Source organism: Micromonospora sp. NPDC050784 (genome assembly GCF_044456765.1).
Taxonomy (GTDB): Bacteria; Actinomycetota; Actinomycetes; order Mycobacteriales; family Micromonosporaceae; genus Micromonospora; species Micromonospora foliorum.
On record NZ_JBITGG010000007.1, the window covers coordinates 186,606 to 301,948 of the forward strand.

Annotated in this window: 101 protein-coding genes and 1 pseudogene; 82 read left to right on the forward strand and 20 right to left on the reverse strand. The window is 72.2% G+C overall.

What is annotated here, in order from left to right; all coding sequences use genetic code 11:
- Positions 1-81 precede the first annotated feature (81 nt).
- The 3 genes from abc-f to ACIBD9_RS12310 form a co-directional block, all read right to left on the reverse strand.
- Entirely contained in the window at positions 82-1,719 is a 1,638-nt protein-coding gene (gene abc-f / locus ACIBD9_RS12300) for a ribosomal protection-like ABC-F family protein (RefSeq protein WP_396716975.1), read from the reverse strand.
- Positions 1,720-2,070: 351 nt separating this feature from the next.
- On the reverse strand, positions 2,071-2,766 hold the full coding sequence (locus ACIBD9_RS12305) for a response regulator (protein ID WP_396716977.1): 696 nt from the start codon (positions 2,764-2,766) through the stop codon (positions 2,071-2,073).
- The gene (locus ACIBD9_RS12310; RefSeq protein ID WP_396716979.1) at positions 2,763-4,373 is read right to left on the reverse strand and encodes an ATP-binding protein; all 1,611 of its coding nucleotides are present in this window, start codon (positions 4,371-4,373) and stop codon (positions 2,763-2,765) included. Before ACIBD9_RS12310 ends, ACIBD9_RS12305 begins: the two co-directional genes overlap by 4 nt.
- 72 nt (positions 4,374-4,445) lie before the next feature.
- Between ACIBD9_RS12310 and ACIBD9_RS12315 the strand changes: the two genes are divergently transcribed.
- Entirely contained in the window at positions 4,446-5,843 is a 1,398-nt protein-coding gene (locus ACIBD9_RS12315; RefSeq protein WP_396716981.1) for a cation:dicarboxylate symporter family transporter, read from the forward strand.
- Between the two features lie 200 nt (positions 5,844-6,043).
- Here the strand turns inward: ACIBD9_RS12315 and ACIBD9_RS12320 are convergent, their stop codons facing one another.
- The gene (locus ACIBD9_RS12320) at positions 6,044-6,916 is read right to left on the reverse strand and encodes a DUF4231 domain-containing protein (protein ID WP_396716983.1); all 873 of its coding nucleotides are present in this window, start codon (positions 6,914-6,916) and stop codon (positions 6,044-6,046) included.
- A 352-nt stretch (positions 6,917-7,268) separates the two neighbouring features.
- On the opposite strand from ACIBD9_RS12320, the gene ACIBD9_RS12325 reads away from it, so the two are divergent.
- From ACIBD9_RS12325 to ACIBD9_RS12345, 5 genes are all read left to right on the forward strand, one after another.
- Positions 7,269-8,681, forward strand: a complete 1,413-nt coding sequence (locus tag ACIBD9_RS12325; protein ID WP_396716985.1) for an FAD-dependent oxidoreductase — start codon at positions 7,269-7,271, stop codon at positions 8,679-8,681.
- 88 nt (positions 8,682-8,769) lie between these two features.
- Positions 8,770-10,959, forward strand: a complete 2,190-nt coding sequence (locus ACIBD9_RS12330; RefSeq protein WP_396716987.1) for an FUSC family protein — start codon at positions 8,770-8,772, stop codon at positions 10,957-10,959.
- Positions 10,960-11,046: 87 nt separating this feature from the next.
- Positions 11,047-11,658 (forward strand): permease-like cell division protein FtsX, encoded by a 612-nt coding sequence (locus ACIBD9_RS12335; protein ID WP_396716989.1) that lies wholly within the window; start codon positions 11,047-11,049, stop codon positions 11,656-11,658.
- On the forward strand, positions 11,658-12,194 hold the full coding sequence (locus tag ACIBD9_RS12340) for a SigE family RNA polymerase sigma factor (RefSeq protein WP_396716990.1): 537 nt from the start codon (positions 11,658-11,660) through the stop codon (positions 12,192-12,194). Before ACIBD9_RS12335 ends, ACIBD9_RS12340 begins: the two co-directional genes overlap by 1 nt.
- A gap of 61 nt (positions 12,195-12,255) precedes the next feature.
- Positions 12,256-13,293: an aminotransferase class V-fold PLP-dependent enzyme gene (locus ACIBD9_RS12345; protein WP_396716992.1), complete on the forward strand. Its 1,038-nt coding sequence runs from the start codon at positions 12,256-12,258 to the stop codon at positions 13,291-13,293.
- A gap of 63 nt (positions 13,294-13,356) precedes the next feature.
- Here ACIBD9_RS12345 and ACIBD9_RS12350 read toward each other — a convergent pair whose 3' ends face one another.
- Entirely contained in the window at positions 13,357-14,529 is a 1,173-nt protein-coding gene (locus tag ACIBD9_RS12350) for an acyl-CoA dehydrogenase family protein (protein ID WP_196922268.1), read from the reverse strand.
- Between the two features lie 184 nt (positions 14,530-14,713).
- Here ACIBD9_RS12350 and ACIBD9_RS12355 point away from each other — a divergent pair, with 184 nt between their 5' ends.
- The 3 genes from ACIBD9_RS12355 (at position 14,714) to ACIBD9_RS12365 (ending at position 18,075) form a co-directional block, all read left to right on the forward strand.
- Positions 14,714-15,370: a TetR/AcrR family transcriptional regulator C-terminal domain-containing protein gene (locus ACIBD9_RS12355; protein ID WP_396716995.1), complete on the forward strand. Its 657-nt coding sequence runs from the start codon at positions 14,714-14,716 to the stop codon at positions 15,368-15,370.
- Between the two features lie 75 nt (positions 15,371-15,445).
- Positions 15,446-16,900 (forward strand): aldehyde dehydrogenase family protein, encoded by a 1,455-nt coding sequence (locus ACIBD9_RS12360; RefSeq protein WP_396716997.1) that lies wholly within the window; start codon positions 15,446-15,448, stop codon positions 16,898-16,900.
- Positions 16,897-18,075 carry an alcohol dehydrogenase catalytic domain-containing protein gene (locus ACIBD9_RS12365; protein WP_396716998.1) on the forward strand — a complete coding sequence of 393 codons (1,179 nt, stop codon included), beginning with the start codon at positions 16,897-16,899 and terminating at the stop codon, positions 18,073-18,075. Before ACIBD9_RS12360 ends, ACIBD9_RS12365 begins: the two co-directional genes overlap by 4 nt.
- 20 nt (positions 18,076-18,095) lie before the next feature.
- Here ACIBD9_RS12365 and ACIBD9_RS12370 read toward each other — a convergent pair whose 3' ends face one another.
- Positions 18,096-18,836: a phosphotransferase family protein gene (locus ACIBD9_RS12370; RefSeq protein WP_396717000.1), complete on the reverse strand. Its 741-nt coding sequence runs from the start codon at positions 18,834-18,836 to the stop codon at positions 18,096-18,098.
- A 136-nt stretch (positions 18,837-18,972) separates the two neighbouring features.
- Positions 18,973-19,260 carry a hypothetical protein gene (locus ACIBD9_RS12375; protein WP_231392589.1) on the reverse strand — a complete coding sequence of 96 codons (288 nt, stop codon included), beginning with the start codon at positions 19,258-19,260 and terminating at the stop codon, positions 18,973-18,975.
- 142 nt (positions 19,261-19,402) lie between these two features.
- On the opposite strand from ACIBD9_RS12375, the gene ACIBD9_RS12380 reads away from it, so the two are divergent.
- Together ACIBD9_RS12380 and ACIBD9_RS12385 are read left to right on the forward strand one after the other, a co-directional pair.
- Positions 19,403-19,768, forward strand: coding sequence for a PadR family transcriptional regulator (locus tag ACIBD9_RS12380; RefSeq protein WP_396717003.1), 366 nt, complete (start codon positions 19,403-19,405; stop codon positions 19,766-19,768).
- Entirely contained in the window at positions 19,765-21,141 is a 1,377-nt protein-coding gene (locus ACIBD9_RS12385) for a permease prefix domain 1-containing protein (protein ID WP_396717005.1), read from the forward strand. The genes ACIBD9_RS12380 and ACIBD9_RS12385 overlap by 4 nt, the downstream gene beginning before the upstream one ends.
- Before the next feature lie 160 nt (positions 21,142-21,301).
- Here the strand turns inward: ACIBD9_RS12385 and ACIBD9_RS12390 are convergent, their stop codons facing one another.
- Positions 21,302-22,159, reverse strand: coding sequence for an SPFH domain-containing protein (locus tag ACIBD9_RS12390; RefSeq protein ID WP_387175389.1), 858 nt, complete (start codon positions 22,157-22,159; stop codon positions 21,302-21,304).
- Between the two features lie 223 nt (positions 22,160-22,382).
- Between ACIBD9_RS12390 and ACIBD9_RS12395 the strand changes: the two genes are divergently transcribed.
- The 8 genes from ACIBD9_RS12395 to ACIBD9_RS12430 all read left to right on the forward strand — a co-directional run bounded on the left by ACIBD9_RS12395 (position 22,383) and on the right by ACIBD9_RS12430 (position 30,035).
- Positions 22,383-23,144, forward strand: coding sequence for an ABC transporter ATP-binding protein (locus tag ACIBD9_RS12395; RefSeq protein ID WP_396717007.1), 762 nt, complete (start codon positions 22,383-22,385; stop codon positions 23,142-23,144).
- Positions 23,131-23,823 (forward strand): ABC transporter ATP-binding protein, encoded by a 693-nt coding sequence (locus tag ACIBD9_RS12400; protein ID WP_238657899.1) that lies wholly within the window; start codon positions 23,131-23,133, stop codon positions 23,821-23,823. Before ACIBD9_RS12395 ends, ACIBD9_RS12400 begins: the two co-directional genes overlap by 14 nt.
- 51 nt (positions 23,824-23,874) lie before the next feature.
- Positions 23,875-25,125 (forward strand): ABC transporter substrate-binding protein, encoded by a 1,251-nt coding sequence (locus ACIBD9_RS12405; protein ID WP_396717009.1) that lies wholly within the window; start codon positions 23,875-23,877, stop codon positions 25,123-25,125.
- Positions 25,122-26,003, forward strand: a complete 882-nt coding sequence (locus ACIBD9_RS12410) for a branched-chain amino acid ABC transporter permease (RefSeq protein ID WP_238657900.1) — start codon at positions 25,122-25,124, stop codon at positions 26,001-26,003. The genes ACIBD9_RS12405 and ACIBD9_RS12410 overlap by 4 nt, the downstream gene beginning before the upstream one ends.
- Positions 26,000-27,013, forward strand: a complete 1,014-nt coding sequence (locus ACIBD9_RS12415) for a branched-chain amino acid ABC transporter permease (RefSeq protein ID WP_196922277.1) — start codon at positions 26,000-26,002, stop codon at positions 27,011-27,013. The genes ACIBD9_RS12410 and ACIBD9_RS12415 overlap by 4 nt, the downstream gene beginning before the upstream one ends.
- Before the next feature lie 78 nt (positions 27,014-27,091).
- On the forward strand, positions 27,092-27,763 hold the full coding sequence (locus tag ACIBD9_RS12420; RefSeq protein WP_396717012.1) for a transcriptional regulator: 672 nt from the start codon (positions 27,092-27,094) through the stop codon (positions 27,761-27,763).
- A gap of 83 nt (positions 27,764-27,846) precedes the next feature.
- Positions 27,847-29,415, forward strand: coding sequence for an MFS transporter (locus tag ACIBD9_RS12425; protein WP_396717185.1), 1,569 nt, complete (start codon positions 27,847-27,849; stop codon positions 29,413-29,415).
- 11 nt (positions 29,416-29,426) lie between these two features.
- The gene (locus tag ACIBD9_RS12430) at positions 29,427-30,035 is read left to right on the forward strand and encodes a TetR/AcrR family transcriptional regulator (RefSeq protein ID WP_396717014.1); all 609 of its coding nucleotides are present in this window, start codon (positions 29,427-29,429) and stop codon (positions 30,033-30,035) included.
- 157 nt (positions 30,036-30,192) lie between these two features.
- Here the strand turns inward: ACIBD9_RS12430 and ACIBD9_RS12435 are convergent, their stop codons facing one another.
- Both ACIBD9_RS12435 and ACIBD9_RS12440 read right to left on the reverse strand, forming a co-directional pair.
- Positions 30,193-32,112, reverse strand: coding sequence for a helix-turn-helix domain-containing protein (locus ACIBD9_RS12435; protein WP_396717016.1), 1,920 nt, complete (start codon positions 32,110-32,112; stop codon positions 30,193-30,195).
- A 14-nt stretch (positions 32,113-32,126) separates the two neighbouring features.
- Positions 32,127-32,909 carry a 3-hydroxybutyrate dehydrogenase gene (locus tag ACIBD9_RS12440; protein WP_396717018.1) on the reverse strand — a complete coding sequence of 261 codons (783 nt, stop codon included), beginning with the start codon at positions 32,907-32,909 and terminating at the stop codon, positions 32,127-32,129.
- A gap of 685 nt (positions 32,910-33,594) precedes the next feature.
- Between ACIBD9_RS12440 and ruvC the strand changes: the two genes are divergently transcribed.
- From ruvC to ACIBD9_RS12480, 8 genes are all read left to right on the forward strand, one after another.
- Positions 33,595-34,122, forward strand: coding sequence for a crossover junction endodeoxyribonuclease RuvC (gene ruvC / locus ACIBD9_RS12445; RefSeq protein WP_387176484.1), 528 nt, complete (start codon positions 33,595-33,597; stop codon positions 34,120-34,122).
- On the forward strand, positions 34,119-34,721 hold the full coding sequence (gene ruvA / locus ACIBD9_RS12450; protein WP_124823022.1) for a Holliday junction branch migration protein RuvA: 603 nt from the start codon (positions 34,119-34,121) through the stop codon (positions 34,719-34,721). The genes ruvC and ruvA overlap by 4 nt, the downstream gene beginning before the upstream one ends.
- A 28-nt stretch (positions 34,722-34,749) precedes the next feature.
- Entirely contained in the window at positions 34,750-35,817 is a 1,068-nt protein-coding gene (gene ruvB, locus ACIBD9_RS12455) for a Holliday junction branch migration DNA helicase RuvB (protein WP_396717020.1), read from the forward strand.
- 121 nt (positions 35,818-35,938) lie between these two features.
- Positions 35,939-36,295, forward strand: coding sequence for a preprotein translocase subunit YajC (gene yajC, locus ACIBD9_RS12460; RefSeq protein WP_396717022.1), 357 nt, complete (start codon positions 35,939-35,941; stop codon positions 36,293-36,295).
- A 275-nt stretch (positions 36,296-36,570) separates the two neighbouring features.
- Complete coding sequence (gene secD, locus ACIBD9_RS12465; protein ID WP_396717024.1) at positions 36,571-38,490, forward strand: protein translocase subunit SecD; 1,920 nt, start codon at positions 36,571-36,573, stop codon at positions 38,488-38,490.
- A gap of 1 nt (position 38,491) precedes the next feature.
- Positions 38,492-39,688, forward strand: a complete 1,197-nt coding sequence (secF, locus tag ACIBD9_RS12470) for a protein translocase subunit SecF (protein WP_396717026.1) — start codon at positions 38,492-38,494, stop codon at positions 39,686-39,688.
- Between the two features lie 78 nt (positions 39,689-39,766).
- Positions 39,767-40,333, forward strand: coding sequence for an adenine phosphoribosyltransferase (locus ACIBD9_RS12475; protein ID WP_387176475.1), 567 nt, complete (start codon positions 39,767-39,769; stop codon positions 40,331-40,333).
- A 198-nt stretch (positions 40,334-40,531) separates the two neighbouring features.
- Positions 40,532-43,054, forward strand: a complete 2,523-nt coding sequence (locus tag ACIBD9_RS12480; protein WP_396717028.1) for a RelA/SpoT family protein — start codon at positions 40,532-40,534, stop codon at positions 43,052-43,054.
- 97 nt (positions 43,055-43,151) lie between these two features.
- Here the strand turns inward: ACIBD9_RS12480 and ACIBD9_RS12485 are convergent, their stop codons facing one another.
- Both ACIBD9_RS12485 and ACIBD9_RS12490 read right to left on the reverse strand, forming a co-directional pair.
- Entirely contained in the window at positions 43,152-43,991 is an 840-nt protein-coding gene (locus ACIBD9_RS12485; protein WP_387176471.1) for a peptidylprolyl isomerase, read from the reverse strand.
- Positions 43,992-44,050: 59 nt separating this feature from the next.
- Positions 44,051-44,935, reverse strand: coding sequence for a peptidylprolyl isomerase (locus tag ACIBD9_RS12490; protein ID WP_396717031.1), 885 nt, complete (start codon positions 44,933-44,935; stop codon positions 44,051-44,053).
- 270 nt (positions 44,936-45,205) lie between these two features.
- Here ACIBD9_RS12490 and ACIBD9_RS12495 point away from each other — a divergent pair, with 270 nt between their 5' ends.
- From ACIBD9_RS12495 to ACIBD9_RS12505, 3 genes are all read left to right on the forward strand, one after another.
- Entirely contained in the window at positions 45,206-45,916 is a 711-nt protein-coding gene (locus ACIBD9_RS12495; protein WP_030488361.1) for an MBL fold metallo-hydrolase, read from the forward strand.
- A gap of 73 nt (positions 45,917-45,989) precedes the next feature.
- Entirely contained in the window at positions 45,990-47,318 is a 1,329-nt protein-coding gene (gene hisS, locus ACIBD9_RS12500; RefSeq protein WP_396717033.1) for a histidine--tRNA ligase, read from the forward strand.
- 71 nt (positions 47,319-47,389) lie between these two features.
- Positions 47,390-48,331 carry an acyl-ACP desaturase gene (locus tag ACIBD9_RS12505; protein ID WP_396717035.1) on the forward strand — a complete coding sequence of 314 codons (942 nt, stop codon included), beginning with the start codon at positions 47,390-47,392 and terminating at the stop codon, positions 48,329-48,331.
- A 120-nt stretch (positions 48,332-48,451) separates the two neighbouring features.
- On the opposite strand, the gene ACIBD9_RS12510 is transcribed toward ACIBD9_RS12505, so the two are convergent.
- Positions 48,452-48,958, reverse strand: coding sequence for a PaaI family thioesterase (locus ACIBD9_RS12510; RefSeq protein WP_238659783.1), 507 nt, complete (start codon positions 48,956-48,958; stop codon positions 48,452-48,454).
- A 55-nt stretch (positions 48,959-49,013) separates the two neighbouring features.
- Here ACIBD9_RS12510 and ACIBD9_RS12515 point away from each other — a divergent pair, with 55 nt between their 5' ends.
- Complete coding sequence (locus ACIBD9_RS12515) at positions 49,014-49,490, forward strand: winged helix-turn-helix transcriptional regulator (protein WP_396717037.1); 477 nt, start codon at positions 49,014-49,016, stop codon at positions 49,488-49,490.
- Positions 49,491-49,780: 290 nt separating this feature from the next.
- Entirely contained in the window at positions 49,781-50,827 is a 1,047-nt protein-coding gene (locus ACIBD9_RS12520; RefSeq protein WP_396717039.1) for a S1 family peptidase, read from the forward strand.
- 94 nt (positions 50,828-50,921) lie between these two features.
- On the opposite strand, the gene ACIBD9_RS12525 is transcribed toward ACIBD9_RS12520, so the two are convergent.
- Positions 50,922-51,545, reverse strand: a complete 624-nt coding sequence (locus ACIBD9_RS12525; RefSeq protein ID WP_396717041.1) for a DUF998 domain-containing protein — start codon at positions 51,543-51,545, stop codon at positions 50,922-50,924.
- A gap of 104 nt (positions 51,546-51,649) precedes the next feature.
- Positions 51,650-52,384, reverse strand: a complete 735-nt coding sequence (locus ACIBD9_RS12530) for a DUF998 domain-containing protein (protein ID WP_396717043.1) — start codon at positions 52,382-52,384, stop codon at positions 51,650-51,652.
- Between the two features lie 154 nt (positions 52,385-52,538).
- On the opposite strand from ACIBD9_RS12530, the gene aspS reads away from it, so the two are divergent.
- The 4 genes from aspS (at position 52,539) to ACIBD9_RS12550 (ending at position 57,276) form a co-directional block, all read left to right on the forward strand.
- Positions 52,539-54,344: an aspartate--tRNA ligase gene (aspS, locus tag ACIBD9_RS12535; RefSeq protein ID WP_396717187.1), complete on the forward strand. Its 1,806-nt coding sequence runs from the start codon at positions 52,539-52,541 to the stop codon at positions 54,342-54,344.
- A 106-nt stretch (positions 54,345-54,450) separates the two neighbouring features.
- Positions 54,451-55,263 carry an SDR family oxidoreductase gene (locus tag ACIBD9_RS12540; RefSeq protein ID WP_396717045.1) on the forward strand — a complete coding sequence of 271 codons (813 nt, stop codon included), beginning with the start codon at positions 54,451-54,453 and terminating at the stop codon, positions 55,261-55,263.
- Positions 55,264-55,325: 62 nt separating this feature from the next.
- Positions 55,326-55,934, forward strand: coding sequence for an ArsR/SmtB family transcription factor (locus ACIBD9_RS12545; RefSeq protein ID WP_396717047.1), 609 nt, complete (start codon positions 55,326-55,328; stop codon positions 55,932-55,934).
- A 55-nt stretch (positions 55,935-55,989) separates the two neighbouring features.
- Positions 55,990-57,276, forward strand: a complete 1,287-nt coding sequence (locus ACIBD9_RS12550; RefSeq protein WP_396717049.1) for an MFS transporter — start codon at positions 55,990-55,992, stop codon at positions 57,274-57,276.
- Between the two features lie 36 nt (positions 57,277-57,312).
- Here the strand turns inward: ACIBD9_RS12550 and ACIBD9_RS12555 are convergent, their stop codons facing one another.
- On the reverse strand, positions 57,313-58,053 hold the full coding sequence (locus ACIBD9_RS12555) for a GNAT family N-acetyltransferase (protein WP_396717051.1): 741 nt from the start codon (positions 58,051-58,053) through the stop codon (positions 57,313-57,315).
- A gap of 140 nt (positions 58,054-58,193) precedes the next feature.
- On the opposite strand from ACIBD9_RS12555, the gene ACIBD9_RS12560 reads away from it, so the two are divergent.
- The 22 genes from ACIBD9_RS12560 to ACIBD9_RS12665 all read left to right on the forward strand — a co-directional run bounded on the left by ACIBD9_RS12560 (position 58,194) and on the right by ACIBD9_RS12665 (position 85,456).
- A complete protein-coding gene (locus ACIBD9_RS12560) occupies positions 58,194-58,415 on the forward strand; it encodes a hypothetical protein (RefSeq protein ID WP_387176450.1) in 222 nt (73 codons plus the stop codon).
- Between the two features lie 74 nt (positions 58,416-58,489).
- Positions 58,490-60,028, forward strand: a complete 1,539-nt coding sequence (locus tag ACIBD9_RS12565) for a replication-associated recombination protein A (protein WP_396717053.1) — start codon at positions 58,490-58,492, stop codon at positions 60,026-60,028.
- A gap of 2,540 nt (positions 60,029-62,568) precedes the next feature.
- On the forward strand, positions 62,569-63,264 hold the full coding sequence (locus tag ACIBD9_RS12570; RefSeq protein WP_396717189.1) for a hypothetical protein: 696 nt from the start codon (positions 62,569-62,571) through the stop codon (positions 63,262-63,264).
- A 149-nt stretch (positions 63,265-63,413) separates the two neighbouring features.
- Entirely contained in the window at positions 63,414-63,878 is a 465-nt protein-coding gene (locus ACIBD9_RS12575; protein WP_112677951.1) for a DUF948 domain-containing protein, read from the forward strand.
- 29 nt (positions 63,879-63,907) lie between these two features.
- Positions 63,908-64,213 carry a hypothetical protein gene (locus tag ACIBD9_RS12580; RefSeq protein ID WP_091401860.1) on the forward strand — a complete coding sequence of 102 codons (306 nt, stop codon included), beginning with the start codon at positions 63,908-63,910 and terminating at the stop codon, positions 64,211-64,213.
- Positions 64,210-66,888: an alanine--tRNA ligase gene (gene alaS / locus ACIBD9_RS12585; protein ID WP_396717054.1), complete on the forward strand. Its 2,679-nt coding sequence runs from the start codon at positions 64,210-64,212 to the stop codon at positions 66,886-66,888. Before ACIBD9_RS12580 ends, alaS begins: the two co-directional genes overlap by 4 nt.
- Before the next feature lie 72 nt (positions 66,889-66,960).
- Positions 66,961-67,419 carry a Holliday junction resolvase RuvX gene (gene ruvX / locus ACIBD9_RS12590; RefSeq protein ID WP_112677948.1) on the forward strand — a complete coding sequence of 153 codons (459 nt, stop codon included), beginning with the start codon at positions 66,961-66,963 and terminating at the stop codon, positions 67,417-67,419.
- A complete protein-coding gene (gene mltG / locus ACIBD9_RS12595; RefSeq protein WP_396717056.1) occupies positions 67,419-68,615 on the forward strand; it encodes an endolytic transglycosylase MltG in 1,197 nt (398 codons plus the stop codon). Before ruvX ends, mltG begins: the two co-directional genes overlap by 1 nt.
- Before the next feature lie 563 nt (positions 68,616-69,178).
- On the forward strand, positions 69,179-70,009 hold the full coding sequence (locus ACIBD9_RS12600) for a shikimate dehydrogenase (RefSeq protein ID WP_396717058.1): 831 nt from the start codon (positions 69,179-69,181) through the stop codon (positions 70,007-70,009).
- A gap of 117 nt (positions 70,010-70,126) precedes the next feature.
- Positions 70,127-71,833, forward strand: coding sequence for a glycosyl hydrolase (locus ACIBD9_RS12605; protein ID WP_396717060.1), 1,707 nt, complete (start codon positions 70,127-70,129; stop codon positions 71,831-71,833).
- Positions 71,834-72,055: 222 nt separating this feature from the next.
- Complete coding sequence (locus ACIBD9_RS12610) at positions 72,056-73,993, forward strand: hypothetical protein (protein WP_396717062.1); 1,938 nt, start codon at positions 72,056-72,058, stop codon at positions 73,991-73,993.
- A gap of 127 nt (positions 73,994-74,120) precedes the next feature.
- The gene (locus ACIBD9_RS12615) at positions 74,121-74,639 is read left to right on the forward strand and encodes an acyltransferase (RefSeq protein WP_396717064.1); all 519 of its coding nucleotides are present in this window, start codon (positions 74,121-74,123) and stop codon (positions 74,637-74,639) included.
- Complete coding sequence (locus ACIBD9_RS12620; RefSeq protein WP_387176436.1) at positions 74,632-76,230, forward strand: lipopolysaccharide biosynthesis protein; 1,599 nt, start codon at positions 74,632-74,634, stop codon at positions 76,228-76,230. Before ACIBD9_RS12615 ends, ACIBD9_RS12620 begins: the two co-directional genes overlap by 8 nt.
- A 68-nt stretch (positions 76,231-76,298) precedes the next feature.
- On the forward strand, positions 76,299-77,591 hold the full coding sequence (locus ACIBD9_RS12625; protein WP_396717191.1) for an O-antigen ligase family protein: 1,293 nt from the start codon (positions 76,299-76,301) through the stop codon (positions 77,589-77,591).
- Positions 77,588-79,225 (forward strand): lipopolysaccharide biosynthesis protein, encoded by a 1,638-nt coding sequence (locus ACIBD9_RS12630; protein WP_396717066.1) that lies wholly within the window; start codon positions 77,588-77,590, stop codon positions 79,223-79,225. Before ACIBD9_RS12625 ends, ACIBD9_RS12630 begins: the two co-directional genes overlap by 4 nt.
- A gap of 8 nt (positions 79,226-79,233) precedes the next feature.
- Positions 79,234-80,136 (forward strand): sulfotransferase domain-containing protein, encoded by a 903-nt coding sequence (locus ACIBD9_RS12635; protein ID WP_396717193.1) that lies wholly within the window; start codon positions 79,234-79,236, stop codon positions 80,134-80,136.
- The gene (locus ACIBD9_RS12640) at positions 80,133-81,395 is read left to right on the forward strand and encodes a hypothetical protein (protein ID WP_396717068.1); all 1,263 of its coding nucleotides are present in this window, start codon (positions 80,133-80,135) and stop codon (positions 81,393-81,395) included. Before ACIBD9_RS12635 ends, ACIBD9_RS12640 begins: the two co-directional genes overlap by 4 nt.
- Before the next feature lie 214 nt (positions 81,396-81,609).
- The gene (locus ACIBD9_RS12645; protein WP_396717070.1) at positions 81,610-82,089 is read left to right on the forward strand and encodes a UDP-N-acetylglucosamine--LPS N-acetylglucosamine transferase; all 480 of its coding nucleotides are present in this window, start codon (positions 81,610-81,612) and stop codon (positions 82,087-82,089) included.
- A complete protein-coding gene (locus tag ACIBD9_RS12650; RefSeq protein WP_396717072.1) occupies positions 82,086-82,760 on the forward strand; it encodes a glycosyltransferase in 675 nt (224 codons plus the stop codon). The genes ACIBD9_RS12645 and ACIBD9_RS12650 overlap by 4 nt, the downstream gene beginning before the upstream one ends.
- Positions 82,757-83,680 (forward strand): glycosyltransferase family 2 protein, encoded by a 924-nt coding sequence (locus ACIBD9_RS12655; RefSeq protein WP_396717074.1) that lies wholly within the window; start codon positions 82,757-82,759, stop codon positions 83,678-83,680. Before ACIBD9_RS12650 ends, ACIBD9_RS12655 begins: the two co-directional genes overlap by 4 nt.
- A gap of 94 nt (positions 83,681-83,774) precedes the next feature.
- Positions 83,775-84,953 (forward strand): chorismate synthase, encoded by a 1,179-nt coding sequence (gene aroC / locus ACIBD9_RS12660; protein ID WP_387176424.1) that lies wholly within the window; start codon positions 83,775-83,777, stop codon positions 84,951-84,953.
- Positions 84,953-85,456, forward strand: a complete 504-nt coding sequence (locus tag ACIBD9_RS12665; protein ID WP_396717076.1) for a shikimate kinase — start codon at positions 84,953-84,955, stop codon at positions 85,454-85,456. Before aroC ends, ACIBD9_RS12665 begins: the two co-directional genes overlap by 1 nt.
- Positions 85,457-85,565: 109 nt before the next feature.
- On the opposite strand, the gene ACIBD9_RS12670 is transcribed toward ACIBD9_RS12665, so the two are convergent.
- On the reverse strand, positions 85,566-86,294 hold the full coding sequence (locus tag ACIBD9_RS12670) for an alpha/beta fold hydrolase (RefSeq protein ID WP_396717078.1): 729 nt from the start codon (positions 86,292-86,294) through the stop codon (positions 85,566-85,568).
- Positions 86,295-86,372: 78 nt separating this feature from the next.
- Between ACIBD9_RS12670 and ACIBD9_RS12675 the strand changes: the two genes are divergently transcribed.
- From ACIBD9_RS12675 to nusB, 5 genes are all read left to right on the forward strand, one after another.
- A complete protein-coding gene (locus ACIBD9_RS12675) occupies positions 86,373-87,371 on the forward strand; it encodes a helix-turn-helix transcriptional regulator (RefSeq protein ID WP_396717080.1) in 999 nt (332 codons plus the stop codon).
- 10 nt (positions 87,372-87,381) lie between these two features.
- Positions 87,382-88,461, forward strand: a complete 1,080-nt coding sequence (gene aroB / locus ACIBD9_RS12680; protein ID WP_396717082.1) for a 3-dehydroquinate synthase — start codon at positions 87,382-87,384, stop codon at positions 88,459-88,461.
- Positions 88,458-88,883, forward strand: a complete 426-nt coding sequence (aroQ, locus tag ACIBD9_RS12685) for a type II 3-dehydroquinate dehydratase (protein ID WP_387176414.1) — start codon at positions 88,458-88,460, stop codon at positions 88,881-88,883. The genes aroB and aroQ overlap by 4 nt, the downstream gene beginning before the upstream one ends.
- An 86-nt stretch (positions 88,884-88,969) precedes the next feature.
- Positions 88,970-89,527 (forward strand): elongation factor P, encoded by a 558-nt coding sequence (gene efp / locus ACIBD9_RS12690; protein ID WP_007458344.1) that lies wholly within the window; start codon positions 88,970-88,972, stop codon positions 89,525-89,527.
- Between the two features lie 23 nt (positions 89,528-89,550).
- The gene (gene nusB, locus ACIBD9_RS12695) at positions 89,551-89,961 is read left to right on the forward strand and encodes a transcription antitermination factor NusB (RefSeq protein ID WP_208641306.1); all 411 of its coding nucleotides are present in this window, start codon (positions 89,551-89,553) and stop codon (positions 89,959-89,961) included.
- A 90-nt stretch (positions 89,962-90,051) separates the two neighbouring features.
- On the opposite strand, the gene ACIBD9_RS12700 is transcribed toward nusB, so the two are convergent.
- A complete protein-coding gene (locus ACIBD9_RS12700; RefSeq protein ID WP_007458348.1) occupies positions 90,052-90,540 on the reverse strand; it encodes a transcriptional regulator in 489 nt (162 codons plus the stop codon).
- A gap of 288 nt (positions 90,541-90,828) precedes the next feature.
- Between ACIBD9_RS12700 and pyrR the strand changes: the two genes are divergently transcribed.
- The 19 genes and pseudogenes from pyrR to ACIBD9_RS12795 all read left to right on the forward strand — a co-directional run bounded on the left by pyrR (position 90,829) and on the right by ACIBD9_RS12795 (position 113,307).
- Positions 90,829-91,410 carry a bifunctional pyr operon transcriptional regulator/uracil phosphoribosyltransferase PyrR gene (gene pyrR / locus ACIBD9_RS12705; protein ID WP_238660418.1) on the forward strand — a complete coding sequence of 194 codons (582 nt, stop codon included), beginning with the start codon at positions 90,829-90,831 and terminating at the stop codon, positions 91,408-91,410.
- The gene (locus ACIBD9_RS12710; protein ID WP_030335650.1) at positions 91,407-92,333 is read left to right on the forward strand and encodes an aspartate carbamoyltransferase catalytic subunit; all 927 of its coding nucleotides are present in this window, start codon (positions 91,407-91,409) and stop codon (positions 92,331-92,333) included. Before pyrR ends, ACIBD9_RS12710 begins: the two co-directional genes overlap by 4 nt.
- The gene (locus ACIBD9_RS12715) at positions 92,330-93,661 is read left to right on the forward strand and encodes a dihydroorotase (protein ID WP_396717084.1); all 1,332 of its coding nucleotides are present in this window, start codon (positions 92,330-92,332) and stop codon (positions 93,659-93,661) included. The genes ACIBD9_RS12710 and ACIBD9_RS12715 overlap by 4 nt, the downstream gene beginning before the upstream one ends.
- Positions 93,658-94,821, forward strand: a complete 1,164-nt coding sequence (gene carA / locus ACIBD9_RS12720; protein ID WP_396717086.1) for a glutamine-hydrolyzing carbamoyl-phosphate synthase small subunit — start codon at positions 93,658-93,660, stop codon at positions 94,819-94,821. Before ACIBD9_RS12715 ends, carA begins: the two co-directional genes overlap by 4 nt.
- Positions 94,814-98,161, forward strand: coding sequence for a carbamoyl-phosphate synthase large subunit (carB, locus tag ACIBD9_RS12725; protein ID WP_396717089.1), 3,348 nt, complete (start codon positions 94,814-94,816; stop codon positions 98,159-98,161). Before carA ends, carB begins: the two co-directional genes overlap by 8 nt.
- Positions 98,158-99,204 (forward strand): quinone-dependent dihydroorotate dehydrogenase, encoded by a 1,047-nt coding sequence (locus ACIBD9_RS12730; protein WP_396717091.1) that lies wholly within the window; start codon positions 98,158-98,160, stop codon positions 99,202-99,204. Before carB ends, ACIBD9_RS12730 begins: the two co-directional genes overlap by 4 nt.
- A gap of 508 nt (positions 99,205-99,712) precedes the next feature.
- Positions 99,713-100,987: an adenosylmethionine--8-amino-7-oxononanoate transaminase gene (locus ACIBD9_RS12735; protein ID WP_396717093.1), complete on the forward strand. Its 1,275-nt coding sequence runs from the start codon at positions 99,713-99,715 to the stop codon at positions 100,985-100,987.
- Positions 100,988-101,060: 73 nt separating this feature from the next.
- Positions 101,061-101,897, forward strand: a complete 837-nt coding sequence (gene pyrF / locus ACIBD9_RS12740) for an orotidine-5'-phosphate decarboxylase (RefSeq protein ID WP_396717095.1) — start codon at positions 101,061-101,063, stop codon at positions 101,895-101,897.
- Positions 101,898-102,075: 178 nt separating this feature from the next.
- Positions 102,076-102,393, forward strand: coding sequence for an integration host factor, actinobacterial type (gene mihF / locus ACIBD9_RS12745; RefSeq protein WP_030335662.1), 318 nt, complete (start codon positions 102,076-102,078; stop codon positions 102,391-102,393).
- 25 nt (positions 102,394-102,418) lie between these two features.
- A complete protein-coding gene (locus ACIBD9_RS12750) occupies positions 102,419-102,952 on the forward strand; it encodes a guanylate kinase (protein ID WP_396717097.1) in 534 nt (177 codons plus the stop codon).
- A 64-nt stretch (positions 102,953-103,016) separates the two neighbouring features.
- Complete coding sequence (gene rpoZ, locus ACIBD9_RS12755; protein ID WP_030335666.1) at positions 103,017-103,280, forward strand: DNA-directed RNA polymerase subunit omega; 264 nt, start codon at positions 103,017-103,019, stop codon at positions 103,278-103,280.
- A 14-nt stretch (positions 103,281-103,294) separates the two neighbouring features.
- Positions 103,295-104,503: a bifunctional phosphopantothenoylcysteine decarboxylase/phosphopantothenate--cysteine ligase CoaBC gene (coaBC, locus tag ACIBD9_RS12760; protein WP_396717099.1), complete on the forward strand. Its 1,209-nt coding sequence runs from the start codon at positions 103,295-103,297 to the stop codon at positions 104,501-104,503.
- Positions 104,504-104,590: 87 nt separating this feature from the next.
- A complete protein-coding gene (gene metK / locus ACIBD9_RS12765) occupies positions 104,591-105,784 on the forward strand; it encodes a methionine adenosyltransferase (RefSeq protein ID WP_387176397.1) in 1,194 nt (397 codons plus the stop codon).
- 59 nt (positions 105,785-105,843) lie between these two features.
- Positions 105,844-107,754 (forward strand): primosomal protein N', encoded by a 1,911-nt coding sequence (locus tag ACIBD9_RS12770; protein WP_396717101.1) that lies wholly within the window; start codon positions 105,844-105,846, stop codon positions 107,752-107,754.
- Positions 107,755-108,011: 257 nt separating this feature from the next.
- Positions 108,012-108,995, forward strand: a complete 984-nt coding sequence (locus ACIBD9_RS12775) for an AAA family ATPase (RefSeq protein WP_238661187.1) — start codon at positions 108,012-108,014, stop codon at positions 108,993-108,995.
- A 78-nt stretch (positions 108,996-109,073) separates the two neighbouring features.
- Positions 109,074-110,339 (forward strand): annotated as a pseudogene (locus ACIBD9_RS12780) (cytochrome P450).
- Between the two features lie 45 nt (positions 110,340-110,384).
- Positions 110,385-110,942 carry a peptide deformylase gene (def, locus tag ACIBD9_RS12785; protein WP_387176391.1) on the forward strand — a complete coding sequence of 186 codons (558 nt, stop codon included), beginning with the start codon at positions 110,385-110,387 and terminating at the stop codon, positions 110,940-110,942.
- A 5-nt stretch (positions 110,943-110,947) separates the two neighbouring features.
- Positions 110,948-111,874, forward strand: coding sequence for a methionyl-tRNA formyltransferase (gene fmt / locus ACIBD9_RS12790; RefSeq protein WP_396717104.1), 927 nt, complete (start codon positions 110,948-110,950; stop codon positions 111,872-111,874).
- Positions 111,865-113,307: an RsmB/NOP family class I SAM-dependent RNA methyltransferase gene (locus tag ACIBD9_RS12795; protein ID WP_396717195.1), complete on the forward strand. Its 1,443-nt coding sequence runs from the start codon at positions 111,865-111,867 to the stop codon at positions 113,305-113,307. Before fmt ends, ACIBD9_RS12795 begins: the two co-directional genes overlap by 10 nt.
- Positions 113,308-113,405: 98 nt before the next feature.
- Here ACIBD9_RS12795 and ACIBD9_RS12800 read toward each other — a convergent pair whose 3' ends face one another.
- Together ACIBD9_RS12800 and ACIBD9_RS12805 are read right to left on the reverse strand one after the other, a co-directional pair.
- A complete protein-coding gene (locus ACIBD9_RS12800) occupies positions 113,406-114,296 on the reverse strand; it encodes a septum formation family protein (RefSeq protein ID WP_396717106.1) in 891 nt (296 codons plus the stop codon).
- Between the two features lie 82 nt (positions 114,297-114,378).
- Positions 114,379-115,272 (reverse strand): septum formation family protein, encoded by an 894-nt coding sequence (locus tag ACIBD9_RS12805; RefSeq protein ID WP_396717108.1) that lies wholly within the window; start codon positions 115,270-115,272, stop codon positions 114,379-114,381.
- Between the last annotated feature and the right edge of the window lie 71 nt (positions 115,273-115,343).

The following is a 115,343-nucleotide window of genomic DNA, read 5'->3' on the forward strand; positions in this document are numbered from 1 at the left end:
ATTTACGCGCGCCGCCGCCCGTCAAATGTTTTGTTGTGGGGGGGGGGGGGGGCCGGGGGCGCCCCCCCCCCCCCGCCAAGCTCAGCCCCGGTCGGGGGCGCTGATCTCCCGGAGCTGGCCGTCGGCCAGCCGCAACCACCGCTGCACGCCGATCTCGGCGAGGAACCGCTCGTCGTGGCTGACCACCACGAACGCCCCCTGGTACGCCGACAGCGCGCTCTCCAACTGACCCACGCTGACCAGGTCCAGGTTGTTGGTCGGCTCGTCGAGCAGCAGCAGTTGCGGCGCCGGTTCGGCGCAGAGCACACAGGCGAGGGTGGCGCGCAGCCGTTCACCGCCGGAGAGCACCCCGACCGGCAGGTTGACCCGGGCACCCCGGAACAGGAACCGGGCGAGCAGGTTCATCCGCTTGGCGTCCGGCAGGTTCGGCGCGTACGCGGCGAAGTTCTCCGCCACCGTGCGGTCGAGGTCCAGCAGGTCCAGCCGCTGCGACAGGTACGCGATCCGCCCGTCGGCCCGCCGGATCTCGCCGCCGGCCGGGTCCAGGTCGCCGTTGACCAGGCGTAGCAGGGTCGACTTGCCGACGCCGTTCGCCCCGGTGAGCGCGATCCGTTCCGGCCCCCGGATCACCAGATCGGCGCCGTCGTCGCCGAACAGGTCCCGGTCGTCGAAGCGGGCCCGCATCCCCTGGCCGGAGAAGACCGTGCGCCCGCCCGGGACGCTGGTGTCCGGCAGGTCCACGACGATCCGGTCCTCGTCGCGTACCGCCCGGCCCGCCTCGTCTAGCCGGGCCTTGGCCTGGCCGAGCCGGGACGAGTGCGTCTCCTGCGCCTTGCCGGCCGACTCCTGCGCGCTGCGCTTGAGCCCGCCGGCCACGATCCGGGCTAGGCCCGCGTTCTTCAGGTTCTTGGACGCGTTGCTGGCCCGCCGGTCGGCGCGCTCCCGGGCCTGCTGCATCTCCCGCTTCTCCCGCTTGACCTCCTGCTCGGCGTTGCGCAGGTTGCTCTCGGCCACCTCCCGCGCCGCCTGCAGCGCCTCGGTGTACGCGGTGAAGTTGCCCCCGTACCAGCGGATCTCACCCTGGTCCAGCTCGGCGATGCGGTCCATCCGGTCCAGCAGCTCCCGGTCGTGGCTGACCAGCAGCAGACATCCGGACCAGTCGGTGAGGACGTCGTAGAGCTTGTGCCGGGCCTCCACATCCAGGTTGTTTGTCGGCTCGTCGAGCAGCAGCACGTTCGGGCGGCGCAGCAGTTGCGCCGCCAGGCCGAGAGAGACCACCTGACCGCCACTGAGGGTGTCCAGCCGACGGTCGAGCGACAGCTCACCCAGGCCGAGCCGGTCCAACTCCGAGCGGGTGCGCTCCTCGATGTCCCAGTCGTCGCCGATCGTGGCGAAGTGTTCCTCGCTGGCGTCGCCGGACTCGATGGCGTGCAGCGCCGCGATCCGCTCGGCGACGCCCAGCACCTGCGCCACGCTCAGGTCACCGGCCAGCGGCAGCGTCTGCGGGAGGTAGCCGAGCAGGCCGTCGACGGTGACGCTGCCGCCGCTGGGCCGCAGCTCCCCGGCGATCAGCCGCAGCAGGGTGCTCTTGCCGGCGCCGTTGGGCGCGACCAGCCCGGTGCGACCGCCCGGCACGGTGAAGGACAGCTCCGAGAAGACCGGGGTGTCGTCCGGCCAGGAGAAGGACAGGTTCGAGCAGACAATGAACGCATCAGACATGCGAGTGACCTCGAGAGGGTGGGGTGGGCGCGCCAGAGCCGCCCGACGACAACGGGAACCGGTGGAACGACAAATGGCCACGGCGGCTGCGCAGGAGGCGCGCCGAACCGATGGCCGAACACATCCGGTCTCACCCGGAGATGTCGTCGTCACCCGCCATGTCTGGTCTCCCTGGTCGTGCCACTAACCCAACTCAGCCGAGTCTAACAACGGATCTCCACCCCGCCACAGCGGTTCCCGCCCACCCCTCCGAGGTCAGTACTCGTCGATCATGGAGTTGTGGTGGGCGAATTGTCATCCTACGCCCCCTTTGTGCAGCACCACAACTCCATGATCGACGTATCCGGGGCGTCAGCGGGGGCGGTACTCGACCTCGGGGCGGCCCGGGGTGCCGTAGCGGGGGGTGCGGGCGGCCCGGTCGACGGTGACCAGATACTCCAGGTAGCGGCGGGCGGTCACCCGGGAGATGCCGGTCAGCGCGCTCACCTCGGTCGCGGACAGCCCGGCCTCCGCGCGGGTGCCGTCAGTGAGCGCGGCGCGTACCCGATCGAGGGTCTGCGCGTCGAGCCCCTTGGGCAGGCTGTGCCCGGCGGTGCCGCGCAGGGTGGCGAACATCTGGTCCACCTCGTGCTGGGCGGCGACCTCGCCGTCGGCGAGCGCCTGGGCGCGGTAGTCGGCGTACCGCTCCAGCTTGTCGCGGAACGCGGCGAACGTGAACGGCTTGAGCAGGTAGTGGGTCACCCCGAGGGACACGGCGGTGCGCACCACCGCCAGGTCCCGCGCGGAGGTCACCGCGAGCACGTCGACGCTGCTGCCGGCCGCGCGCAGCGCCCGGCAGACGTCCAGGCCGTGCAGGTCGGGCAGCCGAAAATCAAGGAGTACGAGGTCCACGTCGCCGCCGTCGTTGGCGCGAAGGGCAGCCATCGCCGCCCGCGCGGTGTGCGCCACCCCGACCACCACGAAACCGGGAACCCGTTCGGTGTACGCGCTGTGCGCCTCGGCCAGCAGCGGCTCGTCCTCGACGACCAGCACCCGGATGTCGGTCATGACCGCTCGATTCTGCCCGGCAGTCGGACGGTGAACAGGCTGCCGCCGTCGTCCGAGCGACCCACCTCGGCACCCCCGCCGTGCCGGCGGACCACCTGCCCGACCAGTGCCAGCCCGAGGCCCCGGCCGGTGCTCTTGGTGGACCAGCCGCGCCGGAACGCGTCGGCGACCCGCTCCGGTGCCAGGCCGGGGCCGCTGTCGGCGACCCGGACCACCAACTCGTCGTCGACAATGCCGACGAAGACCCGCACCCGGCGCGGCGCCGGTGTGCCGGCCACCGCCTCCAGGGCGTTGTCGACCAGGTTGCCGACCACGGTGAGCAGGTCACCGGTTGGCAGCGGACTGTCGTCGAGGTGGCAGTCCGGCTCGATGACCAGATCCACCCCGCGCTCGCCGGCCTGTGCGGACTTGCCGAGCAGCAGGGCGGCCAACGCCGGCTCGGTCACCGCGCCGACCACCCGGTCGGTCAGCTGCTGGGCGAGGACCAGGTCCCGGGTGCCGAGCCGGACAGCCTCGTCGGCGCGGCCCAGCTCGACCAGGGTCAGCACGGTGTGCAGCCGGTTGGCCGACTCGTGGGTCTGCGCCTGCAACGCCTCGGTCAGCGCCCGCACCGAATCCAGCTCGCTGGCCAGTGTGCGCAGCTCGGTCTGGTCGCGCAGGGTCAGCACGGTGCCGAGCGCCGCGCCCTCGAACCGGGCGGTCCGCTGGTTGGCGACGAGCACCCGGTCACCGGCGAGGATCGGCTCGTCACGGGCGTCGCGCCCGGAGTCGAGCAGCTCGGCTGCCGCCGGTGGCAGGTCGATCCCGGCCACCGGCTGGTCGATCACCGGTGCGTCCGCGTCGAGCCCCAACAGCCGGCGGCCCTCGTCGTTCACGAGCGCCACCCGGCGATCGGTGGTCAGCACGACGAGACCCTCGCGCACCGAGTGCAGAACAGCGTCGTAGTACTCGTACATCCGGGTCATCTGCGCCGGCCCCAGACCGTGCGTCTGACGACGGAGCCGGCGGCTGAGCAGCCAGGAGCCCGTCGCGGCGAGCGCCAGAGCCGGAGTGACCACACCGAACAGCACCGGCAACTGGCCGAGTAGCTTCTTGTCGATCTCGCGGGTGGTGATGCCCACCGAGACCAGACCGATGAGGTGTCGCTGCTCGTCGTACACCGGAACGACCGCGCGCACCGACTCGCCGAGCGTCCCGACGTTGGTGGTGGTGAACGGGCGGCCCGCCAGGGCGGGACCGATCTCGCCGACGAACGGCTCGCCGATCCGGTCCTCCGTCGGGTGCGAGAAACGGGTGCGGTCGGGGGCCATCACCACCACGAAGTCGGTTTCCGTGGCCTTGCGGGTCGACTCGGCGTACGGCTGCAGGACCCTCGCGGGGTCGGCGGTCGTGAGGGCCGCGCGGACGTCGGGGGAGCCGGCCACGGTCTGCGCCACCGCGAGCACCTCATCCTGCGCGGCCTGGCGCGCGTCGCTGCGGGCCAGCCACACGGCGCCCGCCGCGCCGGCCAGCACGAGCAACGTCACCACCATCGCCTGGAGGGCGAAGAGTTGCCCCGCGATGCTCCACTGGCGTCGGGCCACCTCCACCACCTCCTCTCGCGCCACCGTTGGTGCCGTCGCGGTGAACAGAATGACCGCAAGGCTGTCAACCGGTGAGACGCGCTTCACATTGTCGACATGGACACCACCACACCCGCCACCACCCCGGCACCGGCGGTCCGCCGGGACCGTACCCGTTACCTGTATCTGGCCGTCATCGTGGCCGTGGTCGCCGGCATCGTGGTCGGCCTGGTCGCCCCCGATTTCGGCAAGGAACTCAAGCCGATCGGCACCGGCTTCGTCAACCTGATCAAGATGATGATCAGCCCGGTCATCTTCTGCACCATCGTGCTCGGCGTCGGCTCCGTCCGGCAGGCCGCGAAGGTCGGCAAGGTCGGCGGCCTGGCCCTCGGCTACTTCCTCACCATGTCGACCGTCGCGCTCGCCATCGGCCTGGTCGTCGGCAACCTCATCCACCCCGGCTCCGGCCTGAACCTCGGCCCGGAACTCGCCGGCTCCGGCAAGGCCGCCGCCGGTGACGAGGCCGCCGGTACGGCGGACTTCCTGCTCGGGATCATCCCGACCACGCTGCTCTCGGCGCTGACCGAGGGCAAGGTGCTCCAGACGCTGCTGGTCGCCCTGCTGGTCGGCTTCGCCGTACAGGCCATGGGCCGGCGGGGTGAGCCGGTGCTCAGCGCCATCACCGTCATCCAGCGGGTCGTCTTCAAGGTCCTCGCCATGATCATGTGGCTGGCGCCGATCGGCGCGTTCGGCGCGATGGCCGCCGTGGTCGGCGCGACCGGCGTGGACGCCCTCAAGAGCCTCGCCCAGATCATGGTGGGCTTCTACGTCACCTGTCTGATCTTCGTGCTGGTCTTCCTGGGCGCGCTGCTGTGGTTCGTGGCCCGGATCTCGATCTTCTCGCTGCTGCGTTACCTGGGCCGGGAGTTTCTGCTGATCCTGTCGACCTCGTCGTCGGAGTCGGCGCTGCCGCGGCTGATCGCCAAGATGGAACACTTCGGCGTGAGCAAGCCGGTCGTCGGCATCACGGTGCCGACCGGCTACTCGTTCAACCTGGACGGTACGGCGATCTACCTGACCATGGCGTCGCTGTTCATCGCCGACGCGCTGGGCAAGCCGCTGGCCATCGGCGAGCAGATCTCGCTGCTGCTGTTCATGATCATCGCGTCGAAGGGCGCCGCCGGGGTCACCGGCGCCGGGCTGGCCACGCTGGCCGGCGGCCTCCAGTCACACCGGCCGGACCTCGTCGACGGGGTCGGGCTGATCGTCGGCATCGACCGGTTCATGTCGGAGGCTCGGGCGCTGACCAACTTCGCCGGCAACGCGGTGGCGACCGTGCTGGTGGGCACCTGGACCGGCGAGTTCGACCGGGAGCGGGCGACCGCGGTGCTGAGCGGCAACGACCCGTTCGACGAGGCCACCATGGTCGACGAGCACGACGACGACGAGGCGGCGCCCCGCCCCGACGAGAAGGAGACCACGCCGGCCGGAGCGTCGGCCGGAGCGTCGGGCTGAGCGCCGGCCGGAGCGCGGCCTGAGTCACGGGCGTGGACCGGGGTCGCGGCGGCCGAGCGTCGCCGCGACCCCGCCGCGATCCCTACCCGCCGCTGATCCACTCCGTTTACTGGAAATCGGGGCATCCGAGCGGCCCGGACACCGCGTTTTCCTGAAATCCGAGCCGATCTGCCGGCGCCGGGCGCTGAGAGCGGGAGGGGTCAGCGGCGGCGTGCTCGCCACATCGTGTGCTCCCGGGAGATCGCCGTCTCCGTGTCGTTCACGAACCGCGACAGTTCGGCCTCCGAGCCGATCCGGGTGGCCAGGGACCCCATGGCGGCAAGCTCCTGACTTGCCAGGGCATAGGCGGTCGCCACCGCGCCGTGTTGCCGCGTCTGCGTCCAGGCCGCCCCGGCCGCGACCGCCGCGGCGGCCACGCCGAGCAGGTCGAGGTCGGTCAGCCCGGCAGCCCTCGACACGGCCAGGGTCACCCCGACTATCTCCAGCACGAGCATGCTGACCGACCAGCGGGTCGCCCGCGCCCGGTTCGACAATGACCGCTCGGCGTACCAGGCTCGCTGGGCCTCAAGACGGCCGGTCAGGTACGCGGCACGGCGCTCCTCGAGGGAGGCGGCGCGTAGTGCGCGCATTCCGTCCGTGATTTGCTGCCCGGCCATCGCGGGGGCCGCCAACCCGGCGGCGGACATGTCCCGGGTCAGGCCCAGCAGTCGGCTGGTGAACTCCTCGACGCTGTCCGAGTCGCTCTGCGATCGCGGAAAAGGGTCAGCCGCGATGGTGAATCGCCAGGTGAGCGACTTGATGGATTCGGAGAGGGCCCTGCCGACGTACCACCGTTCGTTGGGGCGATTGGTGAGGAGGAAGACCTCGACGACCGAGGTGGCGGCGAAGGCAGCCGCCGCGAGCGCCGGGCCCAGAGCGAAGTCGTCGAGCTTCCAGGTGGCGACTCCCGCGACCGCGGCCACCAGGAGCAGGGACAGCCGCAGCGCGATCAGGGTTGCGTACACCCGTTGGCCGCGCTGCGACTCGTAGGACACGGCACGCTGAAACGGGGGAAGATCCTCGGCCTTCAGCATGTCGGTGACCTCTCGACAGAACGTCCAGGGCGTCGGCGGGGCGAGCAGCGATCCCGACCAGCAGTCGGTACGCGGCGCTGTAGACAGTAGACACCGCCGTCCACCCCGACCACCCGCACCGACTCCCACCCCGCGCCCGCCGCCGCCCGCGCCCGCCGCCGGTGATCAAGAAGTTCGCGTCACGACACGCCGCGACGAATGACGCAAAGCTCTTAATCAACCGTGGCGGACCTTTTCACCGGGTCCCGGGGCGCCAACCAGAAATGGCGGGCCAAATCAGCGCTGACGGCGGGCGCTGCGATGGTTACGGTCGTGGATGTCGAGGTTCCCCGACCGTTCGAGGAGTGATCGCATGCCCCCCTCTCCGTCCCGGCTCTTCGCCGAGATAGCGACGGCCGAACCGCCGGCCGAGACCAGAGTGGTCATGCGACGTGCGGTGGTGCTTGGCGGCAGCATGGCCGGGTTGCTGGCCGCCCGGGTGTTGAGCGACCACGCCGAGGAAGTGCTGATCATCGAACGGGACCCGTCCGATGTCGACGCCGGGCCGCGGCCGGGTGTGCCCCAGGGCAGTCAGGTGCACGCGCTGCTGCCCGCCGGTCAGGTCCAGTTGGAGCGCTGGTTTCCCGGCATCGCCGACGAGGCGCTCGCGCTCGGCGCCCCGCCACCGCCGCGCGACCCGGGCACGGCGAAGGTCTTCGTGAACGGCATGTTGGGTCTGCCGCCCGCGCCGACCGGCACCGGACCGGCGCTGATCACCACCCGTCCGTTCCTGGAGGCGCTGGTCCGCCGGCGCACCCTCGCCGTCGACAACATCCGCATGGTGTACGGCCGGGCGGAGGGCCTGCTCTTCGACGAGCGCCGGGTCACCGGCGCCCGGTACGTGCCCGAGGGTGGCAGCGAGCCCATCGTGGAAGCGGCAGACCTGGTGGTCGACGCGATGGGGCGGTCCAGCCGGTTGAGCGACTGGCTGGCCGAGCACGGGTGGCCGCGCCCGCCGATGCAGCGCATGCCGATCAAACTGAACTACGCCACGGCGCTCTTCAGGCGCGACGAGAAGGTCAGCGACGCCTGGGTGGCGGTCTTCCACACCATGGCGGGCAAGGGGCGTACCGCCCGGATCGGTGGGATCAACTCGGTCGAGGGGGACCGGTGGATCATGCTGGTGGCCGGCTACGACGGGGACCGGCCCAGCCGCGACGTCGCCGACTTCACCGCCCGCTGCCGCGAGCACTACCCGCAGATGTTCGGTGACATCGCCGAACACGGGGAGATGCTCGGCGGGGTGGTCACGTACCACCAGGCGGACAGCCGACGCCGCGACTTCCACAAGCTCGACCGCCTGCCGGCCGGGCTGGTCGCCGCCGGTGACGCGGTCGCGTCCTTCAACCCGGTGTACGGCCAGGGCATGACCTCCGCGACGCTGCACGCCTCCTGCCTGTCGAAGTACCTGCGGTCCGGCTCCAAGCCGCACGACGAGCCCGCGCGGGCGTACTTCGACCAGGTCCGCGTGGTGGTCGACGCCGCCTGGCAGATCTCCACCACCGCCGACATCGAGCTGCCGCACGTCGACGGGCCGTACCCGCCGGGCTACAAGGTCACCAAGTGGTTCGGGGACCTGCTCTTCCGGGCGTCGCTGACCGACCCGGTGCTCAACGCCCGGCTGGGCCGGGTCACCACCATGCTCGACCACCCGGCCGCCCTGAGCCGCCCCGGCACCCTGTTCCGGGCCCTCCGACTCGGTCTGCTCGGCAGCTCTCGGCGGTGATTCGCCGCCAAACCCGCCGCCCCCGCCGGGGCGAGGTGGAGAATGGTGGGCCGGGGAGGGGTGCTGCGACGAAGCCGGGGGAGCGGTCGTGCTCGGAACCAGCCTCCTTGGCCGGCTTCGCCGCCGTGACCCGGGTGATGCCATCCTGCGACGCGCGGCCCGACTGACGCTCGTCGCGTCCGTCGTCTTCTACGGCTGCCGGTACGGGGCGGGCAACTCGACGCTCGCCACCTACGGGTTGTTCGGCACGATCGCCACCGGGTCGTTCGCGCAGCTGCCCGGGCCGGCGCCGCAGCGGGCGCGGATCCTCGTGCTGTCGCTGCCGGCCGTGTGGGCGCTGATCGCGGTGGGCTCGCTGTTGGCGTGGAGCACGTGGGCGGCGGCCGGGGGCATGCTGGTCGTCGGGTTCGTGGTGGCGTTCGCCGGGGTCGGCAACCCGCGCCTGGTGGGTTTGGCGAGCGCGTTCCAGCTCTTCTACATCCTGGCGTCGTTCCCGCCGTACCAGCCGGGCACCCTGCCGGAGCGGCTCGGTGGGGTGACGTTCGCCGTCGTGCTGCTCGCCGCAGCCGAGGTGCTCCTCTGGCCCGACCCGGTGCCGGTCTCCTACCGGCAGCGCCTCGCCGAGGCGGCGGACGGCGTCGCCGCCTTCCTCGACGCCGCCGCCGAGAGGTTGACCGCGCCGCACACCCCCGCGGGTGGTCGGGACAGTCGGCGCGAGCGGGCGTACGACGTGGTGGCGGCGATCGAGTTGAACCGCAGCCCCCCGGCGTGGGCGCCCACCGCGGCGGGCGCTCGGGACCGGGCGTTGCGGATCTGCGCGGCCGCGTTACGGGAGGTACTCGCCGAGGCCGACCGGCTGGCGGCGGACGCCCCGCCCGAGCCGATCCCGGACCTGGCGGCGGCGCGTCTGCTGCGCTCGTGCGCGGACACGACCCGCGCCGCCGGCCGGAGCCTGTCGCCGGGTGCCCCGGCGGTGGCCCCCGCCGACCTTGACGTGGCGGTCGGACGAGCCGAGGCGGCGTACCCGGTGGGAGAGGGCCAGGTCCGCGACGCGCCGGACGTACCCCGGTTGTGCCGGGACGCGACCGCGCTGGCCCTCGCGGACCAGGTCCGGGTCTTCGTCGTCGGTTCCCGGGTGGCCACCGGGGTACGGCTCGACGGCGGCGACGCCTCCTCGGGGCTGTTCGAGTACACCCGGCGCAGCCCGTGGACGCTGTACTGGTGGCAGTTCCGCTCCCACCTGGCGCCGCGCTCGGCCCACCTGCACAGCTCCCTGCGGCTGGCCGTGGCGCTCGCCATCGCCCGGGTGGCCGCCGGGGTGTTGCAGCTGACCCACGGCTTCTGGGTGCTGCTGGCCACCCTCACGGTCCTGCGCACCTCGGCCGCCGACACCCGCACGGCGCTGCGGCCGGCCGTGCTGGGCACGATCGCCGGCGCGGTCGCCAGCGGCGGGGTGATGCTCGTCGTCAACGAGCCGATCGTGTACGCCATCGTCCTGCCGATCACCCTGCTGCTGGCCTTCGGCGTTGGTCGCCTGCTCGGTCCGGTGTGGCAGCAGGCGCTGTTCACCCTGCTGCTGACGGTCGTCTTCGCCCAGCTCAGCCCGGAAGGGTGGCGGCTCGCCGAGGTCCGCCTCGTCGACGTGCTGCTCGGCGCGGTGATCGGCGTGCTCGCCGGGGTGGCGATGTGGCCGCGCGGCGCAGGCCACGACCTGCGGCACAACGCCACCCACTACCTGAAGGCCAGCGCGGATGCGGTCGACCAGACGGTCCAGGCGGTGCTCGGCGACGCCCCGCCACCCGAGGGTGCCCTCCGCCGGGTCCGTCGTCGGATGGTCCTGATCGACTCGTCGTACTGCCAGTACCACTCGGAGCGGCACGATCCGCACCGTCAGCAGGTGAACTGGGACGCCGTGCTGAGCACCGGGCACCACGTCGTGCCGGGCGCGGAGTCGCTGCTGCGGCGCAACCCACCCGGCTGCCTCGCCGGCTGGGTTGCGGCGGCGGCGCTGCTGCGCGAGTCCGCCGGGCGCCTGCGATCGGCGTACGACGCCCTCGCCGACGAGGTCGCGCACGGCCGGACACCGGACCGGGCGCCGGTCTCGACCACCTGCGTCGACCAACTGGACCGGATCCGTCCGCTCCTCGGCGAGGCCGACCTCCAGTCGGTCCGGCACCTGGTGGAGGTCGACCGGTGGCTCGCCGGCCTCGCCGACAGTCTCGCCCGGGCCAGCCCGCCCGTTGCCGACGAGTCGGTCGGGCGCCGCCGAAAGCCGTGACGCCGGTATCGCGCGCGTCGATGTGACCGATCCGGTGCCCCAACCAGTCAACACCTGTGGAAACCCACCAGGGCCACGGGAGGAAAAATGGATCAGAACCTGCGGGTGCTCTTCGACCGCGCCATCGCCGACGAGCCCGAACTACCCCTTGTCGACCTGGCCGGCGACGCGATGGCCGCCGGCACCACCCTGCGCCGACGCCGGCAAGGGCTGGTGGCGACAGGTGTTGCCGCCGTGGTCGCCGTCGCGACGGTCGGGGTGGTGAACGTGGCGACACCGCCGCAGCCGTCGCCGCCGCCACCGACGACGGTGCCGGCGGCGTTCGGCATGCTGGTGAACAAGGAATGCGGGCCTCCCGCCGGGAAGACAGCGACCGACGCCGCGGTCTTCCTCGCCCTGCAGATCACCGACCAGCAGCGCAGCGCGGTCAGCCGCGCGCTGGACGCGGACCCAGCGGTCGGGACCTTGGCGTATGAGAGTCGCGAAGTGGCGCTGCAGAAGTTCAAGAAGCTGTACGCGGACGCACCCGAACTCGTCGACAACATCGTGCCCAGCCAACTACCGGAGTCGTTCCGGATCACGCTCGTCGTGCGGACCCAGTACGCGGAGGTGGCTGAGCGCGTCAAACGCCTGCCCGGGGTCGACGAGATCATCGGCATCGACTGCCCGGCCGGCACCAACGCGTCGGTGGTCGACTGATGGCGGGCGCCCGCTGGGGCGCGGCTCGACGGGGCGAGCAGACCGCCCAACAGGCGGAGTTCACCGCGTTCGTCGAGACCACCGCACCGAGGCTGCGGCGTACCGCCTACCTCATGTGTCGCGACTGGCACCTCGCCCAGGACCTGACCCAGACGACCTTCGCGAAGATGTACGCGAACTGGGGCCGGATCCGACGCACCGCGAACCTCGAGGCGTACAGCCGCCGGGTCCTCATGAACACCGTCTTCGACCAGAACAAGCGGCACAGCGCCGCCGAGGTCGTGCTCGCCGAGCTGCCGGAGGTGTCGCCGCAACGGCCCGACGACACCACGGAGCTGCACGTCGCCCTGCTCCAGGCGTTGGCCACCCTGCCGATTCGCGACCAGGCCATCGTGGTGCTCCGGCACTGGGAGGATCAGAGCGTCGAGGCCGTCGCCAGCACCCTCGACGTCTCCGTGTCGGTGGTCAAGATGCAGAACGCCCGCGCGTTGACCAAGCTGCGGGCGTTGCTCGGTCAGGACTTCGTCCGGATCTGACAGGCCGCCGGTCGCCGATTGGCCGTGCCCGTCGCGCGTCGCTCGGCCTAGCGTCGACGCCATGGAGATCGAGCAGGCGCAGAAGCTGTGGCAGCCGGAGCCTGGCTGGTTGAACACCGCCAGCTACGGGTTGCCGCCGGAGCCGGCGTGGGCGGCGTTGCAGGAGGCCCTCGCGGCGTGGCGGGTTGGTCGTACGTCATGGGAGGGCTGGGGCGAGTCGACGCACCGGGCTCGCGTCGCCTTCGCCGGCCTCATCGGGGTGCCGGTCGGTGACGTGGCGGTCGGCGCGACCGTGTCCCAGCTCCTCGCGCCGGTCGCGGCGGCGCTGCCGGCCGGTGCCACGGTGGTGGTCCCCGAGGTCGAGTTCACCTCGAATCTCTTCCCCTGGCTGGTGCAGGAGGAGCGCGGCGTCAAGGTCCGCACGGTGCCGCTGGATTCGCTGGTCGACGCCATCGACGCCGATACCGACCTGGTCGCGTTCAGCCTGGTGCAGTCGGCCAACGGGGCGGTCGCCGCGTACGACGAGATCGTGGCCGCGGCCCGTGCGCACGACGCGCTGGTGGCGGTGGACGCCACCCAGGCGTGCGGCTGGCTGCCGTTCGACGGTGGCCGGGCCGACGTGGTGGCCGTGGGCGGCTACAAGTGGCTGATGAACCCGCGCGGGACGGCATACGCCTACCTGGCCCCCGGGTTGCGGGAGCGGCTGCGCCCCGACGCCGCCGGCTGGTACGCGGGCCGCGACCCGCACGCCTCCTACTACGGCCCGCCGCTGCGGCTGGCCGACGACGCCCGCCGGTTCGACATCTCGCCGGCCTGGTTCAGCTGGGTCGGTGCGGTGCCCGCCCTGGAGGTGGTCGCCGAGGTCGGCGTCTCGGCGATCGGGGCGCACAACGTGGCGCTGGCCAACCGGTTCCTGACCGGGCTGGGCCGGCCACCGGGGGAGAGCGCCATCGTCAGCGTGGACGTGGCCGACGCGGAGCAGCGCCTCGCCGCGGCCGGCATCCGGGCGGCGGTGCGCGCCGGGCGGGTCCGGGCCTCGTTCCACATCTACTCCACCGAGGCCGATGTGGACGCCGCGCTGACGGCGTTGACCGGCTGAGCCCGGCGTCGAGGGCGGTCGGGCGGGTAGCCGACCGTCCTCGACGTCAGCGGACGTCCCGGCTCAGGCCAGGTGGCCACCGATCTTCGTGTAGCCGCGCAGCAGGTCCCGCGAGATGATCAGCCGCTGCATCTCGTCGGTGCCCTCGAAGATCCGGTAGAGCCGGACCTGCCGGTACCAGCGTTCGATCGGCAGCTCTCGGGTGTAGCCCATGCCGCCGTGGATCTGGAGCACCCGGTCGACCACTCGGTTGACCATGCCGGCGCCGTAGAGCTTGCCCATCGACGAGGCGTGCCGGGGGTCCAGGCCCGCGTCGACCGTCCACGCCGAGCGCAGCACCAGCCAGCGCGCCGCCTCCAGCTCCGTCTCCGAGTCGGCGATCATCCACTGGATGGCCTGGTTGGTGCCGATCTTCGCGCCGAAGGTCTCCCGGGTGTTGGCGTACTCGATGGCCATCTGCAACACCCGCTCGGCGATGCCGATGGCGTGCGACGGGATGGTGTAACGCCCCTTGCCGATCCACTCCATGCCGAGCGTGAAGCCCTGCCCGATCTCGCCGAGGATGTTGCGGTGCGGCACGCGTACGCCGTCGAAGATGAGCGACGCGGGCCCGCCCTCGCCCATCGTCTGGATGAACTCGGAGCGCCAGCCCATCGACCGGTCCACCAGGAAGGCGGTGGCTCCGCCGTTGCGGGCGCCCTTCTCCCGGTCGGTCACCGCGACCACGATGGCGAAGTCGGCGTCGTGACCGCCGGTGATGAAGGTCTTCTCGCCGTCGAGGATCCAGTCGTCGCCGTCGCGGCGGGCGGACAGCCGGATGTTGGCCGCGTCGGACCCGGCACCCGGTTCGGTGATCGCGAAGCAGGAACGCCGCTCGCCCTCGATGGTCGGGATGAGGAACTCCCGCTTCTGCTCCTCGGTGGCGTGGAACAGGATGTTGTCCGCCTCGCCACCGAAGCGGAACGGCACGAACGTGCGGCCCAGCTCGGTCCAGATCAACGACTGGAGTACGGCCGGCAGGTTCATCCCGCCGTACTCTTCCGGGGTGGCCAGGCCCCAGAAGCCGAACTTGCGTGCCTTGAGTTGCAGTTCGCGCACCTCGGAGTGGTCGAGGCCCGGCTGGTGCGCCCGTTCCCGGCGGAGCACCTCCGCTTCCAGGGGCATCACCTCGCGGGTGATGAACGCGCGCACGGTGTCTCGGACGGCGCGTTCCTCGTCGGACAGTGCGAAGTCCACGGTTCCCCCTCGGTCGACGTGGCGGTGCGCCGCTGCGGGTCGCAGCGGTCATCCCTAAACTAGCGGTGTAAGTTTTCATTCGTCCAGACCCTCGTGGTGACGCCTGCGCGCAGACGGTCCCGGATAGGGTGCGTGAACAGGTGGTTCCCGCGGGGAGGGACACCGCAGACCGAGGAGCTGTGACGTGCCCCGACCTCGACGACCACTGCTCACCCGCGACCGGATCGTCGAGACGGCGCTCGCGCTGATCGACGCCGACGGGCTCGGCGCGCTCTCCACCCGCCGGCTCGCCGCCGCGCTCGGAGTGCAGGGTCCCTCGCTCTACAACCACTTCGCCACCAAGGACGACATTCTCGACGCGGTCGCCGACACGGTCACCGGCGCCGTCGACACCAGTGGCTTCGCCAGCCGGGACTGGGCCACCGCGCTGCGCGACTGGGCGTGGTCGTACCGGCGCGCGCTCACCGCGCACCCGAACATCGTGCCGTACCTGGCGCAAGGGCCCGGTCGTCGACCGGCCGCCCTCGCCATGGCCGACGCCGTCTACGGCGGCCTGGTCCGGGCCGGCTGGCCGCCGGCCCGCGCCACCCACATCGGCGCCGCGCTGCGCTACTTCGTGGCCGGGTCGGCGCTCGGCTCGTTCGCCCGCGGGTTCGTCGAGGACCCGGAGCTGTACGCCGCGCACTACCCGCACCTGCGCCAGGCGCACCGGCTCGCCGAGCACCAGCAGAGCGTGGACGAGGGCGCCTTCGCTCTCGGCCTGGACGCCCTGCTGCACGGACTGGCTGCCGAGTACACCCGCACCGTCGACACGGTGGAGTCCGCCCGGCCCAAGGGGTAGCGTCCAAACTCCCAGCGCTAGTTTCCTCGCTCGACCCCGTCGCCATCGCCCATCGCCCACCCTCGAAGGGACGACATGGACCTCGCCGCCCCGCCGTCGCAGTTGCCCGACTCGCTGCGCCTCCGGCGCCACCTGCACGTCGGTGGGGAGTGGACGTCTCCCGCCGACACCGAACTGATCGACGTGGAGAACCCGAGCACCGGGGAGCTGGTCGGGCAGGTGCCGGCCGGCAGCCCGGCCGACGTGAATCGCGCCGTGGCCGCGGCCCGCGCCGCCTTCCCCGGCTGGTCGGCCGCCACCCCCGCCGAGCGCTCCGCCCACCTCGACCGGCTGCACACGGCGCTCACCGCCCGCGCCGACGACCTCGCCCGCACCATCGCCGTGGAGCTGGGCTCGCCGCTCAAGCTCGCCACCCGGGTGCAGGTCGGCCTCCCGTTGACCGTGCTGCGTGACCACGTCGCGCTCGCCGCCCGCGCGCCGGTCGAGGAGAGCATCGGCAACTCGCTCGTCGTCCGCGAGCCGATCGGCGTGGTCGGCGCGATCACCCCGTGGAACTACCCGCTGCACCAGGTGATGGCGAAACTCGCACCCGCCCTGGCCGCCGGCTGCACGGTGGTGCTCAAGCCCAGCGAGTTGACCTCGTTGACCGCGTGCCTGCTCTTCGACGCGGTCAGCGAAGCCGGCTTGCCGCCCGGGGTGCTCAACCTGGTCCCCGGCACCGGGCCGGTGGTCGGCGAGGCGCTCGCCGGGCACCCCGACGTCGACCTGGTCTCGTTCACCGGCTCCACCGCCACCGGCGCGCGGATCATGCGGCTCGCCGCCGACCGGATCGCCCGGGTCGCGCTGGAGCTGGGCGGCAAGTCCGCCAACGTGATCCTCCCCGACGCCGACCTCGCCACCGCCGTCAAGGTGGGCGTCGGCAACGCCCTGCTCAACTCCGGCCAGACCTGCACCGCGTGGACCCGGATGCTGGTGCACCGCGACCGGTACGACGAAGCCCTCCACCTGATCGCCACGGCGGTGGCCGGCTACCGACTCGGCGACCCGTTCGACCCGGCGACCCGGCTCGGCCCGCTGGTCTCCGCCGCGCAGGCCGAGCGGGTACGCGGCCACATCGACCGAGCCCTCGCCGACGGCGCCCGGTTGGTCACCGGCGGGCCCGACGCCCCGGTGCCGGCCCGGGGGCACTTCGTCGCCCCGACCGTCTTCGCCGACGTGCACCCCGACAGTGCACTCGCCCAGGAGGAGGTCTTCGGCCCGGTGCTCGCCGTCATCCCGTTCACCGACACCGACGAGGCGGTCGCCATCGCCAACAACTCGAAGTACGGGCTGGCCGGCGCGGTCTGGTCCGCCGACACCGACGCGGCGCTCGCGGTGGCCCGGCGGCTGCGCACCGGCGCCGTCGACATCAACGGTGCCCCGTTCAACCCGCTCGCCCCGTTCGGCGGCTACAAGCAGTCCGGCCTGGGCCGGGAGCTGGGCGTGCACGGGCTGGCCGAGTTCTGCGAGCTGAAGGCGATCCAGCGATGACCCACCCCGAGCTGTCCCCGGCCGCGCCAGCAGGCGGCACAGAGCTGTCCGCGGCCGCGCCGGGCGGCGGCGGCACCGAGCCGGCGTCCGCGCCGGTCACCGTTCGCGCGCTCGTCGCGCGCGGATCCGGTGCCGAGCTGCGGGTCGAGCGGGTACGCCTACCCGCGCCCGGGCCCGGCGAGGTACGGGTGACGATCAGGGCGGCCGGTGTCTGCCACTCCGACCTGTCCATGGTCAACGGCACCCTCGCCGCGAGGTTCCCGCTGGTGCTCGGGCACGAGGCGACCGGCGTGGTGGCCGAGGTCGGGCCGGGCAGCCAGCTGACCGTCGGCACCCCGGTCGTGCTCAACTGGGCACCGGCCTGCCGGGCCTGCTGGTGGTGCCGGCGCGGCGAGCCGTGGCTCTGCGCCGACACCACCGCCCCGACCGTGCCGCGCGGCGAGACCGACGACGGGGTCCCGCTACACCTGACCCTCGGCCTCGGCGCGCTCGCCGAGGCGGTGGTGGTACCCGAACGTGCCGTCATCCCGATCCCGGCCGGGCTGCCGTCCGAACAGGCCGCCCTGCTCGGCTGCGCGGTGCTGACCGGCGTCGGCGCGGTCCGGAACACCGCCCGGGTGGCGCCCGGCGAGGCGGTGGCGGTCGTCGGGCTCGGTGGGGTCGGGCTCGCCGTGCTCAGCGCGGCCCGCCGGGCCGGTGCCACGACGATCCTGGCCATCGACGTGGCCGAGGCGAAACGGGACCTGGCGCTCGCCGCCGGGGCGACCGACTTCCTGCTCTCCGACGACCGGCTCTCCAAGGAGGTGCGGGCGCGCACCGAGAGCCGCGGCGTCGACCATGCCTTCGAGTGCGTCGGACGCGCCGCCACCATCCGGGCCGCCTGGCGGCTCACCCGACGTGGGGGAGCGGTGACCGTGGTCGGCATGGGCGCCAAGGACGACATGGTCAGCCTCGGTGCGCTGGACATCTTCCACTCCGCGCGCACCCTGCGCTCCTCGGTGTACGGCTCGTCCGACCCGGACCGGGAGGTGCCGGTGCTGGCCGCCGAACTCGCCGACAACGCGCTGGATCTGGGTGTGCTGGTCAGCGGGACGGTTTCGTTGGACGAGGCGCCGGCCGCGTTCGACCGGCTGGCGCGGGGCGAGGGCGCCCGCTGGGTGGTCACCCTGGACTGACGCTCGCCACAGCCGGGATCTCAGCACGTCGACGATCTCAGCACGTCGATCTCGCAGCCCGGTGCCCACGGGTCGAAGCCGTGTTCGACGAGCCAGCGGACCGCCAGCAGGCTTCGCAACGACCACCACGCGCGGACCACGTCGAGGTCGACGTCGGCGCGGTAACCGGCGAGGACGTCGCCGAGGTGCTCCTCGTGGCCGAGCGTCAGGGTGGCGAGGTCGAAGAGGGCGTCGCCCTGGCACGCCTCGGACCAGTCGAGCACGCCGGTGACCTCATCGCCGTCGACGAACACGTGGGTGATCTGGAGGTCGCCGTGCGTGAAGACCGGGGTCCACGGGCGGAGCGCCGCCTCGGCGACCTGGCGGTTGCGCGTGACCAGGTCGGTGGGGAGGACGCCGTTGCCGACGAGCCACTCGCACTCGACGTCGAGCTGCGATGTCAACTCGTCGCGGCTGCGGCCGGGCCATGGCGGTAGCGGCGCGTCGTGCAGCTTGCGAGCGGCGGCGCCCGCCGCGGCCCACGCCGCCGGCGAGGCGGTCGACGGCTCGCCGAGGCGACCGAGCGCCGTTCCGGGCAGGGCGGCGAGCGCGAGCACGGGCGGCTTGCGCCAGAGAACCTCGGGGGTCGGGACCGGCGCCAGCGCCATCGCCTCGACCTCGACGTCGGTGCGCCCCGGATCAGCGTCGATCTTCAGGAACAGGTCACCGACGCGCAGGGTCGCGCGTTCCTGATGGGCGACAACGACTTCGACCTCCGGCATGACGGCCATTGTCGCGATACGGCCATCGACATCCCACCGGTTTGTCGGGGACGACTGGCGTGGTTGGCCAGGTGCCCTGGGTCGACCCGGGAAGGGTCAACCCTGGGCACCCGGGCGACGAGAGCCGGGCGGCTGGTCAGAAGGGCGGGGCGTCCTCGCCCATCAGCGCCAGCACGACGCCGCCCTTGCCGCTCTTGAGGCCCTGGACCACGACCTTGCCGGTGCTGCCGTCGGGCAGCTCCAAGGTGAAGGTCTTCCCGACCGCGTTCTTGGGGCCGTTGCCGGCGCTGTTGGCGGGACGGAAGTCGCCCGCCCAGGGCGGAGTCCCGCCCCTACGGGCCGGCTCGGCGAAGAGCGCGGCGGTGCCGGGGGTCCTGGTGCCGTCCGAGGAAAGGAGGACTGAGGCGCTGCGAAAGGTAGCCATATGCGCCAAGGCTAACCCGGAAAGTGCTCGATCGCGGCACCACAGCTGCCCGTGACGGCGATTCGGGCACCACCCGTTGCGCCAGAAGCTATACCTAGCAGTACTATGCATCGTACTTCTAGGTTTAGGGGCGGGAGGTTTCGTGAAGGTCGCCAAGGATCTGGTCGCCGCCTCGGCGACGCCGATGGTGCTCGGCATCCTGGCCGAGGGCGAGAGCTACGGCTACGCCATCATCAGGCGGATCAACGAGCTGTCCGGGGGTGAGCTGGACTGGACCGAAGGGCTGCTGTACCCGTTGCTGCACCGGCTCGAGCGCCTCGGCTACCTGGAGTCCAGCTGGCAGGCGGTCGCCGGCGAGCGGAAGCGCAAGTACTACCGCGTCACCGAACGGGGCCTGGCCGAGCTGGCCGAGCAGCGCCGCCAGTGGGACACCGTGGTGGGCGCGCTCAAGGAGATCTGGCATGACCGTGCGCCGCTGACGGTGCACCCGTTGGAGGGCCTCGCATGACGGCACACGACGGGCCCGAGGAGCTGGACGCGCAGTTCGAGCAGTGGCGCCAGTACGTGCTGCGCCGCAGGGAACTGCAGACGGTGGACGCCGACGAGCTGGAAGACCACCTCCGCGACTCGGTCGACGAGCTCGTCGCCGCCGGCCTGAGCCCGGACGAGGCGTTCCTGGTCGCGGTGAAACGGATGGGCAGCCTCGACGAGCTCTCCCGCGAGTTCGCCCGGGAACATTCGGAACGGTTGTGGAAGCAGTTGGTGCTGACCGGTGACTCCGACAGCCCGGTCGGCGGCACGCGCTCCCGCCGGGACCTGTGGGTCATGCTCGGCTGTGCGGCGGGTGCGCTGGCGTCCGTCAAGGTGCCGGCGCTGTTCGGGCTGAGCTTCGCCGACGACGGCTCGTTCTACGCGCGGAACTTCACGCTGTTCGCGCTGCCCTGGCTGGCGGCGTACCTGGCCTGGCGCCGGGGAGCCCGACGGACGGTGATCGCGGCACTGGCGGTGCTCTTCGTCCTCGGTGCCGTGGCGGCCAACGCCTACCCCCTGGCGGACGATTCGCAGTCGGTGGTCGTCACCAGCGTCCACCTGCCCATCGCCCTGTGGTTGGTGGTCGGTCTGGCCTACGTCGCCGACGACTGGCGCTCCTCCCGTCGACGCATGGACTTCATCCGGTTCACCGGCGAGTGGTTCATCTACCTGGTGCTGATGGCCCTCGGTGGGGGCGTGCTCGCCGCGTTCCTGTTCAACACGTTCGCGGCCATCGGCATCGTCCCGGAGGAGTTCATCTCGCAGTGGCTCCTGCCCTGCGGCGCGGCGGCGGCGGTCGTCGTGGCCGGGTGGCTCGTCGAGGCCAAGCAGAGTGTCGTCGAGAACATCGCGCCGGTCCTGACCAGGCTGTTCACCCCGCTCTTCACGGCCGCGCTGCTCGCCTTCCTCGTCGCTGTCGTCTGGACCAGCCACGGCATCGACGTCGAGCGGGAGGCGCTGCTCCTCTTCGACCTCCTGCTGGTCGTGGTGCTGGGGCTGCTGCTCTACTCACTCTCGGCCCGTGAGCCGCTGGCCCCGCCCGGCCTGTTCGACAAACTCCAACTCGCGCTCGTGGTCAGTGCGTTGGCCATCGACGTGCTGGTGCTGCTGGAGATCACCGGACGCATCACCGACGAGTACGGCGGTACGCCCAACCGGGCGGCCGCGCTCGGCGAGAACGTGATCCTGCTGGTCAACCTCGCGTGGTCGGCGTGGCTCCTGCTCAGCTTCATCCGTCGGCGCACGCCGTTCGCGACGCTCGAACGGTGGCAGACCGGCTACCTGCCGGTGTACGCCGTGTGGGCCTGGATCGTGGTCCTCGTCTTCCCGCCGCTGTTCAGCTTCGCCTAGACGAATAGTCCCTAACGGTGCGCTCGGCCGGCTCGTCATGTCGGTCTGCCGAGGAGCGGTATACCTCAGAGGCATATTTATACCTCTGAGGTATTCCGCCTAACGCCGCATCCGCCCCGACGAAGGTGACCGACGGTGGTCGCCCTCGCCGGCCCGCGGGTCACTTGCCGGTGACGATGCCCGGGTTGATGCAGAGCCCCGGGTTGGCGCCGTTCTTCTCCGCGATCTCCAGACAGCGGGTCACCTTGTCGACCTTGGCGTTGGTCTCGGTGATCTGCTTGGAGATCTCGGCGTTCTTGCGGTCCTGCTCCAGGTTGCGGGTCTGCGCCAGCTTGTCCTGGAACGCCTTGATGTTGCCCTCGGTCTTGTCGTCGTGGTTCACCCGCGTGATGGTTACCGAGAGGATGTCCACGTCGGTGGCGAGGCGGGTCTCCGCGCTGGTCTTGATGTTCGCGGCGAACGGCTTCAGGTCGACGTTGAGGTCACCGGTCTGGGCGTCGATCTTCTCCAGCGGGTTGTACGCGGCGAAGGCGTCGTTGACCGCGCTGTCGAGCTGCACACCCACCCGCTGACCCCGGAAGCTGGCGAAGTCGCCCTTGTAGTCCATGAACTGCTTTGGCGCGTTCTCCGGCTTGACCTGCCATTCGACGAGCACCTCGACGCAGGCGTCGGCGAGGGTGCCGGTTCGCACGCGTACGCAGTTGTCGCCGCCGATGTGGTCGTACTTCTGTCGGCCCGCGTCCCACTCGCCGACCTTCTGCCAGGGCGCCACCCACTTCAGGCCTGAGCCGGTCACCTCGCCGGTGGGCTTGCCGAAGCTGGTGACGATGCCGACCGAGCGGATCGGCACCGAGTGGGCGCTGGAGGCGATGCCGACCACCAGGGTGAGGGCGAGGAAGCCGAGCGCCGCGAGGGCGGCCATCCGCTTCAGTGACCGTGCCGGAGCGACGAGGGCGACGACGGCGCTGACCGCCAGGGCGACGGCGAAGACGATCGCCATGGTGAAGCCGACGGGCATGGGGTGGGGACCTTTCGGTGGGCTGTGTGGATCATCAACCTAGGGGGTCCGGTCAAGTCGACGGCGCAGGGGAGTGGAGTTCGCGCACGTCAATCGTGGGTCGAATATGGAGTCCATCGACATGGTTCGACTCTGGCGACCCGCCGTAGGTTTCGTCCACGCGACGGGCCTGTGACCACGGTCACCGAACCGACCGTCGCCGCGATGTGCGGAGGATGAGGCGATGGCCGGGCAAGCGCTCCTGTCGGCCCGTGGGCTGACCCGCGACTTCCGGGGCTTCCGGGCGGTCGACGACGTGGACCTCGACGTGGCGTCGGACAGTGTGCACGCGCTGGTCGGCCCCAACGGCGCGGGCAAGACCACCCTGTTCAACCTGCTCACCGGCTTCCTGCGACCCAGTGGTGGCCGGATCGAGCTGGCCGGGCGGGACGTCACCGGACTGCCCCCGGAGCAGGTGGCCCGGCTCGGCGTGGCCCGCTCGTTCCAGATCACCAGCCTCTTTCCGCAACTGTCCGCGCGCGAGCACGTCGCGCTGGCGTTGCAGTCACCCAGCGGGCTGGGCTGGCGGTTCTGGCGGTCGTCGAGGCTGATGGGCCGCTACACCGAGCGGGCCGACGAACTGCTGGGGATGGTGGGGCTGGCCGAGCTGGCGCACGCCCCCTCCGCCGCCCTGGCGTACGGCCGCAAACGCGCCCTGGAGCTGGCCATCGCCCTGGCGCTGGACCCGAAGGTGCTGCTGCTCGACGAGCCGACGGCGGGCATGGGCCTGGAGGACGTCGACCGCACCGTCGAGCTGATCGGTCGGGTGCGCCAGGGCCGGACCGTGGTGATGGTCGAGCACAACATGAGTGTGGTCGGCCGTCTCGCCGACACCGTCACCGTGCTTCAGGCCGGCAAGGTCCTCGTCGAGGGCCCGTACGAGCAGGTCCGCGCCGACGAGCGCGTGATCACCGCCTACCTGGGAGTGGCCGATGCTGCGCATTGAGAACCTGTCCGCCTTCTACGGCGAGGCGCAGGTGCTGCGCGACGTCAGCCTCGAGGTCTCCGCAGGCGAGGTGGTCACCCTGGTCGGCCGCAACGGTGCTGGCAAGTCCACCCTGCTGCGCTGCGTGATGGGGCTGCACCCCGGTCAGCGCGGCACGGTGGAGCTGGACGGGCGGGACATCACCAGGCTGCCGGCGCACAAGCGGGCCCGCCTGGGCCTGGGCTGGGTGCCCGACGACCGGGGCAGCTACGCCACCCTGACCGTCACCGAGAACCTCACGCTGCCACCCACGGTCGGCCCCGACCCGTGGTCGCTGGAGCGGGTGTACGAGGCGTTCCCGGCCCTGCACACCCGGCGGGACTCGGCGGCCACCATGCTCTCCGGCGGCGAGCAGCAGATGCTCGCGCTGGCCCGGGTGCTGCGGATGGGCGCCCGGCTGCTGCTATGCGACGAGCCCACCGAGGGGCTGTCGCCACTGCTGGTGCAGCAGGTCGGCGACCTGCTGCGCGAGGCCAAACGGCACGGGGTGACCGTGCTGCTTGTCGAACAGAACCTGCACTTCGCCACCGGGGTCGCCGACCGGCACTACCTGCTCGCGGAGGGCCGGGTCGCCGAGGCGATGGACAACTCCGAGGTGCGATCGCGCGAACGCGAACTGCTCGCGTACCTCGGGATCTGAATTCTCTCAACGACGACCCGCGCGACGACGCGCGGGATGGATGGAGTGGGCATGCGCAGGACGATGGGTGTGGCCGCGGCGTCGGCCGTGGTGGTGCTGGTCGCCGGATGCGGCGGCGGTGGCCCCCAGTCGAGTGGCGACCAGAAGCTGACCGGCGACAAGATCGTGCTGGGCGTGCTCAACGACCAGTCCGGGGCGTACTCGGAGTTGTCCGGAAAGAACTCGGTGGCGGCGGTGGAGATGGCCATCGCCGACTTCACCGCGAAGTACGGCGACAAGGCGGTGACCAAGAACATCACCGTGGAGACCGCCGACCACCAGAACAAGCCGGACGTGGCCAACTCCAAGGCCCAGGAGATGTACGACCGCAAGGGCGTCGACCTGATCCTGGACGTGCCCACCTCGTCGGCCGCGCTGAAGGTCGCCGACGTGGCCAAGGAGAAAAAGAAGCTCTATTTCAACATCGGTGCGGCGACCACCGACCTGACCGGCAAGAGCTGCAACAAGTACACCTTCCACTACGCCTACGACACGTACATGCTGGCCAACGGCACCGGGAAGACCACCACCGAGCAAATCGGCAAGAACTGGTACATCCTTTACCCGAACTACGCCTTCGGTCAGGACATGGAGAAGAGCTTCTCCACCGCGATCACGGCGGCCGGCGGCACTGTCGTCGGCAAGGACGGGGCGCCGTTCCCCAACACCAGCGGTGACTTCTCCACCTTCCTGCTCAAGGCGCCGAACCTGAACCCGAAGCCGAACGTGCTGGGCACCATGCAGGCCGGCGCGGAGCTGGTCAACGTGGTGAAGCAGTACAACGAGTTCAAGCTGCGGGACAAGGGCGTCGGCCTGGCGGTGGGGCTGATGTTCCTCACCGACATCCACTCGCTCACCCCGGCCGCGCTGGCCGGCACCACCTACACCGACGCCTGGTACTGGAACTTCGACGCGAAGAACCGGGAGTTCGCCGACCGCTTCCAGCAGAAGGCCGGCACCCGGCCGACCTTCGCGCACGCCGCCAACTACTCCGCGGCGTTGCAGTACCTGGAGGCGGTGCAGGCGGCCGGCACCGACGACGCGGACGCCGTGGTCAAGGGCCTGGAGGGCAAGACGGTCGAGGACGTCTTCCTGCGCAACGGGAAGATCCGCGCCGAGGACCACCGGGTGGTGCACGACGCGTACCTGGCCCAGGTGAAGCCGCAGTCCGAGGTCACCGAGCCGTGGGACTACGTGAAGGTGCTCAAGACGATCCCGGCCGCGGAGGCGTTCCGCACGCCCTCGGCGGACTGCAAACTATGAGCGGATTCGCGCAGAACACGTTCAACGGGTTGGTGAGCGGGGCGTTCTACGCCCTGCTCGCCCTCGGGCTCGCGGTCATCTTCGGCATGCTGCGGGTGGTCAACTTCGCGCACGGCGCGTTCTACATGCTCGGCGCGTTCGGGGCGTACGTGCTGCTCGCCGAGGCGGGCGTGCCGTTCTGGGCCGCCCTGGTGATCATGCCGGTGGGGTTGGCCCTGCTCGGCATGGCGCTGGAACGCGCGGTGATCCATCGGCTGACCAAACTGGACCCGCTCTACAACTTCCTGCTCACCTTCGGTCTGACGCTGATCCTGCAGGACCTGGTGAAACTGCGCTACGGCGTGCAGTCCAGCCCGTACGAGACGCCGTCGCTGCTGAGCGGGTCGGTCGACTTCGGGCTGTTCGACTTCCCGACGTACCGGGTGTTCATCCTCGGCTTCGCGGTGCTGCTCTGCGTCGCGGTGTGGTGGGTGCTGACCCGGACCCGGATCGGCATGGTGGTCCGCGCGTCCACCGAGCGACCGGACCTGACCCGCGCGTTCGGCATCGACGTCGGACGGTGGGTGACCCCGGTCTTCGGCTTCGGCATCGGGCTGGCCGGCCTCGCCGGTGTGCTGGCCGCGCCGATGCGCGCGGTCAACCCGTTGATGGGCGCCGACCTGATCATCGTGGTGTTCGCCGTGGTGGTGATCGGCGGGCTGGGCTCGATCTTCGGGTCGGTCGCCGCCGGCTTCGGCATCGGGCTGGTGCAGGCGTGGGGTGAGGCGTACCTCTCGAACTTCCCGCTCGTCTCGCAGACGATCGTCTTCGTCGTGATGGCCGGCGTGCTGCTCTGGCGCCCGGCCGGCCTGTTCGGTCGGGAGGAGGCCCCCGCATGACCAACACCGTGGACACTCCCACCGACGCGTCCCGCTCGACGCCACCGTCCGGGCTGATCGCCGTGGCCCGGGCCCCCGGCTGGGTGCGGTACGCGCTGCTCGCGGTCGGCCTGGCCGTCGCGGCGTGGCTGCCCAACGGCCTCTACCCGGCGGTCGCGGTGGACATCCTCTGCTGGGCGCTGTTCGCCGTGGCGGTGGACCTGCTGCTCGGCTTCACCGGGCTGATGTCCTTCGGTCACGCCGCGTTCTGGGGCACCTCCGCGTACGTCACCGGGTTGGTGGCCATCCACGCCGGCCTGCCGTTCCCCCTCGCGGTCCTGGCCGGGGCCCTCGCCGCGGCCGTGCTGGCGGTGCCGATCGGGTACCTGGCGGTCAAACGGACCGGCATCTACTTCGCCATGGTGACCCTGGCCTTCGCCCAGATGGTCTACTACGTGGCCAACGAGTGGCGCTCGGTGACCCAGGGTGAGAACGGCCTCCAGGGGGTGCCCCGCGAGCTGTTCGGCCTCGACCTCACCGACGACTACTTCTTCTACTACGCGATCCTGCCGATCGTGCTGCTCGGGCTCGCCGCCGCCTGGCGGATCGTGCACTCACCGTTCGGGCGGGTGCTGGTCGGCATCCGGGACAACCCGGCCCGGGCGCGGGCGCTGGGCTACCCGGTGCACCGTTACAAACTCACCGCGTTCGTGCTCTCCGGGTTCATCGCCGGCCTCGGTGGCGGGTTGTTCGCGGTCGGCCACCGGTTCGTCTCGCTGGACGTGCTGCACTGGACCACCTCCGGCAAGGCGGTCATCGTGGTGGTGCTCGGCGGGATCGGCACCCTCTGGGGTGGGGTGCTCGGCGCCGCCCTCGTGGTCCGGCTGGAGGACTGGTTGTCGTTCTCCGGGTTCGAGGCGATCGGCCTGGTGACCGGCGGCATCTTCGTCCTGGTCGTGGTGCTGTTCCGGCGCGGCATCTGGGGCAGCGTCGCCGCGCTGGCCCACCGGCTGGCGGCCCGCCGCCGCTGAAATTCCGCGACGGTGCATCCGCCGCGCGCCCTCTGAGCGAACCCCCGGGTAGAGAACGTCTACCCGGGGGTACGTCTGGTGCTGACCGATCCGATGCCGGCGGAGGCCGTGGAGATCGCGCACAAGCAGGTGTCGCTGGCGGCCGAGGACCTGGACGCCAACGGCGTCGCCTCGGTGCTGCTGGAGTTGGTCGAGGCGTGGGGCGTGCCGGCGCTCTGGGAGCAGGTCTGCCGTCCGCTGCTGGCCCGGCTGTCGGGGCGTACCGCCGCCGAGATCGTCGTCGAGCACGCCCTCTTCGAGGGCGTCCGGGTCGGGTTGGACGCGTACCGCCGGGAGCCGGGCCGGTCACTGCCCACCGGCGGGGTGCTGCTGGCCGGCGTCGAGAAGGAGGCGCACGGCCTCGGTCTGCTGGCGCTCGCCGCCGCGCTGCGTGAGCATGGCCGCGGCTGTCTGAACCTGGGCCCCGCGCTGCCCTGGTCCGCGCTCACCAGCGCCGTGTACCGGGCCCGCCCGAGCACCGTCGTGCTCTGGTCGCAGACGCCGCTCACCGGCCGCGCGTACCGCCTGGTGCGCTTCGCCCGGGACTTTCCGCTCCTTCGGGTGTACGGCGCGGGGCCGGGCTGGATCGAGCCGCTCGGCGGTCCGGCGGTCCGTCTCGGCACGCTGACGGAGGCCGTCGACGCCTGCCTGGCGGTCGTGCCCGGGCGTGACGCTGGCCACATACGATACGGATCGGTGCCGTATCGTTAATACGCGTCGTAGGCTGACCCGCGTTACGAGTCTGACCCGTATCGTATTTCGTCGCGGGTGATCACGTGGGGGGAAAGCCAGGCATGGAGCTGCACAACAACACCGGACACCCGAGGCGGTGGGCGATCCTGGGGGTGCTGGTGATCAGCCTCCTCGTGGTCGTCCTCGACAACACCATCCTCAACGTCGCCCTGCGCACCCTGGCCGACCCGGTGCACGGCCTCGGCGCCAGCCAGGGCGAGCTGGAGTGGTCCATCAACTCCTACACGCTCGTCTTCGCCGGGCTGCTGTTCACCTTCGGGGTGCTCGGCGACCGCGCCGGCCGCAAGCGCTTCCTGATGATCGGTCTGGTGCTGTTCGGCCTGGCGTCGCTGCTCTCCGCGTACGCCCAGAGCCCCGGACAGCTCATCGCGGCCCGCGCCCTGATGGGGGTCGGCGGCGCGGCCATCATGCCGGTGACGCTGTCGATCATCTCCAACGTCTTCGACCCGCGCGAGCGTGGTCGGGCCATCGGTGTCTGGGCCGGCGCGGTCGGTCTCGCCGTGGCGATCGGCCCGATCCTCGGCGGCGCGCTGCTGGAGCACTTCTGGTGGGGCTCGGTCTTCCTGATCAACGTGCCGGTGGTCGCCGCCGGTGTGGTGCTGGTGGCGCTGCTGGTCCCCGAGTCGCGTGACCCGCGACCCGGCCGGATCGACGTACTCGGCGTGCTGCTCTCCGTGGTCGGCCTGGTCGCCCTCTCCTACGGCATCATCGACGGCGGCGAGCACGGCTTCGACCGCCCGGTGGCCTGGGGCTCCATCCTGGTCGGCATCGCGGTGCTGGCCTGGTTCGTGCAGCACGAGCGGCGCAGCGACCACCCGTCGCTGGACGTCCGACTGTTCAAGGTGCCCCGCTTCGCCGCGCCGGTCGCCATCGTCGGCCTGGTGTTCTTCGCCGCGATGGGCTCGATGTTCTTCGGCTCGTTCTACCTGCAACTCGTACGCGACTACAGCCCGTTGCAGACCGGCCTGCTCTTCCTGCCCTTCGCCGGCGCCCAGCTGATCTTCGCGCCGCGCAGCGCCGCGATGGTCCGCCGCTACGGCGGTAAGGCCGTCGCCACCGTCGGGTTGGCGCTGACCGTGGTGTCCCTCGGCGCGTTCGTCTTCATCGGCGCCTCCACCCCGATCTGGATCGTGCTGCTCGTCTTCCTCATCCAGGGCGCCGGGATGGCCAACATCATGCCGCCGGCCACCGAGTCGATCATGTCGGCGCTGCCCCGGGAGAAGGCCGGTGTCGGCTCCGCGGTCAGCAACACCATCCGCCAGGTGGCCGGAGCGCTCGGCGTGGCCGTCCTCGGCTCGGTGCTCTCCGCGGTCTACCGAAGCGACATCGGTGACGCGCTGACCGGTCTGCCCACGCAGGCCCAGGATGCGGCCAACGAGTCGATCTCCGGGGCGTACGCGGCGGCGGGCCAGCTCGGCCCCGCGGCGCCGGGGCTGATCTCGGCGGCCAACGACGCCTTCGTCACCGCCATGCACTGGGCGGCCGGGCTCTCCGCGGTCATCGCCGCGCTCGGGATCATCGTGGTGCTGCGCTGGATGCCGGGCAAGGAGGAGACCAGCGTCGCCCCGGCGGCTCCGGTCGCCGAGCCTGAGCTCGCAGGCACGGCATAGGTTCGGGGAGAATGGCGGACATGACGTCCACTGCCGATGCTCCGCGGTCGCCCGGGCGACCGCGGAGCATCCGCGCCGACGAGGCGATCATCGAGGCCACCCTCGACCTGCTCGCCGAGGGCAGCACCATCGAGGCGCTCTCGATCGAGGCGATCGCCACCCGCGCCGGGGTCGGCAAGGCCACCATCTACCGCCGCTGGGCCGGCAAGGACGCGTTGCTGCTGGACGCGTTGCGCCGCCTCAAAGGCGTCCTCGCGCAGCCGGCCGGCCACTCCGTCCGCGACGACCTCGTGCTGCTGGTCGGTGCGATCGGCAAGAACGTCGACCCGCGAGCGGCCAAGATCATGCCCTGTCTGGCACCCGCCGTGAACCGCAGCGCCGACCAGTTCCAGCTCTACCAGAGCATCATCTCGCCCCGGCGGCAGCTGATGCGCGAGGTGCTGCGGCGCGGCATCGACGAGGGGGTGCTCCGCGCCGACATCGACGTCGAGGTGACGATGGCGCTGCTCACCGGGCCGATGCTGATCCAGCGGGTGCTCCAGTGGAACCCGGACCTCGACGAGCAGTCCCTGCCCGAGCGGGTCGTCGACGCCGTGCTGAAGGGCATCCAGGCCCGCTGACACCGGGTGCTCGGTCGCAGGCTCTCGTGCCCGCTGACGCCGGGTGCTCGGTCGCAGGCTCTTGTGCCCGCTGACGCCGGGTGCTCGGTCAGCGGCTCCGGTGCCCGTCGACGCCGGACGCCCGGCCGGGGGCCTTGGGCCCGCTGGCCGGCGGCGGTCAGCCGGCTGGTGCGCGCAGCCGGTGCAGCCGCAGCGCGAGCTGCACCTCCAGCGCCCGCTCCGGCCGCTGCCAATCGACGCCGAGCAACTGCCCGACCCGCTCCAACCGCTGGGTCACCGTGTTGACGTGCACGTGCAGTTGCTCGGCGGCCCGGGCCAGGCTGCCACCCACCCCGAAGTACGCCTCAAGCGTCTTCACCAGAGCCGTGCCGCGCCGGGCGTCGTAGTCGAGCACCGGCCCGACGGTGGCGCTGAGGAACTCGGTCACGTCCTTCTCGCCCCGGTCACCGACCGTGCCCAGCAACAACCCGACGAAGCCCAACTCCACCGTGCTCGCGCCCTGCCCGGCGCGGCCCAGCGCGCCCAGCGCCGTCAGGCACCGGTCCGCCTCCTGGAACGTCCCGGCCAGCGCCGCCGGCATGGTCGACGGGCCACTCGCCCCGGCGGTCACCGGTCGGCCGGTCACCCGGGACAGGTCCCGGGCCACCGCGCGGGCGCTGCCACCCGCGTCCAACCCCGGCAGCATCAGCACCACCCGGCCGTCGCGCGCCGCGGCCAGTCCGCCGCGCGCCGAGGCGTACGTGGTGGCCCAGGAGAGCACCCGTTGCCGCGCCGAGCCGGTCGCGGCGATCGCGTCGTCGCCCACCGCCACCAGCACGTGCGGCGCGTCCAGGTCCACCCCGAGCCGACGGGCCCGGCTGCGCAGCGCGTCGGTGTCGCGCAGCGGGCGGGCGATCAGGTCGTCCAGCAGCTCGCCACGCACCCGCCCCTCCGCCTCCGCCACCGTCCGGCGGAACAACAGCAGCAGCGCGGTCACCAACGCGGCCCGCTCCAGGATGCGCTGGTCGGCGTCGACCAACTCGTCGTCCGGGCGCAGCACCAGGGCGCCCAGGTTCTCCGCGCCGGCCACCACTGCCGCGTACCACAGTGGACCCCGGCGTACGCTGCGCCCCTCGGTCCGGGACGCGGCCACCGCCTCGACGATGTCCGCCCGGTCCGGCTCCTCGATCTCACCCACCCGGGCCAACAGGCGGCCCTCGGCGTCCAACGCCAGCAGCGCGCCGCCCAGCACCTCGGTCACCGCCGCCGCCACGTCCTCCACCCCACCGCCGCGCAGCACCAGCGCGGTCATCCGGTCGTGTGCCGCCGCGGCCCGCTCCACCGAGCTGCTGTGCGCCCGGATGGTGGTGTTCGCCGCCGACAACTCGGCCAACGCCGACCGGGTCTCGGTCAACAGTCGGGCGGTGTCGATCGCCACCGCGGCGTGCGCGGCCAACGACACCAGCAGGGCCACCTCCTCCCGGACGAACGGCCGGGCCGAACGGTTGGCCGCGTAGAGCACCCCGATCGAGGTGGAGCCGAGCCGCAGCGGCACCCCGAGGATCGCCACCAGGCCCTCCTCGCCCACCCCGGCGTCGATCTCGCCCGTGTGGTGGAAGCGCGCGTCCTCGCCGTAGTTCGCGGTGACGTACGGGGCGCCGGACTGTGCCACCAGGCCACCGAGGCCGGCGCCCATCGGCAGGCGCAGCCGCTGGAAACGGGCCGAGACCGACCCGTCGGTCACCCGCATGTAGGTGTCGCCACGCTCGTCGTCGTTGAGCGTCATGTACGCCACGTCCGCGCCGAGCAGGTGGCGGGCCCGGTGCACGATCGCCCGCAGGACGTCGTCCAGGTCGCGCAGCCCGGCCAGGTCGCTGACCGTGTCGTACAGGCCGGACAGCTCGCTCTCCCGGCGGCGGCGACGCTCCAGCAGCGCACGGACCCGCAACGCCACCGACTTGGCCTGCTCCAGCTCGGCCAGCCGGTCCGGTGGCAGCCCGGCGGCCCGCGCGGCCACCAGCGGTCCCTCGAACTCAACCGCCGCGGCCTCTCGGGCGAGCAACTCCAGGAACTCCACCGGCGATGACATGGTCGACATTGTGCTCAACCCCACTAGTTGGCCGTCCAGCCCCCGTCGAGGGCGATCGACGCGCCGGTGATGAACGCCGCCGGCGGCGAGCAGAGGTACGCCAGCAGTTCGGCCACCTCCTCCGGCTCGATCAGCCGCTTGATCGCAGCCCGCGCCAGCATGATCTTCTCGATCACCTCGGTCTCGTCAATGCCGTGGCTGGCCGCCTGGTCGGCGATCTGGCTCTCCACCAGGGCGGTACGCACGTACGCCGGGTTGATGCAGTTGGCGGTGACCCCGTGCGCGGCGCCCTCCAGCGCGACCACCTTCGACAGCCCCTCCAGGGCGTGCTTGGCCGAGACGTAGGCCGCCTTGTACGGCGAGGCGCGCAACCCGTGCACCGAGGAGATGTTGACGATCCGCCCCCAGCCCCGGGCGTACATGTGCGGCAGCGCCCGGCGGATCAGCAGGAACGGCGCCTCCACCATCACCCGCTGGATGTACTCGAAGCGCTCGACGGGAAAGTCCTGCAACGGCGCGACGTGCTGGAGCCCCGCGTTGTTCACCACGATGTCCACGTCCACGTCGAGTGAGTCGACCGCCGCGGCGTCGGACAGGTCCACGCCCTCGGCCCGGCCACCGGCCTCGGCGGCCACCGCCTTGGCCGCCTCCAGGTTGCGGTCCACCACGAGCACCTTGGCGCCGGCCGCAGCCAGCCGCAGGGCACACGCCCGCCCGATGCCGCCGCCACCCCCGGTGACCAGGGCGGTCCGACCGGAGAGGTCGACCTGTACGACGTGGGGGACCACCACGGGTTCTGCCGTCATGGCGCAAGAAGTTACGAGCTGTGTGCCCCCCGGCACATGGGCCAGCGACACATACTCCGTACCAAAGCTGTGTGGCCCCACCCGCCCCCGCCGCCCGCTCCCACCCGTTCCCGCCCCATCCCGCCGCGCCCCCCACTCCTCGTGCTGCGCCCCCACTCCTCGTGCCGCGCCCCCACTCCTCCCGCCACTCCTCGTGCCGCAAGATCGCGCAACATCCTGGATGTAGTGGCTTCCCGGCTCCTCGTTGCCACTACATCCAGGTTCGAGCGTGACCTTGGCGGCGGCGGCGGCCCGAAGGCCGTTCCTGGTCGGTCGCCACGGTGTTCGTCGTCAAGATCCGCGCAATATCAGGGATGTTGCTGTCTCTCGCGCGTCGGAGGCAGCAACATCCGGGAAGTTGCGCAGATCTTGGTGCGGGGTGCGGGGTGCGGGGTGCGGGGTGCGGGGTGCGGGGTGCGGGCCGCGGGGTGCGGGCCGCGGGGTGCGGGGCCACGGGGGCGCGGGGCCACGAGGGTGCGGGGCCACGGGGGTGCGGAGGTGCGGGGCCGCGGGAGTGCGGGGGTGCGGGAGTGCGGGGCGCGGCTTGCGGGGCGGCGTGCGGAAGGCGTGTCCCGTGGGGCTGGTGGGAAGGGCGCCGGTTAGGGTGTCGAACACACGTACTGCTGACGGCTGGGGAGGGGGCGGCGTGCGCGTGCTCGGTGTCGACCCGGGGTTGACCCGGTGTGGGGTGGGCGTGGTCGAGGGTGTGCCCGGCCGGCCCTGCACCCTGGTCGCCTACTACGTGGTCTACACCGACCCGGCCGACGACCTGGCGCTGCGCCTGTTGCACCTGGACCGGTCGCTGGGCAAGCTGGTCGCCGAGCACCAACCGGAGAGCGTCGCCGTCGAGCGGGTGTTCAGCCAGCACAACGTTCGTACCGTGATGGGCACCGCGCAGGCCAGCGGCATCGCCGTGCTGGCCGGGGCGCGGGCCGGGCTGCCGGTGCAGACGTACACGCCGAGTGAGGTGAAGGCGGCGGTGACCGGCTCCGGTCAGGCCGACAAGGCGCAGATGACCGCCATGGTGACCCGGCTGTTGCGGCTGGCCGAGCCGCCGAAGCCGGCGGACGCCGCGGACGCGCTGGCCCTGGCCATCTGCCACGTGTGGCGCGGCGGGACCCGCTCCAAGCTGGCCGCCGCGGCCGACCGGGCACGACGAGGAGGAGCACGATGATCGCCAGCGTGCGCGGCACGGTGACCGCGACGGGTCCGGACCAGGCCGTGATCGAGGTCGGTGGGGTCGGGCTCGCCGTGCACTGCGCCCCGGGGACCCTCGCGGAGCTGCGGGTGGGCCAGGTCGCCCGGCTCGCCACCAGCCTGATCGTGCGGGAAGACTCGCTGACTCTCTACGGATTCGCCGACGACGACGCCAAGTCGCTGTTCGAGCTGCTCCAGACCGCCAGTGGGGTCGGCCCGCGACTGGCCCAGGCGGTGCTGGCGGTGCACACGCCGGACGCGGTACGCAAGGCGATCGCCAACGCCGACACGGCCGCCCTGACCCGCGTACCCGGGATTGGCAAGAAGGGTGCGGAACGCCTGGTGCTGGAGCTGCGTGACCGGATCGGCCCGGTGCCGATCGGCGCGGACGGGGTGGCCGGGGTGACCCGTGGCAGCTGGCCCGAGCAGGTCCGGCAGGCACTGGTGGGGCTGGGCTGGACGGCCGGTCAGGCCGATCAGGCGGTGGCCGCGGTGGCGGAGTCGATCGAGGGGGAGACTCCGCCGGTGCCGGTGCTGCTCAAGCAGGCCATCCGACTGCTGGGCCGCACCCGATGACCGCCCGGCCGCAACGGGCGGCGGCACGATGAGCGAGACCGAGGGGCTCGTCTCGGCGTACGTCAGCGACGCCGACCGGGACGCGGAGGCCACCGTACGGCCGAGGCGGCTGGCGGAGTTCATCGCCCAGGACCGGGTCCGCGACCAGCTTGACCTGTTGTTGCAGGGCGCCATGCGGCGGGGGTCGCCGCCGGACCACATTCTGCTCTCCGGCCCGCCCGGGTTGGGTAAGACGAGTCTGGCCAACATCGTCGCCGCCGAGTTGGGAGCGGGCATCCGGGTGACCAGCGGCCCGGCGATCGAGCGTTCCGGTGACCTGGCGGCGATCCTGACCAGCCTCGCCGAGGGTGACGTGCTCTTCATCGACGAGATCCACCGGATCGCGCGGCCGGCCGAGGAGTTGCTGTACAGCGCGATGGAGGACTTCCGGGTCGACGTGGTGGTGGGCAAGGGTCCGGGGGCGACGGCGATCCCGCTGGATGTCGAGCCGTTCACCCTGGTCGGCGCGACGACCCGCTCGGGTCTGTTGACCGGGCCGATGCGGGACCGGTTCGGCTTCGTGGCGCACCTCGACTTCTACGCCCCGGCGGATCTGGAGACGCTGCTGCACCGTTCGGCGCGGATCCTGGGGGTGCCGATCACTCCCGAGGGCGCGACCGAGATCGCCGGTCGGTCCCGGGGCACCCCGCGGATCGCCAACCGGCTGCTGCGCCGGGTCCGCGACTACGCCGAGGTCCGGGCGGACGGGGTGGTCGACCTCGACACCGCCCGCGCCGCCCTGACCGTGTACGACGTGGACGCGCTCGGCCTGGACCGACTGGACCGTGCGGTGCTGACCGCGTTGGTCGACTCGTTCCGGGGTGGCCCGGTCGGGTTGTCCACTCTCGCCGTGGCGGTGGGGGAGCAGCCGGACACGGTGGAGGAGGTCTGCGAGCCGTTCCTGGTGCGAGCTGGGCTGTTGGCGCGTACACCTCGGGGGCGGGTGGCGACCGAGGGTGCCTGGCGGCATCTGGGGCGCACGCCACCGAATGGTACATTTGGTATGGATAGTCCGCCTGTGCCCGACTTGTTCTCCTTGGACGTCGATCAGCCGTGATGTGAACGTGATCTGTGCCGCATTCGGCGTTCTCAGGTGCAGGGTTTAGACTTCGCCGCGGTCTAACAGGACGTGAGAATCCGCCTCCGCTCCGGCACCCATGGTGCCGGGCAGGTGGCCAATGGGAAGGTCAGTAACCGTGCAATTGGCAGCAGCGGGTGGCGGGGCCGGCGGTTTCACGCCGATCCTGATGATCGTCCTGCTCTTCGGTGTTATGTACTTCATGATGATCCGTCCCCAGCAGAAGCGCCGCCGTGAGGCGGAGGCTATGCAGTCCAACCTCGGCCCGGGCGACGAGGTCGTGACCATCGGTGGGCTCTACGGCACGGTCACCGGCATCGAGGACGACACTGTCCTGATCGAGGTCGCACCGGGCGTGCAGACCCGCTACGCCCGCCCGGCCATCGCGCGGGTGGTCACCCGCGCGGAGCTGCCGAGCGAGCCGGTCACCGAGGACGCGGACACCGTCAAGGACTGACCCCTCCCCCGGGGGGCGGCGAGTCCGGCGTACGGCCGGTCGGCCGGCTTCCGGGTCGTCGCGCCCGAACGGGGCAGCGGGCGAGACGTGAAAACTGGATAGTTGGGTCGACGCCGGGCGTCGGCACGTTCCCGTGACCGTCGGCGTTCCGCGCCGGGTCCCGGTCCTCGTGTCGGCATCTCGTCGGCTCAAGGCAGACCCGTCGGGCGGGACCCCCGGCCCGACACCGCCGCCGCTGCGACAGCGGCGCGACCGTACAGGGAGACAGGACAGCCGTGGCACCACCTCAGGGACAGATGCGCCCCGGGCGGCAGCTCGCCGTGCTCGGGTTCATCTTCGTGGTCCTCTATCTTTTGGTGTTCTTCGCCGGCGCCAGCGGCAGTTGGAAGGACCGGCTCGAGCCCAAGCTCGGTCTGGACCTGATCGGCGGCACGCGGGTGACGCTGGAGGCGACCAACAGCGTCGACGGCAAGCCCCCGACGGCGGAGAACCTCGAAGAGGCCCGCGAGATCATCGAGAGCCGGGTCAACGCGTTCGGCGTGGCCGAGGCCGAGGTGGTCACCGAGGGCAACCGCAACATCGTCATCTCCCTGCCCGGTGAGAACCGGGACCTCACCGACGTCGGCAGCGCGGCTGAGCTGCGCTTCCGCAAGGTGCTCAAGGCCGCCTCCGGCAGCGGTGTGGCCGAAGCGCCGCCCGCCGCCACGCCGGCCCCGTCCGGCAGCGCCGCCCCGTCCGGCGGCGCGACCCCGTCCGGCGGCGCGACCCCGACCCCGACGGGCAGCGCCGCGCCGAAGGTGACCTCGTCGCCCAGCGGCGGTCAGGGCGGCATGGCCCCGGCTTCGCCCAGCGCCACGCCGACTCCCTCCGCGTCCGCCACGGCCTCGCCGAGCGCCGCCGCGCCCAGCGCCAGCGCCGAGCCGGTGCCGGCCAGCATCGAGGAGCAGCGCAAGGCCGTCGAGCAGAAGGTCGGCGCCGCCGCGTGGCAGGCCGCCAACGGGCTGCAGGCCCCGGCCGATCTGAGCGCCGACCCGTCGCTGGCCGAGAAGCTCAAGCCCTTCGGCACGCTGTCTCCGCAGGAGGTCGCGGTGCTGCCGGCGCAGATGCAGTTCAACGTGCCGACGATCGGCTGTAAGCAGCTCGACGAGCGCCCCCCGGCGTCGATCTCCGACGCAAAGCAGCAGGTGGTCTCCTGCGAGGACGGTGCGTCGAAGTACCTGCTCGACCAGGCCAAGGTGCTGGGCACCGACGTGTCCGACGCCGACGCGGTGCTCGACCAGACCAACGCCTGGGTGGTCAGCCTGGACTTCACCGGCGACGGCCAGGGCAAGTGGACCTCGCTGACCCGTGAGGCGTTCAACAACGAGGGCCAGGCCTGCGACGCGACCGCGCTGGGCCAGGACGGCAAGTGCCGCGTGGCCGTCGTGCTGGACAACAAGATCGTCTCATCGCCGGAGATCCAGGGCGTGCTGACCGGCAACTCCCAGATCACCGGCACCTTCACCCAGAAGGACGCCAGCGCGCTCGCCGGTCAGCTCCGGTACGGCGCGCTGCCGGTGACCTTCAAGCAGCAGGAGGCGCAGAACGTCACCGCCACGCTCGGCGCCAGCCACCTGCGCGCCGGCCTGCTGGCGGCCGGCATCGGCATGCTGCTGGTCATCATCTACGCGTTCTTCTACTACCGGCTGCTCGGCTCGGTGATCTTCCTGAGCCTCATCCTCTCCGCGCTGCTGGTCTTCGGCGCGCTTGTGGTGCTCGGCCGGCAGATCGGCTTCACGCTCACCCTCGCCGGCATCGCCGGCATGATCGTCTCGCTCGGTGTGGCGGCGGACTCGTTCGTCATCTACTTCGAACGACTGAAAGACGAGATCCGGGAGGGGCGCAGCCCGCGTAGCGCGGTGCCTCGCGCCTGGATCCGCGCCCGTCGGACGATCATCTCGGCCAACGCGATCACCCTGCTCTCCGCGGTGGTGCTCTACGTGGTCTCGGTCGGCACGGTCAAGGGCTTCGCGTTCGCCCTGGGTCTCGCCACCGTGCTGGACCTGGTCGTGGTCTTCCTCTTCCGGCACCCGATCATGACGATGTTCGCCCGGACCCGGGCGTTCCTGTCCCCGCGGGTCAGCGGTCTGGGCCGGGCACTTCCGGCCCGCAACCAGCCGACTCAGCCCCGCAACCCGCGCGCCAAGGAGGCCTGAGATGGCTGGAAACGGTCTGGCGAGCCGCCTCTACAACGGCGAGGCCGGTCTCAACATCGTCGGCCGACGCAAGCTCTGGTTCGGCGTCGCCGGGGTCCTGGTCCTGATCGCGATCCTCAGCTTCTCGATCCGTGGGTTCAGCCTGGGCATCGAGTTCGCCGGCGGCAACTCGTTCCAGGTGCCGGCCAGCGTCGGCACCCTGGACGACGCCGAGCGGGAGGTCAACTCGGCCCTCGCCACCGAGAACACCGGCGTCGAGGTGGCCACCACGCAGAAGGTCGGCGGCCCCGGCGGTGACTCCTACGAGCTGCGCACGCCGCAGCTCACCGTCGAGCAGGCCAACTCGGTCAAGGCCCAGATCGCCGAGGACCTCGGCATCAACGCCGACCAGATCAGCAGCAACCAGGTCAGTGAGGCCTGGGGCAGCCAGGTGACCGAGCGGGCCGTGCTCGGTCTGGTCATCTTCATCGCGCTGGTGATGGTCTACCTGATCCTGCGCTTCGAGTGGCGGATGGCCGTGGCCGCGGTCGCCTCGCTGATCACGAACCTGATCCTCACCGCCGGCATCTACTCGCTTGTCGGCTTCGAGGTCACCCCGTCCACGATCATCGGTTTCCTCACGATCCTGGGCTTCGCGCTCTACGACGTGGTGGTGGTCTTCGACAAGGTCCAGGAGAACACCCGGGGCATCACCGCCAACAACAACCAGACGTACGGCGAGGCGGCCAACCTGGCCGTCAACCAGAGCCTGATGCGGTCGTTGAACACCTCCGTGGTCGCCCTGCTGCCGGTCGGCGGTCTGCTCTTCATCGGTGCCGGCCTGCTCGGCGCCGGCACGCTGAAGGACCTCGGTCTGGTGCTGTTCGTCGGCATGGCGGTGGCGTTCCTGACCTCCATCCTGGTGGCCACCCCGCTGCTGGCGCTTCTCAAGAACTACGACCCGCGGATCCAGGCGCACAACAAGCGCGTCCTGACCCGGCGGGGCGCGATCAGCCGTGGCGAGGTCCCCGGTAGGGGTGCCGCGAGCCCGGCAGCCCAGGCCGACGCGACCGACGAGCCGGTCGACCCGGACGCCGCCGCACTGGCCGGTGCCGCCCCCAAGGTGGGCGCTCGGCCGGCGGGTAAGCGGCCGACCGGTGCCCGGGGCGGTCGCCCGGGTGGCGGCGGCAACCGGCCGGGTGGCGCCAAGCGGCGCTGACCCGACAGGAAACACCCGAACGGCGTCCGGCATGCTGTTGCCGGACGTCGTTCGTCGTTGAAGGGAAGCGAAACAGCCGTGACGGAGACCCACAGCACCGCAGCGCGCGGGGACAGTGGCCCGGAGGCCGCCCGACTGGTCGCCAGTCGGGTGCTGGACGTGCCCGACTTCCCGAAGCCCGGCGTCCTGTTCAAGGACCTGATGCCACTGTTCGCCGACGGCAAGGTGTTCCGTGAGGTGATCGACGGGATCGTCGCGTACCACGGGCGGGACACCTTCGACGTGGTGGTCGGCATCGAGGCGCGCGGGTTCGTCGTCGCGGCGGCCATCGCGTACGCGACAGGGGTGGGCGTGGTGCCGGTGCGCAAGGCGGGCAAGCTGCCCCGCCCGGCGCACTCGGTCTCCTACGCGCTGGAGTACGGCGAGGCCACCCTCGAAGTGCACGAGGACGCCTTCACCGCCGGGCACCGGGTGTTGGTGGTCGACGACGTGCTGGCCACCGGTGGCACCGCCGAGGCGACGCTGGACCTGGTCGAGCGGGCCGGCGGGACCGTCACCGGCTTCACCGTGTTGCTGGAGCTCGGTTTCCTGGGTGGGCGTGAGCGTTTGGCACCGCGTCCCGTCCACGCCCTGTTGACCGTTTGAGCCGGTCCATACTCTGCTGACCGTTTGATCCCGGACCGGTCGGACGGGACCCGGCGCCGACCGTCCGGCGGAGCGGCAGGGGACCGTCCGTGCGGGTAGCATTGCCCTTTGCTGACGCCGGCGGTATGCCGTCCGGCGGGCGAGACCAGGTCGGCCGATGTTCGGCCGGCGTGTTTCCGGCGAGCGGTGAGGAGGCCGGTGTCCCACGATGTCGTCCCCCCGGCGGAGGGCACGGTGCACCCGACAGGCGACGCTGACGGCTCGGTGACCGACCGGGCAGGCGACGCGCCGGCCCGGGTGACGGGCACCGGCAACGGCTCCGGCCCGGCTTCCGGCGAGAGCGCGGTGCGTCCGACCAGTGGCCCGCCCAGCGCCGAGGCGTCGCCCGGCGCCGACGGTGTCGTGGTGCCGTTCCCGACCGACGCCGGTCTCGACCCGTCGCCCGGCGGCGGCTTCGGGCTGTCCAACGCGCCCACCGGCCGGCGGGTCCGGGCCCGGCTGGCCCGGTTCAACGCGCCCTGGCAGACCTCGCAGGTCAGCGAGGTGCTGGAGCCGCTCATCGCGAGCCACCGGGACAACCACCCCAAGGCGGACGCCCGGCTGCTCCAGCGCGCCTTCGACACGGCCGCGCGGTGGCACTCGGGGCAGTACCGCAAGTCCGGTGACCCCTACATCACCCACCCGCTCGCGGTGGCGACGATCCTCGGCAACCTGGGGATGGACACCACCACGCTGGTCGCCGCGCTGCTGCACGACACCATCGAGGACACCGAGTACACCCTCGACCAGATGCGGGCCGACTTCGGTGGCGAGGTCGCCCTGCTGGTCGACGGCGTCACCAAGCTCGACAAGGTCAAGCTGGGCGACGCGGCCAAGGCCGAGACGATCCGCAAGATGGTCGTGGCCATGGCCAAGGACCCGCGGGTGCTGGTGATCAAGCTGGCCGACCGGCTGCACAACATGCGTACCCTGACCTTCCTGCCCCGCCCCAAGCAGGAGCAGAAGGCCAAGGAGACGCTGGAGATCCTGGCGCCCCTCGCCCACCGGCTCGGTATGAACACGATCAAGTGGGAGCTGGAGGACCTGTCCTTCGGCACGCTCTTCCCGAAGCGCTACGAGGAGATCAACCGGCTGATCGGGGAGCACCAGCCGCAGCGCGAGGCGCTGCTGCGGCAGGTGACGCAGAAGGTGCAGACCGACCTGAAGGCCGCCAAGATCAAGGCGGAGACCACCGGGCGGCCGAAGCACCTCTACTCGATCTACCAGAAGATGATCGTGCGGGGTCGCGACTTCAACGACATCTACGACCTGGTGGGCGTGCGGATCCTGGTCGACACGGTTCGCGACTGCTACGCGGCGCTGGGGGTCATCCACGCCAACTGGCAGCCGGTGCCGGGCCGGTTCAAGGACTACATCGCGATGCCCAAGTTCAACATGTACCAGTCGTTGCACACCACGGTCATCGGGCCCACCGGCAAGCCGGTGGAGATGCAGATCCGCACGTACGCGATGCACCGCACAGCCGAGTTCGGCATCGCCGCGCACTGGAAGTACAAGGAGCACAAGGGCACCCAGATCGTCGGCCCGCCCGCGCACATCGACGAGATGACCTGGCTGCGGCAGTTGCTCGACTGGCAGCGCGAGGCCGCCGACCCGAGCGAGTTCCTGGACGCGCTGCGCTTCGACCTGTCCAGCCAGGAGGTGTACGTCTTCACCCCCAAGGGTGACGTCATCCCGCTGCCGACCGGGTCGACGCCCGTGGACTTCGCGTACGCGGTGCACACCGAGGTGGGGCACAAGTGCATCGGGGCGCGGGTCAACGGCAAGCTGGTGCCGCTGGAGTCGACGCTGTCCAACGGCGACGTGATCGAGATCTTCACGTCGAAGTCCGAGACGGCTGGCCCGACGCAGGACTGGTTGGGCTTCGTCAAGAGCCCGCGCGCCCGGACGAAGATCCGGCAGTACTTCAACAAGGAGCGGCGCGAGGAGGCGATCGAGGCCGGCAAGGACGCGATCGTCAAGGCGATGCGCAAGCAGGGCATGCCCCTGCAGCGGATGCTCACCTCCGACGCGCTCATGTCGATCGCCCGCGACCTGCACCTGGCCGACGTGGCGTCGCTCTACGCGGCGGTCGGCGACAGCCAGGTCTCCGCGCAGTCGGTGGTGCAGAAGCTGATGGCCGCGTACGGCGGCGAGGAGGGCGCGGCGGAGGACATCGCCGAGACCGCCGTCGCCACCCGGCCGCCGCGCAGCCGGCAGAGCAGCAGCGACCCGGGCGTGGTGGTCCGCGGCGTCAGCGACGTCTGGATCAAGCTGGCCCGCTGCTGCACCCCGGTCCCACCGGACTCGGTGTTCGGCTTCGTCACCCGCTCCGGCGGGGTGAGCGTGCACCGCGACGACTGCGCCAACGCCGAGGACCTGCGCGCGCAGAGCGAGCGGGTCGTCGAGGTGAGCTGGAAACTCACCTCCGCCTCCACGTTCCTGGTCGCCATCCAGGTCGAGGCCCTGGACCGACACAAGCTGCTGGCCGACGTCACCCGGGTGCTCTCCGACGAGCGGGTCAACATCCTCTCCGCCACCGTCACCACGACCCGCGACCGGGTGGCGGTGAGCCGGTTCAGCTTCGAGATGGCCGACCCGAAGCACCTGGGCCACCTGCTGGCCACGGTCCGCAAGGTCGACGGCGTCTTCGACGCCTACCGGGTCACCTCCGGGGCCTGACGCCCACCTGGAGCGATCCGGGGCCCGACGCGTACCCCGGAAAACACGACAGCGCCCGCCGGCTCAGCCGGCGGGCGCTGTGTCGTCTGCGCGGGTGTCAGCCCTGCGGCGCGCTCATCGTGAGGTCCTTGATGATGACCTCCTTCTTCGGGTGGCCGCCGCCGGCCTGCTGGGCGAACGCCCCGTCGTCGCCGGCCTTGGCCACGTCCTTGACCAGGTCCAGACCACCGGTGATGGTGCCCAGCACGGTGTACGCCGGGTCCAGCGGCGAGTCGCCGTAGACGATGAAGAACTGGCTGCCGGTGCTGCCCGGCTGGCCGGAGTTGGCCATCGCGATGACACCCTCCGGGTACGGCGGGCGCTTGTCGGTGGGCAGGTTCTCCTCGGGCAGGCGGTAGCTCGGGCCGCCCTGGCCGTCGGTGTCCCGCCAGCCGTTGCCGGTGGCGCTGGGGTCACCGCACTGCAACACCTTGATGCCCTCGGTCACGAGCCGGTGGCACTTGGTGTTGTCGAAGAAGTTCTTCTCCGCGAGGTGGGTGAAGCTGCCGGCCGTGCACGGCACCAGCGACCGGTCGACCTTGGCGGTGATCGGGCCGAGGTTGGTGTCGATCGTCATGGTCTGCACGCCGGTGCCGGACTGCTGGTTGCTCGGCACCCCCACGTCCTTGATCTGCGGGGGCCGCTGCTCGGCGGGCAGCGCGTTGTACACGCACTCGGACGCGCCGGGCGCCGCGGTGGTGGTGCCGGGCTTGTCGTCGTCACCGCCGAGGCTCACCGCCAGCCAGACGGTGCCGGCGACCACGAGCACCAGCGCGGCACCCGCGCTGACGATCGCCGTCGTCTGCCGGCGCTTGCGGGCCTTGGCCGAGCGCTCGGCCATCTCCTTCTCGAGCCGGGCGCGTGCCGCCGCGCGCTGCCGCTCTCTGGTGGACGTCACGCCTGGATCCTCCTGGCTGTCTGCTGCTGAGTGCCGCTTGGGTGGGTGGTGGCGCCCGGTCAGCCGGCGGTCGGGCTGCTGGCCGGGGTGCCGGAGGCCGACGGCGCCGGTGCCGCACCGGTGACCGGCTCACCGACCGTGAGGCTCTGGATCGTCACATCGGTGCTGGGCTTGACCTTCGCCCCGGTCCCATTGTCCACGGTCGGGAGGGCACCGATCTTCTCCACCACGTCCAGCCCGCCGGTCACCCGGCCGATGACCGGGTACTTCGGGTCGGCGGTGGTGAAGTCCTTGAAGAAGATCAGGAACTGGCTGCCGTTACTGCCCGGCGGGTTGGAGATCATCGCCACCGTGCCCTTCGGGTACGTCGGCGGCTGGTTGGGGGCCGGACTGGCCGACGGCGACGCCGACGGGACGGTCGGCAGCTCCTCGTCGTAGAACGAGTAGGTCGGCCCACCGAGGCCCGTGCCGCTGGGGTCGCCGCAGCGCAGCGCGCCCTCGGCGGTGATCTCGTGGCACTTGGTGTTGTCGTAGAACGACCGGCTCGCCAGGTGGGCGATGCTCGCCGCCGCGCACGGGGAGTTGGTCAGGTTCAGCTCCGCGGTGATCGGCGCGCCCTGGTTGGTGGTCACCGTCATCGCCCGGGTGCCGTCGGTGGGCAGATCCTTGGTGGCCGGCGTGCCCACGTCCTTGAGGTTGGTGTTGGCCGTCGCGTCCTGCGGCGTCCAGAGGCAGGTCTCCTCCGCGGCCGTGTTCTGCTTCGGGTCGGAGTCGAACGCACCGAGCGCCCAGGCTGAGCCGGCCACGACCAACACGAGGATCAGAGCGGCGCCAACCCCGGCCTGGATCTGCCGTCGGCGCCGCGTAGAGGCGGCCCGCCGAGCCAACTGCCGGTCGAGCTTGGCCCGCGCCAGTTTGCGCTGCCGGTCCCTGCTGGAAGCCACCCGTGCTCCCCTTTCCTCTACCTGGTCGTCGCCGGCGGCCGGTCGCCCCGGCCCGTCCGGGCGTCACGTGTGCCGCGCCACACGCCCGCCAGAGTGTACGGCTAGTGACTGGGAATGTGGTGTACGAGGTCCACCCCGTCCCGAGCAGCGCTTATCGGAGGTTGTCACTGTGCCCCACGAGGCGCCTGGGACGGACGCGGCAAACTCGCTCGGCCCGCCCGATAGGCTGCTCTGCAGGACGACAGCTGCTCGACGGAAAGGACAGCGCCCGTGCTCGTGGCCGGCTTTCCCGCGGACGCCTTCGGCACCAACTGCTACGTGGTTGCCACCGCGCCGGGGGAGCAGTGCGTGGTGGTCGACCCCGGCATCGGGGTGCTCGATCAGCTCGACGCGCTGCTCGCCGAGCACCGCCTGCATCCGGCCGCCGTGCTGCTCACCCACGGCCACCTCGACCACACCTTCTCGGTCGCGCCGGTCTGCGGTGCGCGCGGCATCACCGCGTACGTCCACCCCGGTGACCGGGAGATGCTGGCCGACCCGTCCAAGGGCCTCTCGACCGACCTGACGTCGCTCTTCGGCGGCCGGCTGAGCTACACCGAGCCGGAGGACGTGGCGGAGCTGACCGACGGCGCCACCCTCACGCTCGCCGGCCTGGAGATCGCCGTCGACCACGCCCCGGGCCATACCGGCGGGTCGGTGCTGTTCCGGCTGCCGGGCGCCGGGTCGAGCTGGGAGGCTGACGAGTTGTGCCTCTCCGGTGACGTCCTCTTCGCCGGGTCGATCGGCCGCACCGACCTGCCGGGCGGGAGCATGCCGGCCATGCTCACCAGCCTGCGCGACAAGATCCTTCCGCTGGCCGACGACACCGTCGTGCTGCCCGGCCACGGCCCCAGCACCACCATCGGTCGCGAGCGCGCCAGCAACCCGTACCTCATCGAGGTGGCTGGCACGTCGCCGGCCGCGCCCACCCGGGGCCTCTAGATCTTTGTCCGCGCCGCGCGCGGACCTCACGACACCACCGCGCCGTGGGCGCGGAACCGCAAGGAGTACGCCGATGAGCAAGCCCACGCCCATCTCCGGCTTCCCGGAGTGGACGCCCGGTCAGCGGATGATCGAGCAGTTCGTGCTCGACAAGATCCGGGCCACCTTCGAGCTGTACGGCTTCGCGCCGCTGGAGACCCGCGCCGTGGAGCCGCTGGACCAGCTGCTGCGCAAGGGCGAGACCTCGAAGGAGGTCTACGTGATCCGGCGGCTGCACGCCGACGCCGAGGGTGGCGGTGCGGACGACCAGCTCGGCCTGCACTTCGACCTGACCGTGCCGTTCGCCCGGTACGTGCTGGAGAACGCCGGCAAGCTGGCCTTCCCGTTCCGCCGCTACCAGATCCAGAAGGTGTGGCGGGGTGAGCGGCCGCAGGAGGGCCGCTACCGGGAGTTCGTCCAGGCCGACATCGACATCGTCGACCGGGACACGCTGGCTCCGCACCACGAGGCGGAGATGCCGCTGGTCATCGGAGACGCGCTGCGTTCGTTGCCGATCCCGCCGGTGACGATCCAGGTCAACAACCGCAAGATCTGTGAGGGTTTCTACCGGGGCATCGGGCTGACCGACCCGGAGGCGGCGCTGCGCGCCGTGGACAAGCTCGACAAGATCGGCCCGGCGAAGGTGGCCGAGCTGCTGGCCCAGACCGCCGGGGCGAGCGAGGCGCAGGCCAAGGCGTGCCTGGCGCTGGCCGAGATCTCCGCCCCGGACGCGTCGTTCGCCGACGCCGTCCGGGCGCTCGGGGTCAGCGACCCGCTGCTCGACGAGGGCATCGAGGAGCTGGTCCGGGTGGTGGAGACCGCCGCCGAACACTCGCCCGGCCTCTGCGTGGCGGACCTGCGCATCGCCCGTGGCCTGGATTACTACACGGGCACCGTCTACGAGACCCAGCTGCGCGGCTACGAGCGCTTCGGCTCGATCTGCTCCGGCGGCCGGTACGACAACCTGGCCAGCGCCGGCGCTGTCTCGTACCCCGGGGTGGGGATCTCGATCGGGGTGACCCGGCTGCTCGGGCTGCTCTTCGGCGCGGGGGAGCTGTCGGTCTCCCGGGAGGTGCCGACCGCCGTGCTCGTCGCGGTGACCAGCGAGGAGCAGCGTACGGCCAGCAACCGGGTGGCCGAGGCGCTGCGGCGGCGCGGGGTGCCGACCGAGGTGTCGCCGAGCGCGGCGAAGTTCGGCAAGCAGATCCGCTACGCCGAGCGGCGCGGCATCCCGTACGTCTGGTTCCCCGGTGCCGAGGGAACGCCGGACGAGGTGAAGGACATCCGCTCCGGTGAGCAGGTCACGGCCGGTGCCCAGGAGTGGATGCCGCCCCTGGGAGACCTCAAGCCGACGGTCGGTTGAGTGTCTCCACTGGCGCTGACGGCCGCGGGGACCTACGGTAGCGTAAGTTACGCCACCGTAGGGAGTTTCTCGTGACCGTCAGCACCACACTGAGTCAGACCGCGCTGCTCGTCGAGTTGGAGCCGGTTGTCGCGCGCAACCTGGACCGCCACCTCTCGCTCGCCAAGGAGTGGTTCCCGCACGAGTACGTGCCGTGGAGCGAAGGCCGGACCTTCGACGGGCCGCTCGGCGGCGAGGCGTGGTCATCGACCGACTCCACCATCCCGGACGTGGCCCGCACCGCGCTGATCGTGAACCTGCTGACCGAGGACAACCTGCCCTCGTACCACCACGAGATCGCCACCCTGTTCGGCCGCGACGGCGCGTGGGGCACCTGGGTACACCGGTGGACCGCCGAAGAGGGTCGGCACGGTGTCGCGATCCGCGACTACCTGACCGTCACCCGGGCGGTCGACCCGGTGGCGTTGGAGCGGGCCCGGATGACGCACATGTCCGAGGGCTACACCAACGCCCACGGCGACGAGGTGCTGCACTCACTGGCGTACGTCTCGTTCCAGGAGCTGGCCACCCGCATCTCGCACCGCAACACCGGCAAGGCCACCGGCGACCCCGCCTGCGAGGCGCTGCTGGCCCGGGTGGCCGCCGACGAGAACCTGCACATGGTCTTCTACCGCAACCTGCTCGCGGCCGCGTTCGAGCTGGCGCCGAGCCAGGCCATGCGGGCCGTCGCCGACGTGGTGGCCGACTTCCAGATGCCGGGCAACGGCATCGAGGGCTTCGCCCGCAAGTCGGTGGCGATCGCCCTGGCCGGCATCTACGACCTGCGCCAGCACCGCGACGACGTGCTCCAGCCAGTCCTGCGCCAGTGGGACGTCTTCAACGTGACCGGCCTCAACGCCGACGGCGAAGCCGCCCGCGAGCAGCTGGCCGCCCAGCTCGAAGGCCTGGACCGCGCCGCGAGCCGCTTCGAGGAGAAGCGCGACGCCCGAGCCGCCCGCCTAGCCCTCCGCTAGCCCACCCCACCCCCGCCCTCAGATCGTTGATCATGAAGTTATTGCCACTCGCGACGGCGTGTCGGGGCAATAACTTCATGATCAACGCAGAGGTGCGGAGGGGACTGGGAGGGGTCGGGGTTAGGGGAGGGGGAGGAGGAGGCAGGTGCTGGTGGCGTGGGCTATCAGGCGGGCGGTGGCGTCGGTGATGCGGGCCTCGGCCAGGGCCGTGCGGCGGCCGCGTTGCAGCACCGTGCCCTCGCAACGCAGGGTGCCACTGTCGACGGTGACCGGGCGGAGGAACTTCACGTTGAGGTCCAGCGAGGTGTAGCCCACGCCGGCGGGCAGGGTGGTGTGCACGGCGCACCCGGCGGCGGTGTCCAGCAGGGTCGAGAGCACGCCACCGTGGACGCTGCCGAGCGGGTTGTAGTGGAACTCCTGCGGAGTCAGTTCGACGACGACCCGACCCTCGTCGGCTTCCATCCGGGTCATGTCGAGAAGGTGCATCACCGGCGGCGCGGCCAGTTCGCCGGCGATCATCGCCCGGAGCATGTCGAGGCCGCTGCGGCGACCGACCTGGGCGGCGTTGACCGACGGGTCCGCCCAGGTGAAGGTACGGCTGCGCGCTGGTTCCTGCGTCTGCGTCATGGACGCAGCCTGGCAGCAGCTTGCTGAGTCTGTCAACGAGACCTAGCCTGGTCGGATGCGACCCGCGGCTCTGGACTGGTCAGTGGAGAACTGCACCATCGCCCGGGCGATGGAGGTCCTCGGTGAGCGGTGGACGCTTGTGGTCCTCCGCGAGGTGTTCACCGGCGTACGCCGCTTCGACGACATGCGCGTGCGCACCGGGATTCCGCGCCAGGTGCTGACCAACCGGCTCGCCAGCCTGGTGGAGCAGGGCGTGCTGAGTCGCGAGCCCTACCGGGAGCCCGGCAGTCGGCTGCGCCACGAGTACCGGCTGACGGAGAAGGGTCTGGATCTCTGGCCGGTGCTGGTCGCCGTCCTCGGCTGGGGCGACCGGTACCTCGCCGACACGGAGGGCGCGCCGCTCAGCGTCACCCACCGCGACTGCGGCGCCGAGGTCCGCGCCGAACTGCGCTGCGCCGACGGGCACGACGTGGGTCGGCCCCGCGACGTGGTGCCAAGGCCGGGCCCCGGCGCCCGTCGCCGCACCCCCTGACCCGATCCCGCCGCACCCGACGCCCGGTGCGGGAACGCATCGATGATCGTGCGCGCCAAAATTGGTCGGATGTCGGTGGGGTGTGACGGTGGTTGTTCGCCAGCGTGTCAGGGGTGTTGCGGCCGTGTGGCCGATCATGGTCGGTGAATCCGGGCGAATTCAAGCCTTGTCAATGATCTTAAGTATGTGAATACTTCAGTCTCAGTCGGCCGGTTTCCCCAGATCGGCCGGGTTGCCCTCGGGTCAGCCGCCCCCGGCAGACCCGCTCCCCCGCCCAGGAGGTTTGTTACATGCGACCCACGAGGTCCTCATTCCGCGTTGCGGCCACAGTCGCCGTTTCCGGAACCCTGGTCGTCGGCTCGCTCATCGGCGCGCCCGCCCAGGCCGCTCCTGCCGCGTCGCCCGACGCCGCCGCCGCGATCTCCGCGGAACTCGGCGACCGCTCCGCCGGCTCGTACATCGACGCCAGCGGCAAATCCGTCGTCACGGTCACCGACGCGGCCGCCGCCAGCAAGGCGAGCAAGGCCGGCGCCGTCGTCCGCTACGTCACCCGCGGTGCCGCCGAGCTCAACCGGGCCACGGCCGAGCTGGAGCGCTCCGCCAAGATCCCGGGCACCGCCTGGTGGAGTGACCCGGTCACCAACCAGGTCGTCGTCTCCGTCGACAGCACCGTCACCGGGGCCAAGCTGGAGCGGGTCAAGGCCGCCGCCGCGCGGGCCAACGGCGCGGTCCGGGTCGAGGCCGAGGCCGGCGTGCTGAGCACCCGGATCTCCGGCGGCCAGGCCATCTACGCCGGCGGGGGCGGGCGTTGCTCGCTCGGCTTCAACGTGCGCAGTGGCAGCACCTACTACTTCCTGACGGCCGGGCACTGCACCAACATCTCGGCCAGTTGGTACTCGAACTCCGCCCAGACCGCGCTGATCGGCACCCGTACCGGCACCAGCTTCCCGGGCAACGACTACGGCATCGTGCGGCACAGCAACTCCGCCAACGCCGCCGGCAACGTCTACCTCTACAACGGCAGCTACCAGGACATCACCAGCGCCGGTAACGCCTCCGTCGGCCAGTCGGTGCAGCGCTCCGGCAGCACCACCGGCCTGCGCGGCGGCTCGGTGAACGCGACCAACGCCACGGTGAACTACGCCGAGGGTTCGGTCTCCGGTCTGATCCGCACCAACGTCTGCGCCGAGCCGGGCGACAGCGGCGGCTCGCTCTTCGCCGGCAGCACCGCCCTGGGTATGACCTCCGGTGGTAGCGGCAACTGCCGCACCGGTGGCACGACCTACTTCCAGCCGGTCACCGAGGCGCTCAGCCGTTACGGCGTCAGCGTCTTCTGATCCACGCACCGCTCGCGGGCCGCCGGAACCATCCGGCGGCCCGCGTCGCGTTGCGAGCCACCGGATCCCGCCGACACCGCGAGCGCGACGGGGGTCAGGCGGGCCCGGACGGTCGCGGCCACCGCCGGGAGACCAGCACGGCGGCCAGCGGTACGCCCGCCTCGGCGGCCGCCGCCAGTCGTTCCGTCAGCCCGATCCATGCCCCGTCGGTGAAGAACTCGACGGCGAACCAACCGACCAGCCCGAGGAGGAGCGCCGCCGCGGCGAGCGCCCCCGCGCGTACGGGAGCTGTCAGGTGGCGGTGCTCCCGGTCGGGGGACGGCCTCGCTCGACGGGGCACCGCCAGGGCCGGCCAGACGGCCAACGCCCCGAACGCCACACCGGCGGCCACGGCGTGCGTCGTCGAGTCACCGCCCGCGTTCTGCGGGAACGCGACCAGGACCAGGGTCGCCAGCCCGCCCAGCGCGAGCAGCCCTCGCCCCGCCGGCGCGGCGCTGACCAGGCCGAGCGCGGTCGTCAGGTGACAGAGGCCCAGGCCGGCCAGCCCGATCGTCATGATCCAGCGATGGTCCGTACCCGTGGCGGCGAGCGCGCTGATGGTCTGCCGCACCGGGTCGAACCCGTCGGACTGGGCGGCCTGCGCCAGGGTCCAGCCGCCGACGAGGAACAGCGGTGCGCCACCGGCCGACAGCAGGGCCCAACGGGGAACGGCGGACATCGGGCGATCCTAGCGGTGTGACCGGCGGATCCCCGGCCGCGCACTCGGGCCCGCCAGCGCCGACGCCGGCGGGGGCGACGATGCAGATCAGGTGGGGCGACGGCTCACGGCAGCCGGTCGGGTCGCCCGGGGGCGGGCCCGCTCGGTGGTCCGAGGGGATCCGGGGGTACGACGCCCATGGTCGGCAGGTCCGGGCCGACGCGTACGGTGCCGCCGGCCGACCAGGCGAGGTGCGCCCGCCGGGCGGAGAGGACCGCCAGCAGCGGCCAGAGGGAGACCGCCACCGCCGTCACCCGCTCGGCCAGCCCGGTACGGGACCCACTGGTCACCTCGAAGGTGCACCAGCCGAAGAGCGCGAGCAGCACGAGCGTGGCGCTCAGCCCCACCGCCCGACGGAACGCCCAGGGCGGCTCCGGTCGGGTGGGGTGCTCGGTGTCGTGGCCGCGCGGCAGCCGCAGTGCCGAGCCGGCCGGCCAGAGCACCAGGGCGAGGACGGCCACCGTCGCCGCGATGCCGTGGCTGAGCGACCCGCCGACCGGCGGCCGGGGAAAGGCGACCAGCGCGATGGTGGCCACGCCACCGATCGCGAGCAGGAAGCGGCTGGGCAGCCCGGCCGCGTGCAGGACGGCGGCGACCGACAGGTAACAGCAGCCGAGCAGCACCAGGGCCACCACCATGATCCACGCATCGGTGGCGTCCTGCCCCGCCAGCTCGCTGATGGTGTCCCGGACCGGGTCGTACCCGATGGGTTGTCGGGCCTCCGCCACCGTCCACCCGGCTACCAGCAGCACCGGCGCCGCCGCCGCCGTGGCGACGGCCCAGTTCGGTACGGCGCGCATTTCGCCACGTTAACCGGCGTGGCTGCCGGGGGAGTCGGGTTCGCCGGCCCACCCCACCAGCGAATCGTGCCGGCCTACCGGGTGCCCGGAGGCGGGGCGGTCACCCCTGACAGAATGCGGGTGAGGACTGTTCCACGATGAGGAGTTGCCAGCCGTGATCCGTACCCACAATGCCGGAAGCCTGCGCGCCGCGGACGCCGGCTCGACGGTGACGCTCGCCGGCTGGGTGGCCCGCCGCCGCGACCACGGCGGGGTCATCTTCGTCGACCTGCGCGACGGTTCCGGTGTTGTCCAGGTGGTGTTCCGCGAGGAAGATGCGCACGCGCTGCGCAACGAATTCTGCGTGAAGGTCGTCGGCGAGGTGACCCGCCGCCCGGCCGGCAACGAGAACCCGGAGCTGCCCACCGGCGAGGTCGAGGTGACCGCCGTCGAGCTGGAGGTGCTCTCCGAGGCGGCGCCGCTGCCGTTGCCGGTGGACGACCAGATCGAGGCCGGCGACGACATCCGACTCCGGTACCGCTACCTGGACCTGCGCCGCAGTGGCCCGGCGAACGCGCTGCGGCTGCGCTCGCGCGCCAGCCACCTCGCCCGGGGCGTGCTGCACGAGCGGGACTTCCTGGAGATCGAGACCCCGACGCTGACCCGCTCGACGCCGGAGGGCGCCCGCGACTTCCTGGTGCCGGTGCGCCTGCAGCCCGGCAGCTGGTACGCGCTGCCGCAGTCGCCGCAGCTGTTCAAGCAGCTGCTGATGGTCGGCGGCATGGAGCGGTACTACCAGATCGCCCGCTGCTACCGCGACGAGGACTTCCGCGCCGACCGGCAGCCGGAGTTCACCCAGCTCGACATCGAGATGTCGTTCGTCACCGAGGACGACGTGATCGACCTCGGCGAGGCGATCGTCTCGGCGCTGTGGAAGGACCTGGCCGGGCACGAGATCACCCGACCGATCCCGCGGATCACCTGGCACGACGCGATGGCCCGGTACGGCTCGGACAAGCCGGACCTGCGCTACGGCGTCGAGCTGACCGAGCTGACCGACTACCTGCGCGGCACCGAGTTCCGGGTCTTCGCCGGGGCGATCGACGCGGGCGGCTATGTCGGCGCGGTGGTGATGCCCGGCGGCGCGGCGCAGAGCCGCAAGGAGCTGGACGGCTGGCAGGACTGGGCCAAGGCGCGCGGCGCGCGTGGCCTGGCGTACGTGGTGCTGGACGCCGAGACCGGCGAGGCGCGCGGCCCGGTGGCGAAGAACCTCTCCGCCGAGCACCTGGGCGGGCTCGCCGACGCGGTCGGCGCCAAGCCGGGTGACGCGGTCTTCTTCGCCGCGAGCGCGACCACCCGGGAGGCGCAGGAGCTGCTCGGGGCGGCCCGCGTCGAGATCGCCAAGCGGTCCGGTCTGATCGACGAGAGCGCCTGGGCGTTCTGCTGGGTGGTCGACGCGCCGATGTTCGAGCGCACCGACGAGGGCGGTTGGACGGCCGTGCACCACCCGTTCACCTCGCCGAACGCGGAGTGGGTCGACCGGTTCGAGGAGGCTCCGGACCGCGCCCTGGCCTACGCGTACGACATCGTCTGCAACGGCAACGAGATCGGCGGCGGGTCGATCCGTATCCACCGGGGTGACGTGCAGAAGCGGGTCTTCGACCTGCTCGGCATCACTCCGGAGGAGGCGCAGGACAAGTTCGGCTTCCTGCTGGAGGCGTTCAAGTACGGCGCGCCGCCGCACGGCGGCATCGCCTTCGGCTGGGACCGGGTCTGCATGCTGCTCGCCGGTGCCGACTCGATCCGTGAGGTCATCGCCTTCCCGAAGACCCGCGGCGGCTTCGACCCGCTGACCAGCGCCCCCACCCCGATCACCGCCCAGCAGCGCCTTGAGGCCGGCATCGACGCCAAGCCCAAGCCCCCGGCCACCGCCCACACCGGAACGGCCGGCCCCGCAGCCCCGGTAGCAGACCCGGTCTGACCGCACCACCTCCCGCCCGTTTGCTTGGTTGATCAAGAGGTTTGCGTCATCATCGCCCCGCGAGATGACGCAAACCTCTTGATCGTTGGTGGGGGAGTGGGCTGGGATGCGGGTGCTTGTTGTCGGGGGTAGTGGATTTCTGGGGCGCGAGGTTTGTCGGCGGGGCCTCGGGCTTGGTTGGTCGGTTGTCGGGACGTTCCACTCCGGTGAGATCGCCGTGCCGGGTGTCGTGGCACGGCGGCTGGACGTGACCGACAGGTCCGCCGTGCGCGCGCTGGTCGCCGAGGTGCGGCCGGACGCCGTGGTCGGAACCCCCTACCGGTACGGGGACTGGGCGGTCACCGCCGACGGGGCCGCGCACGTGGCGCTCGCCGCCGCCGAGGTGGGCGCCCGGCTGGTGCACGTGTCCAGCGACGCGCTGCACGCCGGACGACCCGTGCCGTACGCCGATGACGAACCACCCACGCCGGTGCACGCGTACGGTGCCGCGAAGGCCGCGGCCGAGACCGCGGTGCGGGCGATCGACCCGGGCGCGGCCCTGGTGCGGACCTCCCTGATCGTCGGGGAGGGCAGCAAGCAGATCCAGCTCTGCCGGGACGCGCTCGCCGGCCGGGCCACCCTGTTCAGCGACGAACTGCGCTGCCCGATCGACGTCACCGACCTGGCCGACGCGGTGCTGGAGCTGGTCGCCGCGTCGTGCGCCGGTCTGCTGAACGTGGCCGGCCCGGACGCGGTCAGCCGAGCCGAGCTGGGCCTGCTGGTCGCCGAGCGGGACGGCCTGGACCCGGCCGGGTTGAAGACCACCACCAGTGCGGCCAGCGGCCTGGTCCGCCCCCTGGACGTACGCCTGGACTCCACCCGGGCCGCCGCCCTGCTGCGCACCCGGCTGCGCGGAGTACGCGAAGTTCTCGCCCACTAACCTTGCACACTTTCTATGCACAAGTCTTGTGCACAGAAAGTGTGCAGAGATAGTGTGCACTCATGGCGAACGACAAGGACACCCCTCGGCCGGCGCCGGTCGAGGTACGCATCGACAAACGGCAGGTCCGGGTGCTGGCGCACCCGCTGCGAATGCGGCTGGTCGGGGCGTTGCGCGTGAAGGGACCCGCCACCGCCACCACCCTCGCCGAGATGCTCGGTACCAACACCGGCGCGACCAGCTACCACCTGCGCCAACTCGCCGAGGTCGGGTTGGTCGTCGAGGATCCCGACCGGGGCAGCGGGCGGCAGCGCTGGTGGCAGGCGGCGCACGACGTCACCAACTGGGAAGTGACCGACTTCGACGACGACCCCGACGCCCGGGCCGCGATCGAGTGGATCCAGGGCGACCAGGTGCGTCTCCTCGCCGAGACCGCCGACCGCTGGTTCGCCACCCAGCACGAGTGGTCTCCCGCCTGGCGGGACGGGTTCGGCATGAGCGACATCTTCATGACCATCCCGCCGGCCCGGCTGGAGGAACTCAAGGCGGAGGTGTGGCAGGTGCTGGAGCGCTACCACCGTGAGGCCGAGCCTGATGCCTTCGCCGACCCGGACGCCCGCCCGGTGCAGGTCTTCCTGGCCGCCTACCCGCTGCGAGAGGAATACCAGTGAGCGCGATGAGTGAGCCGGTTTTGCGAGCCCCGCGGTCGCGAACAGAGGTGGCGTCGTGAGCGCGCTGACCGTACGCCAGGTTCGGCGTCGTTACCTCACGCTCTACGGCCTGCGGTGGCTGCCGACGGGTCTGATGATCCCGGTGATGATCCTGCTTATGCAGGAGCGCGGCCTGTCGTTGCCGCAGATCGGTCTGGTCGGCACGGCGCAGGGGCTGCTGGTGCTGGCGCTGGAGTTGCCCACCGGCGGGCTCGCCGACGCACTCGGTCGTCGGCCGGTGCTGCTCGCCGCCGGGGTGCTCAACCTCGCCTCACTGGCGCTGTTCGCGGTGGCCGACTCGTTCGTGCTGTTCTTCGTGGTCTGGGCCCTACAGGGCATCTACCGAGCGTTGGACAGCGGCCCGTTGGAGTCCTGGTACGTCGACGCCACCCTGGCCGCCGACCCGGAGGCCGAGTACGAGCGCGGCCTCGGGTACGCCGGCACCGTCATCGGCGGGGCGATCGGCGGCGGCGCGCTGCTCAGCGGTGGTCTCATCGCGCTCGGTCCGCTCGGACCGGTCAGCGCGCTCACGGTGCCCGTGCTGGCCGCCATCGTCGCGCAGGCGGCGGCGCTCGTCGCGTTGGTCGTGCTGCTGGTCGAGGAGCGGCCGGCCACCGGGTTCGCGGCGCTGCGGGCCTCGGTGGTCCAGGCGCCCCGGATGATCGGCCAGGCCGTCGGGCTGCTGCGTCGCTCCCGGGTGCTGCTGGCGTTGGTGGCCGTCGAGCTGTTCTGGGGCTTCGGCATGGTCACCTTCGAGTCGCTGCTGCCGGTTCGGCTCGCCGAGGTGATCGGCAATCCGGAACGCGCCGCGGCGCTGCTCGGGCCGGCGAACTCGGCCGCCTGGCTCGCCTCGGCCGCCGGGGCGGCACTGACTCCACTGCTGCTGCGCTGGTTCGGCGCCGCGCCGGGTGCGGCCCTGCTGCGCATCCTGCAGGGCGTGACGGTGGTCGGGATGGGGTTGTTCGCCGGGCCGGTCGGCGTGCTGGTGGCCTACCTGGCCTGCTACGCCGTGCACGGCGCGTCCAACCCGTTGCACAGTGGGCTGCTGCACCGGCAGGTCGACGGCCCGTACCGGACCAGCGTGCTCTCGCTGAACTCGATGATGGCGCAGCCAGCCGGCGCGCTCGGCGGGGTGGTGCTGACCGCGCTCGCCGCCGCCACAAGCATCAGCACCGCGATGGTGGTCGGCGCGGTGGTGTTGGCCGTCGCCGCCCCGCTGTACCTGCCCGCCTGGCTGGCCGGCCGCCGGGCCGCCCCGGTTGTGGAGCCGACCGCGGTCCCGGTTCCCGCCGCCGACCGTTGAGTGGGGCCCCTTGTGCGCAAAAGGCCCTCCCGCCGGTCAGGCGAGGCGGATCGAGCTGAGTGGGAGGGTGTTGGTGAAGCCGAGCCGACGGTAGAGCCGCGCCGCACCGACGTTGTCCGTGTAGACGCCGAGTCCCACGGTGTCGTGGCGTGCCAGCAGCGCTCGGGTCATCCCCGCGGTCAGGGACGCGCCCAGCCCGCGACCTCGCTGGTCGGGGGCGACGGTCAGGCCGGCGAGGAAGCCGATGTCACCCTGGCTGCGGTCCGCGCCGCACGCCACCAACCGGTCGCCGGCCCGGATGCCGTACCAGTCGACCACCCGTGGGTCGCCCGGACGGGAGGTGCTGCTGGGGAACGACTCTTCGACCAGCGCCGCCAGTGCCGGCTGGTCGGCGTCGGTGAGGCGTACCACCGACCGCTCGTCCGGCTGCGTCGGCGGCGAGGTGTCGGTCCAGTGGAAGTCCCAGTCGCTGTGCTCGGCCACCGGCAGCCGGTCGACCAGCCGCCCGCGGTCGTGTCGAGGCAGGTGCAGCCGCTGTCCAGGCTGGAGCACCCCGTCAGCGGCGAGCGCGACACAGATCTCCAGCGCCGGTTCGGCCAGGCCGATCGCGCAGCCGGCCGGGCCGTGCTCGGGCGGCACCAGCCACAGCACGACGCCATCGCGCTGGTACGCGCGCGCCGGCACGGACCGTTTGAGCGCGTGCCGGGCGAACGGGTGGTGGCCGACGGCGGCCAGGATGGCGCTCCGGTCCTGGAGCCCCCGGTCGTCGATGATCATGCGGTCCAGCCTAGGAGTCGGGGGTCGATCGCCCGCGCCGGGCCGTCGCGGCGTGGCCACCTCCACCGTGGAGATTGACGAGTCGACCGATTGGGTACATCACGCGCCGACCTACTGGGAACCCCCACCGGAGGACCGACATGCTCGCCATCCTGGCCGCGATTGTCTTCGGCTTCGCCCTGCTCATCGATCTGCTCGACACCAACTTCGGCGCACCCGACCTGTTCAACTGGAACACCCTCGTACTCATCGGGCTACTCCTGCTCTCGCTCTACCTGGCCGGCGTGGGCAGCGGCCCGCGCGGCGGCGGCGCCGGTGGCGGTGGCCGTTGGTACCGGGGCCGTCGCCCCGGGCGTGGCTGACCGGAACCGATCACCGGTGGCGGGCCCGTGGCGCGATTCCGGCGTCGCGGGCCCGGCCCGGTACTGTCTTCGTGATGGAGTCCGACGCCCTCTTCTCCCTCGGTGAACCCGCCGGGTCGCGCAGCGCGCCCGACGGTCCCGCCGGTGTCGACGGCTTCACCGCGGTGGCCGACGATTCGCCCCTGCCCGTCCGGATGCGCCCGGTGACCCTCGACGAGCTGGTCGGGCAGGAGCACCTGCTCGCTCCCGGCGCGCCCCTGCGGCAACTGGTCTCCGGCGGGGCTCCGATGTCGGTGATCCTCTGGGGCCCGCCGGGCAGCGGCAAGACCACCATCGCGCACCTGGTGGCCGGGGCGACCGACCGCCGCTTCGTCGCAATGTCGGCGCTCTCCGCCGGCGTGAAGGACGTACGGGCGGTGATCGAGGCGGCTCGCCGCCAGCGCCGTTCCGGCGGCCCGCAGACCGTGCTCTTCATCGACGAGGTGCACCGGTTCAGCAAGACCCAACAGGATTCCCTGCTCGCCGCCGTCGAGGACCGCACGGTCACCCTGCTGGCGGCGACCACCGAGAACCCGTACTTCTCGATCATCTCACCGCTGCTGTCGCGGTGCGTGCTGCTCACCCTGCAACCGTTGGACGACGAGGCGGTGCGGGGTCTGCTGCGCCGCGCGGTCGCCGACAAGCGTGGTCTGGACGGGGCGCTCGCCCTGACCACCGAGGCCGAGGACCACCTGGTTCGGCTGGCCGCCGGCGACGTCCGTAAGGCACTCACCGCCCTGGAGGCGGCGGCGGCCTCCGCCACGGCCCTCGGCGGCGGGCGGATCGACCTGGCCACCGCCGAGCAGGCGGTCGACGTGGCGGCGGTGCGCTACGACCGTGACGGCGACGCCCACTACGACGTGGTCAGCGCCTTCATCAAGAGCATGCGCGGCTCGGACGTGGACGCGGCGGTGCACTGGCTGGCCCGCATGCTGGTGGCCGGTGAGGACGCCCGGTTCATCGCCCGCCGTCTGGTCATCTTCGCCAGCGAGGACGTGGGCATGGCCGACCCCGGGGCGTTGAGCGTCGCGACCGCCGCCGCGCACGCGGTCGAGTACGTCGGGCTGCCCGAGGCGCAGCTCAACCTCGCCCAGGCGGTGATCCACCTGGCCACCGCGCCCAAGTCGAACTCGGCCACCACCGCCATCGGCGCCGCGATCGCCGACGTTCGGGCCGGTCGCGGCGGCCCGGTGCCGCGAGGGCTACGCGACGCGCACTACGCCGGCGCCCGCGGCCTGGGCCACGGGACCGGCTACCGCTACCCGCACGACGACCAGCGCGGCGTGGTCACCCAGCAGTACGTCCCGGACGACCTGGTGGGCACGGACTACTACCAGCCCAGCCCGCACGGCGCGGAGCGGTCGGTGGCCAGCCGGCTGCCGCTGCTGCGCCGGATCGTGCGTGGTCTGCCGGCCCCGGCCACCCGCCCGGAGACGCCGACATCCGAGCCGTCCGTAACGGCGCAGACCGCGCCAGCGCTATCCCCGGGGGCCCCCCGTCCGACGACGGGCACGGGCGCCCCCGGCACGATGCAGGACAGCGGCACCGACGCCGCAGGAGAGGGTCAACAGTGAGATCGCGTGGTGGGGACCGCCCGGACGAGGGCCCGGACGAGCGGCGCGATCCCCGCGCCAAGACCCGCCGTTGGGGTCGCGGACGGGCGGCTGAGCCCGAGCCGGAGGAGCCGGTCGCCGGCGAGGAGTTCGGCTGGATCGACGACCTGCGCTCGGCCAAGCAGCAACGCACCGAGCTCGGCCCGGACGGCGCACCGGCGGAGCCGAACCGGCCCCGCGGGGGCATGCCGCCGGCAGACCCGGCCGGGCCGCCGGCACAGTCCACCCCGCGTACGCCGGCGGAGCCGGCCGGTGCCCGCGGCAGTGGGCCGGAGTCCTCGGCGCCGCCGGCCCCGCGCCAGGGTGAGCCGGGCGGTGCCGCCACTCGTCGACCGGTCGACGGCCCATGGCCGGGGGAGACGCCGCCAGCGGGCGCGCGCCGCCCCGATGACCGGCCACCCGCCGCACCCGGGCAGCCACCGCGCCGCGGGGTGCAGCCGGTGCCCGGCGCCCGCGCTGCCGTACCACCGTCGCCGCCCACCGCTCGTCCGGGCGGAGGTGACCCGGCCGGCCCGCAGGGACCTCGCCCGGCACCCGACGCGCCGGGCGGCCCGATCCGTGCTCGCGGTGCGGCGGCCCCTCCCGGCCCACCCGTGGGCCCACCGACCTCAGGCGCGCCGGTCGGTCGCCGCCCGGACGCCGCTTCGCCGGGCCGTCGTCCGGACGCCGCTGTTCCGCCGGGCCGCCATCAGGACCCCGCCGCACCCGGCGGGCACCCGGACGCGATGCCGCCGCTGCGCCGTCCGGACGCGGGCTCGCCGGGCCGCCGGCCCGGTCCGGAACAGCCGGTCGAGCCGGGGCGTGCCCTGCCGGCCACCGACGGCCCGCCCGCCGGTCGACGCGCCGCCGGCCCGACCACCGACCCGGCGCGGGCCGCCGGAGCGCCCGCCGCCCCCGGCCCGGCCCGTTTCGACGGCGCTCCGGCTGGCGTCGTGCCGCCGACCGCGGAGGGACTGCGGCCCGACCCCGCCATCGATCATGACCCGCGCACCGCCCGGCGTCGCCCAGGCCCGGCCGACCCGGGTGCACCCGAGCCCACCGGGCGACGCGCGTCCGAGCGTCCCCGTCCGGCAGCCGGCGGGCGTCGCCGCGCCGCGGAACCGGACGAGCCGGTGGTGCCGCGTTCGGGCAACGCCCCATCGGTGCCCCGCTCGGGCAACGCGCCACCCGTGCCCCGCGCGGGCAACGCGACGTCGGTGCCCGAGGCGACCGGCGCGCACAGCGGCGCCATGCCCACCACCGGCCCCGCCGATGGCACCGGCCGTCGCCGGGTCGTCTCCGACGAACCGGAACGCCGAACGCCGCCCGGCGGCGAGCCCCGCCCGGACCGGCCGGACCGCCCGGAGCGGCCCGCGGACTGGCTCCGCCAGGCCGGCCGCCTGCCGCACACCGACCCTGGCCTGCCGGTGGTCAATCGCCGAGACGGCAGCCCGCCGGCCGCAGGTCGCCGTCCGGCGCCGCCCGCCGGGCCAGTAGACCTCGCCGACCAGGCGTCCGGTCGGCTCGCCGTGCCGGACCCGGCCGCGGAGCGCACCGCCGCCCGCCGCCCCACCGGCCCGCCGGTCGACCCGGGCGCGGACGCGCCGACGGGTCGTCGCGCCGTCCGGCCCGACGCGTCGGGATCCACCGGCGAGCACGGGCAGCCCTATCCGCCGACCCCCGGTGAACGGCCCGCCCACGGGCGGGGCGCGGCGGCAGTACCCGCTGGCGACCCCACCGGCCGGCGCGGCCGCGCCGTGGCGGGGCCCGGCCCGGACGCACCGCCCACCCCGGACCCAACCGGCCGACGGCGTCGTCCGTCAGCCGAGCCCGGCCCCGACGGTACGGCCGGTCCCGGTCGACCCGGACCGGCGAGTGACCACGGCGACGACCCGTACGCCGGTGGACGAGCCGCCCCCGGTGCTGGTCCCGCGGTTCGGGGTGCTGCCCGCGCCGCCGCACCCGGTCGGGCCCGGCCCATTCCCGGCGAAGCGCCGGCACCCGGCACCGGGCGCCGTGGCGCTGATGGCCCACCGCGCACCGGCCCGGGTGCCGAGACGGCACCCCGGGACGCGACCCGGCCGGACGGTCCGGCTCGTGCGGCGGTGCCGCCGGGTGTGGATGGTCCGCCGCGTTCGCGTCCGGACGGTCCGGCTCGTGCGGCGGTTCCGCCGGGTGTGGATGGTCCGCCACGTGCACGTCCGGACGGTCCGGCTCGCGCCGCCGTCCGCCCACCCGGCGGGCAGCCGCCCACCGACGACCGGACGACCGGTGAACCGGGGCCGGCCGGTCCGGCCCGCGGTGGCGCGCCGGTCGGCCGACCCTCTCCGGCCGACCGTGCCGCCGGACGCGCCCTGCCTCCGCACCGGGAGCCCGGTCGTGCCGAGCCGAGCGGCGTCGCGCCCGTGCCGCCACCCGGCCGCGGCGGCGAGCCGGTCGGCGTGGCCCGCGCCGCCGTCGTGGTGCCCTCCGCGTCCGGCCCGGTGGAGCGGCCGGCACCGGAGCCCTCCGACGGACCGGCGCTGCGCTCGGCCGGTCAGGACGCGCCGGAGGACGACGCCGCGGCCGGCGCCCGTTCCGAGGAGCGTCGGGAGACCCGTGAACGACGGCGCCTGCGTGCGGCGGTGTTGGTGCTGGTCAGCGTCGTGCTGCTCGGCGCGGTGCCGCTCTTCTTCGGCATCCGGACGCTGAGCCGCGACCCGGTCTTCGACAACCTGGACCAGCTCAGCGTGCCCGGCTGGGCGGCCGCGAAGACGGTCGACGATGTCAGCGGCAGCCGGTGGTGCCTGCTCGACTGCCGGCTTCGTGAGCGCACCGTGACCTCGGAGAAGGCGCCCAAGGAGACGGCGCAGGTCTACGAGGACGCGCTGCGCCAGGACGGGTGGCGGCCCTGGAAGGTGAACCGCTGCCCGGAGCAGCAGACGAAGGGCAGCTACACCTGCTGGCGTCGCGACGAGCTGACCCTCGACCTGTGGGTACGCGAGCCGACCTGTGTGCCGCCGCCGGTCGACGGCGAGCCGGCAGTCGTGCCGTCCGGCGACCCGTCGGCCGCTGCGACCGAGTGCACCGGCTCGTTGGTGTCGGTGAAGGTGCGCAACGCGATCGACGACGAGCGGACCAGGCCGCAGCCGACCACCGACCCGTCACTGACCGGTGAGGATCCGTTCCCGACGGTCAGTGCCGATCCGTTGGGTGAGCTGACACCCTCACCGTCCTGAGCCGGTCTCCATCACGGACGGTAGGGTCTGGGGCTGGCGGGCACGCCCGCTACCGGTGACCGCCGACGGTTCGGCGGCCGGTACGGGTGCCATGGTTGTGCGTTCCGGGGACGTCGGGTCCTGCGGAACTCTGCTTGAGGAGGACAGGCGTGGGCGACATTGGAGCGATCGCGGCGCTGATCGCGGCAAGCGCGTTCGCGGTGCTGGTGCTCATCCTGACGCTGCCCATCCTGCGGCTGCGGCACACGGTTGACGCCACCACCCGCATGATCAACGACCTCAACGATCGGACCGCACCGCTGCTCGGTGACGTGAACACCACGGTGAAGAACGTCAACACCGCGCTGGAGCAGGTGCAGACCTCGCTCGACGGTGTGAACCTCCAACTGGCGAAGGTCGACACCATGACCAGCCACGCACAGAACGTCACCGCCAACGTCGCCAACCTGGCCACCGTCGTCTCCGCCGCGGCCGCAAACCCTCTGGTCAAGGTGGCCGCTTTCGGCTACGGCGTGCGTAAGGCCGCCGCCGGTCGTCGGCACGCCGAGACCGAGCGTGAGGTACGCGACACCATCAAGCAGCAGCGACGGGCCGCGCGACGCGGCAACAGCTGACCGGCCGGCGCACCAGGAGGTAGCGGGACATGAGGCGCTTGTTCTGGCTCGGCATCGGGGTGGCCGTCGGTGTGATCGTGGTCCGCAAGGCGACCCGGACCGCGCAGGCGTACACGCCGGCGGGCATCGCCAGCTCGCTGACGGAATCCGCTGGCGGGCTCGTCGAGTCGCTGCGTAGTTTCGTGGAGGACGTCCGGGTCGGGATGGCCGAACGCGAGCAGGAGATCCACCACGCGTTCGCCCAGGGCGAGGCGTTCGACGACAAGTTCGCCGACCTGCGGGAAGACCCGCGAATCGGCGATCGAGAAATCTTTCCGGAGGAACACCAGCGATGAAGACGGCGGAGATCAAGCGGCGGTACCTCGCGCACTTCGAGGCGAATGGCCACACCGTGGTGCCGTCCGCTCCGCTGCCCGCCATCAGCGACCCGAACCTGCTGTTCGTCAACGCCGGCATGGTGCAGTTCGTCCCGTACTTCCTGGGTCAGCAGACCCCCGCGTACCAGCGCGCGGTCAGCGTGCAGAAGTGCATCCGCACCCCGGACATCGACGAGGTCGGCAAGACCAGCCGGCACGGCACGTTCTTCCAGATGAACGGCAACTTCTCCTTCGGTGACTACTTCAAGGCCGGTGCGATCCCGCTGGCCTGGGAGTTGTCCACGAAGCCGATCGCCGAGGGTGGTTACGGCCTGGATCCGGAGCGGATCTGGCCGACGATCTACCTCGACGACGACGAGGCGTACGAGATCTGGCGGTCGGTAGGCGTGCCGGCCGAGCGGATCGTCCGCCGGGGCAAGGCGGACAACTTCTGGTCGATGGGCATTCCCGGGCCGTGCGGTCCGTCGTCGGAGCTGTTCTACGACCGGGGCCCGGAGTACGGCCGCGAGGGCGGTCCGGCGGTCGACGAGGACCGGTACATGGAGTACTGGAACCTCGTCTTCATGCAGTTCGAGCGGGGTCCGGGCACGACCAAGGAGGACTACCCGATCCTGGGTGACCTGCCGGCGAAGAACATCGACACCGGCATGGGCCTGGAGCGGATGGCCTCGATCCTGCAGGGTGTGGACAACCTGTACGAGATCGACGAGGTCCGGCCGATCCTGGCCCGGGCGGCCGAGTTGACCGGTAAGCGGTACGGCGCGCACTCCGGGCACGTGGCCAGCGAGTCGCACCCGGACGACGTGCGGCTGCGGGTGATCGCGGATCACGTGCGCACGGCGCTGATGCTGATCGGCGACGGTGTGACCCCGTCCAACGAGGGCCGCGGGTACGTGCTGCGCCGGATCATGCGCCGGGCGATCCGGTCGATCCGGCTGCTGGGTTGGCAGGACCGGGCGCTGCCCGAGCTGCTGCCGGTGGCCCGGGACTGCATGGCGCCGTCGTACCCGGAGCTGGCGACCGACTTCGACCGGATCGCGGACTACGCGTACGCGGAGGAGGAGGCGTTCCTGTCCACCCTGCGTGCCGGCACCACGATCCTGGACACCGCGATCGCGGAGACCCGCACGGCGGGCGGCTCCGCGCTGTCCGGGGCGAAGGCGTTCCAGTTGCACGACACGTACGGCTTCCCGATCGACCTGACCCTGGAGATCGCCGCGGAGCAGGGCCTCACGGTCGACGACGAGGGTTTCCGGCGGCTGATGGCCGACCAGCGGACCCGGGCGAAGGCGGACGCGCAGGCCCGCAAGACGGGGCACGTCGACCTGTCGGCGTACCGGTCGGTGCTGGACGCGGGTGGGCCGGTGACGTTCACCGGGTACAGCGAGGTGTCCCGCGAGTCGACGGTGCGGGCGCTGCTCGGCGCCGACGGCCCGCGTCAGGCGGCGACCGAGGGCGACACCATCGAGCTGGTGCTGGACACGACGCCGTTCTACGCCGAGGGCGGTGGTCAGCAGCCCGACCAGGGCATGATCACGGTTGGTGGCGGGCAGGTCGAGGTGCTCGACGTGCAGCAGCCGGTGCCCGGTCTGATCGTGCACCGGGCCCGGGTGATCCGGGGCGAGGTACGCGCCGGTGAGGCCGGCTTCGCCGAGATCGACACGACCCGGCGTCGGGCGATCTCCCGGTCGCACACCGCCACGCACCTGGTGCACCAGACCATGCGCAACTTCCTCGGCGAGTCGGCCACGCAGGCCGGGTCGCTGAACGCCCCCGGTCGGCTCCGGTTCGACTTCAACACCCCGACCGGGGTGTCGCCGAGCGTCCTGCGCGACGTGGAGCAGCAGGTCAACGAGGTGCTCCTGGCCGACCTGGAGGTGCACGCCTTCATCACCTCGTTGGACGAGGCGCGGCGGATCGGCGCGATGGCGCTCTTCGGCGAGAAGTACGGCGAGGAGGTGCGGGTCGTCGAGGTGGGTGACTACGCCCGGGAGCTGTGCGGCGGCACGCATGTGGCCCGCTCCGCCCAACTCGGCCTCGTGAAGATCCTCTCCGAGTCGTCGATCGGTTCCGGTGTCCGCCGGGTCGAGGCGCTGGTCGGCATGGACGCCTTCGGCTTCCTGGCCAAGGAGCACCTGTTGGTCTCCCGGCTGGCCGAGCTGTACCGGGTGCCCAACGACCAGGTCGCCGACCGGGTGGAGCAGACCGTCACCCAGCTTCGGGACGCCGAGAAGGAGCTGGAGAAGCTGCGCGCCCAGCTGGTGCTGGGTGGTGCGGGGGCGCTCGCGGCACAGGCCAAGGACGTGCGCGGGGTCGCGTACGTGGGCACCGAGGCGCCGGAGGGCGCGGCCGGCAACGACGTGCGGACCCTGGCCCAGGAGATCCGCGGCAAGATCGACCCGGCGCGGCCGGCGGTCGTCGCGGTGGCGGCGCGGTCGAACGGCAAGGCGTCGCTGGTGGTGGCGGTCAACGCTGCCGCCCGCGGTCGGGGTCTGGCCGCCTCGGACCTGGTGAAGGCGGCGTTCTCCGGGCGCGGCGGTGGCAGCCCCGACCTGGCCCAGGGCGGCGGTCTGCCGGCGGCCGAGGCACCGAACCTGCTGCTCACCGTCGAGAAGGCGATCACTGAGGCGTGATAGATCATCACTGTGAGTCAGGGCGGGCCATTTGGTCCGCCCTGGTTCGTACCCGGTCGGTGGTGACATTCGGTGGCTGAGTTGACGCGAGGTGTGCGGATCGGCGTGGATGTCGGTCAGGTACGGGTGGGCGTGTCCCGCTCGGATCCGGACGGGATCTTGGCAACGCCGCTGGTCACCCTGGCCCGCGATCTCACGGCGGCACCGGACGCGGTGCCGAGCGACCTCGCCGAGCTGGCCGCGTTGGTGGCCGAGCACGAGGCCGTCGGGGTGGTCGTCGGTCTTCCGGTCAATCTCGCTGGCAAGCATGGCCCTGCGGCCGTCCATGTGAAGGCGTACGCTGACCGACTGGTCGATGTGATAGCGCCTGTCCCGGTAACGCTCACTGACGAGAGGATGTCGACCGTGGTCGCTTCTCGTAGGCTTGCCGAGCGTGGCGTCCGAGGTAAACGTCAACGTGCGGTTGTCGATCAGGCGGCCGCGGTGGAGATCCTGCAGAGCTGGCTGGACGCGCAGCGGAGGCGGACGTAATGATCGACGATCTGGACCTTGGGTTCGACGAGCCGGAGCGGGGGGAGAAGGGTCGGCACCGGCGCGGCTTCCGCAAGCGCAAGGGCGGGTCCGGCGGCGGCCGGGGCAAGACATTCCTGGCTCTGCTGATGGCCCTGCTCCTGCTGGGCGGCATCGGCGGTGGCGCGTTCTACGGCTTCGACCGCATCCAGAACTACTTCGTCACCCCCGACTACGACGGCAGCGGGTCCGGTGAGATCACCGTCGAGATCAAGAACGGCGCGCTGATCGCCGACATGGCCGACGCCCTCGTGGCGGCCGACGTGGTGAAGAGCCACAAGGCTTTCATCGAGGCGGCCGAGGCCAACTCGCGCAGCAAGAACATCCAGCCGGGCACGTACAAGCTGCGTAAGCAGATGAGCGGCGCGAGCGCCGTGACCGCGATGCTCGACCTGAAGAACAAGATCGTGAACGGGCTGACCATCCCCGAGGGCCGCACGAGCTTCAACATCTACAAGCTGCTCTCCGAGAAGACCAAGATTCCGGTCAAGGACTTCCAGGCCGCCGCGAAGGACCCGGAGGGGCTCGGCATCCCGGACTGGTGGTTCAAGCGCGCCGACGGCAAGAAGAGCGTCAAGTCCGTCGAGGGTTTCCTCTTCCCGGACACCTACGAGATCCCGCCGAAGTCCACGGCCGAGAGCATCCTCAAGCTGATGGTGAACCGTTTCCTGTCGGTGACCGGGGAGATGAAGTTCGCCGACACGGTGCAGAAGGAACGGGGCGGCGTCAGCCCGTACGAGGCGCTGATCGTGGCCTCACTGGCCCAGGCCGAGGCGGGCAACAAGGACGACCTGGGCAAGGTCGCCCGGGTGGCCTACAACCGGGTGTACGGCGAGTTCTTCTGCAACTGCCTGGAGATGGACGTCACTGTCAACTACTACCTGGAGTCGATCGGTAAGCCGACCAAGTCGTCTAAGCAGATGACGGCGGCCGAGCTGGACGACCCGAAGAACCCGTACAACCGCAAGCTGCCGGGCATGATCCCCACCCCGATCAACAACCCGGGCAAGCAGGCCCTGGAAGGGGCGATGGACCCGCCGACCGGCAAGTGGCTCTACTTCGTGGCGATCGACAAGCAGGGCCACTCCGCGTTCGCCGAGACGTACGAGCAGCACCAGCGCAACGAGAACAAGGCCCGCGAGGCCGGCATCATCTGACCGACCGGGAAAACGCCGTAAAGGCTCCCTTCCCATTGCGACCGCATTTATTGGTCGCCGTCGGGAAGGGAGCCTTTACGCGCGTCAGTCTTGACGCGCGATTACGGCGTCATTGTCAGTGACTCGTGCCGGTCCACGTGCCGGTGCGCGGGTTGAGGAACGTCCACACGCCGTTGCTGTTCTGCTTGCGCAGACCGAACGTGCGGTTGTAGCCGTAGTAGAAGTACCCGGTCTGGGTGCTCGTGTCGAACCCGGTGTTGCGGTTGACCGCGCCGTACGCCTTGCCCCAGGTCCGCGGCCCGACCGAGTGAAAACCTCGGCAATCGCGATAAGGGCACGAAGAATGCTTTGTTCAAGGTTTCCGCTTTTTCGGATCGGCGCTTCCGTCGTCGGAATGCTTTCACCAACGTCGATGGGGGCAAAGCGATAACCCGGTCGCCCGGGGCGGCCGCAGCCGAATTTTCTGGTGCCCGGACGGGGTGCTCGGTAGGGTCGGACCCGACGTGCGGCAGAGAGCGGGGAAGCGATGTCGACAGTGACCGGGTCTGCGGCAACGACCGGCGGTGACCGTGTCGACCCGTAGGGCCGCGGTGCTGGGCAAGCCGATCGCGCACTCCCTGTCGCCGGTGATCCACACCGCGGGTTACGTCGCCGCCGGGCTGACCGGGTGGTCGTACACCCGGATCGAGTGCGCGGCGGCGGAGCTGCCGGATCTGGTCGCCGGCCTGGGCCCGGAGTGGGCCGGGTTGTCGGTGACCATGCCGGGCAAGGAGGCGGCGCTCGCCGTGGCCGACGCCGCGTCGCCGGTCGCCGCCGCCGTCGGCGCGGCCAACACGTTGGTACGCCGTCCGGACGGCTCCTGGTACGCGGACAACACCGACGTCGCCGGCATGGTGCGGGTGCTCACCGACGCCGGCGTGACCGCCGGTGCCGCCGTGACGGTGCTCGGTGCCGGCGGGACGGCCCGCGCCGCGCTCGCCGCCGCCGCGCAGCTCGCGTGCTCGTCGGTGACGGTGGTGGCCCGCCGACCGGAGGCGGTCGACGAGTTGCGTCCGGTGGCGGGCGTGCTGGGTGTCGCGCTGACGCCCGCGCCATGGGGCGACGCGCCCCGGCAGCTCTCCGCCGCCGACGTGGTCGTCTCCACGGTGCCGAAGGGGGTCGCCGACCCGCTGGCCGGCGCGGTGGCCTGGCGGCCGGGCGCGGTGTTCTTCGACGCGCTCTACGACCCGTGGCCCACACCGCTGGCGACGGCCGCCGACGTGGCCGGTTGCCGGATCGTCCCCGGCCTGGACCTGCTGCTGGCCCAGGCCGTCGGGCAGTTCGAGCAGTTCACCGGGGTGGCCGCACCGAGGGCCGCGATGGCCGCCGCGCTGACCGCTGCTCGCGCCGGCTGAGACGCCCGCACCTTAGCTGACGGTTAAGACGCGCTTACGGGAAACTGTCCTACCTGCCACATGTCCTGGTCATCGATACGCTGCTCACCGTTACGGACGCAGACACAGGGAGTTTCCTTGACCAGGCACGGACTGCACCGCATCACCCGGTTCCGTTCTGGACCCCGGCGTAAGGCGATTGCCATCGGCGTGCTCGGCGGCTCGGTGGTGGCCGGCATCGTGGCGACCATGATGCCGCTGCTGGCCAGCGACGACCTGTCGATCCGGGCGGCGGCCGACACCACCGCGACCGCGGTGACGCAGGACGGTGACAACGCGGCCAAGTCGACCCTGGCCACCTGTGCGACGCGCTGCGACGGCAACCCGCGCGGTGGCCGCGAGGCGGTCATCGAGTTCGCGGTGACCGCGGTGCCGGCCACCGCGGTCAACGTCCGGGCGACGCTGCGGGTGCACGCCTGGCAGCCGTTCGCCGCCACGGTGACGGCACACGCCTCCCCGTTGAGCGCCCGCGAGTCGCGGCCTCCCCTGACGCCGGCCGGTGCCGCACTGGACAGCGTGACAAGTGTGGCCAAGGGTTTCAACGAGTGGGACGTCTCCAAGCTGGTCACCGGTAACGGCACCTGGACGGTCTCGCTGGCCCAGAGTGGCCTGGAGAGCCGGATCTACTGGGCGTCGGTCGAGAACCGCAACCCGGACCTGCGGCCCAGCCTGCTGATCAGCTACGACCTCGGGGCCCGGCCGTCGGCGGTGCCGACCACCCGGCCGGCTCCGCCACCGTCGCCGAGCGCGCCGCCGACCACCGCCGCGCCGAAGCCGTCGCCGACCATCGCCCCGACCCGGACGGCCACCCCGAGCGCCAGCGGCAGCCTTCCGTCCGGCAAGTGCGGGTCCGTCTCGGACAAGCTCGTCCCGTCCTGTGGTGCCTGGTGGGGCATGTACTCGCCCGCCGGCGCGGCCGGTGGCTGGGACCACGGCAAGGCCGTCACCGACGTGGAGACGCAGGTCGGGCGCAAGTTCGACATCGTGCACCGCTACCACGACTTCTCCAACTCCGGCAGTAACGGCGCCTTCCCCGACGTGTACGAGTCGCAGCAGATGCGCGAAGGCCGGTTGATGTTCTTCGCCTGGGAGTCCCGTGACTTCTCCGCCGGCACCACTCTCAAGTGGTCGGACGTCTACGGCGGCAAGCAGGACGACACCATCGACGCGGTGGCGGGCCGGATCCGCGCCGCCGGCGTGCCGGTCTTCATCGGCTTCGACCACGAGCCGGAGGACGAGCCGGCCAAGGGTAGCGACGCCGACTTCGTCCGCGCCTGGCGCTACGTCCACGAACGGTTCGCCAACGCCGGCGCGACCAACGCGGTCTGGGTCTGGACGATGATGGGCTGGTCCGGGCACTACTCCCGGTACGCCGGCCTGTACCCCGGCGACCAGTACGTCGACTGGGTGGCCTACGACCCGTACAACTTCCACGTCTGCAACGGCAGCACGGTGTGGAAGAGCCCGAGCACGACTGTCAGTGGCTTCTACCGATGGCTGGACGACAGCGGCATCGGCGCCGGCAAGCCACGGATGCTCGCCGAGTTCGGCACCAACTTCAACTCCGCCGACCCGGGCGCCAAGCAGCGCTGGTTCCAGGACTTCCCTGCGGCGCTGAAGGCGCACCCGAAGATCAAGGCGGCGATCTACTTCAACTCGGCCGGGATGACCAGCCGCACGTCGACCTGCGACATGACGATGAACCACGATGCCTCGGCGGTGGCCGGCTTCGCGCAGGCCGGACAGGACCCCTACCTGCGGCAACCCACCGGAGGTAGCCGCTGACGTTCGAAACGGGCTGATCGAACGGCGGTTCGCCGGGGGTCGGAGATCCGATCCTCCGGCGTTCTGTCGGCTTGCGGATTCATGCACCGCCCAATCGGCGGATTTTGTTAACCAGGCTGGACGAGGCACGCTACCTCGGGTTCTCATCCAATCTGGAGGCGAAGCGTGCCCAAACTCTCGCACTCGTGGCGTTTTGCAGGACGACGTCGTACTCGGGCGGGGATGGTCGCGTTGGCGATCATCGCCGCAGGTCTGGGCGTGCCCACGACCGCGTCGGCCGCGGTGGTACCGGTCCCGGCCACGGCGACCCTGGTGTCGGCGAACCCCGCCGACGCGACCCCGCACGCGCGAGACGGTGAGACCCGTGCCTTCGCGCAGGTGGGCAACACGGTCTTCGTCGGCGGCAGCTTCACCCAGCTCCGGCAGACCGCCAGCTCCGCGTGGATCACGCAGCGCTACCTCTTCGCGTACGACCGGACCACCGGCACCATGTCGACCACCTTCCTGCCGGTGCTCGACGGCGCGGTCAACACCCTCCTCGCCGGCCCCGGCGGCACGCTGATCGTCGGCGGCGCCTTCAAGACCGTCAACGGCGTCTCCCGGAAGAACCTGGTGGCGCTCAACCCGTCCACCGGCGCGATCGTCGACAGCTGGGTCGGGCGCTCCGACGGCGGTACGGTCCGTGACCTGGCGCTGCACGGCAACTGGCTGTACGTGGCCGGCGCGTTCAACTGGCTCAACGGCACCGCGCACGCCGGTCTCGGCCGGCTCAACGCGACCACCGGCGCGATCGACCCGAGCTTCAGCGTCGACGCCACCGTGGGGCGGCACGGCACCACGTCGTACGTCTGGACCATCGACGTCGCGCCGGACGGCGGCACTCTGGTCGTCGGCGGCAACTTCACGCTCGTCAACGACCTGCCGCGCAACCAGATGGCGTTGGTGGGCGTCTCCGGGACCCCCACGGTGCTCGACTGGAGCACCGACAAGTTCGTTCCGCCGTGCGCCGCGCCGGCGACCTTCGTGCACTACGTGCAGGACGTGAAGTTCGGAGGCGACGGCACCTGGTTCGTGGTCGGCACCAACGGCGGCGCCGGCTGGCCGGCCGCGTACTGCGACGCCCTGGTCCGCTTCGAGACCGCCGAGCGGGGCTCTGGCCTGCTCGCCACCTGGGTCGACTACACCGGCAACGACACCATCACCGCGGTCGAGGTGGCGGACAACGTCATCTACCTGGGTGGGCACTTCCGCTGGGTCAACAACCCGAACGCCAGCGACAACGCCGGCCCGGGTGCGGTCGACCGGCTCGGCATCGCCGCCGTCACGCCGGCGACCGGCATGCCGGTGAACTGGAACCCGCGCCGTAGCGGCAGCGCCTCGATGCCGTCGGGCACCAGCAACTGGGGTTCCTCGGTGCCGGTGCTCTGGCGTGGCTCGGACGGCCTCTACTTCGGGCACAACTCCGACGGCATGGGCGAGGAGTACCACGGCCGGCTCGGCATGTTCCCGCTCGCCGGCGGACGCACCTTCACCCCGAAGAACCCGCCGTCGGCCACCACCGGCAACCTCTACCTGGGCACCGCCTCGGGCACCGTGGCGAAGGTCCCGTTCAACGGCACCGCGCTGGGCACCGCGACCAGCGTCAGCCAGCCCGCGTACACGGCGGCCGGCGCGACCTGGCGGGTGGACGACCGGATCTACTGGTCGCACACGGTGGCCGGCACGCCCACCGGTAGTCGGATCGACGTCTCGCTCTTCAACGGGGGCGCGATCGGCTCGCCGTGGGAGGCGTCCGGCTACAACGACTGGTACAACCCGGCGTTGCTGACCGGCGCCTTCTTCCTCGACGGTCGGCTCTACTACACCCGCACCGGGGCCAACAGCCTCTATTACCGCTACTTCGAGATCGACGGCAACTACCTCGGTGCCACCGAGTTCGCCCTGCCGACCACGGGTGTGACCTGGTCCGCGGTGCGGGGCATGGCGTGGGTGGGCGGCCGGATCGTCTACGGCTCCACCGACGGCGCTCTGCGGAGCGTGCCGTTCGACCCGACGGCCGCGCCGAGCGCGGTGGTCAACGGCGCCACGGCGACCGTCATCAGCAGCGCGACGCCCGAGTTGTCCTGGTCTACCCCATCGACATTCTTCTCCGTACAGTAAGGGTCAACCGTTCGTGACGGAGCATCGGTAGATTGTTCGCGTTGGGCCGGTGGCGGTAGCACCGCCGCCGGCCCGCGACGGTGGGGGAGGGTCGTTGCTCGGCGCCGCTGGCATCCGAACGAGACGCGTGGTGCGTCTGGTCTTCGCGGTCAAACGCGGCTGGTATCAGCTCCGTTACCGACGGTTGACGCTCGGTCGGGACGTGGAGATCCGAGGCCGGATCCGGTTGCGGCGCGGCGTGCGGGTGACCATCGGAGACCGCACCCGGTTGAACAAACTCGTCCGCTTCGCCGGCCCCGGCGAGGTACGCGTCGGCGCGGACTCTCTGCTCAACGCCACCTGGATCGGCACCTGGACGTCGGTGACGGTGGGGGACCGGTGCCTCCTGTCGGACTGCGAGCTGCTCGACAACGACTTCCACAACCTGCCCCCCGAGCAGCGGCACGCACCGCCCGGCCCGCTCACCCGGGCCCCGATCGTCCTTGAGGACAACGTGTGGGTCGGTGCGCACGCCCTGGTCCTGAAGGGCGTGCGGATCGGCCGGGACAGCGTCGTCGGCGCGGCGACTGTGGTCCGCACCGACGTACCACCCGGCGTCGTGGTCGTCGGTAATCCTCAACAGACGGTGAAGAAGTTCCATGACTGATGCAGCGCCCGCCCCCTGGCCCACGGACGGCCCGTCCTCCGGCACCTCTCGTGCCGTGACACTGACCGACCTGCTGCGGGTGCCGATGCACCGGTTGCGGTTGGTGGGGGCGGTCGCCATGGTCGGTCTGCTGGCCGCGCTCGGCTACGTGCTGCTGGTGCCGGCGGCGATGACCGCGAGCGCCGTGGTCGCGGTCCGGCCGGTGGTGACCGACGCCTTCACCCCCAGCGGCGCGGGCGCCGACCGCGCGGTCAACATGAACGTGGAGAGCGGCATCGCCACCGGCACCGAGGTGGTGCAGCGGCTCGCCGAATCGGCCGGCGGCGACCCGCGTGACATCCGTGACGCGCTCGAGGTCGAGGTGCCCACCGGCGGGCAGATCCTGCGCTTCACCTACCAGGCGCGCGAGGCGCACCGGGCCGTGCAGAGCGCCAACCTGGCCGCCGAGGCCTACCTGAGCGTGCGCCGGACCATGTACGAGCAGCAGCGCGCCGAGATGCTGCGCTCCTACGACGCCAGCATCACCAAGGTCGCCGCCCAGCAGACCGCGTTGCAGAAGCGGGCGAACACCGCCAAGGACACCGCCGCCGGTGACGCGCTGGTGGCCGAGTTGGCCGGCATCAACAACCAGCTCACCCAGCTCAACGCCGCCCGTACCGAGATCGCGGCGGTCGACGTCAACCCCGGCTGGGTCACCCAGACCGCCGAGAAGGCGCTGGTCACCTCCGCCGGGCACCGCCCGCTCTACCTGGTCGCCGGCCTGCTCGGTGGCGCCTTGGTCGGCATCGTGCTGGCGTACCTCTGGGAGTCGACCGACCGGCGGGTCCGCTCGGTGGCCGACGGCCGGGAGGCCTCCGGCCTTCCGCTGCTCGGCACGGTGCGCCGACCGGGGTTCCGGGGTAGCCCCCGGGCTGTCGACGCCGACGTCCGGTACGTGGCGATGGCGGTCGCCGAACGGGTCCGGCAGCCGGCCCGGGTGGCGCTGGTCACCGCCCGGGAGGACGCCACCGCGCTCACCGCCGGGCTCGCGGTGGCGCTCGCCGTGGACGGCCGGGAGGTCTTCGTCGCCGACGACAGCGGACGGATCGAGCGGCTACGGACCAGCGTGCTCGCCGACCGGGGGCGCCTGCCCATCGACCCGTCCCGGCCGTTGGTGCCCAAGCCCCGACCGGCCGGCAGCACACCGGCCGCCGGTGCCGCCACGGACGGCACGCCCGCCCGCCGACCCTCCCCGCACCCGCCCGGCGCCCGCCCGTCCACCGACCCGGACGCCACACTGACGCTGCCGCGGGTGTCGTCGGCCCGCCCGGACAACGGTCGCGTCGTCGCCCCGGACGAGGTCGCCGTGGGGGTGGGCAGTGTCCGGTTCGGCACCTGGCGGCAAGGCGCGGATCACGGCCTGGTCCTGTTCAACGCCCCTCCGGCGGAGTCCGACGAGCGTGGCGTCGCCGTGGCCCGGCAGGGCAGCGCGGTGGTGGTCGTCGAGCGCGACCGTACCCGGCAGAGCGACCTGCGCCGCCTGGTGGAGCGGCTGCGCGCCGCCGGGGTCACCCCGCTGGGCTTCGTGCTCACCCGGAACGGCCGGGCCTGAGTGTGTCGGTGACCCGCGCCCCGGCGACCGAACCACCGCCCGGAGGCGCCCCGGAGGAGGCCGCCCCGGTGCCGCCGCCCGCGCCGCCGCAACTGCCGCTCTGGCCGCTGTCGATGATGTTCGGCCTGGTGCCGCTCTGGTGGCTGCTCGGTGCGTTCTACCTCGGTTGGCCGCTGCTGGGTGCGCTGCTGTTCGCGTTGCTGCTCACCCGGGGGCGCGTGCCGCTGCCGCCGGCGGTCGGGATCTGGTTGCTCTTCCTGGCGGTCGTGGTGGTCAGCGCCACCCAACTGTCGTCGCCCGCCTCGCTGCTCACCTTCGCCCTGCGCCTGGCCTTCTACCTGACCGCGCTGGTGGTCGGCGTCTACGTCTACGCCGCCGCCCGGGAACGCGCCAGCCTGGTGGCGGTGCTCACCCCGCTCTGCGCGTTCTGGTTCGGGCTGGTGGCGCTGGGCTGGCTCGGGGTGCTGGTGCCCCGGCTGGCCATGACGACCCCGGTGGAGGTGCTGCTGCCCAGCGGAGTGGCCGGCACCCCGTTCATCCAGGACATGGTGCACCTCACCACCGCTGAATACAGCGCCCGTTCGCTCAACCCGATCTACCGGCCGGCCGCGCCGTTCGCGTACACCAACAACTACGGCAGCGCGTACGCCATGACCCTGCCCTGCGTGGTGGCCTTCGCGATGCTGCGCCGGCAGGGGCTGCTGCGCTGGGCGCTGCTGGCGTCGCTGCCGCTGTCGCTGGCGCCGGCGTTCCTCACCCTCAACCGGGCGATGTTCCTCAGCCTCGGCGCCGGGCTGGCGGTGCTCGGGGTGCGGGCCAGCCTGCGCGGCAACGTCCGGGTGGCCGCGTCCATCGTCGGGGTGGTGGTGATCGGCGCGTTGGCCACGCTGTTCATTCCGATCACCGAGCTGATCAGCCGACGGGTCGACTCCAGCGACACCAACACCGACCGGCTCTCGCTCTACACGGAGGTGATCCGCCGGGTGCAGGAGTCGCCGTGGTTGGGCTACGGCGCTCCGGTGAACGTCGACACGGTGTCGGCGGCCGCGCCGATCGGCACCCAGGGGCAGTTGTGGATGGTGCTGTTCAGCCACGGCGTACCCGCGCTCATCTGTTTCCTGGCCTGGTTCGTCGCCGCCGCGGTGATCTGCGCCCGGGCGACCTCGGCGGCCGGGCAGTGGCTGGCGGTGGTGCCTGTGGTCTGCCTCGTGCAGATCCCGTTCTACGGCATGGCGAACCAGAACCTGGCGGTCGCGTTCTTCGCGGTCGCCTTCGCGATGGCGTTGACCGAACGCGAACGGCTGGCCCGGTTGGCCGGGTCGTCGCCGACGGCGGCGCGGAACGCCCCGGTGTCCGCGTGACCGCCGCGACCCGGCCACCGGCCGGCGCTGACGGGGCCCGGCCGACGCCCGCCCCGGTCGAGGGCCGGGCCACGGCGTCGCCCGCCGGGGACGTCGGCTCGGCCGAGACCCGCCGCAGCGCGCGTAGCGGCGTGGCCGGTCTGCTCGGCGCGGCCACCAGCGGGTTGTTCGGGTTCGTGCTGGCCGTCGTGATCACCCGCGGGTACGGCACGGCCGGCGCGGGCGCGTTCTTCGCCGCGATCGGGGTCGTCACCGTGGCCACCGCGATCTGCACGCTCGGCGCGGAGACCGGTCTGATGTGGGCGCTGCCCCGCCGCACTGCCGGTGTGCGCGGTGACGCGGCCCGGGTGCTCCCGGTGGCGCTGATCCCGCCGCTGCTGACCGGGGTCCTGGTCGCCGGCGCGGGCGTGCTGGCCGCCGACGCGCTCGCGCCCCGGCTGCTGCGCGGCTCCGGCGCGAGCGGCGACGCGCTGCTCACCGTCACGTTCGCAGCGGTGCCGGTGGTGGTCGCCATGACCCTGCTGCTGGCCGCGCTGCGCTGCGTGCGGCCCATCCGGGCGTACGTCGGGGTGCAGTTCCTGCTGCTTCCGGTCGCCCGCCCGGTGCTTGTCGGCGCCGCCGCGCTGGCGGGTGGTGGTCTGCTCGCCGGCATGACCGGCTGGTTGGTGCCGGCGGCGTTGGCGCTGCTGGCCTGCCTCGTTCTCGTCGCCGGCCCGCTCGGGCTGGGCCGGGGCGCGACGCTGCGTCCGCACCGCTCCGACTGGTCGACGTTCTGGCGCTTCGCGCTGCCCCGGGCCGCCTCGGCGGCCATCGACGCCGGCAGCATGTGGGTGGGGGTGTTGCTCACCTCGGTGCTGGCCGGGCCGGCGGACGCCGGTGTGTTCGGTGCCGTCGGCCGGTACGTGCTGGCCGGTCAGTTGGCCATGCAGGGGCTGCGGGTGGCGGTGTCTCCGCAGTTGTCCCGGCTGCTCGGGCGGGGCGAGCGGGCCGCGGCGGCGGCCGTGCACCGGCAGTTGACCACCTGGGGGCTGGTGCTGTCCTGGCCGGTGTACCTGTTGCTGGCGGTCTTCGCGCTGGCCTTCCTCCAGTTGTTCGGACCGGAGTTCAGCGCCGGTGTGCCGGCGATGACGGTGCTCGCGCTGGCGATGTTGGTCAACACCGGCGTGGGCAACGTGCAGAGCCTGCTCCTGATGGGCGGGCGCAGCGGGCTGCACCTGGTCGCCACCGTCGCCGGGTTGACGGTGACGGTCTCGCTGGGTCTCTGGCTGATCCCCTGCTACGGCGCGACGGGCGCGGCGGTGGCCTGGGCGGCCGGCATCGTCACCGAGAACCTCACCGCCGCCGGGTTCGCCCGGTCGGTGGTCCGGCAGCCGCTGGTCGACGCCGCGATGGCGCGTGCCGCGGTGGTCACGGTCGCCGGGGTGGGCCTGGCCGCCGCCGCCGGTGTGCTGGTGGGCGGTCGCGGCCTGCCCGGTCTCGCGGTGGCGCTGGTGGTGCTGCTGGCCGGCTGCGTCGGCATGTTGACGTTGCCCCGGGTGCGCGCCGGCATCCGGGGGACCATGAGGCAGATCCGTGGAGGGGACAACGCGGCCGCGGCCGCCGGCCCCACCTCGGCATCGACGAGAGGCAGGTGAGGTTCGTCGTGGTGTCCATCCGTGACCGGGTCAAGCAGTTGGTTCCGACCCAGGTGACCACCCGGGTGAAGGAGTCGCTCGTCGACTACGGCGTTCGCACCAGCGATCGCCGCCCGCTGCCGGACTTCCTGATCATCGGGACCAAACGGGGTGGCACCACCTCCCTGTGGAACTACCTCATCCAGCACCCGTTGGTGCCCCGGCTCTTTCCCGCCTGGAACACCAAGTCGGCGCACTACTTCGAGGAGCACTGGGGCCGCGGCGAATCCTGGTACCGCTCGCACTTCCCGACCGAGCGGCAGCGCGAGGCCCTGGCCAGGCGGCATGGCGGGCCGGTCCGGGTCGGTGAGGCCGCCCCGCTGTACATGTTCCACCCGCTCGCCGCGCAGCGGGTCGCCGCGCTGATGCCGACGGTGAAGCTCATCGTGCTGCTGCGGGACCCGGTGGAGCGGGCGTACTCGCACTGGAAGGAACGCCGCACCCACGGCATCGAACCACTGGACTTCGCCGCCGCGCTGGCGGCCGAGCCGGAGCGCACGGCGGGGGAGCGGGAGCGGCTGATCGCCGAGCCGGAGTCGTTCAGCGAGCCGTACGACTGGTACACGTACCGGGCCCGGGGGCGTTACCTGGAGCACCTGGAGCCGTGGCTGGAGCGTTTCGACAGGCAGCAGATCCTCTTCCTGCCCAGCGAGGACCTGTACCGCGACTCGCGGGCGACGTACCGGCGCACCCTGGACTTCCTCGGGCTGCCGGCGTACGACCTGCCCAACTTCAAGGTCTACAACGATCGGCGCTCGGCACCGCTGGAGCCGACGGTGCGCGCTGAGCTGACCGACTACTACCGGCCGTACAACGACGCGTTGCGCCAGCGGCTCGGGCTGGACCTCGACTGGGCGGACCGGGCGGCGTGACGACCCGGGTGGGCCCGGCCACCGACCCGCGTTCCCGAGTGGACGGCCTGGGTTGGGTGAGCCGCGCGGTCTTCCCGGACGACCGGGTCGGCCTGACCGTGGCGGGCGCCCTGCCGGCCGGTCACCAGGCGGTGGCCCGGTACGCGGTGGTGCCGTCGGTCGCCCGGGCCCGGTTCCTGGTGCCGTTGGGCGCGCCCCGGGCCGGGGCGGCGTCCCTGTTGGCGTACAACGCCCTGCGGCCACCGAAGGTGCGCGCGCTGCGGGCGGTGCTCGGCGGGCTGGCCCGGTTCGGCCGGGTGGGGCTCGCGCCCTTCCCGACGTTGACCGTCTCGGTGCCGGCCGGGGGGCCGGCCGCGGAGCTGCTGCTGAGCGAGCGGCTCTCCGCCGACCTGGGTGACACGCCGCTGCTGGCCGCGTTCGGGGTTCGCCCCCCTGACCCGAACGGCAAGCCCACCCTGCAACTCTTCAGCGCCGACGGGCGTCCGCGCGGCTACGCGAAGATCGGCTGGAACGACGCGACCCGCGCGCTGGTCAGCGCGGAGGCGGCGGCGCTGCGGGCGTTGCGCGCGGTGGTCGGCGTCGCCGACCACCCGACGCCGCCGAGGCTGCTCACCGAGACGTCGTGGGCCGGCCAGGTGGTCGCGGTGATCGAGCCGTTGCCCCCGGCGGTACGCGGTGTGCCGGTGGACGATCCACCACGGATCGCGGCGCTGCTCGCGGTCGCCCGGCGTGGCGGCCCGGCGGGCACACCTCGACCGCTCGGCGACTCGGCCTTCCTGCGCCGGCTGGCCGATCAGGCCGGCCGGGCCGCCGCGACCGAGCCAGCCGGCGCACGGGCGGTCGCCGCGGTATCCGCGCTGGCCCGTCGGCATGGCGACACCAACGTCGAGTTCGGTCACTGGCATGGTGACTGGGTGCCGTGGAACCTGGGCTGGCACGCCGGCCGGTTGGTCGCCTGGGACTGGGAGCACAGCGGGCCGGACGTGCCGGTCGGCTTCGACTTGGCGCACGACGCGTTCCAGCGGGCCCTCGTGCTGCGGGGGGAGCCGGCCGACGCCGCCGCGTCGGCCGTCGACGGGTATCTGAGCCGGCACGGCGAGCGGCTCGGCCTCGACGCGGCTCGTCGCCGGCTCGTCGCCGACGCGTACCTGGTGGAGATGTGGTTGCGCACCTGGCGGCTGGCCGACGCGGGCGCGGGTTGGAACGCCGCACTGCATCCCGCTCTCTTGGACGTCATCGAGAAAAGACATAGCGGTTGATCTGGAGGAATCGCGGCGGCGACGGCCCGTCGTAGAGTGACGACATAATCGCAGGTGGTGATGACGATCGATGGACCTCGGACGTTCGGCGCGTCGAAGCGCCCGCCGTGGAGATCGTCATCTCGGCCGGTCGCGCTATTCAACGACCGGGGATCGTGTGATCTGCTTCTGCGTGGCGTGAACTGAAATTCCAAGCGAACTTGTGGGGAGTCGCGTGGACACGAACAACGACGACAGTGGGGCGCCGGTGCTGCTGCTGGTCGGCTCCAGCGGCGGCCATCTGGCCCAACTACTGGCCCTGCGGCCCTGGTACGAACAGTGGCGGCGCTGCTGGGTCACCTTCGACACCCCGGAGGCGCTGTCGCTGCTGACCGGCGAGGATTTGGTGCCGGCGTACCACCCGACCACCCGCAACGTGCCGAACCTGCTGCGCAACGCGCTGCTGGCCTGGCGGGTGCTGCGGGCACGGCGGGTCGCCGCCGTGGTCACCACCGGCGCCGGGGTGGCGGTGCCGTTCGTGGTGCTGGCCCGGCTGCGGCGCATCCCGACCGTCTACATCGAGGTGTACGACCGGATCGACACCCCGACGTTGACCGCTCGGCTCTGCCGGCCGTTCCTGTCCGCGATGCTGGTGCAGTGGGACGAGCAGCGCCGGCAGTACCCCGAGGCGACCGTCGTCGGGACGCTGCTGTGACCGGGGAGACGGGCACCGCCCGGCGTCCGCAACCCCGGCCGACCACCGAGGCGGCCCGCCTGCCGCGCCAGCGCGACAGCTCGCCGGTCGCCCAGCTGCGACTGCTGGTCGCGGTGGGCACCGACAAGCACCCCTTCGACCGGCTCGTCGACTGGGTGGCCCAGTGGCACACGCAGGCCGCCGGCCCGATCGGGCTGACCGTGCAGCACGGGCACACCAGCGCGCCCCAGCTCCCCGGCGCGGTGCCGTTCCTCGGCCACGACGCGTTGCAACAGGCGATGGTCGATGCCGACCTGGTGGTCTGCCACGGTGGTCCGGCGACGATCCTGGAGGCCCGCCGGCACGGCCACCTGCCCATCGTGGTGCCCCGCGACCCGGCTCGCGGCGAGCACGTCGACAACCACCAGCTTCTCTTCGCCCGCCGGCTCGGCGCCGCCGGGCTGGTGGCGCTCTGCGAGACCCGGGAGGCGCTGCACGACGCGTTGGCCGCCGGGGTGGCCGACCCATCCCGGTACGCGGTGGCCGCCGACCCGGAGGCACACGAGGCACAACGGGCGGCGGTGGCCCGGGTCGGGCAGATCATCGACGACCTGGTGGCCCGCTCGACCCCGCGCCCACTCCGGTGGCGGGTCTGGTCCCGGCCGCGTCCGGGTACGAAGGAGACTCGATGACCCAGCAGCCGAGCGTCAGCGTCGTGGTGCCCACCCGGGACCGCCCCGAGCTGCTGCGGGCCGCGGTGGGCGCGATCCTGGCACAGGACTACCCGGGCCTGATCGAGGTCGTCGTGGTGTTCGACCAGTCCGCGCCGGACGAGTCGCTGACCGAGCTGGGCGGTGGCCCGTCCCGCGCGGTACGGGTGATCCGCAACGCCCGTACCCCCGGGTTGGCGGGTGCGCGCAACAGCGGCACCCTCGCGGCCGAGGGTGAGCTGGTCGCCTTCTGTGACGACGACGACGAGTGGCTGCCCGACAAGCTGGCCGCCCAGGTCGACGCGCTGGCCGGCGATCCGGCCGCCGAGTTCGTCTGCTGCGGCATCCGCGTCAACTACGACGGGCACACCGTCGACCGGGTGCTCGACAAGGACCGGATCACCCTGGACGACCTGCTCCGCGACCGGATGACGGAGCTGCACCCGTCGACCTTCCTGATCCGCGCCAGCGCGCTGCGCAACGGGTTCGGGTTGGTCGACGAGGAGATCCCGGGCAGCTACGCGGAGGACTACGAGTTCCTGCTCCGGGCGGCGCGCAGCGCCCCGCTGATCAACCTGCGCACGCCATCGGTGCTGGTCCGGTGGCACAAGCGCTCGTACTTCGCGCAACGCTGGGACACCATCTCCGAGGCGTTGCAGTGGTTGCTGAAGCGCTACCCGGAGTTCGCCAGTCAACCCGCCGGCGAGGCCCGGGTGGCCGGGCAGATCGCGTTCGCCCAGGCCGCCTCCGGCGACCGCCGGGGCGCGCTGCGCTGGGCCCGGCGCACCCTGCGGAGCAACCCCCGGGAGCCGCGCGCCTACCTGGCCCTCGCCGTCGCCGGTCGGGTGGTCCGGGCCGACGCGGTGCTGCGCACCCTGCACAAGCGCGGTCGAGGGATCTGAGCCGCCGCCCGCGCGAGTGGGCGGCGAGGTCCGCTGGGCGGGACGCCCCGGGGAGCGCGCCGGGTCGGTGGCCCGCCGTGACAGACTGACCGCTGTGTTGCGCTGGTTGACTGCAGGTGAATCGCACGGTCCCGCCCTCGTCGCGATGTTGGAGGGGGTGCCGGCCGGCATCGAGGTGACCACCACCGAGATCGCCGACGAGCTGGCCCGTCGACGGCTGGGCTACGGCCGGGGTGCGCGGATGTCGTTCGAGCGCGACGAGGTCGAGCTGCTCGGCGGCCTGCGGCACGGCGTGACCCTGGGCAGCCCGGTGGCGATCCGGGTCGGCAACTCCGAGTGGCCGAAGTGGCAGACGGTGATGGCCGCCGACCCGGTCGACCCCGACGAGCTGGCCCGGCAGGCCCGCAACGCCCCGCTGACCCGCCCCCGGCCGGGCCACGCGGACCTGGCCGGCATGCAGAAGTACGGCCACACCGACGCCCGGCCGATCCTGGAGCGCGCCAGCGCCCGGGAGACCGCCGCCCGGGTGGCCGTCGGCACGGTCGCCAAGGCGCTGATCCGTCAGGCGCTCGGCATCGAGATCGTCTCGCACGTTGTCGAGTTGGGTCCGGTGGCCGCTAAGCCCGGGCTGCGCCCGACCCCGTCCGACGCCGCCCGGATCGACGCCGACCCGCTGCGCTGCCTCGACCCGGAGGCCAGCGCCCTGATGGTCGCCGAGGTCGATGCCGCGAAGAAGGCCGCCGACACTCTCGGCGGCGTGGTCGAGGTGCTGGCGTACGGGGTGCCACCGGGGCTCGGCAGCCACGTGCAGTGGGACCGCAAGCTAGACGCCCGGCTGGCCACCGCGCTGATGTCCATTCAGGCGATCAAGGGTGTGGAGATCGGCGACGGTTGGCAGCAGGCCCGGTCCCGCGGCTCGGAGGCGCACGACGAGATCATCCCGTCGGCCACCGGCGTCCGCCGGGTCACCGACCGGGCCGGCGGGCTGGAGGGTGGCATCACCACCGGTGAGCCGCTGCGGGTCCGCGCCGCGATGAAGCCGATCTCCTCGCTGAACCGGGCGCTGGCCACCGTGGACATCACCACCGGCGAGCCGGCCACCGCGATCAACCAGCGCTCCGACGTCTGCGCGGTGCCCGCCGCGGCGGTGGTCGCCGAGGCGATGGTGGCGCTGGTGCTCGCCGAGGCGGCCACCGAGAAGTTCGGCGGCGACTCGATCGCCGAGATCCGTCGCAACCTGGCCGGGTACCTCGACGCGCTGGTCATCCGCTGATGGCACCGGTCGTCGTGCTGGTCGGCGCGCCCGGCTGCGGCAAGACCACCGTCGGGCGGGCGCTCGCCGCCACCCTCGGCGTGGAGTTCCGTGACACCGACGCCGACATCGAGCAGATGGCCGGGAAGCCGATCCCGGAGATCTTCATCGACGAGGGTGAGGCGCACTTCCGTACCCTGGAACGGGCCGCCGTGGCCGCGGCGCTGGCCGCCGGCACGGGCGTGCTCGCCCTCGGCGGCGGCGCGGTGCTGGCCGAGGAGACGCGGGCCGCCCTGATCGGGCACCGGGTTGTGCACCTCTCGGTCGAGCTGCCCGACGCGGTGCGGCGGGTCGGGCTCGGCGCCGGCCGGCCGCTGTTGGCGATCAACCCCCGGGCGACCCTCAAGCACCTGCTGGACCAGCGCCGGCCGTTCTACGCCGAGGTGGCCACCGAGACGGTGGTCACCGACGGCCGGGCCCCGGCGCAGGTAGCCGCCGAGGTCGCCGCTCTGCTCCCGCGCTGACGCCCCCACCCTGCCGCGCCGATCTTGCACTTGCTGTCCCGGCGTAAGGGGCATTCGCCGCATCTCGGCAACCGGAACTGCAAGATCGGCGCAGTGGGGTGGGTGGTCCTCAGCTGCGGGCGACCAGGTCCAGGACGTCGGTCAGGGCCTTCGGCTCGCTGAGCATCGGCCAGTGGCCGGTGGGCAGCTCGTGCAGTTGGCCGTCGGCCAGGCCGGTGAAGAACGGGTGCTCCTCCTGGATCATCTGCCGCACCACGCTGAGCGGGAAGGTGCTGGCGACCAGCGCGGTCGGCACCGGGCGCCCACCGGTGCGTCGGACCGGGTCGGTGGCGGCCCGCAGCGGCTGCGGGGTGGCCCGGGTGCGCAGCAGCGCGAGCGTGGGCTCGTCCAGGCCGGCCAGGTTGGTCGGGTCGGCGGTCGGGTCCCAGGCCGGCGGCGGCAACAGGTGCCCGGTGCCGATGGCCGCGCGCAGCCGCTGCTGCTCCTCCGGTGGCACCGTGTCGAACTGCGCCGTGCCGTCCGGCAACGGCCCACTCTCCACGTAGACGACCCGGGCGATCCGGTCCGGAACGCGGTCCGCCGCCTGGGCGACCGGCATCCCGCCGCCGGAGTGCCCGACCAGCAGGACGTCCCGCAGGTCCTCGACCTCGATCAGCCGGACGATGTCGGTGGTGTGCGTGTCCAGGCTGACCTCCGGCCCGGCGAGGTGGTCGCGTTCGGCCACCCCGGTCAGTGTCATCGGATAGACCTCGTGCCCCTGCGACCGCAGCGCGACGGTCACGTCCCGCCATGCCCAGGCACCCAGCCAGAATCCCGGCACCAGCACGAATGTCGCCATCTGTGGCTCCTTCTCTCGGTTACCGACAGACCGTACGATCGAATCCGGACAGGATCCGCCCGGTTGGAGGAGTGGCCCGTGTCACATCCCGCAGGACGGGTGCTGGCCCTGCTCGAACTGCTGCAGACCCGGCACCGGGCGACGGCCGCCGACCTCGCCGGCCAGCTCGGGGTGGACGAGCGGACCGTGCGGCGGTACGCGACCACACTTGTCGAGCTGGGCATCCCCGTGACCGCCGACCGGGGCCGCTACGGCGGCTACCGACTGCACTCCGGATACAAGCTGCCGCCACTGATGCTCACCGACGACGAGGCGGTGGCCGTGCTGCTCGGCCTCGTCGTCGCCGAACGGGTCGGGCTCGCCACCGAGCAACCCGCCACCGCCACCGCGCTGGCGAAGATCCGCCGGGTGCTGCCGGCGGCGCTCGCCGACCGACTCGCCGCCGTCCAGGAGCACCTGGGCTTCACCCTGCGTCGCCCGGAGCCGGAGCGCGGCCCGGCGTCGGGCACCCTGCTCGCGCTGGCCTCGGCCACCCGGCACCGGCAGCGGGTCGCGTTGGACTACCGCTCCTGGCGGGGCGAGCAGTCGCACCGCGAGCTCGACCCGTACGGGCTGGTCTTCCATTCCGGCCGCTGGTACGTCACCGGCCACGACCACCGGCGCGGCGAGGTCCGCACGTTCCGACTGGACCGGATCGGCGCGGTGACGCCCGGCGTGGCGACGTTCACCGTGCCGGACGGGTTCGAGGCGGTGGCCTGGGTGACCCGGTCACTGGCCGGGGTGCCGTACGCGCACGAGGTGGAGGTCGTGCTGGAGACCGACTTGGTCGCCGCCCGTCGTCGCATCCCGCCCAGCGTGGCCGAGTTGAGCGTCACCACCGACGGGGTGCTGCTGCGGGCCCGGGCGGAGAGCCTGCCCGGGATGGCGGCGCTGCTCGCCGGGCTGGGCTGTCCGTTCACCGTGCGGCATCCGGACGCGCTGCGCGCCGCAGTGGCCGAGCACGCCCGCCGGTTGGCGGAGTGGGCCGCCCGGCCAGCAGGTGGACAGCCGCCCTCGCCGCGCCGCCCGCTGGACTAGGCTGCCGGCGATGGACGAGGTGACCCGGATTCCGGTCGGCGGCGAGCGGCCGTACGACGTCTTGGTGGGACGTGACCTGCTGGGCGCGCTGCCCGGCCTGCTGCCCGGCGCGACACGGGCGGCGGTGCTGCACGCGCCTCCGCTCAAGGCTCTCGCGGACGCGCTCGGTGAACGCCTGCGCGCCGCCGGCGTCGAACCACTGCCGATCGAGGTGCCCGACGCCGAGTCGGGCAAGCACATCGACGTGGCCTCCGCCTGCTGGGACCGACTCGGCGCGGCGGGCTTCACCCGTACCGACGCGGTGGTCGGGGTGGGCGGCGGCGCGGTGACCGACCTGGCCGGCTTCGTCGCGGCCTGCTGGTTGCGGGGGGTGCGCTGGGTGCCGGTGGCGACCTCGCTGCTGGGCATGGTCGACGCCGCGGTGGGCGGCAAGACGGGCATCAACACGGCCGCCGGCAAGAACCTGGTGGGCGCGTTCCACCCGCCGGTCGGGGTGTTGGCCGACCTGGCCACCCTGGACAGCCTGCCCGCGGTCGACCTGGCGGCCGGGTTGGCCGAGGTCGTCAAGTGCGGCTTCATCGCCGACCCGACGATCCTGGATCTCATCGAGAGTGACCCGGAGGCCGCCACCGACCCCCGTGGGCCGGTGAGCCGGGAGCTCATCGAGCGGGCGATCCGGGTCAAGGCCGACGTCGTCTCGGGCGACCTGCGCGAGTCGGGCGTGCGGGAGGTGCTCAACTACGGTCACACCCTGGCCCACGCCATCGAGCAGAACGAGGGCTACCGCTGGCGACACGGCCACGCCGTCGCCGTCGGTCTGGTGTACGCGGCCACGCTGGCCCGCCTCGCCGGGCGGCTGGACGCGCCGACCGCCGACCGGCACCGGGTCACCTTGCGCGCGCTGAACCTGCCGGTGAGCTACCCGGCCGACGCCTGGCCGCAGTTGTTGGCCGCGATGCGGGTGGACAAGAAGGCCCGGGGCAGCCGGCTGCGGTTCGTGGTGCTGGACGGGCTGGCCCGCCCGGCGATGTTGGAGGGCCCGGACGACGCGCTGCTGGAGGCCGCCTACGGCGAGGTCGCAGACCGGTGAGGGTCCACGTCTTGAACGGGCCGAACCTGGGTCGGCTGGGCACCCGCGAGCCCGACGTGTACGGCGCGACCACCTACGCCGACCTGGTGGCGCTCTGTGAGACCACCGGTCGGGAGCTGGGGCTGGAGGTGACGGTCCGGCAGACCGACGCGGAGCACGAGTTGCTCGGCTGGCTGCACACGGCGGCCGACGAGGGCGCCGCGGTGGTGCTCAACCCGGCCGCCTGGTCGCACTACTCGTACGCGGTTCGGGACGCCTGCGCCATGCTGCGGGGGCCGCTGGTGGAGGTGCACATCTCCAACATCCACACCCGCGAGGAGTTCCGGCACCACTCGGTGGTGTCGGCGGTGGCGACCGGGGTGATCTGCGGTTTGGGCATCGACGGGTATCGTCTCGCTCTGCACCATCTCGCCACCCGTTGAGCGGCCGCCCCGAGCGGGGACCGGCCGATTCGACGCAGCTAGTAGACTCGTAGGGTCTGTCCGCCAATTGATGATCAAGGCAGGAAATGGCCTCCACCAACGACCTCAAAAACGGCCTGGTACTCAACCTGGACGGCGAGCTTTGGGCCGTCGTCGAGTTCCAGCACGTCAAGCCCGGTAAGGGTGGTGCCTTCGTGCGCACCACGCTGAAGAACGTGCTGTCCGGGAAGGTGGTCGACAAGACCTTCAACGCGGGCACCAAGGTCGAAACCGCGACCGTTGACAAGCGCACGATGCAGTACCTGTACGCCGACGGCGAGGACTTCGTCTTCATGGATCTGGAGACCTTCGACCAGATCACCGTTCCCGGTGGCACCGTCGGTGAGGCAGCCAACTACCTGCTGCCCGAGGCGGAGGCGACTGTCGCCCAGCACGAGGGTGTGCCGCTCTACATCGAGCTGCCCACCAGCGTCGTGCTGGAGGTCACCTACACCGAGCCGGGCCTGCAGGGCGACCGTTCGACCGGCGGCACCAAGCCGGCGACCGTGGAGACCGGCGCCACCGTGCCGGTCCCGCTGTTCATCACCACCGGCGAGAAGATCAAGGTCGACACCCGCGACGGCCGTTACCTCGGCCGCGCCTGATGGCTGAGGGTTCCAAGCAGCAGATGCCGGCGCGCCGCAAGGCGCGCAAGCGGGCGCTGGATGTCCTCTACGAGGCCGACCTACGGGACAAGCCTCCGGTGGAGGTGCTCGCCGGCTACGTGCAGCGGATCGAGCAGCCCCGACCGGAGCATCTGGGATACGCGGTGGGCCTGGTCGAGGGTGTCGCCGAGCACCTCGACCGCATCGACGAGCTGATCGCCAGCTACGCCGAGGGTTGGACGCTGGAGCGGATGCCGGTCGTCGACCGTAATCTGGCCCGGATCGCCGTCTACGAGTTGCTCTACGTCGACGAGATCGACGACGCGGTGGCGATCAGCGAGGCCGTGGAGCTGGCCCGGCAGATGTCGACCGACGATTCGCCGCGCTTCCTCAACGGGGTGCTCGGCCGGATCGCCGAGTACGCCACCCGCTGAGCGTCCCCACCGAACGCCGTACTGCGAAAGGGCCCGTGCCAGTCGGCACGGGCCCTTTCGGTGAAGCGGCAGATCAGGTGGAGCGGCAGATCAGGAGGCGAAGAACGCCCGGGGGTCGGCCACCAGCACGCCGTGCTCGGTGAGCCGCTCGATCAGCCCCGACGGTGAGGCGTCGTAGACGATCGCGAGCGCCCGCAGGTCGTCGGCGCGGATGGAGAGCACCCGGCCGTTGTAGTCGCCGCGCTGCTGCTGGATGGCGCGGGCGTAGCGGGCGACGTAGGCCAGGTCCTCGGAGGCCTCGTCGTAGAGCCGCTCCAGGTCCAGGACAATCTTGCTGGTGGGCTCGTGACGGACACCACTGCCGTCCGGCAGCAGTTCCGAGACGGGCACGCGGTAGAACTCGGCCAACTCGGCCAGACGGGACACCGTCACGGCCCGGTCGCCACGCTCGTACGAGCCGACCACCACGGCCTTCCACCGCCCATTCGACTTCTCCTCCACACCCTGCAGGGAGAGACCCTGCTGCTGGCGGATGGAGCGCAGGCGGGCGCCCAGAGACTTGGCGTATTCAGAGGGCATTCGGACACTCCCAGTGCTGCTCGGGGTTCTCCCGTCGATCGCTACGGAGCGTGACGGTACGGGGAATGCGACACGTGGTCAAGTGGTCGTGCCCCTACCGTTGCGGAGCGTCCGGGGAGTTTTCCCCTTTTCCGGAGCCTGACCCGGTGGTCAGCGGCCGCCGTCCCTCACCCCGGTGACCACTGGTAACGTGGCGGAAGCCCCGGTCCAGGTCCGCTGCGTGGTCCGGCCGGAGGTGCCCGACATCCTTTAACGACCCGTCCCGTGAGGCGGGGAAGGAGGTCCGCCGTGGCATACCCACCGGCTGCCCGCTCGTCACCACCGCGACAACCCTCGGTGAAGGTGATCCTCGCCAGCGCCGACGTGCAACGCGTGGTCGACCGCATCGCCCACCAGATCCTGGAGAAGACCCAGGGCGCCGCGAACACGGTGCTGCTGGGGATTCCCACCCGGGGCACCCCCCTGGCCCGGCGGCTCGCCGACCGGATCAGCACCTTCGAGGACGTTGCCGTTCCGGTCGGTGTGCTCGACATCACCCTGTACCGCGACGACCTCCGTCGACACGCCACCCGCGCGGTCGGCCCGACCGAGCTGCCGTCCGGCGGGATCGACGGCAAACGGGTCATCCTGGTCGACGACGTGCTCTTCTCCGGCCGCACCGTCCGGGCCGCGCTCGACGCGCTCAACGACGTGGGCCGCCCGGCGTCGGTGCAACTTGCCGTCCTGGTCGACCGGGGCCACCGGGAGCTGCCGATCCGCGCCGACTACGTCGGCAAGAACATCCCGACCTCACTCGCCGAGAGCGTCAAGGTGACGCTCGCCGAGATCGACGGGACGGACGAGGTCAAGCTGTACGGGGGCCAATCATGATCAAGCATCTGCTGTCCGGCGGGGACCTGGACGCCGACACCGCCACCGAGATCCTGGACACCGCCGCCGAGATGGCCACCGTCGCCGGCCGGGAGATCAAGAAGCTTCCCGCGCTGCGGGGACGGACCGTGGTGAACCTCTTCTACGAGGACTCCACGCGTACCCGGATCTCCTTCGAGGCGGCGGCCAAGCGGCTCAGCGCGGATGTGATCAACTTTTCCGCGAAGGGGTCCAGCGTCACCAAGGGTGAGAGCCTGAAGGACACCGCGTTGACCCTGCAGGCCATGGGCGCGGACGCCGTGGTCGTCCGACACCCCGCCTCCGGTGCGCCGCACCGCCTGGCCAACTGGGTGGACGGGTCGGTGGTCAACGCCGGTGACGGCACCCACGAGCACCCCACCCAGGCGCTGCTGGACGCGTACACCATGCGGGCCCGGCTGGGCCGGCTCGCCGGCCTGTCGGTCGCGGTGGTCGGGGACGTGCTGCACTCCCGGGTGGCCCGTTCCAACGTGCTGCTGCTCTCCACGCTCGGCGCCAAGGTCACCCTGGTCGGCCCGCCGACCCTGATCCCGGTCGACATCGCGGGCGCCCTCGCGCCCGGCACCGACGTCTCCTACGACCTCGACTCCGTCCTGCCCAACGTGGACGTGGTGATGATGCTGCGGGTGCAGCGGGAGCGGATGAACGACTCCTACTTCCCCTCCGCGCGCGAGTACGCCCGCCGCTACGGGCTGGACGGGCCGCGGATGCGCCGGCTGCCCGAGCACGCCATCGTCATGCACCCCGGCCCGATGAACCGGGGGATGGAGATCACTCCCGAGGTCGCCGACTCACCCCGCTCCACCATCGTCGAACAGGTCACCAACGGGGTCTCCGTGCGGATGGCTGTCCTTTACCTGCTGCTCGGAGGGAACAACCGGTGACCGCGTACCTGATCACCAGCGTGAGTGTCGTCGGCGCCGCGCCGACCGACCTGCTGATCCGCGACGGCGTGATCGCCGAGGTCGGTCCCGGCCTCACCGCGCCGGACGCCACAGTCGTCGACGGCACCGGCCTGGTCGCCCTGCCCGGCCTCGTCGACCTGCACACCCACCTGCGCGAGCCCGGTCGGGAGGACGCCGAGACCGTCGAGTCCGGTTCCCGGGCGGCGGCGCTCGGCGGCTACACCGCGGTCTGCGCGATGGCCAACACCTCCCCGGTTGCGGACACCGCGGGCGTGGTCGAGCAGGTCTGGCGGCTCGGCCGGGAGGCCAGCCTGGTCGACGTGCAGCCGATCGGCGCGGTCACCGTCGGGCTGGCCGGCGAGCAGCTGGCCGAGCTGGGCGCGATGGCCGACTCGGCGGCCCGGGTGCGGATCTTCTCCGACGACGGGCACTGCGTCGCCGACCCGAAGTTGATGCGTCGAGCCCTGGAGTACGTCAAGGCGTTCGACGGGATCATCGCCCAGCACGCCGAGGAGCCCCGGCTCACCGAGGGCGCCCAGATGCACGAGGGTGAGGTCTCCACCCGGCTCGGCCTGATCGGCTGGCCGGCGGTCGCCGAGGAGGCGATCATCGCCCGGGACGTGCTGCTCGCCGAGCACGTGGGCAGCCGACTGCACGTCTGCCACGTCTCCACCGCCGGCAGCGTCGAGGTGCTGCGCCAGGCGAAGGCCCGCGGGGTACGCGTGACCGCCGAGGTGACCCCGCACCACCTGCTGCTCACCGACGAACTCGTCAGCGGGCGCAGTGAGCTGGCCAGCCCGGAACTCGCCACCGACTGGAGCCCGGCCGGAGCCTACGACCCGGTCTTCAAGGTGAACCCGCCGCTGCGTACCGCGGTGGACATCGCCGCGCTGCGCGCCGCCCTCGCCGACGGGGTGATCGACGTGATCGCCACCGACCACGCCCCGCACGCCGTGGAGGACAAGGAGTGCGAGTGGGCGTACGCCCGGCCGGGGATGCTCGGTCTGGAGACGGCCCTCTCCATCGCACTGGACGTGCTCGGCCCCGAGTGGGACCTGATCGCCGAGCGGATGTCGCGCACCCCCGCACGGATCGCCGGCCTCACCGGGCACGGCGTCGACCCCGCGCCGGGTGTGCCGGCCAACCTGACCCTGATCGACCCGGCCGCCCGCCGCACCATCGAGCCGGCGGAGCTGGCCAGTCGCAGTCGCAACACCCCGTACGCCCGCATGACGCTGCCGGGTCGCATCGTGGCGACCTTCCTGCGCGGCGAGCCGACGGTCCTGGACGGAAAGGCTGTCAAGTGAGCAAGCGCAGACCCGCAATCCTGGTGCTGGAGGACGGGCGCACGTTCCCCGGTGAGGCGTACGGCAGCGTCGGAGAGACCTTCGGCGAGGCGGTCTTCAACACCGGCATGACCGGTTACCAGGAGACCCTGACCGACCCGTCCTACCACCGTCAGGTGGTGGTGCAGACCGCCCCGCACATCGGCAACACCGGCGTCAACGGCGAGGACGACGAGTCCGGCCGGATCTGGGTGGCGGGCTACGTCGTCCGTGACCCGGCCCGGATCGGCTCGAACTGGCGGGCCACCGGTGGTCTCGAGGACCGCCTCGCCACCGAGGGTGTGGTGGGCATCAGCGGGGTGGACACCCGGGCGTTGACCCGGCACCTGCGCGAGCGGGGCGCCATGCGGGTGGGCATCTCCAGCGTCGACAACGACCCGCAGAGCCTGCTGACCCGGGTCCGCCAGGCGCCGCAGATGGTCGGCGCGGACCTGTCCGCCGAGGTGAGCACCGCCGAGCCGTACGTCGTCGAGGCCCTGGGGGAGCACCGGTTCACCGTGGCCGCCCTGGACCTGGGCATCAAGCGCAACGTGCCGCGCCGGCTGGCCACCCGCGGGGTGACCACACACGTGCTGCCGGCGTCGTCGAGCATCGACCAGATGCTCGCCACCGGCGCTGACGCGATCTTCCTGTCGCCCGGCCCGGGCGACCCGGCCACCGCCGACGCGCCGGTGGCGCTGGCCCGGGAGGCGCTGCGGCGGGAGGTGCCGCTGTTCGGCATCTGCTTCGGCAGTCAGATCCTCGGTCGGGCGCTCGGCTTCGGCACCTACAAGCTGGGCTACGGCCACCGGGGGATCAACCAGCCGGTGCTCGACCGGGTCACCGGCAAGGTCGAGGTGACCAGCCACAACCATGGCTTCGCCGTCCAGGTGCCGGGTGCGGGTGCCGGCGCGGTCGTCCCCGACCAGGTGATCGACACCGACTTCGGTGGCGTACGGGTGTCGCACGTCTGCCTCAATGACAACGTGGTCGAGGGGCTGCGGGCCGTGGACCTGCCCGCGTTCACCGTCCAGTACCACCCGGAGGCGGCGGCCGGCCCGCACGACGCGGACTACCTCTTCGACCGATTCGCCGATCTCATCGAGGGCCGGACCCACAGCAGGGGGCGCAGCAATGCCTAAGCGGAGCGATCTCAAGCACATCCTCGTGATCGGCTCCGGGCCGATCGTCATCGGGCAGGCCTGCGAGTTCGACTACTCCGGCACCCAGGCCTGCCGGGTCCTGCGCAGCGAGGGGATCCGGGTCAGCCTGGTCAACTCCAACCCGGCGACGATCATGACGGACCCGGAGTTCGCCGACGCGACCTACGTCGAGCCGATCACCCCGGAGTTCGTGGAGCTGGTCATCGCCAAGGAGCGCCCGGACGCGATCCTGGCCACCCTCGGCGGGCAGACGGCGCTGAACACGGCCGTCGCCCTGCACGAGGCCGGCGTTCTGGAGAAGTACGGCGTGGAGCTGATCGGCGCGAACATCGACGCCATCAACCGCGGCGAGGACCGGCAGCTGTTCAAGGAGATCGTGGCGAAGGCCGGCGTACGGCTGGGCGTCGACGACCCGACCGGGCTGGTGCCCCGCTCACGGGTCTGCCACTCGATGGACGAGGTCGAGGCGACAGTCGCCGAGCTGGGCCTGCCGGTGGTGATCCGGCCGTCGTTCACCATGGGTGGCCTGGGCTCCGGCATGGCGCACACCCCGGAGGACCTGGCCCGCATCGCCGGTGACGGCCTGTCCGCCAGCCCGGTGCACGAGGTGCTCATCGAGGAGAGCGTGCTCGGCTGGAAGGAGTACGAGCTGGAGCTGATGCGCGACCGGCACGACAACGTGGTGGTGGTCTGCTCGATCGAGAACATCGACCCGATGGGCGTGCACACCGGCGACAGCGTCACCGTGGCCCCGGCCATGACGCTCACCGACCGGGAGTACCAGCACCTGCGGGACCTGGGCATCGCCGTGCTGCGCGAGGTCGGGGTGGACACCGGCGGCTGCAACATCCAGTTCGCGGTCAACCCGGTCGACGGCCGGATCGTCGTGATCGAGATGAACCCCCGGGTGTCGCGCTCCTCGGCGCTGGCCTCCAAGGCGACCGGCTTCCCGATCGCGAAGATCGCCGCGAAGCTGGCCATCGGCTACACCCTCGACGAGATCCCCAACGACATCACCCTGAAGACCCCGGCGGCGTTCGAGCCGACCCTCGACTACGTGGTGGTGAAGATCCCCCGGTTCGCGTTCGAGAAGTTCCCCGGCGCGGATCCGGAGCTGACCACCACGATGAAGTCGGTGGGCGAGGCGATGAGCCTCGGGCGCAACTTCACCGAGGCGCTGAACAAGGCGATGCGCTCGATGGAAACCAAGTCGGCCGGTTTCTGGAGTGTGCCGGACCCGGCGGGCGTCACCCTGGCGGACACCCTCGCCGCGCTGCGGATCCCGCACGACGGCCGGCTGTACACGGTGGAGCGGGCGCTGCGCCTCGGCGCGTCGATCGCCGAGGTCGCCGAGGCGTCCGGCGGGATCGACCCGTGGTTCCTGGACCAGATCGCCGCGCTGATCGAGCTGCGCGCCGAGATCGTCGACGCGCCGGTGCTCGACGCCGACCTGCTGCGCCGCGCCAAGCGGGCCGGTCTGTCCGACCGGCAGCTCGCCGCGCTGCGCCCGGAGCTGGCCGCCGAGGACGGCGTACGGACCCTGCGGCACCGCCTCGACGTGCGCCCGGTCTACAAGACGGTGGACACCTGCGCGGCCGAGTTCGAGGCGACCACGCCGTACCACTACTCGACGTACGACCTGGAGACCGAGGTCGTGCCGTCGGACCGGCCGAAGGTGCTGATCCTGGGCTCCGGCCCGAACCGGATCGGGCAGGGCATCGAGTTCGACTACTCCTGCGTGCACGCCGTCCAGGCGTTGCGGTCGGCCGGTTACGAGACCGTCATGGTCAACTGCAACCCGGAGACGGTCTCGACCGACTACGACACCGCCGACCGGCTCTACTTCGAGCCGCTGACCTTCGAGGACGTGCTGGAGGTCTGGCACGCGGAGGACTCGTCCGGCCGGGCGGCCGGCGGGCCGGGTGTGGTCGGGGTGGTCGTGCAGCTCGGCGGGCAGACCCCGCTGGGCCTGGCGCAGCGGCTCAAGAACGCCGGTGTGCCGATCGTCGGCACCTCCCCGGAGTCGATCCACCTGGCCGAGGAGCGGGGCGCGTTCGGCGCGGTGCTGGCCCGCGCCGGGCTGCGCGCACCGGCGCACGGCATGGCCACCTCGTACGACGAGGCCAAGACGATCGCCGACGAGATCGGCTACCCGGTGCTGGTCCGGCCGTCGTACGTGCTGGGCGGGCGGGGCATGGAGATCGTCTACGACGACCCGACGCTGCGCGACTACATCGGCCGGGCCACCGACATCTCCCCGGACCACCCGGTGCTGGTGGACCGGTTCCTCGACGACGCCATCGAGATCGACGTGGACGCCCTCTGCGACGCCGACGGCGAGGTCTACATCGGCGGCGTGATGGAGCACATCGAGGAGGCCGGCATCCACTCCGGCGACTCGTCCTGCGCGCTCCCGCCGATCACCCTCGCCGGCTCGCACCTGGTCGAGGTCCGCCGCTACACCGAGGCCATCGCGCGTGGCGTCGGCGTCCGCGGCCTGCTCAACGTGCAGTACGCCCTCAAGGACGACGTGCTCTACGTGCTGGAGGCCAACCCGCGGGCGTCGCGGACCGTCCCGTTCGTCTCCAAGGCCACGGCGGTGCCGCTGGCCAAGGCGGCGGCCCGGATCGCGCTCGGGGCGAGCATCGCCGAGCTGCGCGCCGAGGGCCTGCTGCCGGCGACGGGGGACGGGGGCACGATGCCCGCCGACGCGCCGGTCGCGGTCAAGGAGGCGGTGCTGCCGTTCAAGCGTTTCCGGACCCGCGCGGGCAAGGGGATCGACTCGCTGCTCGGGCCGGAGATGAAGTCGACCGGCGAGGTGATGGGCATCGACACCAACTTCGGGCACGCCTTCGCCAAGAGCCAGTCGGCCGCGTACGGGTCGCTGCCGACCGCCGGGAAGATCTTCGTCTCGGTGGCCAACCGGGACAAGCGCGGCATGATCTTCCCGATCAAGCGGCTGGCCGACCTGGGCTTCGAGATCGTCGCCACCGCCGGCACGGCCGAGGTGCTGCGCCGGCACGGCATCGCCTGCGAGCAGATCCGTAAGCACTACCAGGCCGGTGCGGGCGACGACGCGGTGTCGCTGATCGGCGGAGGCCACGTGGCGCTGGTGATCAACACACCGCAGGGCTCGGGTGCCAGCGCCCGGTCCGACGGCTACGAGATCCGCAGCGCGGCCGTCACCGCTGACATCCCCTGCATCACCACGGTCCCCGGCGCCGCCGCGGCCGTGATGGGCATCGAGGCGCGGATCCGCGGCGACATGCAGGTCCGTCCCCTGCAGGACCTGCACGCCACCCTGCGGGCGGCCCAGTGACCCTGTTCGAGCAGGCGGTACGGCCGTGGTTGTTCCGGCTCGGGGGCGGGGACGCCGAGGCGGCGCACGAGTGGACACTGCGGCGGTTGGCGGCCCTGTCACGTCGGCCGGCCGCGCTCGCCGCGCTGCGGGCCCGGTACGCGGTCGACGCGCCGCGCACGGTGTTCGGGGTGCGCTTCCCCAACCCGGTCGGGTTGGCCGCCGGCATGGACAAGGACGGCGCGGCGCTGCCGGCCTGGCCGGCGCTCGGATTCGGTTTCGTGGAGGTCGGCACGGTCACCGCGCACGCCCAGCCGGGCAACCCCCGGCCGCGGCTGTTCCGGCTGCCGGCCAGCGAGGCGGTGGTCAACCGGATGGGCTTCAACAACGCCGGGGCCGCCGCGCTGGCCGCCCGGTTGGCGGCGTTGCCGCGCCCGCTCGGGGTGCCGTTGGGCATCTCGCTGGGCAAGTCCAAGGTGACCCCGCTGGACGAGGCGGTCGAGGACTACCTCGCCTCGTACCGGGCGCTGCGCGGGCACGGCGACTACTTCGCGGTGAACGTGTCCTCACCGAACACCCCGGGACTGCGGTCGTTGCAGGACCGCGCCCACCTGGACGCGCTGCTCGGCGCGCTGGTGGGGGAGAAGCCGGTGCTGGTCAAGATCGCGCCAGACCTGACCGAGGCGGCGATCGCCGAGCTGCTGGAGGTCTGCCTGGCCCGGGGCGCGGCCGGGGTGATCGCCACCAACACCACGCTGTCCCGGGACGGGCTCGCCGGCGTCGATGTCGAGCGTGGCGCGCAGGCCGGTGGCCTCTCCGGTCGGCCGCTCACCGGGCGGGCCCGGGAGGTGGTCGCCTTCGTACACCGGGAGACCGCCGGCCGGCTGCCGATCATCGGCGTCGGCGGTGTGCTGGACCCGGACGACGCGGCGCGGATGTTCGATGCCGGCGCGGCCCTGGTGCAGCTCTACACCGGCTTCATCTACCGGGGACCGGCCCTGGTCCGCGCCGCCGCCCGCACGACTGCCACATCGGCGGCACCGGACCCCGTCGCGGGCCGGTGACCGCCCCGGCCCGGCGCTGGCCCGGCGCAACCGGGTGCCGGGCCCGCTCCGCGCCGGGGAGCCCACGCCCGCTGTCGCCCCTTCGCTCCGCACCCCTGAACGCACCACCCGGAGCGGGGCCCCCCCCCCCCCCGGGGGGGGGGCCCGGGGGGCGGGGGGGGGGGGCGCCCGGGGGGGGGGGCCCCCCCCCCCCCGGCGCGGGGGGGGCCCCCCCCCCGGGCCCCCCCCCGGGGGGCGGGGCCCCCCCCCGGCGGGGGGCCCCCCCCCCCCGGGGCCCCCCCCCCGCCCCCCCCCCCCCACCCCCCCCCCGGGCCCCCCCCCCCCCCCCCGGGGGGGCCGCGTCCGCGGGTGCAGAGCAAAGGCAGCGGAATTGGGAGCGGCAACCACACCCAGGGGCAGGCGGCGTCCACCGCCGACTGTCACGACGGAGGCGGCGGCGGAGAGCTTCGATCCGGCCGCAGGACGTCCGCCGTCCGGACCGCTTGAGGCACAGAACAGAGGAGTACGCGTGACACCCGAGGAGATCCTGGCCGTCGACCGGGCGCACGTCTGGCACCCGTACGCCGCGCTGCCGCCGGCCAACGCGCCGTACGTGGTGCGCGGCGCCGAGGGGGTACGGCTGACCCTGGCCGACGGCCGGGAGTTGGTGGACGGGATGTCGTCCTGGTGGGCGGCGATCCACGGCTACCGGCACCCGGTGCTGGACGCGGCGGTGACCGACCAGCTCGGTCGGATGAGCCACGTGATGTTCGGCGGGCTCACCCACGAGCCGGCCGTGCGGCTGGCGCGGACCCTGGTCGAGCTGACGCCGGACGGCCTGGAGCACGTGTTCCTGGCCGACTCGGGCTCGGTCAGCGTCGAGGTGGCGGTGAAGATGTGCCTGCAGTACCAGCGGGCCGTCGGGCGCCCCCAGCGGCGCCGGCTGGCGACCTGGCGGGGTGGCTACCACGGCGACACGTTCCACCCGATGAGCGTCTGCGACCCCGAGGGCGGGATGCACCACCTCTGGGGCGACGTGCTGCCCCGGCAGGTGTTCGCCCCGGTGCCGCCGGGCGGCTTCACCGACCCACCCGACGACGCGTACGTGGCGGCGCTGGTGGAGACGGTCGAGCGGCACGCCGACGAGCTGGCCGCCGTGATCGTCGAACCCGTCGTCCAGGGTGCCGGCGGGATGCGCTTCCACCACCCGGGTTACCTGCGGGTGCTGCGCGAGGTGACCCGGGCGCACGGGATCCTGCTGATCTTCGACGAGATCGCCACCGGGTTCGGCCGTACCGGCGAGATGTTCGCGGCCGGGCACGCCGGGGTGACGCCGGACGTGCTCTGCGTGGGCAAGGCGCTGACCGGCGGGTACCTGACCCTCGCGGCGACCCTCTGCACCCCGGAGGTCGCCCGGGGCATCTCGGCGACCGGCGTGCTGGCGCACGGGCCCACGTTCATGGGCAACCCGCTGGCCTGCGCGGTGGCGAACGCCTCCATCGGGCTGCTGCGAGCCGGGGACTGGGCCGGCCGGGTCGCCAGGGTCGGTGCCGGCCTGCGCGCCGGCCTGGAGCCGCTACGCGGCGCGCCGGGCGTGATCGACGTACGGGTGCTCGGCGCGATCGGGGTGGTCCAGCTCGATCACGAGGTCGACCTCGGCGCGGCGACCGCGGCGGCGGTCGACCAGGGGGTGTGGTTGCGCCCGTTCCGCGACCTGATCTACACGATGCCGCCGTACGTCACCGACGACGCCGACCTGGCCCGGATCGCGGGCGGGGTGGCGGCGGCGGTGGCGGCCGGCTGAGTCGGCCCGGTCACCGGGTCGACGGGTTACCCGGGCGGGGCAGCCGCCCGGACGAGAAGAGGGGAACCTTCCGATGGAGAGCTTCGGTACCCGGCTGCACCGGGCGATCAGCGAGCGGGGCCCGCTCTGTGTGGGCATCGACCCGCATCCCGGTCTGCTGGCCCAGTGGGGCCTCCCGGACGACGTTCAGGGGCTCGACCGGTTCAGCCGGACGGTCGTGGAAGCCCTCGGTGACCGGGTTGCGGTAGTCAAGCCTCAGTCGGCCTTTTTCGAGCGGTTCGGGTCCCGAGGTGTGGCGATTCTTGAGTCAACTATCCGACAGTTACGGGATGCCGGCTCGCTCGTTCTGCTCGACGTCAAGCGCGGCGACATCGGCTCGACGGTGAGCGCGTACGCCGCCGCGTACCTTGATCCATCCAGCCCCGTGTATGTCGACGCGGTCACCGCGAGCCCCTACCTCGGGGTCGGTTCACTGGCGCCGATGTTCGAGCTGGCCGCCGAGCACGGCGGCGGGGTGTTCGTGCTGGCCCTCACCTCCAACCCCGAGGGCGCTGCCGTGCAGCGGGCCGTCACGGCCGACGGACGCACTGTGGCACAGACCGTGATCGACGAGATTTCCCAGCTCAACAGGGGTGCGAGCCCGCTGGGGGGCTTCGGTCTGGTGGTCGGGGCGACCATCGGTGACACCGGTCACGACCTCTCCGGTGTGGGGGGCCCACTGCTCGCTCCGGGGCTCGGCGCACAGGGTGCCGGCGCAGCCGATCTGCGTACCGTCTTCGGTTCGAGCCTCGCCTCGGTGCTCCCGTCGTACTCCCGGGAAGTGCTCTCGGCCGGCCCCGACGTGGCTGCGCTGCGGGCCGCCGCGGACCGCGTGTTGGTCGACTGCCGGGCCGTTCTGCCTGCCCGGTGACTGACTGACGGGTCGGTCACTCTACGGTGATCATGCGGCCCCCACGTTGCCGAAAGCTCCGTTGGCCGCTAGTTTTCCCCGCGCTGGGAACCATGGACCCCTTGGTTCACAGCGACACCACGTTTCACAGATGCGGCGGTGCGCCCCGCCCGCCGCGATAGGGACCTGAGGAGAACTGGTGCCGCTCCCGTCACTGACCCCCGAACAACGCGCTGCCGCGCTCGAGAAGGCCGCGGAGATCCGCAAGGCCCGTGCTCAGCTGAAGGAGCAGCTCAAGCAGGGCAAGACCACCCTCGGTGCTGTCCTCGAGCGGGCCGAGAGCGACGACGTCGTTGGCAAGCTCAAGGTGTCGGCCGTCCTCCAGGCCATGCCGGGCATCGGCAAGATCCGGGCCACCCAGATCATGGAGAAGCTCAAGATCGCCGACAGCCGTCGCCTGCGTGGCCTCGGCGAGCAGCAGCGCAAGGCACTGCTTGGAGAGTTCGCCGCCAACTGAACCTGGCAGCGTGTAGAAACAAGCAGTGAGCACGGATGACGAGGCGCGCCCGGCGGCTCGGCTCACTGTCCTGGCTGGACCTTCGGGTTCCGGCAGGGAGAGTGTCGTCGAGCTCGTCCGGGCGCGTTCTCCGTCCGTGTGGATCCCGGTTGCGGCAACCACCAGGCCGCGCCGGGAGTCGGAGATCGACGGGGTGGACCGCGTCTTCCTCGCCCCCGCCGAGTTCGATCGCTGGATCGTCGACGGCGAGCTGCTGGAGTGGTCCCGGATCGGTTCGCACCGCCGGGGCACCCCGTACCCGCCGCTGCGCGCCCGGCTCGACGCCGGGCAGCCGGTGCTGCTCCCGCTCGACCTGCGCGGTGTCCCGCTGGTCCGCGCGCGCCTGCCCGATGCCCGGCTGGTGTTGCTGAGCCCACCCGGGTACGCCCCGCCCGCCACGGTGGCCGCCACCGTCGAGCACGCGCTCACCCACGACCACACCGAACGGGTGGTCGACGAGCTGGTAGGCTTACTCGGTTCTTCTTATCCGGATCCGGCCTGGTCGCGCGTGCGTGGCTGACGGTCGGCCGCCGTTGAGACTCAGCACCGCGTCCGCGCGGCTCGAAAGACGCAGAGGTTAATTCGTGGGATCCATCGCCAACCCCGAAGGCATCACCAACCCGCCGATCGACGAGCTCCTCGAGAAGACGACGTCGAAGTACGCGCTGGTCATCTTCGCCGCCAAGCGCGCGCGCCAGGTCAACGCTTACTACAGCCAGCTCGGTGAGGGTCTGCTGGAGTACGTCGGCCCGCTCGTCGAGACCACCCCGCAGGAGAAGCCCCTCTCGATCGCCATGCGCGAGATCAACTCGGGCCTGCTCACCGCCGAGCCGACCGACCAGCCGTAAGCCTCCGCTGGCCGATGTCCGCCTCGATCGTCCTCGGGGTCGGTGGCGGCATCGCCGCCTACAAGGCGTGCGAGCTGCTGCGACTCTTCACCGAATCAGGTCACCGGGTTCGGGTCGTGCCAACCGCGTCGGCGCTCCGCTTCGTGGGAGCGCCGACCTGGGCCGCGCTCTCCGGTCAACCGGTCGCCGACGACGTCTGGACCGACGTCCACGAGGTGCCGCACGTCCGGCTCGGTAAGCAGGCGGACCTGGTGGTGGTCGCGCCGACCACCACGGACCTGCTCGCCAAGGCCGCGCACGGCCTCGCCGACGACCTGCTGACCAACACCCTGCTGACCGCCCGCTGCCCGGTCCTGCTGGCCCCGGCCATGCACACCGAGATGTGGGAGCACCCGGCCACCGTGGCCAACGTCGCCACGCTGCGTTCCCGGGGTGTGCGGGTCATCGAGCCCGCCGTCGGCCGGCTCACCGGCGCCGACACCGGCAAGGGCCGGTTGCCCGACCCGGCGGAGATCTTCGCCGTCGCCGGTCGGCTCCTGGCCCGCGGTGACTCCGCCCCCGCCGACCTGGCCGGTCGCCGGGTGGTCGTCACCGCCGGTGGCACCCGCGAGCCGCTGGACCCGGTCCGCTTCCTGGGTAACCGTTCGTCGGGCAAGCAGGGGTACGCGTTCGCCCGGGCGGCGGTCGCCCGGGGTGCCCGGGTCACCCTGATCGCGGCAAACGTCGGCCTCGCCGACCCGGCCGGCGTCGACCTGGTCCGGGTGGGCACCACCGCCGAGCTGCGCGAGGCGACCGTCAAGGCCACCGTCGAGGCCGATGCCGTGGTGATGGCGGCGGCTCCGGCCGATTTCCGGCCCGCGACGTACGCGCCTGGCAAAATCAAGAAGTCGGACGACGGTGTCGCGCCCACCATCGAGCTCGTCACGAACCCGGACATCGCGGCAGAGCTCGGCCAGCGCAAACGACCGGAGCAGGTGCTGGTGGTGTTCGCCGCCGAGACCGGCGACGCCGAGGCCAACGGCCGGGCGAAACTCGCCCGGAAGCGGGCCGACCTGATCGTGGTCAACGAGGTCGGTCCGGATCTGGTCTTCGGCGCCGACACCAACACGGTGACGGTCATCGGCGCGGACGGTTCGGTCAGCCGGCTGCCCGAGCAGGCCAAGGAAGCTGTGGCCGACGCCGTCTGGGATCTCGTCGTGGCGCGGCTTCCCGGCCGCTCCTGACGGGTGGAACAGGGCGCGACCGATCCCGACACCGGCCGCAGTGGTGATTAGACTGCCGCGGAACGACCTCACACGCTTAGGAGTGCCGTGACACGCCGTCTCTTCACGTCCGAATCGGTCACGGAAGGCCACCCGGACAAGATCGCTGACCAGATCAGCGATGGCATCCTCGACGCGCTGCTGGCCGAGGACCCCCACAGCCGCGTGGCGGTGGAGACCATGATCACCACCGGTCAGGTGCACATCGCCGGTGAGGTGACCACCAAGGCGTACGCCGACATCCCGACGATCGTCCGCCGGACCATCCTCGACATCGGCTACGACTCGTCGAAGAAGGGCTTCGACGGGGCCTCCTGCGGGGTCAGCGTCTCCATCGGCGCGCAGTCCGAGGACATCGCGCAGGGTGTGGACAACGCCTTCGAGTTGCGCACCGGGGCATCGGAGAGCGCGCTGGACGCGCAGGGCGCCGGCGACCAGGGCATGATGTTCGGCTTCGCCTGCTCGGAGACGCCCGAGCTGATGCCGCTGCCGATCGCGCTCGCCCACCGGCTGGCCCGCCGCCTCTCGGCGGTGCGCAAGGACGGCACGATCCCGTACCTGCGGCCGGACGGCAAGACCCAGGTCACCATCGAGTACGAGGGGCTGCGCCCGGTCCGGCTGAACACCGTGGTCGTGTCCAGCCAGCACGCCGCCGACATCTCGCTGGACTCGCTGCTCACCCCGGACGTGCGTGACCACGTGATCGCCCCGGAGCTGGAGAGCCTCGGCCTGGACACCGAGGGCTACCGGCTGCTGGTCAACCCGACCGGCCGGTTCGAGATCGGTGGCCCGATGGGTGACGCCGGGCTGACCGGCCGCAAGATCATCGTCGACACCTACGGCGGGTACGCCCGCCACGGTGGCGGCGCGTTCTCCGGCAAGGATCCGTCCAAGGTGGACCGCTCGGCCGCGTACGCGATGCGCTGGGTGGCCAAGAACGTGGTCGCCGCCGGTCTCGCCGAGCGGTGCGAGGCGCAGGTCGCCTACGCCATCGGCAAGGCGCACCCGGTGAGCCTGTTCATCGAGACGTTCGGCACCGAGACGGTGCCCGTCTCCTCGATCGAGAAGGCCGTCACCGAGGTCTTCGACCTGCGTCCGGCCGCGATCATCCGGGACCTCAACCTGCTCCGCCCGATCTACCAGCAGACCGCTGCGTACGGCCACTTCGGCCGGGAGCTGCCGGACCTGACCTGGGAGAGCACCGACCGGGCCGCCGACCTCAAGTCGGCCGCGGGAGCCTGACCGCCACCAAGCGCAGCGACCGGCGACCCGCGGACGGGTCGCCGGTCGCGCGCGTCTGCGTGGATGTCCCGTTGGCGCACCTGGACCGGCCGTTCGACTACCTGGTGCCGGCCGAGCTGGACGAGGTGGCGGTCCCCGGTACCCGGGTGAAGGTGCGCTTCGCCGGGCAACTGGTCGACGGGTGGCTGCTGTCGCGCGCCGACGACTCCGGGCACACCGGCCGCCTCGCGTACCTGGAGAAGGTGGTCTCGCCGGAGCCGGTGCTGGCCCCCGAGATCGCCCGGCTGGCCCGGGCGGTCGCCGACCGGTACGCGGGCAGCCTCGCCGACGTGCTCCGGCTCGCCGTGCCACCCCGGCACGCGCGGGTGGAGAAGGAACCCCGCGACGACCAGCCCGCCCCGGCAGCCCGCACCGAGGCGGTCGACCCGCGCGGGTGGCGCGACTACCCGACCGGCCTGGCCCTGCTGCGGGCGCTCACCGACGGCCGGGCGCCCCGCGCGGTCTGGTCGGCGCTGCCCGGTGAGGACTGGGCGGCCCGCTACGCCGACGCGGTGGCGGCCACCGTCGCCGGTGGGCGCGGCGCGGTGGTCGTGGTGCCCGACGCGCGTGACCTCGACCGCCTCGACGCCGCGCTCACCGACGTGCTCGGGCCGGGGCGACACGTCAGCCTCTCCGCCGCGCTCGGCCCGGCCCGGCGGTACCGGGCCTTCCTCGCCGCCCGCCGTGGACAGGTGCCGGTGGTGATCGGCACCCGGGCGGCGATGTTCGCCCCGGTGGCCCGGCTCGGCCTCGTCGCCGTCTGGGACGACGGTGACGACCTGCACTCCGAGCCCCGGGCGCCCTACCCGCACGCCCGCGACGTGCTGCTCACCCGCGCCCACCTCGCCGAGGCCGGCGCGCTGGTCGGCGGGTACGCCCGCACGGCCGAGGCGCAGCTGCTGGTGGAGACCGGCTGGGCCCCGGAGGTGGTCGCCGACCGGGCCACCGTGCGGGCGCGGATCCCGGCCATCGCGCCGACCGGAGACGACCCCCAACTGGCCCGTGACCCCGGGGCCGCCACCGCCCGGCTGCCCAGCCTGGCCTGGACGGCAGCTCGCGACGCGCTCCGGCAGGACCTGCCGGTGCTGGTGCAGGTGCCCCGCCGCGGCTACCTGCCGTCGATCTCCTGCGCCGAGTGCCGCACCCCGGCCCGCTGCGCGCACTGCGCCGGCCCGCTCGCGCTCCCCTCGGCCGGGGGCATACCGGCCTGCCGGTGGTGCGCCCGGGTGGCGGCCGCGTACGCCTGCCCGGAGTGCGGTGGGCGGCGGCTGCGGGCGGCGGTCACCGGTGCCCGGCGGACCGCCGAGGAGTTGGGCCGGGCGTTCCCCGGTGTGTCGGTGCGCACCTCGGGGCGCGAGGAGGTGCTGACCGACGTGCCCGGCGGCGCGGCGCTGGTGGTGGCCACCCCGGGCGCCGAGCCGGTCGCCGAGGGCGGCTACGGCGCGGTGCTGCTGCTCGACTCGTGGGCCCTGCTGACCCGGGCCGACCTGCGCGCCGGCGAGGAGGCGCTGCGTCGCTGGCTGGCGGCGGCGGCCCTGGCCCGCCCTGCGCCGGCCGGGCGGGTGGTGGTGGTCGCCGACGGCGCGCTCGCCCCCGTGCAGGCACTGCTGCGCTGGGACGCCGGCTGGTTCGCCGGCCGGGAGCTGGCCGAGCGCCGCGAGCTGGGCTTCCCACCGGCCGTGCGGATGGCGAGCGTCACCGGAGCGGCCGAGGCGGTAGCCGACCTGCTGGCCGCGGCCCGGCTGCCGGACGACGCCGAGGTGCTCGGGCCGGTGCCGGCCGAGGAGGGCCGGGAGCGGATGTTGGTCCGGGTGCCCCGGGCCCGGGCTGCCGCGCTCGCCGAGGCATTGCACTCGGCCGCCGGCGTTCGGGCCGCCCGCAAGGCCGCCGATCCGGTTCGTCTCCAGGTCGATCCGCTGAGCCTGTTCTGAGGCGTTTCGGCCGGTGCCGACGGTCGTGGACCCCGCCCGCTGCCGGCGGCCCTCGCACACCGCGTCCGGCAAAGCGGTGGCGGCCGAGTGGTAGCATCGCCCGTCATGCCGAGGCGTACGACGGGCTCCAGGTCGCGAGGGGGCGTCAGCCGCGCCGAGCTGGAGCCGTCGCGGAATGGCACGACGATGGCGGGAACGCGTCGGTCGGGCGCGAGGTCGATGATGTCAATGAGCCGGTGATCAGGGGTGGACCAGTCGTGACCGTTGGACAATCGATCGTCTTCAACGGCGACCTCGGCAGCGGCAAGAGCACCGTGTCGGTCGAGATCGCCAAGCGGCTCGGCATGCGCCGGGTCAGCGTGGGGGACCTCTACCGGGAGATGGCGCAGCAGCGGCAGATGACCGCGCTGCAGCTCAACCTGCACGCCGAGCTCGACCAGGCCGTCGACGGCTACGTCGACCAGCTCCAGCGGGACATCGCCGCCTCCGGTGAGCGTCTCGTCATGGACTCCCGGCTGGCCTGGCACTTCTTCACCGACGCGCTCAAGGTGCACATGATCACCGAGCCGGGCGAGGCGGCCCGCCGGGTGCTCGCCCGACCCTCCGGGCCGGCGGAGAGCTACGCCTCTCTGGACGAGGCCAAGGCCAAGCTCCGCGAGCGCAGCGCGAGCGAGCGCAGCCGGTTCATCATCCGTTACGGGGTGGACAAGGCCCGGCTGCGCAACTACGACCTGATCTGCGACACCACCCGGGCGTCCGCCGCCGAGGTGATCGAGCACATCGTGGCCGCGTACGAGGGCACGCTCGGTGCCGAGGTGCTGCGCGACGCGCCGCCGCTGCTGCTGCTGGACCCGGCCCGGGTCTACCCGACCGAGGACATCGCCACCCTGCGGGGGCTGTGGGACACCGACTTCGTGGGTGGGGTGGCCGAGGCCGGCGACGAGGCCCTCGAACCGCTGAAGATCGGGTTCACCGGCGAGTACTTCTTCGTCGTCGACGGTCACCGCCGTCTCAGCGCCGCCCTGCAGAACGGCTTCTCCCTGGTCCCCGCCCAGCTGGTCGCCGAGGTCGACGAGCCGGTGGTGGGTGGGATGACCGCCATCGACTACTTCGCCGCCCAGGTGCGCCCGGGCCTGATCTACGACTGGGAGGCGGCTCACAAGATCCAACTGCCGCTGCCCGAGCCGGCGCTGCTCCGTGGCGACGCGGTGCTCGCCGGGGATCCGGCCGCCAGCGCCTGAGCCCGGCGTCGAGGGCTGCCGGATGGCGGCTGTGCCGGGATGATGGAGCCTCCGACGTATCGACGGGGGAGGCCGGCCATGGAGGCTGCCGAAGCGCTCACACTGCTCATGTCACCGCAGGGGCGCGTCGACCCGTACCCGACGTACTAGCGGCTGCGCGCCCACGGGCCGGTGGTGCAGGCGTTGCCGGGCCTGTACGTGGTGACCGGCTACCCGGAGGCCGACGAGCTGCTGCGCGACCCCCGGCTCGGGGTGCTCGACGACGCGTTGCGCGACCAGGTCTGGCCGAACTGGCGGCAGAGCCCCGCGGTGTCGTCGATCGCCCGGTCCATGCTGCGGACCAACCCGCCCGACCACAGTCGGATGCGGCGGCTGGCCGCCGGGGCGTTCAGTCCGCGTCGGATCGCCGGAATGCGCGACGTGGTGCGGGCGCAGGCCGAGGAACTGCTCGACGCGATGGTCTCCCGTGCCGAGGACGGCGCTCCGGTCGACGTGCTGGCCGACTTCGCGTACCCGCTGCCGGTCGGGGTGATCTGCGCGCTGCTCGGCGTACCCGCGGCCGACCGGCCGCAGTTTCGCCGCTGGGCCGGTGACCTGACCGGGGTGCTGGAGCCGGAGATAACCCCCGAGGAGTTGACGGTCGCCGACGCGGGCGCCGCCGAGCTGCGCGACTACTTCGTCGAGCTGATCGTCGCCCGGCGGCGGGCGCCGGCCGACGACCTGACCACCGCGCTGGTCCAGGTGCACGACGCCGACGGCGACCGGCTCACCGGTGCCGAACTGCTGGCGAATCTGGTGGTGCTGCTGGTGGCCGGCTTCGAGACCACCACCAACCTGCTCGGCAACGGCCTCGTCGTGCTGCTGCGCCACGCCGCCGCCGCCGAGCTGCGCGCCGATCCCACGCTCGCCCCGGCGTACGTCGAGGAGCTGCTGCGCTACGACTCGCCGGTGCAGCTGACCACCCGGACCAGCACGGCGCCGGTGCGCTGCGGCGGGCTCGACCTGCCGGCCGGCAGCACGGCGCTGCTGCTGCTCGGCGCGGCGAACCGGGACCCGCGCCGGTTCCCCGACCCGCAGCGTTTCGACCCGACCCGTGGCCAGGCGCACCCGCTGTCCTTCGGCGCCGGCCCGCACTACTGTCTCGGCGCCGGCCTGGCCCGGCTGGAGGCGCAGCTGGCCTTCCCGATGCTGCTGCGCCGCCTGCCCGAGCTGGCTCTGGCCGAGCCGCCCCGGCACCGGACCCGGCTGACCCTGCGTGGCTACGAGAGCCTGCCGGTGACGCTGGGCACACCGGCCGTGGTCGACCGAGGTGCGCCGCCCGGCGTCCGCCCGGGCACTCCGTAGACTGGTACGGCACCGCTCGTCCACCCGAAGAAGGAGCCGTCCCGCGTGACCGTCCAGCCCATCCGTCTGTTTGGGGATCCGGTGCTGCGCACGCCGGCCGATCCGGTGGTCGACTTCGACGCCGAGCTCCGTCGGCTCGTGGCCGACCTCACCGACACGATGCGTGAGCAGAACGGCGCCGGCCTGGCCGCGCCGCAGCTCGGTGTGAGCCTGCGGGTGTTCACCTTCGACGTCGACGACGTCCTCGGGCACCTGATCAACCCGGTGCTGGAGTTCCCCGACGAGGAGGAGCAGGACGGCCCGGAGGGCTGCCTGTCGATTCCCGGGCTCTACTTCGACACCAAGCGTCGGCAGAACGTCGTCGCCAAGGGCTTCAGCTCGTTCGGCGATCCGATGCAGATCGTCGGCACCGGTCTGATGGCGCGCTGCGTGCAGCACGAGACCGACCACCTCGACGGCGTGCTCTTCCTGGACCGACTGGACCCGGAGGGGCGCAAGGAAGCCATGAAGGCTATCCGCCAGGCCGAGTGGTACGACGCGGCGGCCCCGCCCACGGTCAAGCTCAGCCCGCACCTCAGCGACCCCTTCGGTCTGGGGCGCTGACCCGGATGCGCGTGATCTTCGCCGGTACGCCGGCCGTCGCCGTGCCCGCCCTGGCCGCCGTCGCCGCCTCCCGTCACGAGCTGGTGGCCGTGGTCACCCGGCCCGACGCGCCCGCCGGGCGTGGACGGGGCCTGTCCCGCTCCCCGGTCGGCGCCTGGGCCGACGAGCACGGCGTCGAGGTGCTCACGCCGGCCCGCCCCCGCGACCCGGAGTTCCTCGACCGGCTGCGCGAGCTGGAGCCGGCCTGCGTGCCGGTGGTCGCCTACGGCGCGCTGGTGCCGCCGGCGGCCCTGGAGATCCCCCGGCACGGCTGGATCAACCTGCACTTCTCCCTGCTGCCGGCGTGGCGTGGCGCCGCGCCCGTGCAGCACGCCGTGCTGCACGGCGACGAGCTGACCGGGGCCAGCGTCTTCCAGTTGGAGGAGGGCCTGGACACCGGCCCGGTCTACGGCACGTTGACCGACGAGATCCGCGCCGCCGACACCTCCGGTGACCTGCTGGGGCGGCTCGCCGATTCCGGTGCCGGGCTGCTGGTGGCGGTGCTCGACGCGATCGACGACGGCACCGCCCGCGCCGAGCCGCAGCCGGCCGACGGGGTGTCGCTGGCGCCGAAGCTGACCGTGGACGACGCGCGGGTGCGGTGGAGCGACCCGGCCTTCGCCGTGGACCGGCGGATCCGGGCCTGCACGCCCGCGCCGGGCGGGTGGACCACGTTCCGCGACGAGCGGGTGAAGCTCGGCCCGGTCGTCCCGGTGCCCGACGGCCCCGAGCTGAAGCCGGGGGAGTTGTTGGTGGAGAAGTCCCGGGTGCTGGTTGGCACGGCGACCGTGCCGGTGCGGCTCGGCGAGGTCCGTGCCGCGGGCAAGCGGGCCATGGGCGCGACCGACTGGGCGCGCGGCGTCCGGGTCGGCACTGGAGAGGAATTCGCGTGACGGCACCGGAGGGAACCCGTCCGACGCGCTCCGGCTCGTGGGCCGATCGTGGCGGAGATCGTCGTCCGGCCCGGCCACCGCTGGACCGACCGCGCCGCGCCGCGTACGAGGCGGTGGCGGCGGTGCACCGTGACGACGCGTTCGCCAACCTGGTGCTGCCCATCATCCTGCGGGAGGAGGGGCTGTTCGGTCGGGACGCGGCCTTCGCCACCGAGCTGACCTACGGCACCCTGCGCCACCTGGGCACGTTGGACGCGATCCTGACCGACGCGGCCGGCCGGGACGTGGCCCGGATCGACCCGCCGGTGCGCGACGCGCTGCGGCTCGGGGCGTACCAACTCCTGCACACCCGGGTTCCGGCGCACGCCGCGGTCTCGTCGACGGTGGACCTGGTCCGTTCGGTCGCACCGGGCGCCACCGGCTTCGCCAACGCGGTGCTGCGCGAGGTGTCCACCCGTGACGCCGACGCCTGGGTGGAGAAGCTCGCCCCACCGGCGGAGACCGACCCGGTCGGGCACCTCGCGTTGGCGTACAGCCATCCGCAGTGGATCGTGCGGGCCTTCTCCGAGGCGCTCGGTGGCGATCTGGGTGAGACGGAGCGTCTCCTGATCGAGGACAATGAGCGCCCGCCGGTGCACCTGTGTGCCCGGCCCGGGCTGATCGACCCGATCGAGCTGGCCGACCAGGTCGGCGGGGCGCCCGGCGCCTTCTCGCCGTACGCCGTCTATCTGCCCGGCGGGTCGCCGGGTGACATCCCGGCGGTGGTCGACGGCCGTGCCCACGTCCAGGACGAGGGCTCCCAACTGGTGGCCACCGCGCTCGCCGACGCGCCGTTGGACGGCCCGGACGGGCGTTGGCTGGACCTGTGCGCCGGCCCGGGCGGCAAGGCCGGGCTGCTCGGCGCGCTGGCCGCGCAGCGGGGTGCCCGGGTGACCGCGGTGGAGGTGGCCGAGCACCGCGCCCGGCTGGTCTCCCTGGCGACCCGGGACCTGCCGGTGTCCGTGCTGGCCATGGACGGCCGTGAGGTCGGCGGCGACCCGAAGCTGCCGGAGCAGCACTTCGACCGGGTGTTGGTGGACGCACCGTGCACGGGGCTGGGTTCCCTGCGTCGTCGGCCGGAGTCGCGCTGGCGTCGCCAGCCGTCGGACTTGCCGCCGCTGACCCGGCTGCAACGGGAGTTGCTCGGCGCGGCGCTGCGGGCGGTCCGCCCGGGTGGCCTGGTCGCCTATGTCACCTGCTCGCCGCACACCGTCGAGACGCACGTGACGGTGACCGAGGCGGCCCGCCGCAGCGGGGTCGCGGTCGACTTCGTGGACGCCCGCCCACTGCTGCCGGCCGGCATGCCCGGTCTCGGCGACGGGCCGACCGTGCAGCTCTGGCCACACCGCCACGGCACCGACGCGATGTTCCTCGCCGTCCTGCGCCGAGGCTGACCGTTCCACGTGTCCGGCCGGTCACCCGACCGGCCGGACACACCGTGCGTTCAGAAGTGCCGGCCGGCGGAAGTGTCGGCCGGCATCCGGAACCCGCCCTAGGTTATCGGCAGGCCCTTGGTGCCGGCGTTCTTCATCGAGCGGGTCAGGTCCCGGTCGGAGATCCAGAGGAAGCACTGCACGCCCCGGTTGCCGTTGCGCCACTCCTCCTCGTACGGCTGGTAGTAGATCGTCCCGGCCCGGAAGTCGAGCTGGGAGTTGTCCGGGACGTTGGCGAACTTCGCGATCTTCGTCTGGCAGGCCCGGTGGGTCCGCTTGACGCCGCGGGTGAACTCGGCGTAGCTGGTGTCCGGGGCCTGCCAGACCCCGACGAACTCGGCGTGGTGCTTGGCGGTGCAGGAGACGGGCACCATCTCGTCGATGTCGTCCTTGACCATCTTCGGGTTGAAGCAGCGGTATGCCAGCGGGGCCGCGCCGGACAGCGCGCCCCGGAGGCTGCCGGTGCGCAGGTCGACCGCGGTGTCGTCGATGCTGGCGATCTCGGTGACGTCGCAGCGGTACCAGCGGGCCCCGCCCGACCAGGCCTGCGGCGACGGCAGCACGACGGTCAGGCCGAGCCGCCCGGACCGCCAGTCGGCGCCCACCGCCTTGTTGACCGCCGTGTCGCACCCGGCCTGCGCGGCCCGCATGCCGGCCGAGCCGGGCTGCGGGGGCGCGCCGCCCTCGGCGGCCCGGCCGGTGAGGGCGCCCACGTGCATGGTCTCCACCCGGTGCGCCTCGGTGCACGCCGTCGGGTTGTAGCCGGTCAGGAAGCCGACCTGCTGGGAACTCTGGTGGCAGACGTCGGCGGCCGGGACGAACTGCTGCGCCGCGACGGGCGCCGGCCAGTCGTCGACGAGGTCACGGTCGACTCCGGCGGGTGCGCCGCACCCGGCCAGTGCCAGGGCCAGTGCCCCACCCCCGGCGAACGCCGCCAACCACCGTCGCATCCCGACCTCCCGCCGCTGGTGGCCCCCGACCGGACCCAGCCGGTCGGTAGCGCCACGGCGCAGCAGCATACGGCACCGATGTTCAGATCGCGGGCAGTCCCTCGGGGCCGGCGCCGCGCATCGAGCGGGTGAGTTTGCGGTCGTCGCTCCACAGGAAACAGCGCACGCCACGGTCGCCCTCCTCCCACTCTCGCTGTGACGGCGGGTAGTAGATGGACCCGGCCCGGTACGGCAGCTCGCTGTTGTTGGGCACCGCCGCGTACTGGGCGATCAGCGCCATGCAGCGCTGGTGCGCCTGCTCCGCGGACTTGGCGAACTCCGCCCAGCTCATGTCCCGCTCCTCGTAGACGCCCACGAACTCGGCGCGGTGCGGCTCGGTGCAGAGCACCGGCGCCATGTAGTTGAGGTTGTCGCCGATGAGCTTGGGGTCGAAGCAACGGTGCGTCAGGGGCGTGTCGCCGATCAACGCGCCGCGCAGGCTGCCGGTGCGGTTCACCGGGCGGGTGTTGTCGATGCTGCCGGTCTCGCTGAGGTCGCAGCGGAACCAGCGGGCGCCGCCGGTCCAGGCGGGCGCGGACGGCAGCGCGAGGGACAGCGCGAGTCGGGCCGTGTGCCAGTCGCCGCCGAGCACCTGCCGGGCCCGCTGGTCGCACTCCGCGCGAGCCGTGCGTAGCGCCGACGATCCGGGTTCCGGTCGGGCCTCGGTCAGCGCGTCGGGCCCGACGAACGTGCCGACGTGGATGGTCTCGGCCAGGTGGTTACGCGCGCAGTCCACCGTCTCGTACGTGCTGGCCTGCACGACGGTGGTGACGCGCGGCAGGCAGGTGTCGGTGGCGGGGGTGAACGGCTTCGGCACCCGCAGCGTCGGCCAGTCGTCGGTGAGATCACCGTCCGCGCCCCGCGCCGGCGCGCAGCCGGCCAGCAGCAGCATCGTCATGACGCCGGCCAGCGCCAGCGCTGGAAGCCACCGTCGCATCGTCCGCCCTCCCGGGAGCTGGCGGCCGGTCACCGCGCCCCGCGGCGAGACCCCGGCGGGCGTGCAGCCTA

What these genes read in the sequence shown, in the direction of transcription:
- abc-f (WP_396716975.1), bottom strand. Translation starts at nt 1,719, where the DNA reads ATGTCTGATGCGTTCATTGTCTGCTCGAACCTGTCCTTCTCCTGGCCG.
- ACIBD9_RS12305 (WP_396716977.1), bottom strand. Translation starts at nt 2,766, where the DNA reads ATGACCGACATCCGGGTGCTGGTCGTCGAGGACGAGCCGCTGCTGGCC.
- ACIBD9_RS12315 (WP_396716981.1), top strand. Translation starts at nt 4,446, where the DNA reads ATGGACACCACCACACCCGCCACCACCCCGGCACCGGCGGTCCGCCGG.
- ACIBD9_RS12320 (WP_396716983.1), bottom strand. Translation starts at nt 6,916, where the DNA reads ATGCTGAAGGCCGAGGATCTTCCCCCGTTTCAGCGTGCCGTGTCCTAC.
- ACIBD9_RS12325 (WP_396716985.1), top strand. Translation starts at nt 7,269, where the DNA reads ATGCCCCCCTCTCCGTCCCGGCTCTTCGCCGAGATAGCGACGGCCGAA.
- ACIBD9_RS12335 (WP_396716989.1), top strand. Translation starts at nt 11,047, where the DNA reads ATGGATCAGAACCTGCGGGTGCTCTTCGACCGCGCCATCGCCGACGAG.
- ACIBD9_RS12340 (WP_396716990.1), top strand. Translation starts at nt 11,658, where the DNA reads ATGGCGGGCGCCCGCTGGGGCGCGGCTCGACGGGGCGAGCAGACCGCC.
- ACIBD9_RS12345 (WP_396716992.1), top strand. Translation starts at nt 12,256, where the DNA reads ATGGAGATCGAGCAGGCGCAGAAGCTGTGGCAGCCGGAGCCTGGCTGG.
- ACIBD9_RS12360 (WP_396716997.1), top strand. Translation starts at nt 15,446, where the DNA reads ATGGACCTCGCCGCCCCGCCGTCGCAGTTGCCCGACTCGCTGCGCCTC.
- ACIBD9_RS12365 (WP_396716998.1), top strand. Translation starts at nt 16,897, where the DNA reads ATGACCCACCCCGAGCTGTCCCCGGCCGCGCCAGCAGGCGGCACAGAG.
- ACIBD9_RS12370 (WP_396717000.1), bottom strand. Translation starts at nt 18,836, where the DNA reads ATGCCGGAGGTCGAAGTCGTTGTCGCCCATCAGGAACGCGCGACCCTG.
- ACIBD9_RS12375 (WP_231392589.1), bottom strand. Translation starts at nt 19,260, where the DNA reads ATGGCTACCTTTCGCAGCGCCTCAGTCCTCCTTTCCTCGGACGGCACC.
- ACIBD9_RS12385 (WP_396717005.1), top strand. Translation starts at nt 19,765, where the DNA reads ATGACGGCACACGACGGGCCCGAGGAGCTGGACGCGCAGTTCGAGCAG.
- ACIBD9_RS12390 (WP_387175389.1), bottom strand. Translation starts at nt 22,159, where the DNA reads ATGCCCGTCGGCTTCACCATGGCGATCGTCTTCGCCGTCGCCCTGGCG.
- ACIBD9_RS12395 (WP_396717007.1), top strand. Translation starts at nt 22,383, where the DNA reads ATGGCCGGGCAAGCGCTCCTGTCGGCCCGTGGGCTGACCCGCGACTTC.
- ACIBD9_RS12400 (WP_238657899.1), top strand. Translation starts at nt 23,131, where the DNA reads ATGCTGCGCATTGAGAACCTGTCCGCCTTCTACGGCGAGGCGCAGGTG.
- ACIBD9_RS12405 (WP_396717009.1), top strand. Translation starts at nt 23,875, where the DNA reads ATGCGCAGGACGATGGGTGTGGCCGCGGCGTCGGCCGTGGTGGTGCTG.
- ACIBD9_RS12410 (WP_238657900.1), top strand. Translation starts at nt 25,122, where the DNA reads ATGAGCGGATTCGCGCAGAACACGTTCAACGGGTTGGTGAGCGGGGCG.
- ACIBD9_RS12415 (WP_196922277.1), top strand. Translation starts at nt 26,000, where the DNA reads ATGACCAACACCGTGGACACTCCCACCGACGCGTCCCGCTCGACGCCA.
- ACIBD9_RS12425 (WP_396717185.1), top strand. Translation starts at nt 27,847, where the DNA reads ATGGAGCTGCACAACAACACCGGACACCCGAGGCGGTGGGCGATCCTG.
- ACIBD9_RS12430 (WP_396717014.1), top strand. Translation starts at nt 29,427, where the DNA reads ATGGCGGACATGACGTCCACTGCCGATGCTCCGCGGTCGCCCGGGCGA.
- ACIBD9_RS12435 (WP_396717016.1), bottom strand. Translation starts at nt 32,112, where the DNA reads ATGTCGACCATGTCATCGCCGGTGGAGTTCCTGGAGTTGCTCGCCCGA.
- ACIBD9_RS12440 (WP_396717018.1), bottom strand. Translation starts at nt 32,909, where the DNA reads ATGACGGCAGAACCCGTGGTGGTCCCCCACGTCGTACAGGTCGACCTC.
- ruvA (WP_124823022.1), top strand. Translation starts at nt 34,119, where the DNA reads ATGATCGCCAGCGTGCGCGGCACGGTGACCGCGACGGGTCCGGACCAG.
- ruvB (WP_396717020.1), top strand. Translation starts at nt 34,750, where the DNA reads ATGAGCGAGACCGAGGGGCTCGTCTCGGCGTACGTCAGCGACGCCGAC.
- yajC (WP_396717022.1), top strand. Translation starts at nt 35,939, where the DNA reads ATGGGAAGGTCAGTAACCGTGCAATTGGCAGCAGCGGGTGGCGGGGCC.
- secF (WP_396717026.1), top strand. Translation starts at nt 38,492, where the DNA reads ATGGCTGGAAACGGTCTGGCGAGCCGCCTCTACAACGGCGAGGCCGGT.
- hisS (WP_396717033.1), top strand. Translation starts at nt 45,990, where the DNA reads ATGAGCAAGCCCACGCCCATCTCCGGCTTCCCGGAGTGGACGCCCGGT.
- ACIBD9_RS12510 (WP_238659783.1), bottom strand. Translation starts at nt 48,958, where the DNA reads ATGACGCAGACGCAGGAACCAGCGCGCAGCCGTACCTTCACCTGGGCG.
- ACIBD9_RS12515 (WP_396717037.1), top strand. Translation starts at nt 49,014, where the DNA reads ATGCGACCCGCGGCTCTGGACTGGTCAGTGGAGAACTGCACCATCGCC.
- ACIBD9_RS12520 (WP_396717039.1), top strand. Translation starts at nt 49,781, where the DNA reads ATGCGACCCACGAGGTCCTCATTCCGCGTTGCGGCCACAGTCGCCGTT.
- ACIBD9_RS12525 (WP_396717041.1), bottom strand. Translation starts at nt 51,545, where the DNA reads ATGTCCGCCGTTCCCCGTTGGGCCCTGCTGTCGGCCGGTGGCGCACCG.
- ACIBD9_RS12530 (WP_396717043.1), bottom strand. Translation starts at nt 52,384, where the DNA reads ATGCGCGCCGTACCGAACTGGGCCGTCGCCACGGCGGCGGCGGCGCCG.
- ACIBD9_RS12540 (WP_396717045.1), top strand. Translation starts at nt 54,451, where the DNA reads ATGCGGGTGCTTGTTGTCGGGGGTAGTGGATTTCTGGGGCGCGAGGTT.
- ACIBD9_RS12545 (WP_396717047.1), top strand. Translation starts at nt 55,326, where the DNA reads ATGGCGAACGACAAGGACACCCCTCGGCCGGCGCCGGTCGAGGTACGC.
- ACIBD9_RS12555 (WP_396717051.1), bottom strand. Translation starts at nt 58,053, where the DNA reads ATGATCATCGACGACCGGGGGCTCCAGGACCGGAGCGCCATCCTGGCC.
- ACIBD9_RS12560 (WP_387176450.1), top strand. Translation starts at nt 58,194, where the DNA reads ATGCTCGCCATCCTGGCCGCGATTGTCTTCGGCTTCGCCCTGCTCATC.
- ACIBD9_RS12565 (WP_396717053.1), top strand. Translation starts at nt 58,490, where the DNA reads ATGGAGTCCGACGCCCTCTTCTCCCTCGGTGAACCCGCCGGGTCGCGC.
- ACIBD9_RS12580 (WP_091401860.1), top strand. Translation starts at nt 63,908, where the DNA reads ATGAGGCGCTTGTTCTGGCTCGGCATCGGGGTGGCCGTCGGTGTGATC.
- alaS (WP_396717054.1), top strand. Translation starts at nt 64,210, where the DNA reads ATGAAGACGGCGGAGATCAAGCGGCGGTACCTCGCGCACTTCGAGGCG.
- mltG (WP_396717056.1), top strand. Translation starts at nt 67,419, where the DNA reads ATGATCGACGATCTGGACCTTGGGTTCGACGAGCCGGAGCGGGGGGAG.
- ACIBD9_RS12610 (WP_396717062.1), top strand. Translation starts at nt 72,056, where the DNA reads ATGGTCGCGTTGGCGATCATCGCCGCAGGTCTGGGCGTGCCCACGACC.
- ACIBD9_RS12620 (WP_387176436.1), top strand. Translation starts at nt 74,632, where the DNA reads ATGACTGATGCAGCGCCCGCCCCCTGGCCCACGGACGGCCCGTCCTCC.
- ACIBD9_RS12655 (WP_396717074.1), top strand. Translation starts at nt 82,757, where the DNA reads ATGACCCAGCAGCCGAGCGTCAGCGTCGTGGTGCCCACCCGGGACCGC.
- ACIBD9_RS12665 (WP_396717076.1), top strand. Translation starts at nt 84,953, where the DNA reads ATGGCACCGGTCGTCGTGCTGGTCGGCGCGCCCGGCTGCGGCAAGACC.
- ACIBD9_RS12670 (WP_396717078.1), bottom strand. Translation starts at nt 86,294, where the DNA reads ATGGCGACATTCGTGCTGGTGCCGGGATTCTGGCTGGGTGCCTGGGCA.
- aroB (WP_396717082.1), top strand. Translation starts at nt 87,382, where the DNA reads ATGGACGAGGTGACCCGGATTCCGGTCGGCGGCGAGCGGCCGTACGAC.
- efp (WP_007458344.1), top strand. Translation starts at nt 88,970, where the DNA reads ATGGCCTCCACCAACGACCTCAAAAACGGCCTGGTACTCAACCTGGAC.
- nusB (WP_208641306.1), top strand. Translation starts at nt 89,551, where the DNA reads ATGCCGGCGCGCCGCAAGGCGCGCAAGCGGGCGCTGGATGTCCTCTAC.
- ACIBD9_RS12700 (WP_007458348.1), bottom strand. Translation starts at nt 90,540, where the DNA reads ATGCCCTCTGAATACGCCAAGTCTCTGGGCGCCCGCCTGCGCTCCATC.
- ACIBD9_RS12710 (WP_030335650.1), top strand. Translation starts at nt 91,407, where the DNA reads ATGATCAAGCATCTGCTGTCCGGCGGGGACCTGGACGCCGACACCGCC.
- carB (WP_396717089.1), top strand. Translation starts at nt 94,814, where the DNA reads ATGCCTAAGCGGAGCGATCTCAAGCACATCCTCGTGATCGGCTCCGGG.
- pyrF (WP_396717095.1), top strand. Translation starts at nt 101,061, where the DNA reads ATGGAGAGCTTCGGTACCCGGCTGCACCGGGCGATCAGCGAGCGGGGC.
- coaBC (WP_396717099.1), top strand. Translation starts at nt 103,295, where the DNA reads ATGTCCGCCTCGATCGTCCTCGGGGTCGGTGGCGGCATCGCCGCCTAC.
- fmt (WP_396717104.1), top strand. Translation starts at nt 110,948, where the DNA reads ATGCGCGTGATCTTCGCCGGTACGCCGGCCGTCGCCGTGCCCGCCCTG.
- ACIBD9_RS12800 (WP_396717106.1), bottom strand. Translation starts at nt 114,296, where the DNA reads ATGCGACGGTGGTTGGCGGCGTTCGCCGGGGGTGGGGCACTGGCCCTG.
- ACIBD9_RS12805 (WP_396717108.1), bottom strand. Translation starts at nt 115,272, where the DNA reads ATGCGACGGTGGCTTCCAGCGCTGGCGCTGGCCGGCGTCATGACGATG.